The sequence below is a fragment of the Micromonospora sp. NPDC048169 genome (genome assembly GCF_040652815.1).
GTDB lineage: Bacteria > Actinomycetota > Actinomycetes > Mycobacteriales > Micromonosporaceae > Micromonospora.
On record NZ_JBEZMS010000007.1, the window covers coordinates 1 to 112,761 of the forward strand.

105 protein-coding genes, 2 tRNA genes and 2 pseudogenes (1 of these 109 only partly in view) are annotated in these 112,761 nt (G+C 73.3%); 62 read left to right on the forward strand and 47 right to left on the reverse strand.

The window, feature by feature from the left end:
- The 4 genes and pseudogenes from AB0D28_RS08460 to AB0D28_RS08475 form a co-directional block, all read left to right on the forward strand.
- Positions 1–150: pseudogene (locus AB0D28_RS08460) on the forward strand (dipeptide/oligopeptide/nickel ABC transporter ATP-binding protein); the annotation flags it as partial.
- Positions 147–1,154 (forward strand): ABC transporter permease, encoded by a 1,008-nt coding sequence (locus AB0D28_RS08465; protein ID WP_357383585.1) that lies wholly within the window; start codon positions 147–149, stop codon positions 1,152–1,154. The pseudogene AB0D28_RS08460 and the gene AB0D28_RS08465, both read left to right, overlap by 4 nt.
- A gap of 11 nt (positions 1,155–1,165) precedes the next feature.
- Positions 1,166–2,152 (forward strand): ABC transporter permease, encoded by a 987-nt coding sequence (locus AB0D28_RS08470; protein ID WP_357383587.1) that lies wholly within the window; start codon positions 1,166–1,168, stop codon positions 2,150–2,152.
- A 108-nt stretch (positions 2,153–2,260) separates the two neighbouring features.
- On the forward strand, positions 2,261–4,003 hold the full coding sequence (locus AB0D28_RS08475; RefSeq protein ID WP_357383589.1) for an ABC transporter substrate-binding protein: 1,743 nt from the start codon (positions 2,261–2,263) through the stop codon (positions 4,001–4,003).
- A gap of 87 nt (positions 4,004–4,090) precedes the next feature.
- On the opposite strand, the gene AB0D28_RS08480 is transcribed toward AB0D28_RS08475, so the two are convergent.
- The gene (locus AB0D28_RS08480) at positions 4,091–6,235 is read right to left on the reverse strand and encodes a prolyl oligopeptidase family serine peptidase (RefSeq protein WP_357383591.1); all 2,145 of its coding nucleotides are present in this window, start codon (positions 6,233–6,235) and stop codon (positions 4,091–4,093) included.
- An 86-nt stretch (positions 6,236–6,321) separates the two neighbouring features.
- Between AB0D28_RS08480 and mshB the strand changes: the two genes are divergently transcribed.
- The 3 genes from mshB (at position 6,322) to AB0D28_RS08495 (ending at position 8,286) form a co-directional block, all read left to right on the forward strand.
- Positions 6,322–7,245 (forward strand): N-acetyl-1-D-myo-inositol-2-amino-2-deoxy-alpha-D-glucopyranoside deacetylase, encoded by a 924-nt coding sequence (gene mshB, locus AB0D28_RS08485; RefSeq protein ID WP_357383593.1) that lies wholly within the window; start codon positions 6,322–6,324, stop codon positions 7,243–7,245.
- A gap of 17 nt (positions 7,246–7,262) precedes the next feature.
- Positions 7,263–7,736: a hypothetical protein gene (locus AB0D28_RS08490; RefSeq protein ID WP_357383595.1), complete on the forward strand. Its 474-nt coding sequence runs from the start codon at positions 7,263–7,265 to the stop codon at positions 7,734–7,736.
- Between the two features lie 85 nt (positions 7,737–7,821).
- Positions 7,822–8,286 carry a hypothetical protein gene (locus tag AB0D28_RS08495; protein ID WP_357383597.1) on the forward strand — a complete coding sequence of 155 codons (465 nt, stop codon included), beginning with the start codon at positions 7,822–7,824 and terminating at the stop codon, positions 8,284–8,286.
- A 12-nt stretch (positions 8,287–8,298) separates the two neighbouring features.
- On the opposite strand, the gene AB0D28_RS08500 is transcribed toward AB0D28_RS08495, so the two are convergent.
- Positions 8,299–9,318, reverse strand: a complete 1,020-nt coding sequence (locus AB0D28_RS08500; protein WP_357383599.1) for a GNAT family N-acetyltransferase — start codon at positions 9,316–9,318, stop codon at positions 8,299–8,301.
- 79 nt (positions 9,319–9,397) lie between these two features.
- Between AB0D28_RS08500 and fdxA the strand changes: the two genes are divergently transcribed.
- The 5 genes from fdxA to AB0D28_RS08525 are packed head-to-tail and all read left to right on the forward strand — an operon-like array spanning position 9,398 to position 13,142.
- Positions 9,398–9,724 (forward strand): ferredoxin, encoded by a 327-nt coding sequence (gene fdxA / locus AB0D28_RS08505; RefSeq protein WP_091422126.1) that lies wholly within the window; start codon positions 9,398–9,400, stop codon positions 9,722–9,724.
- Complete coding sequence (gene dapC / locus AB0D28_RS08510) at positions 9,721–10,830, forward strand: succinyldiaminopimelate transaminase (RefSeq protein WP_357383915.1); 1,110 nt, start codon at positions 9,721–9,723, stop codon at positions 10,828–10,830. Before fdxA ends, dapC begins: the two co-directional genes overlap by 4 nt.
- 1 nt (position 10,831) lies before the next feature.
- Positions 10,832–11,848, forward strand: a complete 1,017-nt coding sequence (locus AB0D28_RS08515) for a prephenate dehydrogenase/arogenate dehydrogenase family protein (RefSeq protein WP_357383601.1) — start codon at positions 10,832–10,834, stop codon at positions 11,846–11,848.
- Between the two features lie 5 nt (positions 11,849–11,853).
- Entirely contained in the window at positions 11,854–12,498 is a 645-nt protein-coding gene (locus AB0D28_RS08520; protein WP_357383603.1) for an SIMPL domain-containing protein, read from the forward strand.
- The gene (locus tag AB0D28_RS08525) at positions 12,498–13,142 is read left to right on the forward strand and encodes a nucleoside/nucleotide kinase family protein (RefSeq protein ID WP_357383605.1); all 645 of its coding nucleotides are present in this window, start codon (positions 12,498–12,500) and stop codon (positions 13,140–13,142) included. Before AB0D28_RS08520 ends, AB0D28_RS08525 begins: the two co-directional genes overlap by 1 nt.
- A 17-nt stretch (positions 13,143–13,159) precedes the next feature.
- Here AB0D28_RS08525 and AB0D28_RS08530 read toward each other — a convergent pair whose 3' ends face one another.
- Positions 13,160–13,726, reverse strand: a complete 567-nt coding sequence (locus AB0D28_RS08530; RefSeq protein ID WP_357383607.1) for a sugar O-acetyltransferase — start codon at positions 13,724–13,726, stop codon at positions 13,160–13,162.
- A gap of 141 nt (positions 13,727–13,867) precedes the next feature.
- Here AB0D28_RS08530 and AB0D28_RS08535 point away from each other — a divergent pair, with 141 nt between their 5' ends.
- Entirely contained in the window at positions 13,868–17,206 is a 3,339-nt protein-coding gene (locus tag AB0D28_RS08535; protein ID WP_357383609.1) for a S8 family serine peptidase, read from the forward strand.
- 51 nt (positions 17,207–17,257) lie between these two features.
- Here the strand turns inward: AB0D28_RS08535 and dapD are convergent, their stop codons facing one another.
- Positions 17,258–18,217: a 2,3,4,5-tetrahydropyridine-2,6-dicarboxylate N-succinyltransferase gene (gene dapD / locus AB0D28_RS08540; RefSeq protein ID WP_357383611.1), complete on the reverse strand. Its 960-nt coding sequence runs from the start codon at positions 18,215–18,217 to the stop codon at positions 17,258–17,260.
- Between the two features lie 103 nt (positions 18,218–18,320).
- Between dapD and dapE the strand changes: the two genes are divergently transcribed.
- Positions 18,321–19,394 carry a succinyl-diaminopimelate desuccinylase gene (dapE, locus tag AB0D28_RS08545; RefSeq protein WP_357383613.1) on the forward strand — a complete coding sequence of 358 codons (1,074 nt, stop codon included), beginning with the start codon at positions 18,321–18,323 and terminating at the stop codon, positions 19,392–19,394.
- Between the two features lie 49 nt (positions 19,395–19,443).
- Here dapE and AB0D28_RS08550 read toward each other — a convergent pair whose 3' ends face one another.
- Positions 19,444–19,605 carry a hypothetical protein gene (locus tag AB0D28_RS08550; protein ID WP_181726661.1) on the reverse strand — a complete coding sequence of 54 codons (162 nt, stop codon included), beginning with the start codon at positions 19,603–19,605 and terminating at the stop codon, positions 19,444–19,446.
- Positions 19,606–19,778: 173 nt separating this feature from the next.
- Between AB0D28_RS08550 and AB0D28_RS08555 the strand changes: the two genes are divergently transcribed.
- The 8 genes from AB0D28_RS08555 to AB0D28_RS08590 all read left to right on the forward strand — a co-directional run bounded on the left by AB0D28_RS08555 (position 19,779) and on the right by AB0D28_RS08590 (position 31,387).
- Positions 19,779–20,642, forward strand: coding sequence for a TIGR00730 family Rossman fold protein (locus AB0D28_RS08555; protein ID WP_357383917.1), 864 nt, complete (start codon positions 19,779–19,781; stop codon positions 20,640–20,642).
- A gap of 3 nt (positions 20,643–20,645) precedes the next feature.
- The gene (locus AB0D28_RS08560) at positions 20,646–21,191 is read left to right on the forward strand and encodes a TIGR00730 family Rossman fold protein (RefSeq protein ID WP_281579811.1); all 546 of its coding nucleotides are present in this window, start codon (positions 20,646–20,648) and stop codon (positions 21,189–21,191) included.
- Positions 21,192–21,498: 307 nt separating this feature from the next.
- Positions 21,499–25,167 (forward strand): PD-(D/E)XK nuclease family protein, encoded by a 3,669-nt coding sequence (locus tag AB0D28_RS08565; RefSeq protein WP_357383919.1) that lies wholly within the window; start codon positions 21,499–21,501, stop codon positions 25,165–25,167.
- A gap of 55 nt (positions 25,168–25,222) precedes the next feature.
- Positions 25,223–28,621 (forward strand): UvrD-helicase domain-containing protein, encoded by a 3,399-nt coding sequence (locus AB0D28_RS08570; RefSeq protein ID WP_357383616.1) that lies wholly within the window; start codon positions 25,223–25,225, stop codon positions 28,619–28,621.
- A 204-nt stretch (positions 28,622–28,825) separates the two neighbouring features.
- The gene (locus tag AB0D28_RS08575) at positions 28,826–29,029 is read left to right on the forward strand and encodes a cold-shock protein (RefSeq protein ID WP_013288421.1); all 204 of its coding nucleotides are present in this window, start codon (positions 28,826–28,828) and stop codon (positions 29,027–29,029) included.
- 177 nt (positions 29,030–29,206) lie between these two features.
- Positions 29,207–30,460 (forward strand): DEAD/DEAH box helicase, encoded by a 1,254-nt coding sequence (locus AB0D28_RS08580; protein WP_357383618.1) that lies wholly within the window; start codon positions 29,207–29,209, stop codon positions 30,458–30,460.
- 171 nt (positions 30,461–30,631) lie between these two features.
- The gene (locus AB0D28_RS08585; RefSeq protein ID WP_357383621.1) at positions 30,632–30,817 is read left to right on the forward strand and encodes a hypothetical protein; all 186 of its coding nucleotides are present in this window, start codon (positions 30,632–30,634) and stop codon (positions 30,815–30,817) included.
- 51 nt (positions 30,818–30,868) lie between these two features.
- Positions 30,869–31,387, forward strand: coding sequence for a GNAT family N-acetyltransferase (locus AB0D28_RS08590; RefSeq protein WP_357383623.1), 519 nt, complete (start codon positions 30,869–30,871; stop codon positions 31,385–31,387).
- Positions 31,388–31,398: 11 nt separating this feature from the next.
- Here AB0D28_RS08590 and AB0D28_RS08595 read toward each other — a convergent pair whose 3' ends face one another.
- From AB0D28_RS08595 to AB0D28_RS08610, 4 genes are read right to left on the reverse strand one after another with little or no spacing between them, the layout of a single operon-like run.
- Positions 31,399–31,842, reverse strand: coding sequence for an Rrf2 family transcriptional regulator (locus AB0D28_RS08595; RefSeq protein WP_357383625.1), 444 nt, complete (start codon positions 31,840–31,842; stop codon positions 31,399–31,401).
- Between the two features lie 4 nt (positions 31,843–31,846).
- Entirely contained in the window at positions 31,847–32,731 is an 885-nt protein-coding gene (locus AB0D28_RS08600) for an ABC transporter permease (protein WP_262013976.1), read from the reverse strand.
- Positions 32,721–33,500 (reverse strand): ABC transporter ATP-binding protein, encoded by a 780-nt coding sequence (locus tag AB0D28_RS08605; RefSeq protein ID WP_357383627.1) that lies wholly within the window; start codon positions 33,498–33,500, stop codon positions 32,721–32,723. Before AB0D28_RS08605 ends, AB0D28_RS08600 begins: the two co-directional genes overlap by 11 nt.
- Positions 33,497–34,558: an ABC transporter substrate-binding protein gene (locus AB0D28_RS08610; protein WP_357383629.1), complete on the reverse strand. Its 1,062-nt coding sequence runs from the start codon at positions 34,556–34,558 to the stop codon at positions 33,497–33,499. Before AB0D28_RS08610 ends, AB0D28_RS08605 begins: the two co-directional genes overlap by 4 nt.
- A gap of 229 nt (positions 34,559–34,787) precedes the next feature.
- On the opposite strand from AB0D28_RS08610, the gene AB0D28_RS08615 reads away from it, so the two are divergent.
- Genes AB0D28_RS08615 through nudC form a run of 3 tightly spaced genes read left to right on the forward strand, consistent with a single transcriptional unit; the run spans position 34,788 to position 38,373 of the window.
- Positions 34,788–36,098, forward strand: coding sequence for a pitrilysin family protein (locus tag AB0D28_RS08615; protein ID WP_357383631.1), 1,311 nt, complete (start codon positions 34,788–34,790; stop codon positions 36,096–36,098).
- A complete protein-coding gene (locus tag AB0D28_RS08620; RefSeq protein ID WP_357383633.1) occupies positions 36,095–37,429 on the forward strand; it encodes a pitrilysin family protein in 1,335 nt (444 codons plus the stop codon). The genes AB0D28_RS08615 and AB0D28_RS08620 overlap by 4 nt, the downstream gene beginning before the upstream one ends.
- Positions 37,426–38,373, forward strand: a complete 948-nt coding sequence (gene nudC, locus AB0D28_RS08625) for an NAD(+) diphosphatase (protein WP_357383635.1) — start codon at positions 37,426–37,428, stop codon at positions 38,371–38,373. Before AB0D28_RS08620 ends, nudC begins: the two co-directional genes overlap by 4 nt.
- A 143-nt stretch (positions 38,374–38,516) precedes the next feature.
- Here nudC and AB0D28_RS08630 read toward each other — a convergent pair whose 3' ends face one another.
- The 3 genes from AB0D28_RS08630 to AB0D28_RS08640 all read right to left on the reverse strand — a co-directional run bounded on the left by AB0D28_RS08630 (position 38,517) and on the right by AB0D28_RS08640 (position 40,274).
- Entirely contained in the window at positions 38,517–38,786 is a 270-nt protein-coding gene (locus AB0D28_RS08630; protein WP_357383637.1) for a hypothetical protein, read from the reverse strand.
- Positions 38,787–38,982: 196 nt separating this feature from the next.
- Positions 38,983–39,222 carry a DUF397 domain-containing protein gene (locus tag AB0D28_RS08635; RefSeq protein ID WP_357383639.1) on the reverse strand — a complete coding sequence of 80 codons (240 nt, stop codon included), beginning with the start codon at positions 39,220–39,222 and terminating at the stop codon, positions 38,983–38,985.
- A 71-nt stretch (positions 39,223–39,293) separates the two neighbouring features.
- Positions 39,294–40,274 carry a helix-turn-helix transcriptional regulator gene (locus tag AB0D28_RS08640; protein ID WP_357383641.1) on the reverse strand — a complete coding sequence of 327 codons (981 nt, stop codon included), beginning with the start codon at positions 40,272–40,274 and terminating at the stop codon, positions 39,294–39,296.
- Between the two features lie 71 nt (positions 40,275–40,345).
- Between AB0D28_RS08640 and AB0D28_RS08645 the strand changes: the two genes are divergently transcribed.
- Complete coding sequence (locus tag AB0D28_RS08645; protein ID WP_357383643.1) at positions 40,346–41,674, forward strand: MFS transporter; 1,329 nt, start codon at positions 40,346–40,348, stop codon at positions 41,672–41,674.
- Positions 41,675–41,732: 58 nt separating this feature from the next.
- On the opposite strand, the gene AB0D28_RS08650 is transcribed toward AB0D28_RS08645, so the two are convergent.
- Positions 41,733–41,975, reverse strand: coding sequence for a mycoredoxin (locus tag AB0D28_RS08650; protein WP_357383645.1), 243 nt, complete (start codon positions 41,973–41,975; stop codon positions 41,733–41,735).
- 91 nt (positions 41,976–42,066) lie between these two features.
- Here AB0D28_RS08650 and AB0D28_RS08655 point away from each other — a divergent pair, with 91 nt between their 5' ends.
- The 3 genes from AB0D28_RS08655 to AB0D28_RS08665 all read left to right on the forward strand — a co-directional run bounded on the left by AB0D28_RS08655 (position 42,067) and on the right by AB0D28_RS08665 (position 45,073).
- A complete protein-coding gene (locus AB0D28_RS08655; protein ID WP_357383647.1) occupies positions 42,067–44,190 on the forward strand; it encodes an ATP-dependent DNA helicase UvrD2 in 2,124 nt (707 codons plus the stop codon).
- 129 nt (positions 44,191–44,319) lie between these two features.
- On the forward strand, positions 44,320–44,574 hold the full coding sequence (locus AB0D28_RS08660; RefSeq protein WP_357383649.1) for a hypothetical protein: 255 nt from the start codon (positions 44,320–44,322) through the stop codon (positions 44,572–44,574).
- Between the two features lie 133 nt (positions 44,575–44,707).
- Positions 44,708–45,073, forward strand: coding sequence for a WhiB family transcriptional regulator (locus AB0D28_RS08665; RefSeq protein ID WP_357383651.1), 366 nt, complete (start codon positions 44,708–44,710; stop codon positions 45,071–45,073).
- A 337-nt stretch (positions 45,074–45,410) separates the two neighbouring features.
- Here AB0D28_RS08665 and AB0D28_RS08670 read toward each other — a convergent pair whose 3' ends face one another.
- From AB0D28_RS08670 to AB0D28_RS08680, 3 genes are all read right to left on the reverse strand, one after another.
- Positions 45,411–46,757 (reverse strand): AarF/ABC1/UbiB kinase family protein, encoded by a 1,347-nt coding sequence (locus tag AB0D28_RS08670; RefSeq protein WP_357383653.1) that lies wholly within the window; start codon positions 46,755–46,757, stop codon positions 45,411–45,413.
- 10 nt (positions 46,758–46,767) lie between these two features.
- The gene (locus AB0D28_RS08675) at positions 46,768–47,880 is read right to left on the reverse strand and encodes a hypothetical protein (RefSeq protein WP_357383655.1); all 1,113 of its coding nucleotides are present in this window, start codon (positions 47,878–47,880) and stop codon (positions 46,768–46,770) included.
- 178 nt (positions 47,881–48,058) lie between these two features.
- Positions 48,059–48,226 carry a DUF5679 domain-containing protein gene (locus AB0D28_RS08680; RefSeq protein ID WP_007464795.1) on the reverse strand — a complete coding sequence of 56 codons (168 nt, stop codon included), beginning with the start codon at positions 48,224–48,226 and terminating at the stop codon, positions 48,059–48,061.
- A gap of 473 nt (positions 48,227–48,699) precedes the next feature.
- Between AB0D28_RS08680 and AB0D28_RS08685 the strand changes: the two genes are divergently transcribed.
- Both AB0D28_RS08685 and AB0D28_RS08690 read left to right on the forward strand, forming a co-directional pair.
- Positions 48,700–49,221, forward strand: coding sequence for a M48 family metallopeptidase (locus AB0D28_RS08685; RefSeq protein WP_357383657.1), 522 nt, complete (start codon positions 48,700–48,702; stop codon positions 49,219–49,221).
- Positions 49,222–49,335: 114 nt separating this feature from the next.
- Positions 49,336–49,971 (forward strand): hypothetical protein, encoded by a 636-nt coding sequence (locus AB0D28_RS08690; RefSeq protein ID WP_357383659.1) that lies wholly within the window; start codon positions 49,336–49,338, stop codon positions 49,969–49,971.
- Between the two features lie 215 nt (positions 49,972–50,186).
- On the opposite strand, the gene AB0D28_RS08695 is transcribed toward AB0D28_RS08690, so the two are convergent.
- Positions 50,187–51,458, reverse strand: coding sequence for a zinc-dependent metalloprotease (locus tag AB0D28_RS08695; protein WP_357383661.1), 1,272 nt, complete (start codon positions 51,456–51,458; stop codon positions 50,187–50,189).
- A 115-nt stretch (positions 51,459–51,573) separates the two neighbouring features.
- On the opposite strand from AB0D28_RS08695, the gene AB0D28_RS08700 reads away from it, so the two are divergent.
- The 4 genes from AB0D28_RS08700 (at position 51,574) to AB0D28_RS08715 (ending at position 56,194) form a co-directional block, all read left to right on the forward strand.
- The gene (locus AB0D28_RS08700) at positions 51,574–52,587 is read left to right on the forward strand and encodes a PDZ domain-containing protein (protein WP_357383663.1); all 1,014 of its coding nucleotides are present in this window, start codon (positions 51,574–51,576) and stop codon (positions 52,585–52,587) included.
- 128 nt (positions 52,588–52,715) lie between these two features.
- A complete protein-coding gene (locus AB0D28_RS08705; protein WP_357383665.1) occupies positions 52,716–55,715 on the forward strand; it encodes a UPF0182 family protein in 3,000 nt (999 codons plus the stop codon).
- Positions 55,716–55,888: 173 nt separating this feature from the next.
- Positions 55,889–55,962 (forward strand) — tRNA-Met (locus AB0D28_RS08710).
- Between the two features lie 155 nt (positions 55,963–56,117).
- A tRNA-Met gene (locus AB0D28_RS08715) sits at positions 56,118–56,194 on the forward strand.
- Positions 56,195–56,232: 38 nt separating this feature from the next.
- Here AB0D28_RS08715 and AB0D28_RS08720 read toward each other — a convergent pair.
- Both AB0D28_RS08720 and AB0D28_RS08725 read right to left on the reverse strand, forming a co-directional pair.
- A complete protein-coding gene (locus AB0D28_RS08720) occupies positions 56,233–56,808 on the reverse strand; it encodes a TetR/AcrR family transcriptional regulator (RefSeq protein ID WP_357383667.1) in 576 nt (191 codons plus the stop codon).
- Entirely contained in the window at positions 56,795–58,327 is a 1,533-nt protein-coding gene (locus tag AB0D28_RS08725; RefSeq protein ID WP_357383669.1) for an MFS transporter, read from the reverse strand. Before AB0D28_RS08725 ends, AB0D28_RS08720 begins: the two co-directional genes overlap by 14 nt.
- 138 nt (positions 58,328–58,465) lie before the next feature.
- On the opposite strand from AB0D28_RS08725, the gene AB0D28_RS08730 reads away from it, so the two are divergent.
- Positions 58,466–58,714: a hypothetical protein gene (locus AB0D28_RS08730; RefSeq protein WP_013475255.1), complete on the forward strand. Its 249-nt coding sequence runs from the start codon at positions 58,466–58,468 to the stop codon at positions 58,712–58,714.
- Between the two features lie 42 nt (positions 58,715–58,756).
- On the opposite strand, the gene AB0D28_RS08735 is transcribed toward AB0D28_RS08730, so the two are convergent.
- Positions 58,757–60,079, reverse strand: a complete 1,323-nt coding sequence (locus tag AB0D28_RS08735; RefSeq protein ID WP_357383672.1) for an extracellular solute-binding protein — start codon at positions 60,077–60,079, stop codon at positions 58,757–58,759.
- Between the two features lie 122 nt (positions 60,080–60,201).
- Between AB0D28_RS08735 and AB0D28_RS08740 the strand changes: the two genes are divergently transcribed.
- Positions 60,202–61,035, forward strand: a complete 834-nt coding sequence (locus tag AB0D28_RS08740) for a phosphoribosylaminoimidazolesuccinocarboxamide synthase (RefSeq protein ID WP_357383674.1) — start codon at positions 60,202–60,204, stop codon at positions 61,033–61,035.
- A 3-nt stretch (positions 61,036–61,038) separates the two neighbouring features.
- Here the strand turns inward: AB0D28_RS08740 and glpK are convergent, their stop codons facing one another.
- A complete protein-coding gene (gene glpK / locus AB0D28_RS08745; protein WP_357383676.1) occupies positions 61,039–62,523 on the reverse strand; it encodes a glycerol kinase GlpK in 1,485 nt (494 codons plus the stop codon).
- Positions 62,524–62,587: 64 nt separating this feature from the next.
- Between glpK and AB0D28_RS08750 the strand changes: the two genes are divergently transcribed.
- The gene (locus AB0D28_RS08750; RefSeq protein ID WP_357383678.1) at positions 62,588–63,526 is read left to right on the forward strand and encodes a ribose-phosphate pyrophosphokinase; all 939 of its coding nucleotides are present in this window, start codon (positions 62,588–62,590) and stop codon (positions 63,524–63,526) included.
- A 10-nt stretch (positions 63,527–63,536) separates the two neighbouring features.
- Here the strand turns inward: AB0D28_RS08750 and AB0D28_RS08755 are convergent, their stop codons facing one another.
- Positions 63,537–64,004: an ATP-binding protein gene (locus tag AB0D28_RS08755; protein WP_357383680.1), complete on the reverse strand. Its 468-nt coding sequence runs from the start codon at positions 64,002–64,004 to the stop codon at positions 63,537–63,539.
- A 115-nt stretch (positions 64,005–64,119) separates the two neighbouring features.
- Between AB0D28_RS08755 and AB0D28_RS08760 the strand changes: the two genes are divergently transcribed.
- Entirely contained in the window at positions 64,120–65,241 is a 1,122-nt protein-coding gene (locus AB0D28_RS08760) for a DUF5931 domain-containing protein (RefSeq protein WP_357383682.1), read from the forward strand.
- Entirely contained in the window at positions 65,238–65,885 is a 648-nt protein-coding gene (locus tag AB0D28_RS08765) for a response regulator transcription factor (protein WP_357383684.1), read from the forward strand. The genes AB0D28_RS08760 and AB0D28_RS08765 overlap by 4 nt, the downstream gene beginning before the upstream one ends.
- Positions 65,886–65,889: 4 nt before the next feature.
- Here the strand turns inward: AB0D28_RS08765 and AB0D28_RS08770 are convergent, their stop codons facing one another.
- The 3 genes from AB0D28_RS08770 to AB0D28_RS08780 are packed head-to-tail and all read right to left on the reverse strand — an operon-like array spanning position 65,890 to position 68,270.
- Complete coding sequence (locus AB0D28_RS08770; RefSeq protein WP_135241906.1) at positions 65,890–66,462, reverse strand: DUF5709 domain-containing protein; 573 nt, start codon at positions 66,460–66,462, stop codon at positions 65,890–65,892.
- Between the two features lie 30 nt (positions 66,463–66,492).
- Positions 66,493–67,215, reverse strand: coding sequence for an ATP-binding protein (locus AB0D28_RS08775; RefSeq protein ID WP_357383687.1), 723 nt, complete (start codon positions 67,213–67,215; stop codon positions 66,493–66,495).
- 56 nt (positions 67,216–67,271) lie between these two features.
- The gene (locus AB0D28_RS08780) at positions 67,272–68,270 is read right to left on the reverse strand and encodes an SDR family oxidoreductase (RefSeq protein WP_357383689.1); all 999 of its coding nucleotides are present in this window, start codon (positions 68,268–68,270) and stop codon (positions 67,272–67,274) included.
- Between the two features lie 193 nt (positions 68,271–68,463).
- Here AB0D28_RS08780 and AB0D28_RS08785 point away from each other — a divergent pair, with 193 nt between their 5' ends.
- Complete coding sequence (locus tag AB0D28_RS08785; RefSeq protein ID WP_357383691.1) at positions 68,464–69,750, forward strand: glycosyltransferase; 1,287 nt, start codon at positions 68,464–68,466, stop codon at positions 69,748–69,750.
- Positions 69,751–69,770: 20 nt separating this feature from the next.
- On the opposite strand, the pseudogene AB0D28_RS08790 reads toward AB0D28_RS08785, so the two are convergent.
- The 4 genes and pseudogenes from AB0D28_RS08790 to aroA all read right to left on the reverse strand — a co-directional run.
- Positions 69,771–70,598 (reverse strand): annotated as a pseudogene (locus AB0D28_RS08790) (hypothetical protein); the annotation flags it as partial.
- A 60-nt stretch (positions 70,599–70,658) separates the two neighbouring features.
- Positions 70,659–71,477, reverse strand: coding sequence for a histidinol-phosphatase (hisN, locus tag AB0D28_RS08795; protein WP_357383693.1), 819 nt, complete (start codon positions 71,475–71,477; stop codon positions 70,659–70,661).
- A gap of 60 nt (positions 71,478–71,537) precedes the next feature.
- On the reverse strand, positions 71,538–72,473 hold the full coding sequence (gene rsgA / locus AB0D28_RS08800; protein ID WP_357383695.1) for a ribosome small subunit-dependent GTPase A: 936 nt from the start codon (positions 72,471–72,473) through the stop codon (positions 71,538–71,540).
- Positions 72,474–72,635: 162 nt separating this feature from the next.
- Positions 72,636–73,937, reverse strand: a complete 1,302-nt coding sequence (gene aroA / locus AB0D28_RS08805) for a 3-phosphoshikimate 1-carboxyvinyltransferase (RefSeq protein ID WP_357383697.1) — start codon at positions 73,935–73,937, stop codon at positions 72,636–72,638.
- 102 nt (positions 73,938–74,039) lie between these two features.
- Here aroA and AB0D28_RS08810 point away from each other — a divergent pair, with 102 nt between their 5' ends.
- The 7 genes from AB0D28_RS08810 to AB0D28_RS08840 all read left to right on the forward strand — a co-directional run bounded on the left by AB0D28_RS08810 (position 74,040) and on the right by AB0D28_RS08840 (position 78,503).
- Positions 74,040–74,747: an SOS response-associated peptidase gene (locus AB0D28_RS08810; RefSeq protein ID WP_357383699.1), complete on the forward strand. Its 708-nt coding sequence runs from the start codon at positions 74,040–74,042 to the stop codon at positions 74,745–74,747.
- Positions 74,748–74,959: 212 nt separating this feature from the next.
- Positions 74,960–75,352, forward strand: coding sequence for a WhiB family transcriptional regulator (locus AB0D28_RS08815; RefSeq protein ID WP_354871564.1), 393 nt, complete (start codon positions 74,960–74,962; stop codon positions 75,350–75,352).
- A gap of 100 nt (positions 75,353–75,452) precedes the next feature.
- Positions 75,453–76,064 (forward strand): alpha/beta family hydrolase, encoded by a 612-nt coding sequence (locus AB0D28_RS08820; RefSeq protein WP_357383702.1) that lies wholly within the window; start codon positions 75,453–75,455, stop codon positions 76,062–76,064.
- Positions 76,065–76,289: 225 nt separating this feature from the next.
- Positions 76,290–77,099: a sigma-70 family RNA polymerase sigma factor gene (locus AB0D28_RS08825; protein ID WP_357383704.1), complete on the forward strand. Its 810-nt coding sequence runs from the start codon at positions 76,290–76,292 to the stop codon at positions 77,097–77,099.
- A 2-nt stretch (positions 77,100–77,101) separates the two neighbouring features.
- A complete protein-coding gene (rsrA, locus tag AB0D28_RS08830) occupies positions 77,102–77,389 on the forward strand; it encodes a mycothiol system anti-sigma-R factor (RefSeq protein ID WP_026267729.1) in 288 nt (95 codons plus the stop codon).
- A gap of 389 nt (positions 77,390–77,778) precedes the next feature.
- A complete protein-coding gene (locus tag AB0D28_RS08835) occupies positions 77,779–77,994 on the forward strand; it encodes a biotin/lipoyl-binding carrier protein (RefSeq protein WP_357383706.1) in 216 nt (71 codons plus the stop codon).
- The gene (locus tag AB0D28_RS08840; protein WP_357383708.1) at positions 77,991–78,503 is read left to right on the forward strand and encodes a GNAT family N-acetyltransferase; all 513 of its coding nucleotides are present in this window, start codon (positions 77,991–77,993) and stop codon (positions 78,501–78,503) included. Before AB0D28_RS08835 ends, AB0D28_RS08840 begins: the two co-directional genes overlap by 4 nt.
- 7 nt (positions 78,504–78,510) lie before the next feature.
- Here the strand turns inward: AB0D28_RS08840 and AB0D28_RS08845 are convergent, their stop codons facing one another.
- Positions 78,511–79,095: a helix-turn-helix domain-containing protein gene (locus AB0D28_RS08845; protein WP_357383711.1), complete on the reverse strand. Its 585-nt coding sequence runs from the start codon at positions 79,093–79,095 to the stop codon at positions 78,511–78,513.
- Between the two features lie 119 nt (positions 79,096–79,214).
- Between AB0D28_RS08845 and AB0D28_RS08850 the strand changes: the two genes are divergently transcribed.
- Positions 79,215–80,807: an MDR family MFS transporter gene (locus AB0D28_RS08850; RefSeq protein WP_357383713.1), complete on the forward strand. Its 1,593-nt coding sequence runs from the start codon at positions 79,215–79,217 to the stop codon at positions 80,805–80,807.
- A gap of 69 nt (positions 80,808–80,876) precedes the next feature.
- On the opposite strand, the gene AB0D28_RS08855 is transcribed toward AB0D28_RS08850, so the two are convergent.
- The gene (locus tag AB0D28_RS08855) at positions 80,877–82,478 is read right to left on the reverse strand and encodes a tetratricopeptide repeat protein (protein WP_357383715.1); all 1,602 of its coding nucleotides are present in this window, start codon (positions 82,476–82,478) and stop codon (positions 80,877–80,879) included.
- 185 nt (positions 82,479–82,663) lie between these two features.
- Between AB0D28_RS08855 and AB0D28_RS08860 the strand changes: the two genes are divergently transcribed.
- On the forward strand, positions 82,664–83,692 hold the full coding sequence (locus AB0D28_RS08860; RefSeq protein ID WP_357383921.1) for an SIS domain-containing protein: 1,029 nt from the start codon (positions 82,664–82,666) through the stop codon (positions 83,690–83,692).
- 25 nt (positions 83,693–83,717) lie between these two features.
- A complete protein-coding gene (locus tag AB0D28_RS08865; protein ID WP_357383717.1) occupies positions 83,718–85,310 on the forward strand; it encodes a histidine kinase N-terminal domain-containing protein in 1,593 nt (530 codons plus the stop codon).
- On the opposite strand, the gene AB0D28_RS08870 is transcribed toward AB0D28_RS08865, so the two are convergent.
- Positions 85,285–86,895 carry a glycosyltransferase family 39 protein gene (locus AB0D28_RS08870; RefSeq protein ID WP_357383719.1) on the reverse strand — a complete coding sequence of 537 codons (1,611 nt, stop codon included), beginning with the start codon at positions 86,893–86,895 and terminating at the stop codon, positions 85,285–85,287. The genes AB0D28_RS08865 and AB0D28_RS08870 overlap by 26 nt on opposite strands.
- Positions 86,896–87,457: 562 nt before the next feature.
- Between AB0D28_RS08870 and AB0D28_RS08875 the strand changes: the two genes are divergently transcribed.
- Genes AB0D28_RS08875 through AB0D28_RS08890 form a run of 4 tightly spaced genes read left to right on the forward strand, consistent with a single transcriptional unit; the run spans position 87,458 to position 90,825 of the window.
- Positions 87,458–89,167 (forward strand): nitrite/sulfite reductase, encoded by a 1,710-nt coding sequence (locus tag AB0D28_RS08875; protein ID WP_357383721.1) that lies wholly within the window; start codon positions 87,458–87,460, stop codon positions 89,165–89,167.
- A gap of 22 nt (positions 89,168–89,189) precedes the next feature.
- Positions 89,190–89,348 (forward strand): hypothetical protein, encoded by a 159-nt coding sequence (locus AB0D28_RS08880; protein ID WP_013288361.1) that lies wholly within the window; start codon positions 89,190–89,192, stop codon positions 89,346–89,348.
- Positions 89,345–90,094 (forward strand): phosphoadenylyl-sulfate reductase, encoded by a 750-nt coding sequence (locus tag AB0D28_RS08885; RefSeq protein WP_357383723.1) that lies wholly within the window; start codon positions 89,345–89,347, stop codon positions 90,092–90,094. The genes AB0D28_RS08880 and AB0D28_RS08885 overlap by 4 nt, the downstream gene beginning before the upstream one ends.
- On the forward strand, positions 90,076–90,825 hold the full coding sequence (locus AB0D28_RS08890) for a CbiX/SirB N-terminal domain-containing protein (RefSeq protein ID WP_357383726.1): 750 nt from the start codon (positions 90,076–90,078) through the stop codon (positions 90,823–90,825). The genes AB0D28_RS08885 and AB0D28_RS08890 overlap by 19 nt, the downstream gene beginning before the upstream one ends.
- Before the next feature lie 65 nt (positions 90,826–90,890).
- On the opposite strand, the gene AB0D28_RS08895 is transcribed toward AB0D28_RS08890, so the two are convergent.
- Entirely contained in the window at positions 90,891–91,148 is a 258-nt protein-coding gene (locus AB0D28_RS08895; RefSeq protein ID WP_013288358.1) for a WhiB family transcriptional regulator, read from the reverse strand.
- A gap of 446 nt (positions 91,149–91,594) precedes the next feature.
- A complete protein-coding gene (locus AB0D28_RS08900; RefSeq protein WP_357383728.1) occupies positions 91,595–92,545 on the reverse strand; it encodes a diacylglycerol kinase family protein in 951 nt (316 codons plus the stop codon).
- 43 nt (positions 92,546–92,588) lie between these two features.
- Here AB0D28_RS08900 and AB0D28_RS08905 point away from each other — a divergent pair, with 43 nt between their 5' ends.
- Positions 92,589–92,990 (forward strand): hypothetical protein, encoded by a 402-nt coding sequence (locus AB0D28_RS08905; RefSeq protein WP_357383730.1) that lies wholly within the window; start codon positions 92,589–92,591, stop codon positions 92,988–92,990.
- A 78-nt stretch (positions 92,991–93,068) separates the two neighbouring features.
- On the opposite strand, the gene AB0D28_RS08910 is transcribed toward AB0D28_RS08905, so the two are convergent.
- The 3 genes from AB0D28_RS08910 to sodN are packed head-to-tail and all read right to left on the reverse strand — an operon-like array spanning position 93,069 to position 94,434.
- Positions 93,069–93,476, reverse strand: a complete 408-nt coding sequence (locus tag AB0D28_RS08910; protein ID WP_357383732.1) for an ATP-binding protein — start codon at positions 93,474–93,476, stop codon at positions 93,069–93,071.
- Between the two features lie 32 nt (positions 93,477–93,508).
- Positions 93,509–94,033, reverse strand: a complete 525-nt coding sequence (locus AB0D28_RS08915) for a GNAT family N-acetyltransferase (protein ID WP_357383734.1) — start codon at positions 94,031–94,033, stop codon at positions 93,509–93,511.
- Positions 94,030–94,434 carry a superoxide dismutase, Ni gene (gene sodN / locus AB0D28_RS08920; RefSeq protein ID WP_128138300.1) on the reverse strand — a complete coding sequence of 135 codons (405 nt, stop codon included), beginning with the start codon at positions 94,432–94,434 and terminating at the stop codon, positions 94,030–94,032. Before sodN ends, AB0D28_RS08915 begins: the two co-directional genes overlap by 4 nt.
- A 78-nt stretch (positions 94,435–94,512) precedes the next feature.
- Between sodN and AB0D28_RS08925 the strand changes: the two genes are divergently transcribed.
- The 3 genes from AB0D28_RS08925 to AB0D28_RS08935 all read left to right on the forward strand — a co-directional run bounded on the left by AB0D28_RS08925 (position 94,513) and on the right by AB0D28_RS08935 (position 97,224).
- Positions 94,513–94,851 (forward strand): S24/S26 family peptidase, encoded by a 339-nt coding sequence (locus AB0D28_RS08925; RefSeq protein ID WP_357383736.1) that lies wholly within the window; start codon positions 94,513–94,515, stop codon positions 94,849–94,851.
- Between the two features lie 158 nt (positions 94,852–95,009).
- Positions 95,010–96,185, forward strand: a complete 1,176-nt coding sequence (locus AB0D28_RS08930; RefSeq protein WP_357383738.1) for an NADP-dependent malic enzyme — start codon at positions 95,010–95,012, stop codon at positions 96,183–96,185.
- Positions 96,186–96,270: 85 nt separating this feature from the next.
- On the forward strand, positions 96,271–97,224 hold the full coding sequence (locus tag AB0D28_RS08935; protein WP_357383740.1) for a zinc-binding dehydrogenase: 954 nt from the start codon (positions 96,271–96,273) through the stop codon (positions 97,222–97,224).
- 62 nt (positions 97,225–97,286) lie between these two features.
- Here AB0D28_RS08935 and AB0D28_RS08940 read toward each other — a convergent pair whose 3' ends face one another.
- From AB0D28_RS08940 to AB0D28_RS08950, 3 genes are read right to left on the reverse strand one after another with little or no spacing between them, the layout of a single operon-like run.
- Complete coding sequence (locus AB0D28_RS08940) at positions 97,287–98,252, reverse strand: chlorophyllase (protein WP_357383742.1); 966 nt, start codon at positions 98,250–98,252, stop codon at positions 97,287–97,289.
- 41 nt (positions 98,253–98,293) lie between these two features.
- Positions 98,294–98,836 carry an aminoglycoside adenylyltransferase gene (locus tag AB0D28_RS08945; RefSeq protein WP_357383744.1) on the reverse strand — a complete coding sequence of 181 codons (543 nt, stop codon included), beginning with the start codon at positions 98,834–98,836 and terminating at the stop codon, positions 98,294–98,296.
- A gap of 1 nt (position 98,837) precedes the next feature.
- Complete coding sequence (locus tag AB0D28_RS08950) at positions 98,838–100,022, reverse strand: alpha/beta hydrolase (protein ID WP_357383746.1); 1,185 nt, start codon at positions 100,020–100,022, stop codon at positions 98,838–98,840.
- Between the two features lie 181 nt (positions 100,023–100,203).
- Between AB0D28_RS08950 and AB0D28_RS08955 the strand changes: the two genes are divergently transcribed.
- Positions 100,204–100,377 carry a hypothetical protein gene (locus AB0D28_RS08955; protein WP_216929420.1) on the forward strand — a complete coding sequence of 58 codons (174 nt, stop codon included), beginning with the start codon at positions 100,204–100,206 and terminating at the stop codon, positions 100,375–100,377.
- A 37-nt stretch (positions 100,378–100,414) separates the two neighbouring features.
- On the opposite strand, the gene AB0D28_RS08960 is transcribed toward AB0D28_RS08955, so the two are convergent.
- Both AB0D28_RS08960 and pta read right to left on the reverse strand, forming a co-directional pair.
- Positions 100,415–101,527, reverse strand: coding sequence for an acetate kinase (locus AB0D28_RS08960; protein ID WP_357383748.1), 1,113 nt, complete (start codon positions 101,525–101,527; stop codon positions 100,415–100,417).
- Positions 101,524–103,599 carry a phosphate acetyltransferase gene (gene pta / locus AB0D28_RS08965; protein WP_357383750.1) on the reverse strand — a complete coding sequence of 692 codons (2,076 nt, stop codon included), beginning with the start codon at positions 103,597–103,599 and terminating at the stop codon, positions 101,524–101,526. The genes AB0D28_RS08960 and pta overlap by 4 nt, the downstream gene beginning before the upstream one ends.
- Before the next feature lie 93 nt (positions 103,600–103,692).
- Here pta and AB0D28_RS08970 point away from each other — a divergent pair, with 93 nt between their 5' ends.
- The gene (locus AB0D28_RS08970) at positions 103,693–104,229 is read left to right on the forward strand and encodes a hypothetical protein (protein ID WP_357383752.1); all 537 of its coding nucleotides are present in this window, start codon (positions 103,693–103,695) and stop codon (positions 104,227–104,229) included.
- A complete protein-coding gene (locus AB0D28_RS08975) occupies positions 104,222–106,534 on the forward strand; it encodes a bifunctional polysaccharide deacetylase/glycosyltransferase family 2 protein (protein ID WP_357383754.1) in 2,313 nt (770 codons plus the stop codon). The genes AB0D28_RS08970 and AB0D28_RS08975 overlap by 8 nt, the downstream gene beginning before the upstream one ends.
- A gap of 6 nt (positions 106,535–106,540) precedes the next feature.
- On the opposite strand, the gene AB0D28_RS08980 is transcribed toward AB0D28_RS08975, so the two are convergent.
- From AB0D28_RS08980 to AB0D28_RS09000, 5 genes are all read right to left on the reverse strand, one after another.
- Positions 106,541–106,720 (reverse strand): DUF6104 family protein, encoded by a 180-nt coding sequence (locus tag AB0D28_RS08980; RefSeq protein WP_357383756.1) that lies wholly within the window; start codon positions 106,718–106,720, stop codon positions 106,541–106,543.
- Positions 106,721–106,783: 63 nt separating this feature from the next.
- A complete protein-coding gene (locus tag AB0D28_RS08985) occupies positions 106,784–110,527 on the reverse strand; it encodes a multifunctional oxoglutarate decarboxylase/oxoglutarate dehydrogenase thiamine pyrophosphate-binding subunit/dihydrolipoyllysine-residue succinyltransferase subunit (protein ID WP_357383758.1) in 3,744 nt (1,247 codons plus the stop codon).
- A 257-nt stretch (positions 110,528–110,784) separates the two neighbouring features.
- A complete protein-coding gene (locus AB0D28_RS08990; protein WP_357383760.1) occupies positions 110,785–111,612 on the reverse strand; it encodes an ABC transporter permease in 828 nt (275 codons plus the stop codon).
- Complete coding sequence (locus tag AB0D28_RS08995) at positions 111,609–112,547, reverse strand: ABC transporter ATP-binding protein (protein WP_357383923.1); 939 nt, start codon at positions 112,545–112,547, stop codon at positions 111,609–111,611. The genes AB0D28_RS08990 and AB0D28_RS08995 overlap by 4 nt, the downstream gene beginning before the upstream one ends.
- 140 nt (positions 112,548–112,687) lie before the next feature.
- Positions 112,688–112,761, reverse strand: the end of a protein-coding gene (locus AB0D28_RS09000; protein ID WP_357383762.1) for a hypothetical protein. 583 nt of this gene lie beyond the right edge of the window; the window shows 74 of its 657 coding nt (coding positions 584–657); its start codon lies beyond the right edge, outside the window — the gene reads right to left on this strand; it ends in the stop codon at positions 112,688–112,690.

Here is a 112,761-nt window from a genome sequence, read left to right on the forward strand (position 1 = left end):
ACCCGCTGCTGGAAAGCCACCAACCACTGCGCCACCGAAGAACCCGCACTCGTCACCCGCGACGACGGCACACAACTCACCGCCTGCCACTACCCGGAGAGCGGACCAGTCGGCGTGCCGGCCGGCGAACCCGTGGAGGTGTCGAAATGAGCCTGTCGCCGGTCGAGGGCGTCGCGCTCGCCGAGATCGAGTCGCCCGGCGAGGGCAACGAGAGCGGCAAGAAGGAGTTCGTCGGCCGGTCACCCGGCCAGCTCGCCCTCGCGCGGCTCAAGCGGGATCGCACCGCGCTGATCAGCGGCGGCCTGCTGGCGTTCTTCGTGCTCGTCGCGCTTGCCGTCCCGCTCATCGAGGCGCTGTACGGGGTGGGGCCGAAGGAGCAGTTCCAGAACCGCCTCGACGGCTACGGCATGCCGCTGGGCTACGCCGGTGGGGTGACCGGTGAGCACTGGTTCGGGCTGGAGCCCGGCCTCGGCCGGGACATCTTCATCCGCATGGTGCACGGACTGCGGACGTCGCTGTTCATCGCGTTCGCCGCGGCCGTGCTGACCGCGGTGATCGGGGTGACGCTGGGAACGCTCGCCGGCTACCTGGGCGGCTGGCTGGACACGGTGATCAACTGGATCACCGACCTGACCCTGGCCATGCCGTTCCTGATCATCGCGCTGGCCCTGATGCCGACCGTCGCGCTGCGCTTCTACGGCCAGCGCGAGGCCGTGCCGGCGTACTTCCAAATCGGTGTGCTCATCGCGATCTTCGCCCTGTTCGGCTGGACCGGTACGGCCCGGCTGGTCCGGGGCCAGATCATCGCGCTGCGCGAACGCGAGTTCGTGGAGGCGGCGCGGGCCAGCGGCGCCGGTCTCGGGCACATGCTGTTCCGGCAGCTGCTGCCGAACGCCTGGGCGCCGATCCTGGTCGCCTTCTCGCTGGCGGTGCCGCAGTACATCACCAGCGAGGCCGCGCTGTCGTTCATCGGCGTCGGCCTGACCGACGAGACGCCGAGCTTCGGCCGCATGATCTACCGCAGCCTCGACTACCTGCAGACCGACCCGGCGTACGTCTTCTTCCCGGGCATCACCATCTTCGCGCTCGTGTTCGCCTTCAACCTCTTCGGGGACGCGCTGCGCGACGCGCTCGACCCGAAGTCGTCCCGGTAGGAGGCCGGCCCATGACGCGATTCCTCATCCGCCGGATGCTGTCCGCCGCGCTCACGCTGTTCGCGGTCAGCGTGCTCAGCTTCCTGATGTTCTTCGCGCTGCCGCGCGACCCGGTCACCGGCATGTGCCCCAAGAACTGCAACCCGGAGCGGCTGGAACGGGTCCGCCAGGAGCTGGGGCTGCGGGACCCGCTGATCAGCCAGTACGCCGGCTACATGAAGGGCATCGTCACCGGCCGGGACCTCGGCAGCGCGCAGGGCGGCCGGTGCGACGCACCCTGCCTCGGCTGGTCGTACGTGTCGAACGAGGCGGTCTCGGACACCATCGCCCGGGTGCTGCCGGTGACGCTGAGCATCGTCATCCCGGCTGCGATCCTCTGGCTGCTGCTCGGCGTCGGCCTGGGCATGCTCTCGGCGCTGCGGCGGGGGAGCTGGCTGGACCGGGCCGCGATCGGCTTCTCGCTCACCGGCGCCTCGTTGCAGCTCTACTTCGTGGGCGCGGTGCTGCTCATCGTCTTCGTCTACAACCTGCGCCTGCTACCGGTGCCGAGTTACACCTCGTTGTTCGAGAACCCGCTGAAGTGGACGAGCGGGCTGGTGCTGGCCTGGGTGGCGCTGGCGTTCCTCTTCTCCGCGATCTACGCGCGACTGTCCCGGGCGCAGATGCTGGAGACACTCTCGGAGGACTTCGTCCGGACCGCGCGGGCGAAGGGCCTGGCCAAACGCAAGGTGTACGGCCGGCACGCGCTGCGCGCCGCGATCACTCCGGTGGTGACGATCGCCGGGCTGGACGTGGGCGGGGCGCTGGGCGGCACGGTGATCACCGAGACGACATTCGGTCTGAACGGGATGGGGCGTACCGCAGTCGACGCGGTCCGCTCGGGCGACCTGCCGACGATCATGGCGACCGTGTTGATCGCGGCGGTCTTCGTGGTGCTGGCGAACGTGGTGGTGGACCTGCTCTACGCCGTGATCGACCCACGGGTGCGGCTCGGCTGAACCGCGACGAAATTTATCGACAACTGTTATCCAACTTGTAGTTTTTCTTCTTTACGATCCTCGGGACGTCGGCGGATGCGCTCGGCGCACGGGTGGAGGAGGTAGGACATGCGACCACGCGCAGCGGCCGCCGCTGGCGGTGCCATCGCACTGGTTGTGGCACTCGGTGCCTGCTCGGAGAACACGGGCGAAGGCACCAAGGTGGACACCAACCGTCAGCAGACCGGAGTCATCGCGACCGACCCCAAGGACTCGCAGGGGCCGGCCGCCGAGATCGACGGCGCGGCCAAGGGCGGGACGTTCACCATCATCCGGGAGACCCCCATCTCCCACCTCGACCCGCAGCGGACGTACTCGTTCGCGGGTCTGATGGCCAACCCGCTCTTCGCCCGCTACCTGACCACCTGGAAGGACGACGGCAAGGGCGGCCTGGTCCTCGTGGGTGACCTGGCCGAGACCCCGGGCAAGAACGTCAACAACGACTGCAAGGTCTGGGAATTCACCATCAAGGACGGGGTGAAGTTCGAGGACGGCAGCCCGATCACCTCGAAGGAGATCGCGTACGGCATCGCCCGCTCCTTCGACCCGGACCTCACCGGCGGCCCCACCTACATCCAGGAGTGGCTGGCCGACACCGCGCAGTACGACACCAAGTGGGACTTCAAGAAGAACAAGACGTCGCTGCCGCCGGGCCTGACCACGCCGGACGACAAGACGCTGCGCTTCGAGTTCGCCAAGCCCCGCTGCGACCTGCCGTTCGCGGTCTCGCTGCCCACCAGCGCCCCGCTCAAGCCGGAGAAGGACACCGGGGTCAACCTGGACCAGAAGCCGTTCTCGTCCGGCCCGTACAAGATCGCGGAAAACCAGGTGGGCGTTCGGATCACCCTGGACCGCAACCCGAACTGGGATCCGAAGACCGACCCGGTGCGGCACCAGTACCCGGACAAGTTCGTCTGGACCTTCGGCCCGACCGCTGACGCCGCAAACAACCGGGTCATCGCGGACAACGGCGCCGACCAGAGCGCGCTCGCCTTCAACGGCGTGCCGGCCTCGCTCGTGGCCAAGGTGGCCGGTGACCCGGCGCTGAAGTCCCGCACGCTGCTGTCCCCGACCCCGAGCGCCAACCAGCTCGTGATCAACACCCAGCGGGTCAAGGACCTGAAGGTCCGCCAGGCGCTCAACTACGCGATCGACCGCGAGGGCATGATCAAGGCGCTCGGCGGCCAGACCGTCGCGCAGCCGCTCACCACCCTGATGCCGCCGTCGACCATCGGCTACAAGGCGTACGACGCGTACCCGGCGGGCGCCAACGGCAACGTGGAGAAGGCCAAGGAACTGCTCGGCGGCCAGACGCCCGCGCTGGTTCTCGGCGTGGCGGACAACACCACCGAGCAGCAGCAGGCGGTCCAGCTCAAGGGCAACCTGGAGCGCGCCGGCTTCAAGATCACCGTCCGGAACATCCCGGACGACGCGAAGCTGGACGAGGTGAAGAAGAAGAACAACCCCTGGGACCTCTACATCGGTAACTGGGCGGCGGACTGGCCCAGCGGCGCGTCGATCCTGCCGGTGCTCTACGACGGTCGCACCATCAAGGCCGAGGGCAACAGCAACTCGTCCTACTTCAACGACGAGGCGATCAACGCCGAGATGGACCGCATCCAGGCGCTGCCGCCGTCCGAGCAGGGCCCGGAGTGGGGCAAGCTCGACGAGCGGATCATGAAGGAGCACGCGCCGGTGGTGCCGCTCTACGTGGACGTGGCGTACAACGTGCACGGGTCCAAGGCGGGCGGGGTGTTCATCTCCTCCGTGTTCGGCTACCCGAACTTCGTCAACGCGTACGTCAAGCAGTAGCCGTAGGTGAAGGAAGGGCCCCTTGTTAACGCGCGGCGTTAACAAGGGGCCCTTCCTCTACCGCAGGCGTTAAGAAGGGGCCCTTCCTTACAAGTAGCGGCGGAGGAAGTCCAGCTCCAGCCGGAGCAGCCGCTCGGACACGCCACCCGCGGCCAGGTGGCTCGCGCCGGTCAGCGGCAGCACCGCGTGCGGGCGGCCCGTCGCCAGCAGCGCGGCCGACAGCCGCAGCGTGTGCGCGGCCAGCACGTTGTCGTCGGCCAGGCCGTGCACCAGCAGCATCGGCCGGGCCTGCCGCGGGTCGCCGAGCGGCTCGGCGGCCAGCTCGACGAGCGAGTGGTGGGCGTAGACGTCCATCCCGTCGTCCGGCATCCCCAGGTAGCGCTCGCTGTACGCGGTGTCGTACAACGCCCAGTCGGTGACCGGCGCGCCGACGATCGCGCACTTGAACAGCTCCGGGTGCCGCAGCACCGCCAGACCGGCCAGCCAGCCGCCGAACGACCAGCCGCGTACCGCCACCCGATCCAGATCCAGGTCCGGGTGCTTGTCGGCGAGCGCGGTGAGCGCGTCCACCTGGTCGGTGAGGATCACGTCGGCGACCCGGCGGTGGATCGCCTTCTCGAACGACGGCGCGATGCCCGGGGTGCCCCGGTTGTCGATGGTGACCACCGCGAAGCCCTGCTCGGCCCACCACTGCCGTTCCAGCCAGACGCTGCGGGCCGCCACCACCTCCTGGTGGCCGGGGCCGCCGTAGACGTCCAGCAGTACCGGCAACCGCGTGCCCTTGACGTGTTCGGCCGGGTAGAGCACCGCGCTGGGCAGCCGCCTGTCGGTCACCCGGACCAGCGTCGGGCGTGGCGCGTACGAGCAGGTGGCGGCGAACGAGCGCAGCTCGCCCACCTCGCGGTCGCCGTGCCACACCCGCCAGCGGACCCCGGGGTGCTCCAGCGACGCGATGCCCACGGCGAGCGTGGCCCCGCCGATCGAGGCCGTGTGCCACCCGGGGTCGCTGCCCATCCGGCGGGCGTCCATGCCACCGCCGATGGTGGTTCGCACCCGGTAGAGGTGGCGCTGGCTCGGTTCGCCCTCGCTCGCCTCCACGAGCAGGTCCGCCGCCGTGTTCGGACCGTTCGGCAGCCGCCCGACCACCCGGCGCACGTACAGCGACGGCGGGGTGAGCAGCGTGCCGTCGGCGAACAGGCAGCGGGCGTCGTACCCGTCGTGGGCCAGCTCGCCGCCGACCAGCACCCGGCCGTCGGGCAGGTGCGCGGGGGTGCCGGGGATCGGCTCCACCCAGCGCGGGTCGGCCAGCTCGGCGTGCACCTGCGTCTCGCCGGTGCGCGGATCCACCGCGAGCACCAGGCCGTGCTGCTGCGAGCGGCGCAGCACGGTGATCAGTGGCCCGCCCTCGGTCCAGTCCACCGAGCTCAGGTACGGATAGGTCTCCCGGTCCCAGTGCACGTCGACCCAGCCGCCGTCGAGGTCGAGCAGGTGCAGGCTGACCTCCGCGTTCGGCCCACCCGCCACCGGGTACGCGAGCGACGTGGGCGGGCTCGCCGGGTCGGCCGGGTCGTGCAGGTACCAGCGTTCCAGGCGGGACTCGTCGACCCGGGCGGCGAGCACGCTGCGCCCGTCCGGCGCCCACCAGTAGCCCCGGTAGCGGTGGAACTCCTCGGCGGCGATGTGCTCGGCCAGTCCCCAGGTGACGCCGCTGTCCTCACCGGCGAGCAGGTTGTCGGTGCCGTCCGGCTCCACCACCCGCAACTGGCCCCGGCGCACCCCCTCGGCGGCGTCGGTGACGTACGCGAGCCGCTCGCCGGCCGGGTCGGGTCGCGGGTCGATCACCGGCCCGACCGCTGCCACCTCGACCACGTCGCCGTGCACCAGGTCGGCCCGGAACAGCCGGCCGGCCAGCGTGAACGCGGCGACCCGGCCGGCCGAGTCCAGCGCGTACGAGCCGATGCCGCCGGAGCTGAGCCGCAGCCGCTCGCGCAGCGCCCGCTCGCCGGGGGCGAGGCGGGCCGGTTCGGCGTCGGCGCCGAGCAGCACCGCCGGGTCCGCGACCAGTCGTTCCTCGCCGCTGTCGACGTCGAGCAGCCAGAGCGCGTCGGCCGGGTCCTCGGGTCCCGCGGAACGCAGGAAGACCACCCGGGCGCCGTCGCCCGTGACGGCGACGGCACGCGGCGCCCCGTGGCTGAACCGACGGGTACGGGCGGCCAGCTCGGGAAAGTCCACGCCTGAAGCGTAGGCGGGTACCGGGGGGTGATGTGGCCGACCTGGGCGGACGCATCACCGTCGGGGGAGCAGGACCGCCGGTTAGAGTGACGGGCGTGACGACGCTGCCCGACCGACGCCTTCTGCTGGTCCACGCGCATCCCGACGACGAGTCGATCGGCACCGGCGCGACGATGGCGCACTACGCCGCCGCCGGCGCCCACGTCACGCTCGTCACCTGCACGCTGGGTGAGGAGGGCGAGATCCACGTCCCGGCCCTGGCCCGGCTCTGCGCGGCCGAGGCGGACCAGCTCGGCGGCTACCGGATCGGCGAGCTGGCCGCCGCCTGCGCCGCGCTCGGCGTCACCGACCACCGGTTCCTCGGCGGCGCGGGCCGCTACCGCGACTCGGGCATGATGGGCCTGGCCACCAACGAGCACCCGCGCGCGTTCTGGCAGGCCGACCTGGACACCGCCGCCGGATACCTCGTGGAGGTCATCCGCGAGGTCCGTCCCCAGGTGCTCGTCACGTACGACCCGGACGGCTTCTACGGGCATCCCGACCACATCCAGGCGCACCGGGTGGCGATGCGCGCGGTGGAGCTGGCCGCGGCCGAGGGGATCGCCCCGGCGAAGGTCTACTGGACGGCCATGCCGCGCAGCGTGCTCGACGCCGGCCTGGAGACGTTCACCGAGTCGTCGGACAACCCGTTCGCCGGCATCGAGAGCGCCGACGAGCTGCCGTTCGGCACGCCGGACGCGGAGATCGCCGCCCGGATCGACGGCACCGACCAGCACGCCGCCAAGGAGGCGGCGATGCGGGCCCACGCCACCCAGATCCCGGCGAACTCCTGGCTCTACTCGATCGCGGGCAACTTCGGGGGCGAGTTCATGGGTGTGGAGTACTTCACGCTCGCGGTCGGTGAGAAGGGGCCGGGCACCGGCCCGTACGGCTGGGAGGACGACCTCTTCGCCGGGATCGCCCTGGACGACTCGCGGCGGTCCCCGGTCGCGGCGGCCGGTCTCCGGTGACGCTGCCGGCCGTACCCGTGTCGACAGTTCCCGAGCAGCCGCCCACGGACGCGACGCCGAGCCCGGCGGAGCGGGTGCTCGACCGCGCGCTGCGCGTGGCCGGCGGCGTCGTGACGGTCTGGGCCGGCGTCCTGCTGGCGCTGCTCGAACTGATCGTCGCGACCTGGGCCTGGAATGTCGTGCAGGGGCTCTCCGGCGCCGCGCAGGCGCTGGTCGGGGTCGGCGCGGTAGCTGTCGGCGCCGTCGCCGTGGTGGCGTCGACGGTGCTGCTGGGCTCGTTCGCGCACCGGTCGACCGGCGGCCGGTGGGCGATCGTGCTGGCCGCGCTGCCGTGGTTCGTGGTGATCGTGGCGGGTGGTGTCCGTACCGTCGAGGGTGATCTCGGGCTGGTCGGCGACAACGTGCTCGGCCTGGCGCTGATCGTGACCGGCGCGGTCACGTTCGCGGTGGTGGGCTTCCGGCACCTCGTGACGCCGCCCCCTCCCCGCTGAGGTGCTGACGCCGCACAGGCGGCGGTGGTAGACATTCCTGCCATAGGCCCGCCGAGGGAGCGGGCGGTACGGCGGGAGGCGTGCGATGGCTCAGCGGTGGCGTGCGGTCGGTGTGCTGGCGGCCGCGTTGTTCGCGGTAAACGTGGTGGCCCGGCTGGTCACCAGATTGGCGTTCCCGGACGACGACACCGCCGCCGGCCGGGTCTCGCTGGCGATGTTCCTGGTCATCGGGCTGATCCTGGCCGGTGCCGCGTTCCGGTGGGGCGCCGAGCAGCCGGTCAGCCGGTGGGCCGGTGACCTGGTCGGCGCGGTGGCGGTCGCGCTGGCGCTCACCGTCTTCGTCGGTCCGCTGGTGGTCGGGGAGAATCCGTTCGGCGGCGGCGCGGGCCTCTTCTTCGCCCAGATCTGGCTCTATCTCGCGGCCACCGCCGCGGGCGTGCTCGTCGGTTACCTGATCCTCACCGCGCTGGGCCGGGACTACCGGTCCCGCCAGCTCAAGCGGTACGCCGAGATGAAGCGCACCCGGCCCCGCAGGATCGTCCGGCGCTGACCGGCCCGCCGCTCAGCCCGCCGGGGCGACCCGGGTCAGGTAGGTGTGGTGGGTGGTGAAGCCGAGCCGGCGGTAGAGCGCGACCGCCCCGATGTTGCTCTGCTCCACCTGGAGGAACGCACGGGTGGCCCCCTCGTCCGCGCCCCAGCCGGCCAGGGCGCGGACGACGGCCGCGGCGAATCCCCGCCGACGCGCCTCGGGCAGCACTTCGAGCAGGCTGACGCCGAGCCAGCGGCCGTCGCCGGTCACCGTCCCCCGGGCGATGGCGAGCACCCGCCCGTCGACGCGCAGCTCCGCGAAGCGGACCCGGTCGACGGCGGTGAGCACGTGCCGCGCGGCGTCCGGCAGGCCGCCCTTGCGGCTGGCGGAGATGGCCAGCCAGTCGTCGCCGGGCGCGTCGGCCAGGGTCACCGGCGGCGTTCCGGGGGGCGGGGCGTCCGCACCCGCCGGCACGGTGCTCCCGGGGTCCGGCGGTACGTCGGCGGGGGCCTCCGGCGGCGCGATCAGGGTGCGCAGCGGGACGGTCTGCACCAGCACCGGGGGGCGGGACGTCCAGCCCCGCGCGTCCAGCTCCGCGCCGACCGGGGCGGCCAGCGGCAGCGGGGTGTTCACCAGGGCGGATCCGCCGCGTTCGGCGTACCAGCGCTGCACCGCGTCCAGCGCGTCGGGCAGCGGGCGGTCCGGGTCGCCCACCGGCAGCGCGCTGTTCGCCCGGCCGGTCCAGCCGTCGGCCCAGCGCAGCCGCCAGTCGCCGAGCCGTCCGCGTACCGGGGCGGGCCACGCCTCGTCGGCGGCCAGCTCCAGCGCGACCACCGCGGCGGCGGTGGGCCGGCGGGCCGGCGGCACCCGCTTGGCCCGGTGCACCTCGGCCACCGGCACGCGCAGCGGCCCGGCGTCGGTGGACAGCGTGATGTGGGTCTCGCTCAGCTCGACGAGCTCGCCGAGGGCGTCGGAGAACAGCGTGCGGCCCTCGCGAATCCCCACAATCCGGCGGACCACGATCCGGTGTCCCACATCCTGCTGTCGGAGCACGATCGACCCCCTCCCCGGCGAGATACTAGGCTCTTATCGTTGCGGTTGATCGCGACGAGTCTTGCGGAGGAGAAGACCGGTGACCTACATCATCGCCGAGCCGTGCGTGGATGTGCTCGACAAGGCATGCATCGAGGAGTGCCCGGTCGACTGCATCTACGAGGGCAACCGGATGCTCTACATCCACCCCGACGAGTGCGTCGACTGTGGTGCCTGCGAGCCGGTCTGCCCGGTGGAAGCGATCTTCTACGAGGACGACGTCCCGGAGCAGTGGAAGGACTACACCGGGGCGAACTACGAGTTCTTCGAGGAGCTGGGCTCGCCCGGTGGCGCCTCGAAGATCGGCAAGGTGGAGAAGGACGCCACCTTCGTCGCCGCGCAGCCGCCGCGCGGCGAGGGCCACTGAACCGGCGTACGCCGGTCTCGGCTCGGCTGCCCGACTTCACCTGGGACACGCTGGACGCCGCGGCCGCCACGGCCGCGGCGCATCCGGACGGTCTCATCAACCTGTCGATGGGCACGCCGGTCGACCCGGTGCCGGAGCTGATCCGCCGGGCCCTGGCCGACGCGTCGAACGCGCCGGGCTACCCGCTGACCGCCGGTACGCCCGCACTGCGCAACGCGATCGCGGCCTGGGTCGCGCGGGCCTGCGGCGCGGGCGTGGACGGCCTGGGCGTGCTGCCCACGATCGGCTCCAAGGAGCTGGTGGCCTGGCTGCCCACGCTGCTCGGGCTCGGCCCCGGTGACGTGGTGGTGGTGCCGTCGGTGGCCTACCCGACCTACGAGGACGGGGCTCGGCTGGCCGGCGCGACGACGGTCCGCACCGACTCGCTGACGGCGCTGGGCCCGGATCCCCGGGTCCGCCTGGTCTGGGTCAACTCGCCCGGCAACCCGACCGGCCGGGTGCTGCCCGCCGCCCACCTGCGCAAGGTGGTCGAGTGGGCGCGCGAGCGCGGGGCGGTGGTCGCCAGCGACGAGTGCTACCTGCCGCTGGGCTGGGACGCCGAGCCCGTCTCGGTGCTCTCACCCGAGGTGTGCGGCGGCTCGTACGACGGCGTGCTGGCGGTGCACTCGCTGTCCAAGCGCTCGAACCTGGCCGGCTACCGGGCCGGGTTCGTCGCCGGTGACCCGGCGCTGGTGGCCGAGCTGCTCAAGATCCGCAAGCACGCGGGCCTGATCGTTCCGGCCCCGGTGCAGGCGGCCATGGTGGCCGCGCTCGGCGACCAGGAGCACGCCGACGCCCAGCGGGAGCGCTACCGCGTCCGGCGGGAGAAGCTGCGCGAGGCCTTCACGGCCGCCGGCTTCACCGTCGAGCACTCCGAGGCCGGGCTCTACCTCTGGCTGACCCGCGACGAGGACTGCTGGGAGACCGTGGACTGGCTGGCCCGCCGGGGCATCCTGGTGGCCGCGGGCGTCTTCTACGGCCCGGCCGGCGCCCGGCACGTCCGGGTGGCGCTCACCGAGTCCGACGAGCACGTCGACGCGGTGGCCGGACGGCTCGCCGGGTCGTGACGTGGCGGGCGGGCTGGCACGGGCGGCGGTGGTCGGCACCGGGCTGATCGGCGGTTCGGTGCTGCTGCGGCTGCGCGCGGCCGGGCTCGACGTCACCGGATGGGATCCGGATCCGGCCGCCCGCCGGCAGGTACGCGACCGGGGCGTGGCGGCACCCGACACGGTCGAGGAGACGGTCACCGGACGAGACGTGGTGTTCCTCTGCGGCCCGCTGCCCACGCTGCCGACGATGCTGGCCCGGGTCGCCGCCGTGACCGACGACGGGTGCGTGCTCACCGACGTGGGCAGCGTCAAGGCCGAGGTCAGCACCGCCGCCACAGTGCAAGGGCTCGGGCACCGGTGCGTGCCGGGTCATCCGATGGCCGGCGCGGACCGGGCCGGAGCGGGCGCGGCCAGCGCGGACCTGCTCGACGGCGCCGCCTGGGTGCTCTGCCCGGGGCCGACCGGCCTGGCCGCGTTCCGGCGGCTGGCGACGCTGCTGGTGGACGTCTTCCACGCCCGGGTGGTGCCGATGTCCGCCCCGGAGCACGACGGGGCCGCCGCGCTCGCCTCGCACGTACCGCACGTGCTGGCCGGTGCGCTGGCCGGCACCGTGCACCGGTCGGCGCTGCGGGACGCGGTGCTGACGCTGGCCGCCGGCAGCTTCTCCGACGGCACCCGGGTCGCCGGTGGACCACCGGAGCGGACCGCGAACATGCTGCTCGGCAACCGCGACCGCGTGCTCGCCGAACTGGACGCGCTCGGCGCGTTCCTGAACGAGCTGACCGAGGCGCTGCGCGGCGGCGACGCCGGTGCGCTGGCCGACCGGTTCGCCGAGGGGCGCGACGTCCGCGCCACGCTGCGGGCACGCTCGTTCACCCCGCACCGGCGGGAGTTCCCGGCCACCGCCGACCACGCGGGCGAGCTGGCGTACCTGCGGGAGCTGGGCGCGGCGGGCGGCCACCTGAGCGAGGTGCGGGAGACGGCCGGCGCGGTCACCTACACGGCGCACCTGCCGGCCGCCCCGCCGTTAGGCTGAGCGGCATGGCGGACGCACCGGTCGTGGCGGTACGCGGTGAGGCGTACCGGGAGGTGGCTCCCGAGCTGGCCCGGTTCACTGTGACGGCGGTGGTGCGGGACCGGGACCGGGAGACCACGCTGACCCGGCTGGCCGAACGGGCCGCCGCGGTGCGCGCGTTGCTCGACGCGGCCGGGCCCGTGGTGGGGCGCCGGGAGACCGGCCAGGTCCACGTCTGGCCGGTGACGAAGCGCGCCGGCGAGCGGGTGGTGGCCTACCAGGGCAGCGTGAGCACCACCGTGACGACCACCGACTTCACCGCGCTCGGTGACCTGATGCTCCGCCTGGCCGACCAGGAGCAGGTCGAGGTGGCCGGGCCGGTGTGGTCGCTGCGTCCGGACAGCCCTGCCTACCGGGAGGCGCGGCGGGCCGCCATCGCCGACGCGCTGGTCCGGGCCCGGGAGTACGCCGAGGCGCTCGGCGCCCAGGTGATCGCGTTGCGCGAGCTGTCCGACACCGGGATGAGCGCCGGGTCGCCGATGATGATGGTCGGGGCGGCATACTCGCGCTCCGGCGAGCCGGAGCGCGAACTGGAGCTGGACCCGGCGCCGCAGCCGGTGCAGGCGGCGGTCGAGGCGCGGTTCACCATCAGCGAGCCGGTGCTGGGCTGATGCCGGCGGCGGAGGTGCTCGGGCTCGACGAGCTGGTCGTCCGGGCGCGGGCCCTGGCCGAGGACGGCCCGCGTCAGCTGCTCGGCATCGCCGGGGCACCCGGGGCGGGCAAGTCCACCCTGGCGGAAGGGATCGTGGCCGCGCTCGGCCCGGTCGCCCGGCTGGTCCCGATGGACGGGTTCCACCTGGCCGGGCCCGCGCTGGCACGGCTGGGCCGGGCGGGGCGCAAGGGCGCGCCGGACACGTTCGACGTCAACGGCTTCGTCTCCGTGCTGCGCCGGTTGCGCCGGCTGGAACCGACGTCGGTGTGGGCGCCGGAGTTCCGCCGCGACCTGGAGGAGCCGGTCGCCGGGGCGATCGAGGTGCCGCCCGAGGTGCGCCTGGTGGTGACCGAGGGCAACTACCTGCTGCTGCGGGACGACCCGTGGGAGGAGGTGCGCACCCTCCTGCATCAGATCTGGTTCCTCGACCTGGACGCGCGGGAGCGGCTGCGCCGGCTCACCGCGCGCCACGAGGCGTACGGGAAGTCGCCGGAGCAGGCGCGCGCCTGGGCGCTGGGCAGCGACGAGGAGAACGCCCGGCTGGTCGCCGGCACGGCCGGGCACGCCGACCTGGTGGTACGCCTGGCCGACCCGCCGCGGTGACGCGGGGCGCGGCCGGCTCACGAGGATTCGTGAACGCTCCGCACCGGGCGGGCCGGGTTGCCAACCGCCACGACGCCGGGCGGCAGGTCGCGCGTCACCACCGCGCCGGCGCCGACCACCGTGTTCTCGCCGATCGCCACCCCGGCCAGCACGATCACCCCGCCGCCGAGCCAGACGTTGTCGCCGATGGTGATCGGCAGGGCCGACTCCCATTTGGCCCGGCGCGCCTCCGGTTCCACCGGGTGGGTGGCGGTGAGCAGTTGCACGTTCGGTCCGATCTGGACGTCCGCGCCGATGCTGATCCGGGCGACGTCGAGGAAGACCGCGTTGAAGTTCACGAAGGTACGCGGGCCGATGTGGGTCTGGTAGCCGTAGTCGCAGTACAGCGGCGGCCGGATCCACGCGTCGTCGCCGAGTGAGCCGAGCAGCTCGCGCAGGGCGGCGAGGCGGCCCGCCGGGTCGTCGGCGGAACTGCTGTTGAAACGCTCGCTGAGCTGTGCCGCGCGCTCCAGGTCGGCGATGATCGCGGGATCGTCGGCGATGTACCGCTCGCCGGCCAGCATCCGGTCCTTCATGGAGGTCATCGCCTGATCGTCCCGGCCCGCCCGGCGGCGCGGTAGCGGTTCGGGCGGATCAGTTACTTCCTGATGCATACGCGGTATGCAATCCTGATGCCCGTGTCGATGTGCCTCTTATCGATGAAACGCCCTGACGAAGGAGGAAGGTTGCCCCGAAACCGCAGAAAGCTGACGGCGTTCGGCCTCGGCCTGACGCTGGCGCTCGGCCTGCCGGTGCCCGCGCTGGCCGCCGCGCCGACCAGCCCGGCCGCCCGTACCGGCCCGTCCGCGCCGGCCGGTGCCCGACCGGTCACCGTCACCCTGATCACCGGAGACAAGGTGACTGTCGCCGCCGGTGGCCGTGCCGCGGTACGCCCCGGCCCCGGCCGTACCGGCGTCGAGTTCCTGTTCCGCCGCGACCGCGACCACCTGACCGTGCTGCCGCAGGACGCGCTCGGGCTGGTCCGCTCCGGCCGGCTGGACGGGCGGCTGTTCGACGTCACCGGGCTGATCGAGGCCGGCTACGACGACGCGCGCCGCGACACCGTACCGCTGCTCGTGTCGTACCGGCCGGGGGTGGCCCGGCGGACGGCGGCTCCGCTCGCCGGCGCCCGGGTGACCCGCGACCTGCCGGTGATCGGCGGCGCGGCGGTCACCGCCGACAAGCACGACACCGGCGCGCTCTGGAAGGCGGTGAGCGCGGACGGCTCCGGTGCCCGGCTCGACGCGGCGGGGGGTGTCGACCGGATCTGGCTCGACGGCCGGCGGCGGGTGGCGCTCGACCGCAGCGTGCCGCAGATCGGCGCACCGGCCGCCTGGGCGGCCGGCTGGACCGGCAAGGGCGTGCGGGTCGCGGTGCTCGACACCGGCGTCGACCTGACCCATCCCGACCTGGCCGGCAAGGTCGCCGAGTCACGCAACTTCACCGAGGAGGCGGACCCGGACGACATCGTCGGTCACGGCACGCACGTCGCCTCGACCATCGCCGGCAGCGGCGCCGCCTCCGGCGGGAAGTACCGGGGCGTCGCGCCGGACGCCACGCTGCTGTCCGGAAAGGTCTGCGAGGTCTACGGCTGCACCGAGTCGGCCATCCTGGCCGGCATGCAGTGGGCCGCGGCCGAGCAGCACGCCACAGTGGTCAACATGAGCCTCACCGGCGGCGACACCCCCGAGGTGGACCCGCTGGAGCAGGCGGTCGGGACGCTCACCGAGCAGCACGGGACGCTCTTCGTGATCTCCGCCGGCAACGACGGCGCCGACGGTTCGGTCGGCTCGCCGGCCACCGCCGACGCCGCGCTCGCGGTCGGCGCGGTGGACCGGGACGACGCGCTCGCCGACTTCTCCAGCCGCGGCCCCCGGGTCGGCGACGGGGCGATCAAGCCGGACATCACCGCGCCGGGCGTGGAGATCGTGGCCGCGCGGGCCGCGAACGGGCAGATCGGTGACCCGGTGGGGGACCGGTACGCCTCGCTGTCCGGCACGTCGATGGCCGCACCGCACGTGGCCGGCGCGGTCGCGTTGCTCGCCCAGCAGCACCCCGGCTGGACGCCGGCCCGCTACAAGGCGACGCTGATGGCCTCGGCGAAGCCGCACCCGGAACAGACCGCGTTCCAGCAGGGCGCGGGCCGGGTCGACCTCGCCCGCGCGATCACCCAGCAGGTGACGAGCGAACCGGCGTCCGTCTCGTTCGGCGTGGCGGCCTGGCCGCACGCCGACGACCAGCCGATCAGCCGGACGGTCACCTACCGCAACGGCGGAGACGCCCCGATCACGCTGGACCTGAGCACCGATTTCACCGGTCCGGGCGGGCGGTCCGCGCCGGCCGGCATGCTCACCCTCAGCGCCTCCCGGCTCACCGTCCCGGCGGGCGGCAGCGCCCAGGTGACGGTGGTGGTGGACACCCGGCTCGGCGGCGCCGACGGCTACTGGACCGGCGGCCTGGTCGCCCGCGCGGGCGACGCGGTGGCGGTGACCCCGCTCGCGGTGGACCGCGAGGTGGAGAGCTACGACCTGACCGTGACACACCGCGACCGCTCCGGCGCTCTGTCCGGCGGCTACTACACCAGCCTGCTCGGGCTCGACGACGGCAGCTACCGCGACGTGTACGACGTCGACGGCGAGCCTCGGATCCGGGTGCCGAAGGGCCGGTACGGCGTGCAGAGCCTGATCTTCGGCGACGGTGACCAGGGCTCGGAGGCCACCTTCCTCGCCCAGCCGGAACTGGTGGTGGCGGGCAACCAGCGGCTCACGCTGGACGCCCGGCGGGCGAAGCCGATCCGCACCACGGTGCCGCAGCGCGGCGCGGCGCCACTGCTGATCGACCTTACGGCGGCGTGGAACTTCGGCGACTACTACGCCACCTTCGGGCTCTGGGCCGACAGGTTCGAAGGGCTCTACTCGGCCCAGCTCGGCCGCACCGTCTCCGACAAGGTCTTCGTCGGCTCGCTCGCCAGTCAGTGGGTCGAGCCGACAGCGCCCGAGCGCAGCCCGTACTTCTACGGCCTGAACGACCTGTTCCCGGGCCGCTTCCCGACCGGCTTCGTCCGGCACTACCGGCCGGCCGAACTGGCTGTTGTCACCAACCGGTTCGCCGCCGGCTACACCGGGATGGAGAACGAACTGGTCGTGTACCCGGAGCCCGACTACAACATGGGCGGCTCGGCGATCGTGCTGCCGGTCCAGGTGCCGGGCAAGCGGATCGACCACCTCAGCACCGTCCGGACCCGCTGGAGCGCCGAGCTGGCCTTCGGGGAGCGGGACGAGGAGGGCTGGCTGGAGCCGAGGGCGGTGCTGGAACGAGTGCCGACCCGCTACCGGGCCGGGCACACCTACCGCGACGAGTGGAACAAGGCACCGTTCGGCCCGTCGTTCCCGCAGCCGCGCTGGCCGGAGGAGGGCATCACCCGTACCGGCGATCTGATGGTGGTCTCGCTGCCGGTGTACAGCGACGCGGCCGGGCACCCGGGCGTTTCGCTCAACGACACCGAGCAGACCCGGCTCTACCGCAACGGCAAGCTGTTCGCCGAGTCGCCCTACCCGGGGTACGGCGAGTTCACAGTGCCGCCGGGCGCGGCGAACTACCGGCTGGAGGCCGTCGCGAAGCGGGGCTTCACCGACCTGAGCACCGAGGTCTCGGCGAGCTGGACGTTCCGCTCCAAGCGGGTTCCGGGTGACGTGCCGGCCCGGCTGCCGGCCATGGCGGTCCGGTTCACCCCACCGCTGGCGGTGGACAGCTCCGCACCGGCGGGCCGGACGTTCACCGTGCCGGTGACGGTGCGGCGCCAGCCCGGCGCGCCGTCCGGCCGGGTCGTCGCGCTCACCGTCGACGTCTCGTACGACGGCGGGAAGACCTGGCGCAAGGCGGCGCTGAAGAAGCAGGGCGGGGCGTGGACGGCCACCGTCCGGCACCCGGCCGGCCCGGGGTACGCGTCGCTGCGGGCCACCGCCCGGGACGACGCCGGCAACACCGTGACCCAGCGGATCATCCAGGCGTACCGCCTGCGGTGAGCCGGCCGTCCGGGTCCGCGCGGTGCGCGCGGACCCGGACGGGGGTACGGCTCAGTCGTTGGCGTGCAGCGCGGCGTTGAGCGTGATGCCCTGGCCGGTGCGGGGCTTCGCCTCCAGCGCGCCGGTCACCGAGTTGCGCCAGAACAGCAGCCCGTCGACACCGGACAGCTCGCGGGCCTTCACCACCCGGCCGTCCGGCAGGGTGATCTTCGAGGCGGCGGTGATGTAGCAGCCGGCCTCCACCACGCAGTCGTCGCCGAGCGTGATGCCGACACCGGCGTTCGCGCCGACCAGGCTGCGCTCACCGATGCGCACCCGCTCCGTGCCGCCGCCGGAGAGCGTGCCCATGATCGAGGCGCCACCGCCGATGTCGGAGCCGTCGCCGACCACCACGCCCTGCACGATGCGGCCCTCGACCATCGAGGTGCCGAGCGTGCCGGCGTTGTAGTTGACGAAGCCCTCGTGCATCACTGTCGTGCCGGAGGACAGGTACGCGCCCAGCCGCACCCGGTCCGCGTCGGCGATCCGCACTCCCGACGGCACCACGTAGTCGGTCATCCGGGGGAACTTGTCCACCCCGTACACGGACAGGTGGCGGCCGGCGGCGCGCTCGATGACGCGCAGCTCGTCCACCCGCTCCGGCGGGCACGGCCCGGCCGACGTCCAGGCCACGTTCGCCAGCTTGCCGAAGATGCCGTCGAGGTTCAGCTCGTTTGGTCGCACCAGGCGGTGGGAGAGCAGGTGCAACCGCAGGTACGCGTCGGCGGCGTCCTTGATCGGGTCGTCCAGCGAGCCGATCAGCGTGGTCACCTCGACGGTGCGCAGGCCGGGCAGCGCCCGCTCGCCGACCGCGCCCGGGGGCAGGTCGAGCACGTCGGCCCGGTCCTCGCCGGGCACCAGCGGCAGCTCGCCCAGACCCAGCTTGCCGGTCGGGTACCAGGTGTCGAGCACCTGGTCCTGTGCGGTGACGGTGGCCAGGCCGATGCCCCAGGCGGATGGTGCGGACGTCACTGTGTCACCTCTCTGCTCCGGCGGCGGCGTCCGCCGCTGCTCGCGGCCGGGGGCGCGGCACGTGTCCCTCGCGCCCACCGAGGATGACGGTACCGTGCGAGACATGCAGAACCCGTTGACCCCCGAGGTCCTGGCCGATCCGGTGGCGCTGACCCGCGCCCTGGTCGACATCGAGTCGGTATCCCTCAACGAGAAGGCGATCGCCGACTGCGTCGAGGAGGTGCTGCGCGGTGTGCCGCACCTGACCACCTACCGGCACTCGAACACCGTCATGGCCCGTACCGACCTCGGGCGGGCGCAGCGCGTGGTGCTCGCGGGCCACCTGGACACCGTCCCGCTCAACGGCAACTTCCCCTCCACCATGCGCGGCGACCTGATGTACGGCTGCGGCACGTCCGACATGAAGTCCGGGGTGGCCTTCGCCCTGCACCTGGCGGTCACGCTGCCCGACCCGCGCTACGACGTCACGTACTTCTTCTACGAGGCCGAGGAGATCGAGTCGAAGTACAACGGCCTCACCCTGGTCGCGCAGAGCCACCCCGAGTGGCTGGAGGCCGACTTCGCGGTGCTGCTGGAGCCGACGTACGGGATCGTCGAGGCGGGCTGCCAGGGCACCATGCGGGCGGTGGTCACCACGCACGGCGAGCGGGCCCACGCGGCGCGCTCCTGGCACGGGGTGAACGCCATCCACGGCGCGAGCGAGGTGCTGCGGCGGCTGACCACGTACGAGGCCCGCCGGGTGACCATCGAGGGCTGCGACTACCGCGAGGGCCTCAACGCGGTACGGATCACCGGCGGGGTGGCCGGCAACGTCATCCCCGACCGCTGCGACATCGAGATCAACTACCGGTACGCCCCGGACCGCGACCCGGCCGGCGCCGAGGCGCACCTGCGCGAGGTCTTCGCCGGCTTCGAGCTGACGGTCACCGACGCGGCGGCCGGCGCGCCGCCCGGGCTGGACAGCGCTGCGGCGCAGGAGTTCCTGGCGGCGGTCGGCGCCGCGCCGATCGGCAAGCTGGGCTGGACGGACGTGGCGCGCTTCGCGGCCATGGGCATCCCGGCGCTGAACTTCGGCCCCGGCGACCCGAACCTCGCGCACCACAAGGACGAGCACGTCGAACTGACCAAGATCCGGGACGGCGCGGCGACGCTGCACCGCTGGCTGGCCCCGGCCTGACGCGCTGCGACCCCGGGGCCCGCTCCCACCGTGCGGGCCCCCGGGATCGTCAGACGGTCGTCGTCAGGGGTGCGTCCGCCTCGCCTGTCTCGCCGGTCAGGTCGGACCGGTGGGTCTCCATCATCCGGGCGCGGCGGCGCTCGGCCACCACGTCGCGGATCCGCCGCTGCATCTGACGGCGGATCCGGATCATCTCGCTGTTACTGATCAACGCTGGCTCCTCCCCCGAAGGCGCGTCGCCCGGGGTATACCGGGTATGTGAATAGTAAGACGTCCGTGCGACCGAATTAGTTGCCCGGATCCCAAAGATTTCTCCGGCTACCGGGCCTGCGCGCCGCGCCGGTGCCGCTCTACTACGGTGGCTCCATGGGCGAGAGCAGGGAAATGCCGGCCGAGCACGGCCAGCGGGGGGAGCAGCACCGGGCGGAACGGCACCGCGGCGCGGTCACGCTGCGCAACCGGGCGATTCCGACGAGTACGGCCGACCAGCGGCTCCTCGACTCCCGGGGCCGCAGCGACTGGAAGACCAAGGACGCCTGGCGCGCGCTGCGGATCCTCTCCGAGTTCGTCGAGGGCTTCGACACCCTCGCCGACCTGCCCCCGGCGGTGAGCGTCTTCGGTTCCGCCCGCAGCAAGCCGGACAGCCCGGAGTGCCGGATGGCCGAGGAACTGGGCGGCGCCCTGGCCCGGGCCGGCTACGCGGTGATCACCGGCGGTGGTCCCGGTGTGATGGAGGCCGCCAACCGGGGCGCCGGTGAGGCCGGCGGTCTCTCCGTCGGGCTCGGCATCGAGCTGCCGTTCGAACAGGGCCTCAACGACTGGGTCGACCTGGCCATCGACTTCCGCTACTTCTTCGCCCGCAAGACCATGTTCGTCAAGTACGCCCAGGCGTTCGTGGTGCTGCCCGGCGGCTTCGGCACGCTGGACGAGCTGTTCGAGGCGCTCACCCTGGTGCAGACCGGCAAGGTGACCCGCTTCCCGGTCGTGCTGATGGGCACCGACTACTGGCGGGGCCTGCTCGACTGGCTGCGCGCAACCATGGCCGCCGAGGGCAAGATCGGCCCGGCCGACCTCGACCTGATCCGGCTCACCGACGACGTCAACGAGGCGGTCCGGCACATCGTGGAGGCCGAGGCCGTGCTCTCCGCCGAACAGGAGGCCGTCCGCGAGGAGGCGGTCGCCCGGGCGGCCGCCGACCAGCGCGCCGCCGCCGAGGCCGCCCCCGAGGGCCCGGCGGGACGGAGCTGACCCGTGGCCAACGTCTGTGTCTTCTGCGCGTCCTCCCGTACCCTCGACGCCCGCTGGCTGGCACTCGCCACCGAGACCGGCGCGGAACTGGCCCGGCGCGGGCACACGCTGGTCAGCGGCGGCGGCTGCGTCGGCATGATGGGTGCCGTGGTGCAGGGCGCCCGGGCGGCCGGCGGCCGCACCGTCGGCGTCATCCCGCAGTCCCTGGTCGACCTGGAGGTCGCCGACCTGGACTCGGACGAACTGCTGGTCACCGACAGCCTGGCCAGCCGCAAGACGCTGATGGACGAGAAGTCCGACGCGTTCGTCGCGCTGCCCGGCGGCCTCGGCACGCTCGACGAGCTGTTCGAGGTCTGGACCACCGCCACCCTGGCCCTGCACGCCAAGCCGATGGTGATCGTCGACGTGGACGGCTTCTACCGGCCGCTGCTCGACTGGATCCGCGGGCTCGGCGAGCAGCAGTTCCTCAAGCCGGCCGCGCTGGACCTGCTGATGGTCGCCGACAGCGTCCCCGCCGCCCTCGACCTCGTCGACGCCCGCCTGACTTAACCCTCGCGTTCGCCGCCCCGCCCCGCGCCGCGCGCGGCCCCGCCGGGAGATCTTGGTAGCAGCAAATGGCCCCTATGGGGGCACTTTCCTACCAAGATCTACGGCAATCTCGGGAAGCGGACAGCTTTTCTCGGATTCTGGATGAGGGGCCGGCTCGCGTAGGCGCGGCGCCGCCTCGGCATCCGACGCCTCCGTGCCCGTCGAGCGGGAACCAGCAGGTGCCGTAGTCGCGTCACGCGGATGAGCTGCGGCGCGCGGGGTGGGCGTCGGTTTCCGGGTGTCGTACCGGCGTGGTGGGATGTCGGTGATGCAGGCGTACCGGTTGGTGCGCCGGCCCGGCGGCGCGGAGGCGGGGGTCACCCACGACGCCGGGGCGGGGCAGGGGGTGGGTCGGCCCGGCGGGCCGGCCGATGCGGAGCCGCGATCCGGGGGGTCGGCGGGCGATGCCGCGCACCCGGAGACCATCCCGTCGCCCGCAGCCGCCGACGCCACGACTCCCGCGACACACGAGGAGACCCAGGAGGCCGGAGCCGGGCAGGGCCTGAGCGGTGTGCGCCGGGCCGACCCGGTGCAGGCCGAGGTGGTCGCGCACACGGCCGGGCCGATGCTCGTCGTGGGCGGTCCCGGCACCGGCAAGACGACGACGCTCGTCGAGGCGGTGGCCGCCCGGGTGGCCGAGGGCGTCGACCCGGAGCGGATCCTCGTGCTCACCTTCGGCCGGCGCGGAGCCACCGAGCTGCGCCGCCGGATCGAGGCGCGGATCGCCGGGGGCGGACACCGCGTGATCCGTGAGCCGCTGGTGCGCACGTTCCCGGCGTACGCGTTCGGGCTGCTGCGCCGGGCGGCGGCCGAACGCGGTGAGCCCTCGCCCCGGCTGCTCACCGGCCCCGAGCAGGATCTGATCATCCGGGAACTGCTCGACGTGGTGGGTGAGGAACCCGGCGACGACCCGGTCGGCTGGCCGGAGGACATGCGTCCCGCGCTGCGTACCCGGGCGTTCGCCCAGCAGCTCCGCGACCTGCTGATGCGTGCCGCGGAGCGCGGCGTCGGCCCGGTCGAGCTGGCCCGGCTGGGCGAGAGGCTGGGCCGCGCCGACTGGCCGGCCGCCGCGCGCTTCCTGCGGGAGTACGTCGCCGTGCTCGCCCTGCGTGACGTGAGCAACAGGGGTTCGGTGGCGTACGACCCGGCGGAGCTGGTGCGCGCCGCCACCGGCATGCTGCTCGACGATCCCGAGCTGCTCGCCGCCGAGCGCCGCCGCCTGTCCCACGTGTACGTCGACGAGCTGGCCGACACCGACCCGGCCCAGCTCGACCTGCTCGCCGTGGTGGCCGGAGGCGGGCGGGCACTGGTCGCGTTCGCCGACCCGGACTCGTCCACGTACGCGTTCCGCGGCGCCGACCCGGCGGGCGTCACCACGTTCCCGCACCGCTTCCGCACCGCCTCCGGCGCGCCGGCCGCCCAGGTCACGCTCACCACCTCGTACCGGGCCGGGCCGGAACTGCTCGCCGCCACCGCCCGGCTGGCCCGGCGGCTGCGCGGCCCGGCGGCGCACCGGCGGCTGCGTCCGCTGCCCGGCGCTCCGGCCGGGACGGTGGAGGTGCGGACGTTCCGGTCCGCCACCAGCGAGTCGGCGTGGCTGGCCCACGCGTTGCGCGAGGCGCACCTGCTCGACGGCGTGCCCTGGTCCCGGATGGCGGTGCTGGTCCGCTCCACCGGCCGGCAGCTGCCCTCGTTGCGGCGTGCCCTGCACACGGCCGGCGTGCCGACCGTCGTGCACGGCGAGGACCTGCCGCTGCACCTCCAGCCGGCGGTGGCTCCGCTGCTGCTCCTGCTGCGCTGCGCGCTCGAACCCGACCGGCTGGACGAGGAGGCGGCTGTCGCGTTGCTGCACTCGCCGCTGGGCGGGGCCGACCCGCTGGCCGAGCGGCGGCTGCGCCAGGGGTTGCGGGCGCTGGCGCTGGCCGGCGGTGACCGCCGCCCCTCCGGCGAGCTGCTGGTGGAGGCGCTGCGGGACCCGGCCGAGATGGCCGCCATCGAACGTCGCTGGGCCGCGCCCGCGCAGGCGGTGGCGCACCTGCTCGCGACCGCCCGGGAGACGGCCGGGAGGCCCGGCGCCACTGTCGAGGACGTGCTCTGGGCGGTGTGGCGGGAGAGCGGGCTGGCCGAACGCTGGGCCGGGGTCATCACCAGGGGGCGGGCGGCCTCCGGCGAGCAGGAGACCGCCCAACGCTGGCGGGCCGAGGCCGCCGACCGGGACCTGGACGCGGTGCTCGTGCTCTTCGACGCGGCGGCCCGATTCACCGACCGGTTGCCCGGGGCGCGTACCGAGGTGTTCCTCGACCACGTCCTCGGGCAGGAGCTGCCCGCCGACACGCTCGCCGCCGCCGCCGACCGGGGCGACGCGGTACGCCTGCTGACCGCGCACGCCGCCAAGGGCCTGGAGTGGGATTTGGTCGCGGTCGCCGGGGTGCAGGAGGGCGTCTGGCCGGACCTGCGCCTGCGCGGCAGCCTGCTCGGCTCGGAGCGGCTCGTCGACGTGCTCGCCGGCCGTGCCGACGGCGCCGGGCTGCGGGCCAGCCTGGTCGGGCAGACCTCAGCGCTGCTGGACGAGGAGCGGCGGCTGTTCCATGTCGCTGTCAGCCGGGCGCGGCGGCGGCTAGTGGTGACCGCCGTCGCGTCCGCCGCGGTCGGCGGCGACGACCACGAGGAGCAGCCGAGCCGTTTCCTGTACGAACTGGCCGCCGCCGATCCGCCCGCCACCGGCGGAACCGGCCCGGCCCCGACCGGCCCGGCCCCGACCGGCCCGAACCCGGACGGCCCGGCCCCGACCGGCCCGAGTCCGCAGCAGGCCGCGCCGGATGGTCCGGCCCGGAACCGGCCAGCTCCGACCGGCCAGGCCGCGCGCGGACGAGCCGCCGACGGGCCGGTGCCGCACGGGGACGAGCACCCGCAGGACGGGCCGCCCGCCGCGCTCCCGGTCACCCTGCCGCCGCGCGGGCTCACCCTGTCCGCGCTGGTGGCGGAGCTGCGTACCGCGGTCACCGACCCGGCGACGCCGATCAGCCGGCGGCACGCGGCGGCGGGTGAGCTGGCGCGGCTGGCCGCCGCCGGGGTGCCCGGCGCGCACCCGGACGACTGGTGGGGGTTGCGCGGCCTGTCCGACGACCGGCCGCTCGTCGACGAGGGCGAGCCGGTGCGGGTCACCCCGTCGGCGATGGAGAGCGCGCTGCGGTGCAGCCTGCGGTGGCTGCTGGAACGGCACGGCGGCAGCGGGCCGGCGAGCGCCGCGCAGGGCGTCGGCAACCTGGTGCACGCCGCCGCCATGCTCGCGGAGGACGCGAGCGTCGACCGGGAGGCGTTGCTGGAGTACGTGGCCGCGCGGTTCGACGCGATCGAGCTGGCCGCCCGGTGGATGGCCGGGCCGGAGCGGCAGCGCGCCGAGGCGATGGTGGACAAGCTGCTGCGCTGGCTGGCCGGCAACCCGCGACGGCTGCTCGCGATCGAGCACGAGTTCGCGGTCCGCCTCGACGACCCGTCCCGTCCGATCGAGCTGACCGGCCGGGTCGACCGGCTGGAGGTCGACGCGGAGGGGCGGCTCGTGGTGATCGACCTGAAGACCGGCAAGTCGACGGCGGTCACCGAGCGGGAGGTGGCCGAGCATCCGCAGCTCGGTGCGTACCAGGCGGCGGTGGAGGCGGGCGGGTTCGCCGAGTTCGGCGAGGAGCCGGGCGGGGCCGCGCTGGTGCAGCTCGGCACCGGCGCGCGGGACGCCAAGGAGCAGACCCAGGCGGCGGCCGGGGAGGGCCCGGAGGCCGGTTGGGCCACCGCGCTGGTGCGCCGTACCGCGGACACGATGGCCGCCTCGACGTTCGCCGCCGTGGTCAACTCCAAGTGCCGGGTCTGCCCGGTCCGCACCAGCTGCCCGGTCTCCGGCCAGGGCCGCCAGGTGGTCGAGCCACCACCGGAGGGCTCGTGAGCGCGAGGAGTGAGCCGGTCTTGCGAGCCCCGCAGTCGCGAACAGGGACCGCACCGTGAGCGTTCAGCCGGCGCTGTTCGGCGCCTCCGCCACGCCCGCGCCGCGTACCGCCGACGCCGGGCCCCGCTACACGCCGGTCGAGCTGGCCCGGCTGCTGCGGCTGCCCGCGCCCACCCGGGAGCAGGCCGCGATCATCGCCGCGCCGGTGGAGCCACTGCTTGTGGTCGCGGGCGCCGGCTCGGGCAAGACCGAGACGATGGCCGCGCGGGTGGTGTGGCTGGTCGCCAACTCCTACGTACGTCCCGAGCACATCCTCGGCCTCACCTTCACCCGCAAGGCGGCGGGCGAGCTGGCGCACCGGGTCCGGACCCGCCTCGACCAGCTCATCCGGCGGCTCGGCCGGCAGGGGCGGGACCCGCACGACGACCCACTGGCGGGCGAGCCGACGGTGTCGACGTACCACTCGTACGCCGGGCGGATCGTCACCGAGCACGGGCTGCGCGCCGGGTACGAGCCGACCACCCGGCTGCTCACCGAGGCGTCCCGCTGGCAGCTGGTCGACCTGCTGGTGCGCAACTACGACGGCGACATGTCCGAGGTGGACCGGATGCCGTCGACCATCACCGACGCCGTGCTGGCGCTCGCCGGTGAGCTGGACGAGCACCTGGTCGACCCGGACGAGCTGGCCGCCTGGACCGGCCGGTTCTTCGCCGACGTGCAGTCCCGGCCCGGCCGGGTCTACGCCGACGTGCGCAAGGCGCTCCAGCTCCAGCGGACCCGTCTGAAGCTGCTGCCGCTGGTGCGCTCTTACGCCCGGCGCAAGGACGACTTCGAGGCGATGGACTTCGCCGATCAGCTCGCCCGCGCGGCCCGGGTGGCCCGCGACCATCCCGGCGTCGGTGTGATCGAGCGGGACCGGTTCCGGGTGGTGCTGCTCGACGAGTACCAGGACACCAGCCACGCCCAGGTGGTGCTGCTCAACGCGCTGTTCGGTGGTGGCCACCCGGTCACCGCCGTAGGCGACCCGTGCCAGTCCATCTACGGCTGGCGCGGTGCCAGCGCGGGCACGCTCGACCGGTTCCCGGCCGAGTTCGCCCGCACCGACGGCAGCCCCGCCGACGTGCTCAGCCTCACCACGAGCTGGCGCAACCGGCCGGAGATCCTCGGCGTGGCGAACACGCTCTCGGTGCCGCTGCGGGCGGCCGGCGCGCGGGTGCCGGAACTGCACGCCGCGCTCAGCGTCCGCGATCCGATCCCGCACCGCACCCCCGGCGGGCAGGCCGGCGGCACCGTGCACTGCGCGCTGCTGGAGACGTACGCCGACGAGGCCGACTGGATCGCGGACAGCGTGCTGGCGGCCTGGCGGGGGGCGGCCGGGATGTCGGGTGCGCTGCCCGAGCACATCCCCGCCGACCGGCGGCCGACCACTGCGGTGCTGGTGCGGCTGCGCAGCCAGATCCCGGCGATCGAGGCGGCGTTGCGCGCCCGCGGGCTGCCTGTCGACGTGGTCGGCCTGGGTGGGCTGCTGGACACCCCCGAGGTACGGGACGTGGTGTGCACGCTGCGCGTGCTCGCCGACCCGACCGACGGGGCGGCGCTGCTGCGGCTGCTGACCGGCGCGCGCTGGCGGATCGGCCCGCGTGACCTGGTCGCCCTGCACCGCCGGGCCCGTGCGATCGCCCGCAGCCGCCGGGAGCTGACCGGCGACGAGGGCCCGGAGATCACCGTGGACGCGCTGGACGAGGCCACGCTCGTCGAGGCGCTGGCCGACCTGGGGCCGGCGCAGGCGTACTCGGCCGAGGGCTACGCGCGGCTGCGCTCGTACGGGATGGAGCTGGCGCTGCTGCGCTACCGGCTGGACCAGTCGCTGCCGGAGCTGATCGCGGACATCGAGCGGACCATCGGGCTCGACGTCGAGGTGGCGGTCCGGGCCGGCCGGGACGGCGCGGGCGACGCCGGGCTCGCCCGCGCCCACCTGGACGCGCTGGGCGACGTGGCGGCCCGGTTCAGCGGCGAGACCCCCGGCGCCACGCTCGCCGGTTTCCTCGCCTACCTGGCCGCCGCCGAGGACGAGGAGCGCGGGCTGGCGCCGGGCGAGGTCGAGGTGGTGGCCGGCGCGGTGCAGGTGCTCACCGCGCACGCCGCGAAGGGCCTGGAGTGGGACGTGGTGGCGGTGGCCGGGATGACCCGGGGCGGCTGGCCGGGGCCGGTCCGTAACTCCGATCACTGGCTGGGCGGGCTGGGCGTGCTGCCGTTCCCGCTGCGCGGCGACGCGGACGGGCTGCCCGAGCTGGCCCTGCCCGAGGCGGAGGACCAGCGCGGCGTGGCCCGGGCGCTCACCGAGTTCACCGACGCCTGGCGGGCGCACGACGAGCGGGAGGAGCGCCGCCTGGCGTACGTGGCGGTGACCCGCCCCCGCCGGCTGCTGCTCTGCTCCGGCTACTGGTGGGGGGAGGGGACCAAGCGGTTCCGCGGCCCGTCGGTGTTCCTGCGTGAGGTGCACGACGCCTGCCTGGCCGAACCGAACGGGCACGTGGTGGACGCGTGGACGCCCGAGCCGGCCGGGGACGCGGTGAACCCGACCACCGAGACCGTGCTGCGGGCCGAGTGGCCGGCCGACCCGCTCGGCGCCCGCCGGCCCGCGCTGACCGAGGCGGCGGCGCTGATCCGCCGTTACCTGGCCGACCCGGAGGCGGCCCGCCGCGAGGCGGCAGTGCTCGCGCCGGCCGGGGTGGACGCCGAGGTGGTCCGCTGGCGGCGGGAGGCCGATCTGCTGCTCGCCGAGCGGGCGGAGCTGGCCCGGCAGGCCGAGGCGGTCGAGGTCGAACTACCCGGCCAGCTCTCGGTGACCCAGCTCGTGGCGTTGCGCCGCGACCCGGAGGCGCTGGCCAGGACGCTGCGCCGCCCGATGCCGACCGAGCCCAACCCGTACGCCCGGCGCGGCACCGCGTTCCACGCCTGGCTGGAGCAGCGCTTCGGCGCGGACCGGCTGCTCGACGTGGACGAGCTGCCCGGCGCGGCGGACGAGGACGCGGCGCCGGACGAGGCGCTTGTCGAGTTGCAGGAGCGCTTCCTGGCCAGCGAGTGGGCCGACCGGGTGCCGGTGGAGGTGGAGGTGCCGTTCGCCACTGTCATCGCCGGAGTGGTGGTGCGGGGCCGGATGGACGCCGTGTTCGCCCGCCCGGGCGGGCGCTATGACGTGGTCGACTGGAAGACCGGGCGGCAGCCGTCCGGCCGGGAGGCCGACGCGGCGGCGGTGCAGCTGGCTGTCTACCGGCTGGCCTGGGCGGAGCTGGCCGGGGTGCCGGTGGACCGGGTGGGCGCGGCGTTCCACTACGTGCGGGACTCCGCCACCGTCCGCCCGGCCGACCTGCTCGACGCGGAGGGACTGGCCGGTCTGGTGGCCGCCGTGCCGGAAATCCCGGGGGATCTCCCGCAGCGCACGAATCCGTGATACGTTGTCTGGGTTGCAGTTTTGGTTTCCAGAGACTCTGTGTGCGCCTGGCGGATTGTGGCCCCAGGCGCTCTTTGTTGTGTCCGGAGTTCTCCGGGCGGGGCGACCAGCAGCGACAGGCACGCCGCGTATTCCACGCGCGGGGTGCTCCTCTCCGGCCCGCAACACGTGCGGGCCGACCGTTCCGTCAAGGAGACGAAACACATGGCAATTGGCACCGTCAAGTGGTTCAACGCTGACAAGGGCTTTGGCTTCATCACCCCGGACGACGGCGGCGCCGACGTCTTCGCCCACTTCTCGGCGATCCAGACCTCCGGCTACCGGAGCCTGGACGAGAACCAGCGGGTCGAGTTCGAGGTGACCCAGGGCCAGAAGGGCCCGCAGGCGGAGAACATCCGCCCGCTCTGATCTTCGGATCAACCGGCACCACCACCGCGCCCGGTCGGGCGCGGTGCACGGGCCGGCCCGCCTCTGCCGGGCCGGCCCGTCCCTTCGGTTCGTGCTTGTGACCACCGGTGACGCCGGTGACGCGCCGCAACCCGGCGCCCTTCCTCGACACGTGCCGCCTCGAGGAAGGCTTTCCGCATGACCACGACCCTGCCCACGTTCGCCGCCACCGGTCTGGCTCCGGCGCTCATCTCCGAGCTGGCCGCGCAGGGCATCTCCGCGCCGTTCCCGATCCAGACGGCCACGATCCCGGACTCGCTGGCCGGCCGGGACGTGCTCGGCCGGGGGCGTACCGGCTCCGGCAAGACGCTCGCGTTCGGGCTGCCGCTGCTGCACCGTACGGCCGGCCGCCGGGCCCGAGCGGGCCGCCCGCTCGCGCTGGTGCTCGTACCCACCCGTGAACTGGCCGCGCAGGTCACCGACGCGCTCGCCCCGTACGCCGCCGTGCTCGGCCTGCGCTGCGCCACTGTGGTCGGCGGGCTCTCGCTGGGCCGGCAGGCCGCCGCGCTGCGCGCCGGCGCCGAGGTGCTGGTCGCCACGCCGGGCCGGCTGCACGACCTGATCGACAGGGGCGACGCCCGGCTGGACCAGGTGGCCATCACCGTGCTGGACGAGGCGGACCAGATGGCCGACATGGGCTTCCTGCCGCAGGTGACGAAGTTGCTGGAGCAGGTCGCGCCGGGCGGCCAGCGGATGCTCTTCTCCGCAACCCTGGACGGGGGCGTGGACCGGCTGGTCCGCCGGTTCCTGACCGACCCGGTGACGCACTCCGTCGACCCGGGCACCGCCACCGTCACCGCGATGACGCACCACGTGCTGCACCTGGAGGCGGAGGACAAGCCGGCCGCGCTGGCGCACATCGCCGCCCGCGAGGGCCGCACGATCGTGTTCATCGCCACCAAGCACCGCGCCGACCGGGTGGCCCGCCAGTTGCTCGCCAAGGGCGTACGCGCGGCGGCGCTGCACGGCGGCAAGTCGCAGCCGCAGCGCACCCGCATCCTGGAGCAGTTCCGCACCGGCCAGGTCACCGCGCTGGTGGCGACCGACGTGGCGGCCCGTGGCATCCACGTCGACGGGCTGGACCTGGTCGTCAACGCCGACCCGCCCACCGAGGCCAAGGACTACCTGCACCGGGGCGGCCGGACCGCGCGGGCCGGCGAGTCGGGCACCGTGGTGACGCTCGTCCTGCCGGACCAGCGCCGCGACGTGGCCCGGCTGATGAGCACCGCGGGCATCAACCCCAAGACCACGCGGGTACGCGCCGGCGACGGCGAGCTGAGCCGGCTCACCGGCGCCCGGGAGCCGTCCGGCGTGCCGGTGACCATCACCGCGCCCGCCGCCGCGCACCCCGCCCCGGGAACCCGTCCTCGCCGGCGCCCGCGCCGCCGCTGACCGCGGCCCGCGCGTGACCGGCTCGTCTCCGGTCGGGCGGAGCGTTCGCTCCTGAGTCGGGAATCAGTCGATGTTCGGTCGGCTGCCCGACTGTGCGACCGGACCCCGGGCGGTGATGCTGCTGCGCGGGGGACCGGTCGGGGGGTCGGCCGGACGCGGAGGGAGCGGTTCATGGCGGGGGAAGCCGGATCGGGCGGAGCGCGGGAAGTGGTGCTGGTGCTCGCGGTGGCGGGGGCCGGCCTGGCGCTCGCCGCGGTGGCCGCGTTCGGGCCGTGGCAGCCGTCCGACGGCGGCTCGCCGGATCGCGGCGCCGCCCGCAGCTTCACCCCCGGGATGAGCGCCCCGCACACTCAGTAGACGCCCCGAAAAGGGGCGATGCCGGAACGGCCGGCCGCCTACGATGCGGCGGTGGACCCGTCGGTGACCGTTCGCGAGGCCCGGGCCGAGGACGCCGCCCGGATGGCACGCGTGCATGTCCGGTGCTGGCAGGAGACGTACCGCGGGCTCATGCCGGACACGGTGCTCGACGACCCGGACCTGCCGGCCTTTCGGGAGCGGTTCTGGACCGCCGCGTTGACCGACGAGCGCTATCGGGAGAACCGGGCGGCGGTGGCCGAGCGGGGAGGCGAACTGGTCGGGATCGCGATGTCGGGCCCGCCGCTCGATGCCGAGGCGGCGTGGGCGCGCCAGCTGTACGTCCTCTACGTGCACGCGGCCGATCACGGCACCGGCGCCGGGCCGGCGTTGTTGCGGGCCGTCCTCGACCCGGCGGAGCCGGCGGCGCTGTGGGTCGCCGATCCCAACCCTCGTGCCCAGGCGTTCTACCGCCGGCACGGCTTCGAAGCCGACGGTACGACGCAGGTCCAGGACGGCGTATGCGAGATCCGCATGGTCCGCGACGGGCAGGTACGGCCGCCGACGTCGTGACCGGACGCGCGTCAGGGTGCCGTGGCCCGGTCGCTCAGCAGGTCGGCGAGCGTGGTCCGGTCCACGACCAGCGCGATCGCCCCGTCCACCGCCAGCCACACGTCCCGCAGGCCGGTGGCCACGCCGTGGTAGCCGGCCCGGTCGGCGGGGATGCCCCGGACGCTCGTGATCGCACCGCCGACCGCGCGCAGCACGTCACCGACGCTGATCTCGGCCGGCGGGCGGGTCAGGGCGTACCCGCCCTCGGTGCCGCGGTGGCTGTGCAGCAGGCCGGCCCGCCGCAGGTCGAGCAGGATCCCCTGAAGGAAGCTGAGCGGGATGTCCTGGCTCTCGGCCAGGCTCGCCGCCTTGACCAGCTCGCCGCCGCCGGCCGCCGGGTCGCCGGTGGAACCGGCGGCGTCGGCGACGGCGAGCATGGCCCGGAGCGCGTAGTCGGCGCGCGCGGAGATGTACACGGCGTCAGTTGCCGGCCTGGTCCAGCACGCCCCAGCGGCGGCGGATCGCCTTGTCGGCGGCACCGAACGCGGTGTCCACGAGCAGGCCCACCACCAGGATGACGATCATGATGGCCATCAGGCGCGGTGCCTCGCTCAGTTCGCGTGCGTAGGTGAGCTGGGCGCCGATCGAGGTGCGGGTGGCGATGACGACCAGCAGCTCACCTGCCATCAGGCTGCGCCACGCGAACGCCCAGCCCTGCTTGAGCCCGGCCACGATGGCTGGTAGCGCGGCCGGCGCGATCACGTACCGGTAGAGGTTGAGCCCCCGGGCGCCGAGGTTGCGGCCGGCGCGGACCAGCAGCGGCGGCACGTAGTCCACGCCGTGGATGACGCCGTTGGCGACCGACGGCGCGGCGCCGAGCACCACCACGAAGAAGATCGCCTGCTCGCTGAGCTGGAACAGCAGGATGGCCAGCGGGAACCAGGCGATCGACGGCATGGTCTGCAACGCGGTGATCATCGAGCCGAGCGCGGCCCGGAGCACCTTGACCCGGGCCACGCCCAGGCCGAGCAGCAGGCCGACCGCGACAGCGGCGGCGAACCCGACCGCCGCGCGCCGGGCGGTGGTCGCCAGGCCCTCCCACAGCGCGGAGCTGAGCAGGTAGTCCCCGAGGTCGCCGAAGACCACCGCCGGGCCGGGCAGTGCCCACGGCTCCTTCCACCCGGACCAGACCACCGCCTGCCAGATGGCGACGGCCAGCGCGAGCGCGGCGAACTTGGGCCAGGTGGCCGACCACAGGCGGCGTACCCGGGACGGTCCCTTCTCCCGGCCGGCGATCTCCAGCGCGTCGAGGCCGGAGATCTCCGCGTCGGTACGCGCCGACCCGGCGAGGGTGTCACTGGCCATGCCGGCCCACCTCCTTGCGCAGCCGGTCGGTGACCTCGGCGGCGATGGCCGAGACCTCCGGCGAGTCGATCCGCCGGGGGCGCGGCACGGCGACCTCGGTGGAGTAGATGATCCGGCCGGGCCGGCTGGAGAGCAGCACGATGCGGTCGGCGAGCCGGGCCGCCTCGCGGACGTTGTGCGTGACGAACAGGACGGTGAGCTCGCGCTCGGTCCAGATCCGCTCCAGCTCGTCGTGCAGGATGTCGCGGGTCATCGCGTCCAGCGCGCCGAACGGCTCGTCCATCAGCAGCACCGGGGTCTCCAGCGCGAGCGTGCGGGCCAGCGCGACCCGCTGCCGCATGCCGCCGGAGAGCTGGTGCGGCCGCTTGCGGCCGAACTCGGACAGGTGGACCGTGCGCAGCAGCTCGGCCACCCGTTCCTTGCGCTGGTCGCGGGGGAGCCCGCGCAGCTTCAACGGCACCTCGACGTTGCCCTCGACGGTCAGCCAGGGGAACAGCGCCGGCTCCTGGAACATCAGGCCCGGGTTGACGCCCTCGCCCAGTTCGATCGCGCCGCCGCTGGCCCGGTCCAGCCCGGCGACGAGGTTGAGCAACGTGCTCTTGCCGCAGCCGGACGCGCCGACCATGCAGACGAACTCGCCCGGCGCGATGTCCAGCGACAGCCCGTCCAGCGCCAGGACCGCCTGCTCGCCCTGGCCGTACACCTTCGTCACGCCGCGCAGCGCGACCGAGCCGGTCGCGCTGCGCGGGGTCGTGTCCGTCGACGTCACGGCTGGCTGACCTCGGCCTTGCCCTGCGCCTTGAGTACCTCGTTGAGGTACTTCAGGTCGTAGAGGCCGTTGAGGTCGACCGGCTGGGTCAGCCCGACCGCGACGGCGTGGTCCAGGCCGGCCTTCAGCGAGGCCGGGATCGGGTCGTTCGTGAATTCCAGCGTCGGCCAGGCCTGCTTGATCAGCTTGAGGTCCAGCGGCTTGCCGGTGATCTTGCCGATGTGGTCGGAGATGGCCTGCTGCGCCTCGTCCGGCTTGGTGTTGACGAACTCGTTCGCCGCGACCTGGCCCTCGACCAGCTTCTTCACCACGTCCGGGTGCGCCTTGAGGAACTTGGTGCTGACCAGCAGGTTGGTGATGACGAACTTCTTGTCCGGCCAGAGGTCACGCTCGTCGACGAGCACCTTGCCGCCGGCGTTGACCAGCCGGGAGACGAACGGCTCGGGCACCCACGCGCCGTCGATGGCGCCGCTGCCGAAGGTCTCGATCGTCTGCGCGTTCTCCTGCGGGACGATCTTGACGTCGCCGCCGCCCTCCTTGGTGGTCTCCAGGCCCTTCTCCTTGAGCCAGTAGCGCAGCGCCACGTCCTGGGTGTTGCCGAGCTGCGGGGTGGCGATCTTCTTGCCGCGCAGCTGCTCCACCGATGTGATGCCGGGCTTGACCACGAGCGCGACGCCACCCGACGCGGCACCGGAGATGACGCGGACCGCCTCGCCCTTGGACTTGGAGAAGGCGTTCACCGTCGGGTTCGGGCCGATGTACGTGGCGTCGAGCGCGCCGGAGAAGACGGCCTCGATGGCGGCCGGGCCCGCGTTGAACGTCTTGGTGTCCAGCTCGACGTCGCTGCCGAGCTTCTCCTTGAAGATCCCCTTCTCCACGCCGACCACTGCCGGTGCGTGCGTGATGTTGGGGAAGTAACCCAGGCGCAGCGTCACCGGGCCGGATCCGGCGCCGGCGTCGCTGTCCTCGCCGCAGGCGGCGGTGGTGCCGAGCGTGGCCGCGCCGAGGGCGGCCAGGGCCGCCACGGTGGCCAGGCGGCGCAGGGGAAGCCGTCTCATCGAATGTCCAATCCGCAGTATTCCTATTTAGTTGGTAGGAAGACTGGGGCAGCTCTCGGGCGGCGTCAAGCCCCGTTTCCCGGCCGGGCCCCGCGACCTGGGATTTCCCGATAATTCCCACCTGTTCGGTGGAGAAGGCGTGGCCGGTCGGCCAGCCGCCGGCACCGCCGTACGGTGGGCCACGGCACACCGGCGGTGGAGCCGGTACCGAGGCGCTAGTGTCGATCTCGTGCCGACGCGGAGAGCGAAGATCCCAGCGACGAAGTACCCGGTCGAACGGTTCACCCTCGACAACGGCCTGCGCGTGGTGCTCACGCCGGACCGCAGCGCCCCGGTCATCGGGGTGGCGGTGGTCTACGACGTCGGCATCCGCTCCGAGCCCGAGGGACGCACCGGGTTCGCCCACCTCTTCGAGCACCTGATGTTCCAGGGCTCGGAGAACCTGGAGAAGCTGGCCCACTTCCGGCACGTCCAGGGCGCGGGCGGGACGTTCAACGGCTCCACCCACCTGGACTACACCGACTACTTCGAGACGCTGCCGGCGAACGCCCTGGAACGGGCGCTGTTCCTGGAGGCCGACCGGATGCGCGGCCCCCGGCTGACCGAGGAGAACCTGCGCAACCAGGTCGACGTGGTCAAGGAGGAGATCCGGGTCAACGTGCTGAACCGGCCGTACGGCGGGTTCCCCTGGCTGACGCTGCCCCCGGTGATGTTCGACACCTTCCCCAACGCGCACGACGGCTACGGCTCCTTCGTTGACCTGGAGTCGGCGACAGTGGCCGACGCCGCCGACTTCTTCCGCCGCTACTACGCCAGCGGCAACGCCGTACTCGCGGTCAGCGGCGACATCGACGTGGCCGAGGCGACCAAGCTGATCGAGCGGCACTTCGGGGACGTGCCGGCCCGGCCCGCCCCGCGGCGGCCCGACTTCGCCGAGCCCGACCTGACCACCGAGCGGCGCAGCACGTACACCGACGCGCTGGCCCCGCTCCCGGCGGTGGCCGGCGCGTGGCGGGTGCCCGACCCGGTCAGCGACTTCGCCGGTTATCTGCCGTACGTGGTGCTGGCCGAGGTGCTCACCGACGGCGACGCCTCCCGGCTGGTCGAGCGGCTGGTGCAGCGCGACCGGTCGGTGACCAGCCTCGGCGGGTACCTCGGCTTCATGGGCGACCCGTTCGACGTCCGCGACCCCACCGCGCTGTTGCTCCAGGCGCACCTGCCGCCCGGCGGCGACGTGGACAAGGTGCTGCGCACCATGGACGAGGAACTGGACCGGCTGGCGACCGACGGGCTGACCGAGGGCGAGCTGGCGCGTACCCAGGCCCGGATGGCCACCCACCTGCTGCGCGACACCGACGCGGTGCTCGGCCGGGCGTTGCGGATGGCGGTGCTGGAACAGCAACGCGGCGAACCCGGCCTGCTCAACGACCTGCCCCGGCTGGTCGGCGAGGTGACCGAGGAGCAGGTCCGCGCCGCAGCCGCCACCCTGCGGCCCGAGCGCCGCGCGTCCGTCGAGGTCGTCGCCGGAGGTTCCCGATGAGTACGCCGACCACCACCGTCCGGCCGCTGCCGGCGCTGGGCCCCAACCGCCGTCTCAAGGTGCCCAAGCAGGCCGAGCGCACGCTCCGCAACGGCCTCACCGTGATCGCGGTACGCCGCTCCTCCGTACCGCTGGCCGAGCTGCGACTGTGGATGCCGTTCGGGCGTACCCACCTGGCCCGTGGCGCGATGCTGGCGCAGACCATGCTCTCCGGCACCGAGGCGCACAGCGCCACCGAGCTGGCCGCCGAGTTGCAGAAGGTCGGCGGCGGGCTGACCGCCGGCCTCGACCCGGACCGGCTGATGCTCTCCGGCGCGGGCCTGGTCACCGGGCTGGACCGGATGCTGGAGCTGCTGGCCGAGGTGCTCACCGGCGCCACCTACCCGGCCGACTGGGTGGAGACCGAACGGGACCGGCTGGTCGACCGCATCCAGGTCGCCCAGAGCCAGCCGTCCCACCTGGCCCGCACCGCGCTGCTCAAGCGGGTGTACGGGCGGCACCCGTACGCGGTGCAGACGCCCGACCCGGACCAGGTCCGGGCGGTCCGCCCGGCCGCGTTGCGCCGGCTGCACGCCGAGCGGGTGCATCCGGCCGGCGGGGTGCTTGTGCTCGTCGGCGACGTGGCGCCGGAGCGGGCGCTGGACGCGGCCGAGAAGGCGCTCGCCGGGTGGCGCGGTGACGGCCACGTCGCCGAGCTGCCGCCCGCGCCGCCGCTGGAACCCGGGCCACTGCTGCTCGTCGACCGGCCCGGCTCGGTGCAGTCCTCGGTACGCCTCGCGCTCCCGGCGGTGCCCCGTACCCACCCGGACCACGCCGCGTTGCAGCTCGCCAACCTGATCTTCGGCGGCTATTTCTCCTCTCGCTGGGTGGAGAACATCCGCGAGGACAAGGGCTACACGTACGGGCCGCACTCGCTGGTGGAGCACTCGGTGGCCGGTTCGCTGCTCGTCGCCGGCGCCGAGGTGGCCACCGAGGTGACAGCGGCGGCGCTGGTGGAGACGACCTACGAGCTGGGCCGCCTGGCCACGGTGCCGCCGAAGCCCGACGAGCTGGAGCAGGCCCGCCAGTACGCGCTCGGCACGCTCCAGCTCGGCATGTCCACCCAGGCCGGTCTCGCGTCGCTGACCAGCGCGTACGCCGGCAACGGGCTGCGGCTGGACTTCCTCGCCGAGTACGCCGCCCGGCTGGCCGCCGCGACTGTGGACGACGTGGCCGAGGTGGCGTCCCGCTACCTGGCGCCGGCGCGCGCGGTCACCGTCGTGCTCGGCGACGCGGCGCGGGTGGCCGGCTCGCTCGCCGCGCTGACACCGGTGCGTACGGAATCGGCATGAGCGGCGAATCCGCGCCGCCGCTGGCCCGGTCGACGCTCGACCGGGCCGCGCACCGGCGTGCCGACCCGGCCTGGCTCACCGAGGCGTGGGAGCGGGCCCGGGTGCTGGTGCTCGACTCCGCAGCCGAGGGGCGGGCGCTGGTCCGGGGCGCGGCGGTTCCGCCGGAGCTGGTCCTGGTGGCTCCCGGTGAGCTGCCCGAGGTGCCCCGGTCGGTGCCGATGTTCCTCGGTGTCGAGCCGGACGGCGTGCCGGTCTTCGCCGTGGACGGGCCGCTGCCGGCGCTGCCGGACACCCGTCCGGCTCACCTGCGCGAGGTCGGCCATCTGATGACCGACCGGGACGCGGGCCTGTTCACCACCGCGCTGGCGCTGCTCAACTGGCACCTGCGGCACGGCTACTCGTCGACCACCGGCAAACCGACCCGCGCCGACGAGGCCGGCTGGTCGCGGATCGACCCGGGCGGCGACCGGGTCTGGCCGCGTACCGACCCGGCCATGATCGTGCTGGTGCACGACGGGGTGGACGGCCCGGACGGCCGCTGCCTGCTCGGCAACAACGCGGCCTGGCCGCGCACCCCGGGCATGCGCCGCTACTCCTGCCTGGCCGGATACGTCGAGCCCGGCGAGTCGGCCGAGGCCGCCGTGCTGCGCGAGGTGCGCGAGGAGGTCGGCGTCCCGGTCGACGAGATCGCGTACGTGGGCAGCCAGTCCTGGCCGTTCCCCGGCTCGCTGATGCTCGGCTTCCTGGCCCGCGCCGACGCGGACGCGCCGATCCGGGTCGACCTGGCCGAGATCGCGCACGCGCGCTGGTTCACCCGCCGGGAGATCGGCGCGGCGCTCGCGGACGAGCCGGTGCCGGTGGGCGGGGGAGACCGGCTGGTGCTGCCGCCGCCGTCGTCGATCGCGTTGTTCCTGGTGCACCGCTGGCTCGACGGGCACTGCTGACCACCCGGCCGGCCGGACGCGGCCCCGACCCGGGTCGCCGTTGCCGCGACGGCCACGGGTCGGGAACACGTGCCGTCGCGGCCGGATGTGGCGGGATGACGGCGGGGGAGGCCGGTCCGGCCGCGACGGACGTCAGCGTCCGGTCATCCACCGTCCCAGCGGTACGGGTGCCCGGCTGCGGGCTCCTCGATCGGCAGCACCTTGACCCGGTGCCGGCCGGTGCGTACCGCCCCGACGGCGGACAGCGCTCGGGCGAGCAGGAGGGCGGCGTCCCGATCCTCGGCGTGGACGACCTGGCGGCGGGGTTCCGGCGTGCTCTTCTCGTCCCGCAGCCGGCGACCGCCGGCCCAGGCGGCGGCGATGTCGGCGTCGGCGGCGGTACGGATCTCGGTGCGGACGATCAGGAACCGCATGGTGTCCCCCGGACAATCGGCGGTTACACGCTGGAACTTCCACGTCACTCCCGCGTCATGTTACGCCGATGTGTCCGCCCGGCAAGGGGAACGCGCCACCTCGACCGATCGGGGGATCCCAGGTCAGTGCCGTTGTCGAGGGCGGACAGGTGAGGGGGCCGCCGGTTCGCGCCGACGGCCCCCGTGGTTCGCCGGATCAGTCCAGATCGAACTGACCGCTCTTGGTGCCGGCGAGGAAGCCGAGCCAGCCGGTCCGGTCGAACAGCAGGACCGGCCCGTTCGGGTCCTTGCTGTCCCGCAGCGCCACAGTCGCCGGCCCGGGGTCGAGCGGCGCGACCTCCACGCAGTTGGAGGTCTGGCTACGGGTGCTCTTGCGCCAGGCGGCACCGGCGAGCCGTGCCGAGAGGGCGGTCGTGCTGGTGTGGATCTCGTTCATGGTGCTTGCTCCTGATGAGGTGCTCCGATGGGGACGAGCGACACCCGCGCGCGGGCGGCGTCCCGGTCGGATCACCGCTCCGTGGTGAGGCGTCCCGAGTCCCGGCGACGTTGGGTCGGCGCCGTTGCCGGCCCGTACGCCACCGTGGACTCGACTGCCGTGCCGGTCAGCCGTCCCGTCGCCTCGATCAACCAGGAGAGGGTGTCCGATGCGGAGAGCGCCGACGAGCATAGCCACTCGAACACCACTTTATAGCGATTTAGAGTGTTTATCTCGGTCGACATGACGTCGGTGAACCCACCTTCGATGGCGAGCGTCTCCGGATCGAGGGGATCGGCGAACCGGTAGACCGAGAACGCGGTCGGCGGAAGGTACCAGTCACCGACCCGGGTGTCCCGTAGCAGCAGGCGCAGCGTCACGTTCGGCAGCAGCGCCATCTCGCACAGGTGGACGAGCTGCTCGTGCAGCACCTCCGGCGGCCCGGCCCGGCGGCCGAGCGCGGCCTCCTCCAGCACCGCCGTGTAGCGGGGCACGTCCGGGGAGCGGGTCAGCAGCGACTGGCGGGCCTGCCGGGCGCGTACCTCGGTCTCGGGATCCTCGCTCTCCGGGTCGCCGGCCTCGGCGGCCACCTGCGCGGCGGAGATGATCCGGTGCCGGGCGTACCCGGGCGTCTGCAACAGCCCCGGCACCAGCACCGGGTTGTACTCGGAGATCTCCGCGCAACCGCCCTCCAGCTCGGCGAAGGCGCGCTGCTGCTGGGTCATCACCGGGAAGTTGCGCAGCCAGCCGCGCATGTCGCCGGCCTCGTGGGTGATCCCGGTCAGCTCGGCGCGCTGCTCCTCGTCGGCGCCGTAGAGCGTCAGCAACGCGTCCACGTCGTCCGGGTCGGGACGACTGCGGCCGTTCTCCAGACGGGACAGCTTGGATGCGGAGGCCCAGCCGATCCGCTCGATGACCTGGTCACCGGTCAGACCGGCCTGTTCGCGGAGCCGGCGCAGCTCGGTGCCGAGCCGGCGACGGCGCAGAATCGGGCCTGGTACGGCAGGAGGCACGGCGTCCTCTTTCCCGTCGACCGTCGCTTGACGCGACGGTAACTGTATGAAATTCGCCCCCCACGGTCAGTATGGACGGCGCGACCGGCGTCGGAGGTTCCGGCGAGGGCGTGTCACGTGACAAAAAGAGGACCGTGGAGGACCCGATGCGCACCGTCCTGCGCCGCCCCGACTTCCGTCTCCTCTTCGCCGCGCTCGTCGCGAGCATGGCGGCGGAGTCGGTCCTGCTGCTCGCCCTGGCCGTCTGGGTAAAGGACCTGACCGGTTCGGACAGCATGGCCGGGGCGACCATCTTCGCGGTCATCGCGCCGATGGCGCTCGCCCCGCTGGTCGGCTGGGTGGTCGACCGCTGTCGCAGGCGACCGTTCTTCATCGCCGCCAACCTGGTCGCGGCGGTGCTGCTCGGGCCGTTGCTGGCCGTCCGGGACCGGTCCGACGTCTGGGTGATCTACGTGGTCGCCGCGCTCTACGGGCTGTCGTACATCACCCTCACCGCCGTGCTCAACGGACTCATCCGGCATCTGGTTCCGGCCGAGCTGCTGGCCGACGCGAACGGACTGCTCCAGACCGTCCGGCAGGGCCTGCGCCTGATCGGGCCGCTGGCCGGGGCGGGCGTGTACGCCGCCGTGGGCGGGTGGCTGCTGGTCCTGCTCGCCATGACCGGCTTCGTCACCGCGGCGGCGGTGGTCGCGCGGCTGCGCGTGGAGGAGGGCACACCGTCGCGGCCGGCCCGCCGGGGGCCGTCCGAGCTGGGCGCGGGGCTGCGCCACCTGACCGGCGAGCCGGCGCTGCGCCGGGCGCTGCTCGGGTACGGGCTCGGCTCGCTGGTGATGGGCTTCACCGAGTCGCTGATCTTCGCGTACGTCGATCTGGGCCTGGGCCGCGACGCCGCGTTCGTCGGCGTGCTCGTCATGGTGCAGGGCGTCGGCGGGCTGGCCGGCGGCCTGTTCTCGGCCGCCGTGGTCCGCCGGTTCGGCGAAGTCGGGGCGCTGGCCGCCGGGGTGACGTTCTTCGGACCGGCCGCGCTGGCGCTCGCGTACCCCCGGTTGTGGCTCGGGGTGGTGGCGCTGCTGATGGCCGGCCTCTCGCTGCCACTGACCATGGTGGGGTTGCACACGCTGATCCAGCGGCGGACGCCGCCGCGGCTGCTCGGCCGGGTCACCGCCGCGTCCGAGGCCCTGGTCAGCGGGCCGCAGGCGCTCTCCATCGGCACCGGCGCGCTGCTCGTCGGCGTGTTCGACTACCGGCTGCTGTTCGCGGTGGTGGGGATCGTCACCACGGCGGCAGGCCTCTACCTGTGGCGGGGGCGCGGGCTGACCACGCCGGTCGCGGCGCCGGTCCGGATCCCGGCGCCCCGGCGGCCGGCCGGCGACGGGGTGCTCAGCCGCGGCGGGTCCTGAAACGGCGACGAGCGGCCGTACCCGAACCGGGTACGGCCGCTCGCGGCGTCGTGGGAGATCAGCCGGGCAGCGCGGCCAGGTGCTGCTTGACCTGGGTGATCGAGGGGTTGGTCAGGGCGCTGCCGTCGGTGAAGCGCAGCGTCGGGACGGTCTGGTTGCCGCCGTTGACGCTCATCACGAAGTCCGCGGCGGCGGGGTCCTGCTCGATGTCGACCACCTCGTACGCGATGCCCTCCCGGTCGAGCTGCGACTTCAGCCGGTGGCAGTAGCCGCACCACGGGGTGGAATACATCGTCAGCATGGTCTGCTCCTCCAAGGGGTGACTCGCGCCCGGTCCGATCAGGCCAGGCTAACCGCTGCAACGTCGGACGATGCTGGGATGATTCCCTGCTGTGGGCGTTCACTCAGGTGCGGAACGGGTGCTGGCCGGACTGGATCCGGAGCAGCGGTCCGCGGTGACCGCCCCGGCCGGGCCGGTCTGCATCCTGGCCGGCGCCGGCACCGGCAAGACCCGGGCGGTGACGTCGCGGATCGCGTACCGGGCGCTGACCGGCGACATCGCCGGCCGGCACGTGCTGGCGGTCACGTTCACCGCCCGCGCCGCCGCCGAGATGCGGAGCCGTCTCACTGTGCTCGGGGTGCGGGGTGTGCAGGCGCGCACCTTCCATGCGGCCGCGCTGCGGCAGGTCCGCTACTTCGCGCCCCGGCTGCTGGCCGGGCGGGCGATGCCGGAGCTGCTGGACAGCAAGGTGCGGGTGGTCACGCTCGCCGCCGCCAAGGTCGGCCTGCGCGCCGACCGGGCCGCCGCGCGGGACCTGGCCGCCGAGATCGAGTGGGCCAAGTCGTCGCTTGTCGAGCCGGGGGAGTATGTCGTCGCCGCCGCCAAGGCGCTGCGCGAGACGCCGTACGAGCCGGCCCGGGTCGCCGACGTGTTCGACGCGTACGAACGGCTCAAGCGCGGCAACGGCGTGATCGACTTCGAGGACATGCTGCGCGCCGCGGTCTGGGGCATCGAGGAGCACCCGGACGTCGCCGAGCAGGTGCGCAGCCAGTACCGGCACTTCGTGGTCGACGAGTACCAGGACGTCAACCCGCTCCAGCAGCGGCTGCTGGAGGCGTGGCTGGGCGGCCGGGACGACCTGACGGTGGTCGGCGACGCCAGCCAGACGATCTACTCGTTCACCGGCGCCACCTCGTCGTACCTGGTCGACTTCCCGCGACTGCACCGGGGCGCGACTGTGGTCCGGCTGGTCCGCGACTACCGCTCCACCCCGCAGGTCGTCGGGCTCGCCAACGCGGTGATCTCGCAGGCCCGGGGCGCCGAGGCGCGGCTGCGGCTGGAGCTGCACGGCCAGCGCCGGCCCGGCCCGGAGCCGGACCTGCGGATCTTCACCGACGAGCCGGCCGAGGCCAACGCGGTCGCGGCCCGCTGCCGGGCACTCGTGGCGGGTGGCACCCCGGCGCGGGAGATCGCGGTGCTGTTCCGCACCAACGCCCAGTCCGAGGCGTACGAGAAGGCGCTCTCCGAGGCCGGGGTGCCGTACGTGCTCCAGGGTGCGGAGCGGTTCTTCGAACGGCCCGAGGTGCGCCAGGCGATGATCGCGCTGCGCGCCGCCACCCGATCGGCCGACCCGGGAACACCGCTGCCGACCGCCGTGGTCGAGGCGCTCACCGCCGTCGGCTGGGCGCCAGACGCGCCCCCGCCCGGCGGTGCCGCGCGCGAACGGTGGGAGGCGCTCGCCGCGCTGGTCCAGCTCGCCGAGGAGTACGCGGCGCAGGCCGAGGAGGAGCCCGGCCTGACCGGGTTCACCGAGGAACTCGCCCGGCGGGCCGCCCAGCAGCACGTGCCCACCGTCGAGGGGGTGACACTCGCGTCGCTGCACTCGGCGAAGGGGCTGGAGTGGGACGCGGTGTTCCTGGTCGGGCTGGCCGAGGGCACGCTGCCCACCACGTACGCGAAGACGATGGAGCAGGTCGAGGAGGAACGGCGGCTGCTCTACGTCGGGATCACCCGGGCCCGGGAGTGGCTCTGGCTGTCGTACGCCACGTCGCGCTCGCCGGGTGGCCGGGCCCGGCGGCCGTCGCGGTTCCTGCCCCAGCTCGACCGCTCCGGCGGCGGTGAGCGGGCCGGCGGCGCGGGCCCGGCACGGCGGGCCGAGCGGCGCCGGCCGCAGGTGGTCTCCTGCCGGATCTGCGGCGCCACGCTGCTCGCCGGCGCGGACCGCAAACTGGGCCGTTGCCCGACCTGCCCCTCGGACATCGACGAGGAGCTGTACGAGCGGCTGCGCGAGTGGCGGCAGCGGGTGGCGGGCGCGCAGAAGGTGCCGGCGTACGTGGTCTTCACCGACGCCACGCTCACCGCGCTGGCCGAGCGGAAGCCCGGCCGCACCGAGGAACTGGTGGCGATCGCCGGGATCGGGCCCCGAAAAGTCGGGCTTTACGGGGATACGGTGCTCGCCCTGGTGGCGGGCGCCACGGTGGACGACGTCTGCCCACAGAAAACTTCTGAAAACTAGCCGTAAATCGTTTGCCCTCCCCCGAGGGCGAGGAATAGCCTCATGACACACCTCGCGAGCGGCGCCGTTCTGGCTGCTCAAAGGGGATGAGTCCACGGTCGGCACGAGGAGAGTAGGGAGGTGGCACCAATGAAGATCTTCACTTATGAGCGTCTTGCGGCGATGCCGTCTGCCGTCGCTCCGCTGTCGGCTGTCCGGGTGGCCCCGGCTGCTCGACCGTCGGCTCCGCAGGTGCACCAGGTTCAGGTTCAGGCCGAGCTGATCCTGACCGTTGCGCCGATCGCCGGAGTCGAGGGGACCAGTGGCTTCGCGGGCAAGGGCATCGATGGCGCCAAGAAGCGCACGGATGTCCGCGGCGTTCCACCTCGAGGTAGACCGGTCTGATCCATCAGACCACCGGCTCACCTCGAGGCCGCGGAACCCGCATACCGGGATCCGCGGCCTCAGTTTTTTTGTCCCGCCGAAGTACGTCGGAATGCGATCCACGAGATCGAAGTGAGAGAGAGGTGACCGGAGGATGAGTCTGGCGTTGGCCCCCCTCGACGTGAGCGTCGACGTGGAGGCGAACCTGCCCTGCCGGAAGTTCGACCCCGACCTGTGGTTCTCCGACTCGCCCGCCGAGCTCGAGCTGGCCAAGTCGCTCTGCGGGGACTGCCCGCTGCGCGTCGAGTGCCTGGCCGGGGCGGTGGAGCGAGCCGAGCCCTGGGGCGTCTGGGGCGGCGAGATCTTCGAGCGTGGCGCGGTCGTCCCGCGCAAGCGGCCCCGTGGCCGTCCGCGCAAGGAGGACCTCGCCCGTGACGCGCAGCTCCGGGTCGAGGCGGAGGAGCGACTGGCGGCCAGCGGGCTGTCCGAGTCGCGGAACTCCGTCCGGCTGGCAGCCTGACAAACCTACGTTCCGAAACCGACCGATGCCGGTGTCCCTCCACCGGCCGACCTGAGAGAGAAATTCTGATGCTGAACATGCCGAACGGATTCGAGATGCAACTACTCCACGAAGCGTTGTCCAGGGCCCGAATGCGCCGGCCTCAGGCCGGTCGCACCACCACGAGCACTGAGGCAACCCGTTCCGCCCGTACCGTCGCCATGCGGAGTCGCAGTCAGTCGGCCCGCGACCTGGGCGTTCTGTAGAACGATCGTGAGAAGGGGCGGTGACCGACAGGTCACCGCCCCTTCGCTGTGCTCACTCGGCGGCCGCGCTCTCGCTCGCCGGCCCGCTCTGGTCAGGCCACCGGCGCGAAGCCTGGTAGCCAGCGTTCCAGGATCGACCGGTAGGACGCCTTCGCCTCCAGCTGGCAGAGCACCCCGATCGAACCCAGCGTGACCCGGTGGATCATCAGGTACGACGGGGGCAGGTTGAGCTGGCGGCTCAGCTGGTAGGCGGGGGAGCGGGGACTGGCCAGCCGGGTCGCCTCGGCGCGCAGCCAGGCCCGGGTGAAGCGGAACTCGTCGGCGGCGATCGGCTCCAGCATCGGGCGGAGGAAGTCGAGCACCGCCGGGGCGTCGATCGACTCGGTACGGCTGACGAAGCCCTCGGCGCGCAGCCCTTCCACCACCGCGTCGGCGTCCTCGCGCAGCGCCAGCGCCGCGATCCGGCCGATCGGCTCCGGCGTGCCCTGCGGCATCCGGGCCACCGCCCCGAAGTCGATCACGCCGAGCCGCCCGTCCGGGAGCAGCCGGAAGTTGCCCGGGTGCGGGTCGGCGTGCAGCAGCCCGGCCCGCTCCGGCGCGGACAGGTGCAGCTCGGCCATCAGCCGGCCGGCCTCGTTCCGCTGCTCCTCGGTGCCCTCGCGGATGATCTGGGACAGCGGGATGCCCTCCACCCACTCGGTGATCAGCACCCGGGGTGCGGCGTCGAGCACCTCCGGGATGAAGATGTCCGGATCGTCGGCGTACGCGGCGGCGAACGCCCGCTGCGACTCCGCCTCCAGCTCGTAGTCCAGCTCCTCGGTGATGCGTTCGCGCAGCTCGGCCAGGAGCGGCTTCACGTCCAGCCCCGGCTGGATGGCCCGGAACATGCCGCCGAGCCGGGAGAGCTGCTTGAGGTCGGCGAGCAGGGCGTCACCGGCGCCCGGGTACTGGATCTTCACGGCCACGTCCCGGTGCAGGGGGCCGCCGTCCGGCCCGTACCCCGGGTCGCGCCAGACCGCGCGGTGCACCTGCCCGATGCTCGCCGCGGCGGCCGGAGTGTCGTCGAAGGAGACGAACCGGTCGCGCCAGTCCGGGCCGAGTTGCTCGGCCAGCACCCTGTGCACCGTCGCCGCCGGCAGCGGCGGCGCGGCCTCCTGGAGTTTGGTGAGCGCCTGCCGGTAGGGCGCGGCGACCTCCTCGGGCAACGCCGCCTCGAACACCGAAAGGGCCTGGCCGAACTTCATCGCCCCGCCCTTGAGCTGCCCGAGCACGCTGAACAACTGCTCGGCGGTGCGCTGCTGGATCTCGGCGGAGATGACGTCGGACGCGAGGCCGGTCACCCGCTTGCCCATGCCGAGGACGGTTCGACCGGCGAACCCGAGCGGCAGGGCGGCGAGTTTGGCGGTGCGGGACACGGCCCGGCGCGGGATGTCGGTCACCCGGCCATTGTTACCGACTCGGGGCCTCCGCTGCTGCCGTGCGGCGGGTAGCGACCGGCGTCGACCGGATCGGGCGACGCCGGCAGCAGCCGCAGGAGGGGTGCGGCGGCCACCGTCGGTGACGGACGCGACCCGGACCGCGGATCTCCACCGCGCCGCCGAGCGTCTCCGGCTGGGCGCCGTCGAGCTGGGCCAGCACCTCCGCCGTCGCGAAGGCCGCCCCGGCCAGCCCGGTGGCGACGGCGCAGGCCCGCTCGCCCCGGTCGGCGGCGAGCTGGGCGGCGAGCGCGGGCCAGTCCGGATCCCGGTCGCCGCGATGCAGGTCGAGGCAGCGCAGGCAGGGCCCGACGGGCGGGCGGACCAGCGGACCGATCACCGGTACGCCGCCGCGCAGGTCGAGCAGCAGGTGGGGCTGGCGTCGGCGGGCGTACCCGGTGGCGAGCAGTTCCGCCGGACGGTCCACGCCGAGCTGCACCACCAGGTCCGGCCGGGTGCCCCGCAACGGGGCGGTGACCGTGCCGGGCGCGCACCGCTCCAGCGTCGCGCGTACCGCCGGGGCCAGCGGCCGGCCCAGCTCCGCGGTGGTCAGGCCGGTCCCGGCCAGGTCACCGGCGCCCACCGGGCCGGCCAGATCGGGTACGACGTGCCCGACGCCGGCGTGGGCCAGCGCGACGGCGACCGCCGCGCCGAGTCGTCCCGTGCCGGTGACCAGCACCCGCGCGCCCCGGCGGCGGCGCAGCAGCCGGGCCGGGGTGCCGGGCAGGTCGGGTGACGCGAGCGCCAGCGCGGCGGCCTCGGCGGCCAGCCGGGCCCGGGCCGAGCCGGTGAGGTCACGGGGGAGCAGCGCCTGCGCCGGCACCACCAGTCCGGCCTCCCGGAGCGTGTAGAGCAGGGCGCGGGCCTCGTCGGGCGGGATCCGGACGGCGCCCGCCTCGGCCAGCACGGCGCGTTCGCTGCGGGTGCCGTCGAGCAGGTCGAGCAGGCGGGCGGTCCCGGGCGAGGACATCTCCAGCAGCACCGCCCGGCCGGGCTGCTCGCCGAGCTGGAGCGTGTGCCGGTCGCGCCAGAGCCGGGTCAGGCCGGGTAGCAGAATGGGACGGACGAGCGGTGTCGGGTCGGTCACGCAACTGATGGTGACCGTCTCCACGCGCTCCGTCGCTCGTTGTCCACAGGTGCGGCGTGCCGTGGCCAGTGCTGTCCACAGGATCTCGCCGGTTTTCCACAACCAGCCGGTAACCGTGTCGGCTACGCGACGGGGGAGGGCGGCCACCGGCCGCCCTCCCCCGTGTGTGTCCTACGGGTCAGACCTTGGCCTTGCCCAGGATGCGGTTCACTGTTGTGCCGCACACCGGGCACTTGCCCTTGGCCATGTTCATGCCGGTCTTCGAGACCTCCACGTGCCCCTCGAAGTCCCGCTTCTCCTTGCACTTCACGCAGTAACCGTTGTAGGTCTGGGCCTGGTCGGCCACGGTAGCCTCCTCGTCTAGTCCGCCGGAGGTGTCCGGCGGGTCTCCCTGCGGCGGCCCACGCGTGGCACCGGCGCCGGGGGTTCTCCGCGGCCAGTCACCTGACCGTGGTTGGCGGACCCTACCCAGGTCTGGGCGGTTCCATGTCAGCTGTACGCCGACTCTGTGAGCAAGTCGACGTCGAGAGTGTGCATGCCGAGTAACGTCGGATAAGTCAGTTTCGCGCGGACACGCCGGATGAATGCACCCAGATCCGCTTCGCGCCGCCCCGCCGGCCGTCACCCGTCGTAGATCACTTAACGTGAACAGGGCCGGTCAGGTGATGGTCAGCTACCGTCGCAAAGAATTTTTTCCGGACTCCGGACAATCAACCATCATTTTCCGGGCGCGTGTCGTCGTGTTGACTCTTGCGGAGCCCTGGTCAGTACGCATTACCTTTCCCTCGTGACAGTCAACCGAGGCTGCGCGGACCGGTAATGGCCGTGACGCGGAAGCCCGTCGTCGAGGTGCGGCGCAGCCAGCGCCGGCGGCGCACGGTGTCCGCGTACCGGGACGGGGAGCGCGTCGTCGTGCTGATCCCCGACCAGTTCTCCCGGGCCGAGGAGAGCGAGTGGGTCGACCGGATGCTCGCCCGGCTCGCCGCCCGCGAGGGCCGCCTGGCCCGCTCGGACGCCGAACTGCTCGCCCGCGCCGCCCGCCTGATCGACAGCTACCTGACCGAGTACGGTTCGGCCGCCGCCCCGGCGAGCGTCCGCTGGGTCACCAACCAGAACGGCCGCTGGGGCTCCTGCACGCCCGCCGACCGCACCATCCGGATCTCGCACCGCGTCCAGGACATGCCCGACTGGGTGATCGACTACGTGCTGCTGCACGAGCTGGCTCATCTCATCGTGCCCAGCCACAACGCCGAGTTCTGGGCGCTCGTCGCCCGTTACCCGAGGTCGGAGCGGGCCCGCGGCTACCTGGAGGGCGTTGCCGCCACCGCCGCCGTCCCCTGACCATCCCGCCTTTGCGGTCGATCATGAAGTTGGCCCGGCGTTTCGTCCGCTTCGTCACCGCCAACCTCATGATCGTGCACGGAAGCGGGTCGGGGCGGGGGTTAAGGTCGGCGGATGTCGCGACGTGTGGTGGTGGCGCTGCTCGGCCCGGTGACCTGGTCACCGCCCGGAATCGATCCGACGCGATGGCGTGCCGCGCTCGCCGAGGACGTGGTGGACCTGCTGGCCACCCTGAACGAGGTGGAGACAGCGGTGGCGGTCACGGCCCGGGACCGATGGCTGGCCGACGCCGTGGTCTGGCCCGGCACCCAGGTGTACGAGGTGACCGAGCCGACGCCGAACGCGGTGTTCGCGGCGATCATCGGCGACCAGGCGGTCCACGAGGACGGCGCAGCCGGCTACGACCAGGTGGCGGTGGTGGCGGCGGACACGCCGGACCTGCCCGGGCTGACGCTCGGCAAGCTGCTGCGGCCGCTCACCACCCGGCCGGTGGCGGTGGCCCCGGCCGAGGGAAGCGGAACCGGGCTGCTGGGGGTGGCGGCGCGACTGCCCGTACCGGCGTGGCTGCCGGCGCTGGATCTGGACACGACCGCCCCGACCGAGGTGCGGCGGGCGGCACCGAGCCCGGGGGACGTGGCGGTCACCGCCGGCTGGCACCGGCTGCGCGGCCCCGCCGACCTGGCCGCCCTCGATCCGGCGGTCGAGGGCTGGGAGGCCACCCGGGCCCTGCTGTCCGGCCGCCCCGTCTGACCGCCGCCCGCCCCGCCCGCCGCCCGCTCCGCCCGCTCCCCGCCCCGTCGATCTTGGAGTTGTGGCACCTGACAGAAGCCGCCTTCGGGACATCCTGGGCGCCACAGCTCCAAGATCGACGGTGAGATGGGCGGGGTGGGGTGGCGGGCGGGGCGGGGGGTGGGACGTGGACGGGGCCCGCACGGTGATCCGTGCGGGCCCCGTCGCGTACTGCGTCAGCGCTTGTCGTCGTCCTCGCCGGGGGCCTTCTCCTCCGGGGCGCCGGGGGCGGAGAAGTCGAAGTTCGCCAGCTCGTCGTCGAGATCGGTGCTGGTCGTGGCGAACGCCTCCGGGGCGGCGAAGTCGTCGTCGGAGGGCAGCAGGTCCGGGTGGCCCCAGACCGCGTCCCGCCCGGCGATGCCGCGGTGCTCGGTCAGCGCCGCCCACAGCACCGACGCCTCGCGCAGCCGGCGGGGCCGCAGTTCGAGGCCGACCAGCGCGGCGAACGTCTGCTCGGCCGGGCCACCCGCGGCGCGGCGGCGGCGGAACGCCTCGCCGAGGCGTACCACGTTGGGCAGGCGGTCACCGGCGGCGCTGTCGACGACGTGGCAGACCCAGCCCTCGACCAGCGCGAGCACTGTCTCCAGCCGGGCCAGCGACGCCTTCTGCGCGGGCGTGTCCTCCGGCGTGAAGATGCCCTCCAGCGCGATCGCCTGCATCGACTCCGGGTCGGTCGGGTCGACCCGGCCCATCGCCTCCTCGATCGCCTCCCGGTTGACCCGGATGCCGGCGGCGTAGTTCTCCACCGCCGTCAGCACGTGCCCGCGCAGCCACGGCACGTGCTGGAACAGGCGCTGGTGAGCGGCCTCGCGCAGGGCCACGTAGAGGCGTACCTCGTCCTCGGGCAGCTCCAGGCCCTCGCCGTACACCTTGATGTTGGCGGGAACGAGCGCGGCGGTGCCGGCGGGGCCCAGCGGCAGGCCGATGTCACCGGCGGAGAGCACCTCGGCGGCGAGCGAGCCGAGCGCCTGGCCGAGCTGGCCGCCGAAGAGGGCGCCGCCGAGCGTGGCGACCATCGACTGCATCGGGCCGAGCTGGGCGCGGGCCTCCGGTGGCACCAGGTCGCCCATCGCGCCGACCATCCGGCTGGCCACCGGGTCGCAGAGCTTGCGCCACACGTCGAGCGTCTTGAAGATCCACTCGTTGCGGTTCCAGGCGACCGAGGTGCGGACGCCGGAGGGCCACGAGGTCGCCGGCTCCAGCCAGAGGTCGGCGATGCGCAGCGCCTCCTCGACCGCGTTGCGTTCGAACGGCGACACCGCCGGGTCGCCGGCGGCGGCGAGCTGACTGGCGGCCACCTGACGGGCGAGGTCCCAGTTGACCGGCCCGCTGCCCGGCGCCGAGAGCAGGTGCTGCAACTGCGACATGAACTGCTGCATCGCCGCGGGGTCGTTGGGGTCTGGTGGTTGACCACCCGGGAGCGCGAAGCCGAACGGAATATCAGGCACGACGTCTACGGTACGCGGGGCCCGCCGCAGGTCGGGCCACTCGGCGTTGCGCTGAGGGCGAAGTCCGCCGGTCACCGCGCCGGATGGCGGGGGTCGGATCGGTACGCTCTGGCGCATGAGACGTCGCGGCGTGACCGTCCTCCTCGGTGCCCTGCTCACCGCCCTGCTCAGCATCGGTGTGCTGAGCGTGCCGCTGCCGTACGTGGTGCTCGGCCCCGGTCCGACGGTGAACACGCTGGGCCGCGAGGACGGCAAGGAGGTCATCCAGGTGACCGGCCGCGCGACGTCCACCTCCGCCGGTCAGCTCCGGCTCACCACTGTCGGTGTGCAGCCGACGGTGCGGCTCCGGTCGGCGCTGGCCGGATGGTTCTCCTCGGACGAGGCGGTGGTGCCGCGGGAACTGGTCTACCCGCCGGGGGAGTCGCAGGAGGAGGTCGAGAAGCGCAACGCGGAGGACTTCCAGAACTCGCAGACCAGCGCCGAGACGGCGGCGCTGCGCCAACTGGGCTACCCGGTCAAGGTGCTGGTCAAGGCGGTCACGCCGGGCGGCCCGTCGGTCGACGTGCTGCGGCCCGACGACGTGCTCACCTCGGTCGACGGGGTGCAGGTGACGAGCGCGGCCAAGCTCACCGAGCTGATCCGGTCCAAGCCGGCGGGCACCGCGCTGAAGATCGGCTACACCCGGGGCGACACCCCGGGCACCGCCACTGTGACCAGCCGCGAACAGGACGGCCGGCCGCGCATCGGCGTGGAGATCGACCAGCAGCAGCCGCACCCGTTCAACCTCAAGATCGACCTGGGTGACATCGGCGGTCCCAGTGCCGGGCTGATGTTCTCGCTCGGCATCATCGACAAGCTGGAGCCGGCCGACCTCACCGGCGGGAAGATCATCGCCGGTACCGGCACCATCGACGACGAGGGCCGGGTCGGCCCGATCGGCGGCATCGCGCAGAAGCTGGTCGGCGCCAAGGACGCGGGCGCGAAGGCGTTCCTGGTGCCCGCCGACAACTGCGCCGAGGCGGTCCGCAACCCTCAGCCGGACCTGCCGCTGCTGAAGGTCGCCACGCTCGACGAGGCGTTGAAGGCGCTCGAAACGTTGCGGTCCGGGGGCCAGCCGACGCGCTGTTGAGGCGGGCCGGCCGGCGGCCACCGGGCGGATCGTGACGTGACCTTGACCCGACGTGCTCAGGAACACCCCGTACTCTTGGTGCCTGGTCGGAGCCGATCACATCGAGCGTGCGGAGCCAAACAGTGGTCATGCGTAGCAGTCCCTTACCGAGGATGAGCCGGCGCGGACGCGTCACCATCGGTGTCCTGATCGGGGTGTTCGTCTTGTTCACCCTCCTCGGGTGGGGCGTCAACGCCTGGACCGACTGGCTCTGGTTCGACGAGGTCCGCTACACCCAGGTCTTCACCGGCGTGCTCGCCACCCGGCTGCTGCTGTTCCTGGTGGTCGGCGTCGGCATGGCGCTGATCGTCGGCGGCAACCTCTGGCTGGCGTACCGGCTGCGGCCCCGGATGCGTCCGCACTCGGCCGAGCAGGCGACGCTGGAGCGCTACCGGATGCTGCTGAGCCCGCGGCTCGGCACCTGGATCGCGCTCGCCGCCGCCGTCGTCGGGCTGTTCGCCGGCCTCTCCGCGCAGAGCCGGTGGGCCCAGTGGCTGCTGTTCCGCAACGGCGGCGACTTCGGGGTGAAGGACCCGGAGTTCGGCGTCGACGTCGGCTTCTACGTCTTCCAGCTCCCGTTCTGGCGCTACCTGCTCGGCGTCGGCTTCACCGTCGTGGTGCTGTCGCTGCTCGGCGCGCTCGCCGTGCACTACATCTTCGGCGGGGTGCGGCTCCAGGGCGTCGGCGACCGGATGACGAACTCCGCCCGCGCCCACCTCAGCTCGCTGGTCGCCGTGTTCGTGCTGCTCAAGGCCGTCGCCTACGTGCTGGACCGGCGGGCCATGCCGCTGGAGTACAACGAGGGCGCCAAGCTCTACGGCGCCGGCTACGCCGACGTGAACGCGCTGCTGCCGGCGAAGGAGATCCTCGCCTGGATCTCGATCGTGGTGGCCCTGGCGATCATCGTGTTCTCCAACGCGGTCATGCGGAACCTGGTCTGGCCGGGCATCTCGCTCGCCCTGCTCGGCGTGTCCGCGGTGGCGATCGGCGGCATCTACCCGTGGGCGGTGCAGACGTTCGAGGTCAAGCCGAGCGCCCGGGACAAGGAGGCGCCGTACATCGAACGCAGCATCAAGGCCACCCGGTCCGCGTTCGGCCTCGACGGCACGAAGACCACGCCGTACGCGGCCAGCAACCTCGTACCACCCGCCAGCCTGGCCACCGACACCTCGGTGGTGTCGAACATCAGGCTGCTCGACCCGCAGCTCGTCTCCGAGACGTACACGCAGCTCCAGCAGGTCCGTGGCTTCTACGACTTCGGCTCGAAGCTGGACATCGACAGGTACTCGGTGAATGACAAGACCTCCGACTACGTGGTCGGCGTCCGTGAGATCAACTACGGCGAGCTGACCGACCAGCAGAACAACTGGATCAACCGCCACACCGTCTACACCCACGGGTACGGCCTGGTGGCCGCCCCGGCGAACCAGGTGGTCTGCGGCGGCCAGCCGTACTTCGTCTCCGGCTTCCTCGGCGAGAAGGCGCAGGAGGCGTGCTCCGCGCCGACCGAGGAGATCCCGGCCCAGCAGCCGCGGATCTACTACGGCGAGCGGATGGAGGCGAACGACTACGCGATCGTCGGGCAGAACGGCGACCGCAACGTCGAGTTCGACCGCCCCACCTCCACCGGCGGTGAGCAGTACTACACCTACACCGGCGAGGGCGGCGTCAAGATCGGTTCGTTCCCGCGCCGGCTGCTCTACGCGATCAAGGAGCAGGAGTCGAACTTCCTGCTCTCCGAGGCGGTGAACGAGAACTCGAAGCTGCTGTACGTGCGCAACCCGCGCGACCGGGTGGAGAAGGTCGCGCCGTTCCTCACGCTCGACGGCGACCCGTACCCGGCGGTCGTGAACGGGCGCGTCCTGTGGATCATCGACGGCTACACCACCGCGGCGACCTACCCGTACGCCGAGCGGGTCAACCTCCAGGCCGAGACGGCCGACGAGCTGACCGGCCGGGGCACGTTCCAGCTCGCCCGGGAGAACGTCAACTACATCCGCAACTCGGTGAAGGCGACTGTCGACGCGTACGACGGCACGGTCAAGCTCTACTCGTACGACGACGCGGACCCGGTGCTCAAGGCGTGGAACAAGGCGTTCGGCGGTGACGTGGTGCTGCCCAAGGGCGACATCCCGGCCGAGCTGGCCGAGCACTTCCGCTACCCGGCCGACCTGTTCAAGGTGCAGCGCAACCTGCTCACCAAGTTCCACGTCACCGACCCCGGCGACTTCTACTCCGGCCAGGACTTCTGGCAGGTGCCGAACGTGCCGGACGCGCCGGACAGCGGGCAGAAGCAGCCGCCGTACTACCTGTTCACCCAGTTCCCCGGGCAGGAGGGGCCGCGCTTCCAGTTGACCTCGGCGGTCACCCCGAACGGGCGGCAGAACCTGGCCGCGCTGGTCTCCGGGTCGTACGTCGACGGGCAGCCGAGACTTGAGGTGCTGGAGCTACCGGACCAGACCCGGATCTCCGGGCCGACACAGGTGCACCAGCAGATGACGAACAACGGCGACATCCGGCAGCAGCTCAACCTGCTGTCGTCCAACCAGGCACAGGTGCAGTACGGCAACCTGCTCTCGCTGCCGTTCGCCGACGGCATGCTCTACGTCGAGCCGGTGTACGTGAAGAGCAGCAGCCAGGATGCGTACCCACTGCTGCAGAAGGTGCTGCTCTCCTACGGTGACGGCGGCTCGTACGTGGTGCTCGCCAACAACCTCAGCGACGGCATCAAGCAGCTCGTCGAGCAGGGCAAGCGGGCGCCGAACAACAACCCGCCGCCCAGCACCGACGACAGGCCCACGCCCGACAGCCCCACGCCGTCGCCGACCGCGGGTGACACCAACACGCCGCCGGTGAGCGGGGAACTGGCCCAGGCGGCCGCCCGGGTGCAGACCGCGATCGGTGAGGTCAAGGCCGCGCAGGCGTCCGGCGACTTCGAGCGGTACGGGCGGGCGCTGAAGGCGCTGGACGAGGCGATGAGCGCGTTCCAGCAGGCCCAGGCCGCGTCGAACGGCTCGGGCAACCCGGCGCCGTCGGGCAGTGTCTCGCCACCGGCGCCGACGTCACCCGCGCCGTCACCGGGCGGCTGACGCCCCGGCCGACAGCACGAGCCGACACCACGAGCCCGTGGTCCGGGACCGCAACGGTCACCCGGGCCACGGGCTCGTCTCGTCTCGTCCGTCGAGCGGGACGCCCGGCCGCGTCGCCACCGGGTACCCGTTTTGCGCCTCACCGGGTCGGTGCGCTACGGTTGTCGAGCCGACGCGGGGTGGAGCAGCTCGGTAGCTCGCTGGGCTCATAACCCAGAGGTCGCAGGTTCAAATCCTGTCCCCGCTACTCGTGACGAAGGCCCCGGAGTTCTCTCCGGGGCCTTCGTCGTTCCGCCCGGCAAGCGCCACCAGCCGGCCGCGTCGCCTTTCCGCCGGCCGCGCGCCGGATCGGGGGACCCGGCTGATCTCGAGGATCGGAGTGCGATAAGCTGTACGAGCCGACGCGGGGTGGAGCAGCTCGGTAGCTCGCTGGGCTCATAACCCAGAGGTCGCAGGTTCAAATCCTGTCCCCGCTACCAAAGTTCAGGCCCGGAATCCACGGATTCCGGGCCTGAACTCATTCCGGGGCCGTCTCGGTGAGGACGAGCAGTTCCGCACGGGCCAGCCGGAGCTGTTCGTCAGTGACATAGGCGGTGCCGATGGCGATGGCGAGCCCCTCCGCGGCGTACCGGACGGCCCAGACCCGGCCCGGTGGCAGGCCGTCGGCCTCGAAGGCACGGTTCCAGCGTGCCGGGTCCTCGGGGTCCACCGCCAGCACGTGCTCCATGCTGTCGACCCCGAGTTGGGCGAGCAGGCCGGTGGCGCTGCCCAGTTCCGCCAGGTACGCGCTGTCTCCGGTGAGGGCGCGCACGTAACCACGGGTGAAGGCGCCCGGCCGCTCGTCGCCGCTGTCGACGTGGGCGTTCACCTCTTCCCAGACGCGTGTGACCACCTGCTCGACCAGGGCGGCGAGCAGGTCCTCCCGGGAGGGGAAGTGGTGCATCAGGCCGCTCTTCGTGACGCCCGCCTCCCGGGCGACGGCGGCCAGGCTGACGTTGGCGCCGTGGCGGGTGATCATCCGTTCGGCGGCGTCCAGCACCGCTCGCCGGGTGCGCGCACGATCGCGGATGGGACGACGTTCAGTGGTCGACACGTGCACCTCCAGGAGACACGGGCTCGGAGGGAATGATCTTCCAGGCCACTACCGAGGCGACCACAAGGATCACGGCGGCGACGAAGGTGGCGGACTGCATCGCCTGGGCGAACGCGTCCTGCGCCGCGGCCACGACGCCGGGTGCCGGTGCCCCGTACACGGCCGCCGCCAGGGAGTCCTCCGCCAGTGCCCGATCGGCGGCGGTGGCCTCGGCGGGGAGGGCCAGCGACGAACGGTAGAGCAGCCCGTGCAACGAGCCGAGGACCGCGATGCCGAGCGCGCCCCCCAGCTCGTACGCCGTCTCGGCCACCGCCGAAGCGGCGCCCGCGCGCCGCTCCGGGACGGCGCCGACGACGGCGTCGGTGGAGAGGGTCATGGCGACACCGATGCCGAGCCCGATGACGGCGAGGCCGATGCCCAGCCCCCAGTAGGTCCGGAGGTCGACGCTGAGCCCCATGACGGTGAGCCCGGCGGCGGCGACCAGCAGTCCCAGCCCGATCGCGCGGCCCGCACCGAGCCGCGACAGCAGGACGCCGATCAGCGCCACGACGAGCACCGCGGCGAGTGTGCCGGGCAACTCGGCGACGCCTGCCTTGAGCGGGCCGAAGCCGCGAACCAGTTGCAGGTACTGGGAGAAGAAGAACAGCAGCCCCAGGAACCCGAAGATGGCCAGCACGTTGGCGGCGAGCGCACCCGAGAACGCCGGCACCCGGAACAGTGAGACGTCGAGCAGGGGCACCGCCAGGCGGTTCTGCCGCCGTACGAACCACCATCCGGCCAGCAGCCCGACGGCGGTGGCCGTCACGGTGAGCGCGTCGACCCCGTCGCTGAAGAGGCGCTTGAGGGCGAAGACCAGCGGGACGATCGTGGCGATGGACAGCGCCGAGGAGCCGACGTCGATCCGGGCCGGCGCCTCACCCTTCGACTCCGGCAGCAGCAGCCATCCCGCCACCAGCGCCAGCACCATCACCGGCACGTTGATCAGGAAGACCGATCCCCACCAGAAGCGCTCCAGCAGCACGCCGCCCACCAGCGGGCCGAGCGCGGCGCCGGCGGTGGCCCCGGCCGACCAGAGCGCGATGGCCCGGGCCCGCTGGGCGCGATCGGCGAACATCGACCGGACGATGGAGAGCGTCGACGGCATCAGCGTGGCGCCGGCCAGGCCGAGGAGGGCGCGGGCCGCGATCAGCACCTCCGGGGTGGTGGCGAAGGCCGCCAGCACGGACGCCGAGCCGAACCCCACGGTGCCGATCATCAGCAGCCGCTTGCGACCGATCCGGTCGGCGAGGTTGCCCATCGTGATCAGGAGCCCGGCGAGCACGAAGGCGTAGATGTCCCCGATCCACAGGATCTGGGTGGCGGTGGGCCCGATGTCCTCCGTCAGCGACGGGACCGCGAGGTAGAGGACGGTCCCGTCGACGGCCAGGAGGAGGACCACGAGAACGAGCACCACGAGGGCCGCCCACTCCCGCTTTCCGGCAAGGGCCCGTGCGGAGGTCGAGGGCAGGGAGGAAGTCACCAGGGAACCCTAACAGTCCAAATGGACGGTTAATCGTGAGTCGGGCCACGCGGACTGTGCCGGCGACCCCGCGCCGTGTCCGGCGACATCCGCCCTGTCCGCCGTGCCCCGGTTGCGGGTCTCGGCGAGGATGGGGGCATGTCTGCATGGAACAAGTGGTGGGGCCGCCTGGGCGCGGTCCTCGGTACGGTCGTGCTCTCGGTCTTCGTGCCGGTCGCGGCCTGGGCGTCGAGCGGTACCGGCGAGATCGTGGTGGAGGCGGCCCGCCGCCGCTCCCGTGGTGGGTTCGGCATCATCGGCCTGCTCTGCTGCCTCGTGGTGGTCGGCGGCATCGTGCTGCTGGTGGTGCTGCTCACCCGCGGCCGCCGCAACCGGCCCCCGCGCTGACGCCCCTGCCCACCCCGCCCACGCCGGGCGGGGTGGGGCGGGTCACCCGGCGAGAGCGGTGTTGGCCTGGGCCATGAAGCGGGAGGTGGCGGTGCGGGCGCCGGCCCGCTTGGCGCGGATGCTCTCGGCCGCCTCGATCAGCAGCGTGCGCACCGCCGCGTGCCCCTTGGGCGGCGGCGCGGGCGACGGGCCGGCCAGATCCGCCAGCTCGGCGCCGAGCGCGGCCATGCGCCTCTCGGCCCGGCCGGTCACCTCCTCGGCGACGAACGAGCGCACCTGCTTGCTGGCGTTCAGGCCGCGTTCCAGGCCGAGGAGACGGCCGGCCGCCACGTTCGTGGTCAGGAAGTCGAGCACGTCCACCACCGCCCCCGGGTGGCGGGTGCCCCGGAAACCGGCCCAGTACATCGACGCGCGCGGCCACTGCGCGGCGGGCGTGCCCGGGAAGGCGACCGCGCCCAGCTCGTCGTCGGTCAGGCCCTGCAGCTCCGGCAACTGGTGCGACCAGGCGAAGGAGGCGGCGGTGTGCCCGGTGACCACGAGCTGGCGGGCCAGCTCGCCGCTGTCGGCCTGCTCGACCAGGGCGGCGCTCGGTGTGGCCCGGTCGAAGCGCGCCACCTCCCAGAACTCGAACCAGGCGAGCAGTTCGGCGGAGCTGAACCCGAGCTGCCGCCCCTGGTACAGCTCGCTGCCCTGGCCGCGCAGCCACAACCAGAACGCCCGGTAGTCGCCGGAGGCGTCCATGGTGCCGGCCACCCGGTTGCCGGAGGCGCGCGTGACCCGGGCGGCCCAGGACGCGTACTCCTTCCAGGACATCCCGGTACGCGGCTCGGGCTGGCTTAGCCGGCGCAGCAGCCGGCGGTTGAACACCAGCGCCGCGCTCGTCTGCGCGGCCGGCACACCGACCGTCCGCTCGTCCACCTGGCCGTAGCGGGCCAGTTGCTCCGGCACCTCGCGCAGGTCGAGCCGCTTGTCGGCGACGTACCGGGTGAGATCGAGCAGGATGTCCCGGCCGGCGTACTCGGCGAGCAGGGTGTCGTCGATCTGGAACAGGTCCGGCGGGTTCCCGCCGGTGGCCTGGGTGGCGATCCGGTCGTAGTAGCCGCCCAGCCCCTGCCAGGTGACCCGGAAGCTGACTCGCGGGTTCTGCTGCGAGTACAGCCGCAGCGCCTGCTCGGTGGCCGCGGCCCGGCGGGCGCCGCCCCACCAGAACACAGACAGCTCGATCGGGCCGTCGTCGGCGGCCACCTCGTCCGGGCCGCACCCGGCGAGCACCGGCAGCCCGGCGGCCAGCGGCAGCCCGGTGAGCGCGCCGAGGAACCGTCGCCGGTCGAGCCCGGGACGGGGTACGGACTGCGGAGCGCGCACGGGGTCTCTCCCGAAGGTGGGGTGAACGGATCATTTCACCGGCCCCCGCCCGGGTGTCAACGCCGGGCGGGACGGCGGTGGGCGCGCCGGGCGGTCCACGCCGGTCATGGTGTACTAGCGCCGTGGAACTTCTGCACTCGGGCAAGGTCCGGGACGTCTACGCCGACGGCGACGACCTGATCCTGGTCGCCACCGACCGCGTCTCCATCTACGACGTGGTGCTGCCGACCCCGATCCCGGACAAGGGCCGCCTGCTCACCGCGCTGTCGCTGTGGTGGTTCGAGCAGCTGTCCGACCTGGTGCCGAACCACGTGATCTCCGCGACGGACGTGCCGGCGGAGTTCGCCGGCCGGGCGATCCGCTGCCGGCGGCTGGAGATGGTGCCGGTCGAGTGCGTGGCCCGGGGCTACCTGACCGGCGGCGGCTTCGCCGAGTACCAGCGCACCGGCTCGGTCTCCGGGGTGCCGCTGCCCCGCGGCCTGGTCGAGGCGTCGATCCTGCCCGAGCCGATCTTCACGCCGTCGACGAAGGCGCCGAAGGGCGAGCACGACGAGCCGATCACCTACGAGCAGGTGGTGGACAAGGTCGGGCCGGAGGTCGCGGAGCGGCTGCGGCAGATCACCATCGACGTCTACCGGCGTGGCGCGGAGATCGCCGCCGAGCGGGGCATCCTGATCGCGGACACGAAGCTGGAGCTGGGCTGGGCGCCGGACGGCACGCTGGTCCTCGGCGACGAGGTGCTCACCTCCGACTCGTCACGGTTCTGGCCGGCCGAGTCGTACCAGCCGGGCCGCGCCCAGTTCTCCTACGACAAGCAGTACGTGCGGGACTGGGCCACGGCGAGCGGCTGGGACAGGCAGCCGCCCGCGCCGGAGGTGCCGGCCGAGGTGATCGAGGCGACCCGGGCCCGCTACGTCGAGGTGTACGAGAAGCTCACCGGCAACCGCTGGGACTGACGCTCAGTCGGCCCAGTCGAGCGTGCGCTGGACCGCCTTGCGCCACTGGCGCAGCTCGCGCTCCCGGTGCGCCGGGTCCATCGTCGACTCCCACTGCGCGTCCGAGCGCCACTTCTCGCGCAGCGTGGCCAGGTCGGGCCAGAACCCCACGGCCAGACCGGCGGCGTACGCGGCACCGAGGCAGGTCGTCTCGGTGATCCGGGACCGGACCACCGGCACGTCCAGCACGTCGGCGAGGAACTGCATGAGCAGTTCGTTGCCGGTCATCCCGCCGTCGACCCGCAGCCGCCGCAACGCCACGTCGGAGTCGGCGTTCATCGCGTCCACCACCTCGCGGGTCTGGAAGGCTGACGCCTCCAGCACCGCGCGGGCCAGGTGCCCCTTGGTGATGTAGCCGGTCAGCCCGGCGACCACGCCCCGGGCGTCGCTGCGCCAGTGCGGCGCGAACAGGCCGGAGAAGGCCGGCACCACGTAGCAGCCGCCGTTGTCGTCGACGGTGCGGGCCAGCTCCTCGACCTCCGGTGCGGTGGAGATCAGGCCGAGGTTGTCGCGCAGCCACTGCACCAGCGAGCCGGTGACCGCGATCGCGCCCTCCAGCGCGTACGCGGCGGGCTGACCCTCGATCCGGTACGCCACAGTGGTGAGCAGGCCGTGCCGGGACGGCACCGGGCTGGCGCCGGTGTTGAGCAGCAGGAAGCTGCCGGTGCCGTAGGTGCACTTGGCCTCGCCGGGCTGGAAGCAGGTCTGCCCGAACAGCGCCGCCTGCTGGTCGCCGAGCGCGCTCGCCACCGGCACTCCGGCCAGCACCCCCTGGGCGGTGCCGTACACCTCGGCGGAGCTGCGGATCTCGGGCAGCACGGCGGCCGGGATCCGCAGCGCGTCGAGCAGTTCCGGGGCCCAGTCGAGCGTCTCCAGGTCCATCAGCATCGTGCGGCTGGCGTTCGTCACGTCGGTGACGTGCCGGCCGGTCAGCTTCCAGATCAGCCAGCTGTCCATGGTGCCGAACAGCACCTCGCCGCGTTCGGCGCGCTCGCGCAGCCCGTCGACGTGGTCGAGCAGCCAGCGCAGCTTCGGGCCGGCGAAGTAGGTGGCCGGGATCAGGCCGGTGCGGGTCCGCAGCCGCTCCTCGTCGTACGTCTCGGTCAGCTCGCGCAGCAGCGGGCCGGTGCGGGTGTCCTGCCAGACGATCGCGTTGGCCACCGGGCGGCCGGTCGCCCGGTCCCACACCACTGTGGTCTCCCGCTGGTTGGTGATGCCGACCGCGGCCAGCGCCCCGGTGCCGATGTCGGCGCTCGCCAGCGCCTCGCGCACCACGTGCTCGACGTTCGTCCAGATCTCCTCGGCGTCGTGCTCGACCCAGCCGGGCCGGGGGAAGATCTGCCGGTGCTCGCGCTGGGCCACGGCGACGATCTCACCGGCCCGGTCGAAGACGATGCAGCGCGAGGACGTGGTGCCCTGGTCGATGGCGGCGACGAACTCTGCGGTCACGGCAGCACCGTACCCGCCGTGACCGCCCACCGTCTCCCTCCGGCGACCCGTACGATCATCAGACGTGCGTGACATTGCCGTGTTCAGCGGGACCGCCCACCCGGACCTCGCCGCCGAGATCTGCGCCCACCTCCACGTTCCACTGCACCCGGTACGGGTGTCCCGGTTCGCGAACGACTGCCTGGAGGTGCAGTTGCAGGCGAACTGCCGGGAGCGCGACGTCTTCCTCATCCAGCCGCTGGTGCCACCGGTGCAGGAGCACCTGGTCGAGCTGCTGCTCATGATCGACGCGGCCCGGGGCGCGTCGGCCGCGCGGATCACAGTGGTGCTGCCGCACTACGCGTACGCCCGGTCGGACAAGAAGGACGCGCCGCGCATCTCCATCGGCGGCCGGCTCGTCGCCGACCTGCTCACCTCCGCGGGCGCGGACCGGGTGCTGGCCATGACGCTGCACTCGCCGCAGGTGCACGGCTTCTTCAGCGTCCCGGTGGACCACCTGCACGCGCTGCGCGAGCTGGCCGCCCACTTCAAGGGGTACGACCTGAGCAACGCGGTGGTGGTCTCGCCGGACCTCGGCAACGCCAAGGAGGCCGCCGCGTTCGCCCGGATGCTCGGCACGCCCGTCGCGGCCGGGGCCAAGCAGCGTTACAGCGACGACCGGGTGCAGATCAGCACGATCATCGGCGACGTGACGGACCGGGACGTGATCGTGCTGGACGACGAGATCGCCAAGGGCAGCACCGTGATCGAGCTGATCTCGCACCTGCACGAGCGGCGGGTCCGTTCGATCCGGCTGGCCTGCACGCACGGCCTGTTCTCCAGCGGGGCGCTGGAGCGGCTGAGCGCACAGGAGGGCGTACTGGAGATCGTCTGCACGAACACGGTGCCGATCCCGGTCGAGAAGCGGGTGCCGAAGCTTGAGGTGCTGTCGGTGGCGCCGGCACTGGCCGAGGCGATGCGGCGGATCCACAACGGGGAGTCGGTGAGCGCCCTGTTCGCCTGACGGGCCGGGGTCAGCCCTCCAACGGGCCGGTGACGGGCTGCCGGGTGGTGAGCGCGGCGGTGATCCGGACGACGGTGCCGGCGTCGCCGCTGTCCACCTCCATCGAGTCGCTCAGCTCCCGGGCCAGCCAGAGACCCCAGCCGCCGGCGGTGTCCGGCGCGGGCCGGTCCCGGTCGCGCAGTCGCCGTTCGCTGATCCCGGGCCCGTGGTCGGCGACCTCGCAGACCAGGTCGTCGCCGCGCTGCCAGAGCCGCAGCCAGCCCTGCCCGCCGCCGTGCCGGACCGCGTTGGTGATCAGTTCGTTGACCGCCAGCACGAAGTCGTCCAGCCGTTGGCCGGACAGGCCCGCGCCGTGCGCGTGTGCGGTGACCGAGTGCCGCAGCCCGGTCACCTGCGCCTGGTCGAAGGCCGTGGCGAGAAGCAGGGAAGGTTCGATGGGCACAACCGTACGCGGTGCGGGGAGTTCTGCGTCTGTCATGACCCCGTCCCGACGATGGTTCTCGACGACTTTCGCGGCATTTCCACCGTACGTCAGGGTTTCTCGGGCCGCACCGGCCGGGGTGCCCTGGACGGGCTGTGACAGGGTGGCGCACATGCCGTCGTCCTCCGGCCTCGAGGGCCCGTTCTGGCGATCGATAGCGGTGTTCCGCTTCGCCGCGCTCGCGTACGTCGGACTTGTCGTGCTGCGCGACGCGGGCCGCTACGCGCACCCGGTCGCCGCGGGCGGTGTCCTGCTGGCGATGCTGGCCTGGAGCGGCGTGACGGCGGCCGGCTACGGGCGTCCGGCCGGGCGGCGCTGGCCGCTGCTGCTGACCGACCTCGGCGTGGTGCTGGCGCTCATCCTGGTCACCCCGTGGGTGATCGGGAGCGCGGCGCTGGTCGCCGGGGTGCCGATGCTGACCGCCGCCTGGCTGGCCGGGCCGGTGCTCGCCTGGGCGGTCGCCTGCGGGCGGCGTGGCGGCGCGGTGGCCGCGATCGTGCTCGGTGGCGCCGACCTCGCCACCCGGGACCGGATCAGCCCGTCCGCGCTGACCGGTGCGATCCTGATGCTGCTGGCCGGTGTGGTGGTCGGGCACGTGGCGCGGCTGGCGGTGGAGGCGGAGGAGCGGTTGCAGCGGGCGGTGGAGCTGGAGGCGGCCACCCGGGAACGGGAACGGCTGGCCCGCGACATCCACGACTCGGTGCTCCAGGTGCTGGCGCTGGTCCGTCGACGCGGCGCGGAGCTGGACGGCGAGGCGGCCGAGCTGGCGCGGCTGGCCGGCGAACAGGAGGAGGCGCTGCGGGCGCTGATCGGCCGGGCGGGGGCGGCGCCGGACCCGGCCGGGGCCGAGCAGGACCTGCGTGACCTGATCGACAGGTACGCCTCGGCCACGGTCGGGGTGGCCGCGCCCGCCACACCCGTGCCGCTGCCGGCGCGTACCGCCGGTGAGCTGGCCGCGGCGGTCGGCGCGGCGCTCGACAACGTGGCCCGGTACGCCGGCGGGCGGGCCTGGGTGCTGATCGAGGACGAGGAGGAGACGGTGACCGTCTCGGTACGCGACGAGGGACCGGGCATCCCGCAGGGGCGGCTGGCGGAGGCCGCCGCGCAGGGGCGACTCGGGGTGGCGCAGTCCATCCGGGGCCGGGTGGCGGACCTGGGCGGGGAGGTGCGGATCGCCTCCGCGCCCGGCGCCGGCACCGAGATCGAGCTGGTCGTGCCGAGGAGCCGAGGATGAGCGTCCGGGTGATGGTGGTCGACGACCACCCGATGTGGCGTGAGGGCGTGGCCCGCGACCTCACCGAGGCGGGCCATCAGGTGGTGGCGACAAGCGGTGAGGGTCGGCAGGCGGTACGGGTGGCCGCGGCGGCCCGCCCCGACCTGGTCGTGCTCGACCTCCAGTTGCCGGACATCTCCGGCGTCGAGGTGATCCGGGGCCTGCGCGCCGCGCTGCCCGACGTGCGGGTGCTCATGCTCTCGGCCAGCGGGGAGCCGCAGGGCGTGCTCGACGCGGTGAAGGCCGGCGCCACCGGCTACCTGGTCAAGTCGGCCGCCCCGGCGGAGTTCCTGGACGCGGTGCGCCGCACGGCTGCCGGTGAGCCGGTGTTCACGCCCGGCCTGGCCGGGCTGGTGCTGGGGGAGTACCGGCGGCTGGCCGCCGCGCCGCCCGACCCGGACGACGACGCACCCCGGCTCACCGAACGGGAGACCGAGGTGCTGCGCCTGGTGGCCAAGGGGCTGTCCTACAAGCAGATCGCCGACCGGCTGGGCCTGTCCCACCGGACCGTGCAGAACCATGTGCAGAACACGCTGGGCAAGCTCCAGTTGCACAACCGGGTCGAGCTGACCCGGTACGCCATCGAGCGGGGCCTGGACGGCTGAGCGGTCAGCGCGCCTCCGGCGGCCGGGTCTCGTGCACCGCCAGCTCCTCCGCGCTGGCCCCGCCGCCGGCCGCCCCGGCGTCGTAGGCGACGTTGTCGGTCTCCTGGTCGGTGTGCGCGCCCTCGTCCGGCTCGACCAGCCGGCCCACCTGGTGGTCGGCGACGGTGCCAAGCTGCCCGTGGTCGTACACGGAGACCGGGGAGTTCGGGTCCGAGACCGGGCCCGGGTCGATCACGTCGGCGTCGAGCTGGGCCTGCGCGGCGGCCTCCTCGCTGTCCGCCTCGGCGGCGATGTCCGGGTCGACCGGGCCGGCGAGCGGATCGTCGGCGGGGCGCTCGTACCGCTCGCGCTGGAGCTTGTAGTCCAGCGACTCGCCGTCGAGCTGCTCCTCCGCCGTGGTGCCGAACTGGTCCACGGCGACCGGCGTGCGGTCACCGGGGAGCTGGGCCGGCTCGGGGCCGTCCGCCTCGCGCCCGGTCAGCACGTCGTCGTTCGCGGTGGAGTCGTCGTCGGCGGTGTCGGGCAGGCCCGCCGCCTCGGGATCGGACACGGGGGTGGGGTACTCGTCGTCGCGCATGCTCGGCATCTACCCACTGCGCTCCTCGCACTAACCGCGACCGGCCGGGTGGATCGGGAGTAACGGGGCGAAAAGGTGCCTCAGTTTGCGGAACATCGCCTCGTCCTCGGCGTACAGCACGCACCACACCACCTTGCCGTCGGGCAGCGCGGTGCTGCCCCAGCGCCGGGCCACCGTGTCGATCAGCAGCAGCCCCCGCCCGCCCACCGAGTCCGCCGGCGCCGGCCCCCGGTACGCGGGCCGCCCGGTCGAGTGGTCCCGGACGGCCAGGTGCAGCGCGCCGCCGCGCGGGGCCAGCCGCAGCGTCATCGGCGTGACGGCGTGCGCCACCACGTTGTTGACCATCTCGGTGACCGCGATGCAGGCCGGCTCCGCCAGCTCCGGCAGCCCCCACCTGGCGCACCCGGCGGTCACCAGCACCCGCGCCTCGCGGGCGGCCTCGACCACCGGGGGCAGGTCGGCGTCGAGCGGCTCGGGCGGCGCGTCCGGCGGCGGCGCGGCCGGATCGAGCAGCAGCTCGGCGGCGGGCCAGTCGGCGACCGCCCGGCAGACCTCGTCCAGCGCGTCGCGTGCGCCCGGATCGGGAATCCGCACTCCGGACAGGTCCACCAGCAGCACCCCGGGTCGCCGCCACAGCCGGGCGAGCAACGCGTCCCGCACGCTCTCCACCTCGGACCGGTCGAGGATTCCGGTCAGCCGGACCGTCGGGGAGGAGTCGTCGGTCTCCACCAGGCAACGCGCATCCGTCGGCATGATCGCCCCATTGTGCACGTCGGCCCGCGCCCGCGCACCGGTCCGGTCGACGGGACTCACGGCCGACCGGACCGCGACCGGCGGCTGAGCGCCGCCACCGTGCCGACGGCGGTGCCGGCGGCCAGCCCGACGGCCGCTGTCAACCGCAGCACCTGACCGCGTCGGCCGGACCACCCGTCGGTCCGCTCCGCGTCCGAGTCCGGCGTGAACACGGCGCCGGTGGAGCCGGCGCGGAGGCCGGGGCCGAACTGGGTGCGCGCGGTGTACCAGCCCAGCACCCGCTCGGCCACCGCCGGGGCGAGCCGCCACTGGAGCCCGATCAGCCGGGCCGCGCCGCCCGCGTACGCCTCCCGCCGGGGCCGGCGCAGCAGCTTGACGATCGTCTCGGCGACCATGTCCGGCGGGTACACCGGCGGCGGCGCGGTCAGCTCCCGGCCGGAGTGGTTGGCCGCGTGCCGGAAGAACGGCGTGTCGATGGTGGCGGGCAGCACCGTGCAGACCGAGATGTTCCCCCGGCCGGTCACCCGCAACTCCTGCCGTACGGTGTCGGCCAGCCCGCGGATCGCGTGCTTCGTCGCGTTGTACGCCGACTGGTACGGCATCGCCACCTCGGCCAGCACCGAGGCGTTGTTGACGAGCACCCCGCCGCCGGCCGCCTCCAGCCAGGGCAGCGCGGCCCGCGTCCCGTACACGGCGCCGAGCAGGTTCACGTCCACCACCCGGCGGAACTCGGCCACCGGGATCTCGTCGAACAGCCCCACGGTTCCCACGGCGGCGTTGTTGATCCAGGCGTCGATCCGGCCGAACTCGGCCACGGCCCGCTCGGCCAGCCGCTGGACCGCCTCCGGGTCGGTCACGTCGGTGGGCACCACCAGGGCCCGCCCGCCCAGTTCCCGGCAGAGCAGGGCGACCCGGCGCAGCGCGGATTCGGTCCGGGCGGCCAGCACCACGTCGGCGCCCCGGCGGGCCAGCGCGTACGCGGTGGACGCGCCGATCCCGCTGGAGGCGCCGGTGACGACGACAGTGGCGTCGGAGAGACTGCGGGTGAGCGGCATTCCTCGTCGGTACCCCCGGCCCGGGCCGTCATGCCGACCGATTTCGCCCGTGATCGGGTTCGGTCGGCTGTCCCGTCGGCGGGACGCGGTGGCCGGGTGACCCCCCGATCTGTCAGGTTTGGGCGCACCGGACCTGGGTTAATGGGACGCTCTGACCGGAGACCCCGCTCGCGAGAACGCATGGAGGTGCACCATGCGCGTCGGCCTTGTATGCGCGCACGCCGGCTCGTCCACCGACGGTCCCGCCGTCGGGACGCAGGAGCACATTGCGCGCGTGGCGGCGGAACTCGCCGCCCGGGGCCATGACGTCCGCGTCTACGAGCGCCGTGCCGCGTCCGTCCAGCCCGCCCTGACCGAACTCGACGGCTACCGGGTGGAACGTGTCCCGGTCGGCCCGCCCGACACGCTCTCCACCGCCGAACTGGTCCCCTTCGTCGCCGAGTACGGCCGCTGGCTGGCCGGGCAGTGGGCCGGTGACTGGACCCCCGACGTGGTGCACGGGCACTACTGGATCGGCGGGCTGGCCGCCGCCCACGCGGTACGCGCCACCGACATCCCGGTGGTGCAGACGTTCCACTCGCTCGGCGTGGAGCAGTTGCGCCACCTCGGCCGTGACTACACCGGGCCGGGGGAGCGCATCCCACTGGAGCGGGCGCTGACCCGGGCCGTGGACGTGGCGGTGGCCCAGTGCAACGACGAGGTCGACGAGCTGACCCGGATGGGCCTGCAACGCACGTCGGTGGCGATGGTGCCGACCGGCGTGGACACCGGCCGCTTCCACCCGGACGGCGAGGCGGCGCCCCGCGACCGGCGGCCCCGGATCCTCTCCGTCGCCGGGCTCGCGCCCGGGCACGGCCAGGACGACCTGATCCGGGCGATGCGGCTGGTCGGTGACGCCGAACTGGTGATCGCCGGTGGCCCGCCGCCCGAGCGGCTGGACGGGCACGCCGAAGCGCGCCGCCTGCGCGAGCTGGCCGAACGCGCGGGCGTGGCGGAGCAGGTGAAGCTGGTCGGCGCGGTGCCGCACGACCAGATGGCCACCTGGTACCGCTCCGCCGACGTGGTGGCCTGCACGCCGCACTACGCGTCGGCCGGGCGGGTGTCGCTGGAGGCGATGGCCTGCGGCGTGCCGGTGGTCGGCTACGCCATGGGCGGCATCGCCGACGCGGTGGTGGACGAGGTGACCGGCAAACTGGTGCCGCCGGGTGACGTCCGCACGCTCGGGGTGACGCTGCGCCGGCTGCTGTCGGACAACGCCGGGCGGTTCGCGTACGGGCACGCCGCCGTGGACCGGGTCCGGTGCAGCTACACCTGGGAACGGACCGCCGCCGCGCTGGAGCGCCTCTACGAGCGGGTGATCGGGCGTCGCCGTCCGGCCACCCCGATCGAGCCGACGCCGGTCGAGGTGACCGCGCCGGTCGAGGTGGCCGCGCCGGTCGAGGTGGCTGTCTCGGAACGGGGACCGGTCGAGGCGGCCTGAACCGGCACCATCCCGGCGCCCACGATCGCCTTCTGGCGGGCGCTGGCGTGGTGGTGCTGCGGTTCGGCGTACCGGGTCAGGCCGACCACCGCCGCGAGCGTCACCAGGAAGCCGAGCCCGGCCAGCCACTCCCGGCCGGGCCAGATCTTGTCGTTGAGCAGCAGCAGCCCGACGACCGCCGCGGGCACCGCGCCGGCCGCGTCCATCGCGGCGACCGCCGCCGTGGTCGACCCGCGTTGCATGGCCAGCCCGAGCAGGAGCTGACCGATCACCGAGTGGACGACGAGCAGGTAGAGCAGCGGGTCGCGGAAGAACGCCTCCGCCGATCCGGCCGAGGCGAGCGGGCGGGCCGCCACCGCCGCGGCGGAGAACGCCATCCCGGCGAGCGAGCCGAGCACCACGGACCCGAGCGCGCCGTGCAGCCGGGCGGCGAAGAAGCCCGAGCCGGCGATCGCCACCACGGCCACCGCCAGGCCGACCAGCCCGGCGGTGCCGAGCTGCCGTGACGGCGCCGGCTGGGCCGACAGCACGAGCGCGGTGATGCCGGCGAACAACAGCACCAGCAGGACCACCTCGGCGGCCGGCAGCCGCCACTTGAGCACCAGCACGCCGAGTACGGCGGTCACCCCGAGCCCGGCCGCCACGCTGGCCTGGACCAGGAACAACGGCAGGTCCCGGCGGGCCAGGAAGGCCAGCACGAAGCCGACCACCTGGCAGGCCAGGCCGATCAGGTACGTCCGGTGCCCGGCGAGGCGCAGCAGCAGTCCCGGGTCGAACGTGTGGTGCACAGTGGTCCGCGCGGCGGCGACCGACTGAAGGAGGTTGGCGAAGCCGTACGCGATGATCATCGCCGCCAGGAAGCACCAACCAGAGGAAACCACCTGGCGAGGATAGAGGCTCCCCCCGGGTCAGCGCTCGGCTGGACGGCCGAGCCGGGCCAGGATGTCGTCGTGCAACGCGCCGTTGCTGGCCACGGCGCTGATGTCGGCCGAGTCGGTGCCGGCCGGCGCGGGCCGCCCGGCCAGGTCGGTGATCGTTCCGCCGGCCTCGGTGACGATCGGCACCAGCGCGGCGATGTCCCAGAGCGACAGTTCCGGCTCCACCATCACGTCCAGTGCTCCCTCGGCCAGCAGCATGTAACCGTAGAAGTCGCCGTACGCGCGGCTGCGCCAGGTGTCGCGCATGAGTTGGAGCACCGCGTCCAGCCGGCCGGCCTGTTCCCAACCGGTCAGCGACGAGTAGCAGAAGCTCGCGTCGCCGAGCGCGGTGACGCCGGAGACCCGGATCGGCGTGCCGTCGGCCGGGCCGGTGCCCGCGAACGCGCCCGCGCCGAGCGCGCCCCACCAGCGGCGGCCCAGCGCCGGGGCGGAGACCAGGCCGAGCACCGGCCGGTCGTGTTCCAGCAGCGCGATGAGCGTGGCCCAGACCGGTACGCCCCGGACGAAGTTCTTCGTGCCGTCGATCGGGTCGACCACCCAGCGCCGCCCGTCCGGTCCGGCCGGCGGCTGCTCGCCGTACTCCTCGCCGAGCAGGCCGTCGGCGGGACGGTGGGCGGCCAGCAGCGCGCGGATCTCCCGCTCGACGGCGGTGTCCGCGTCGGAGACCGGGGTCAGGTCCGGCTTGGACTCCACGCGCAGGTCGAGTGCGCGGAAGCGGGCCGAGGAGACGGCATCCGCCGCGTCGGCGAGCAGGTGGGCGAGGGCGAGATCGTCGGCGTACCCGGTCATGTCCGACACGCTAGTGGCGGCGGCCCGGCCCGCGACGGCGGGTCGCCGCCGGTCCGCCGATCAGGACCCGGCGAGCGGGTCGCCGGGGTTGCGCTCCGGTTCGCGCGGGTCGCCCTCGCCGCTGCGCGAGGCCAGCAACCGGCGGTACGAGGCGAGCCGGCGCGCGTCCGCCTTGCCGGCGGCCACCCAGGCGTCGAGCGCGCAGTCCGCCTCGTCGGCGGTGTGCGGGCAGTTGGCCGGGCAGTCCACTGTCGCCTCGACCAGGTCGGGGAAGCCGTGCAGCAGGCTCTCGGCGGACACGTGGGCCAGCCCGAAGCTGCGTACCCCAGGGGTGTCGACGATCCAGCCGGTGTCGCCGTCGGCGCCGCGCTCGGCGGGCAGGCGCAGCGCCACCGCGCTGGTCGACGTGTGGCGACCCCGGCCGATCGCGCTGACCGTGCCGACCGCCCGTTCGGCGTCCGGGACGAGGCGGTTGACGAGCGTCGACTTGCCCACCCCGGAGTGCCCGACCATGACCGAGACCCGGCCGGTGAGCAGCGCCCGCAGCGCGGCCAGGTCGGAGTCCGGGCGGATCAGCACGTACGGCAGCTCCAGCTCGGTGTAGTAGCCGAGCACCGCCTCCGGGCCGCCCAGGTCGGCCTTGGTGAGGCAGAGCAGCGGCTCGATGTCGGCGTCGTACGCGGCCACCAGACAGCGGTCGATGAACCCGGTGCGCGGCGGCGGGTCGGCGAGCGCGCTGACGATCACCAGCTGGTCGGCGTTCGCCACCACCACCCGTTCCAGCCGCCCCTCGGCGGTGGTCTCGTCGTCGTCGGCGGTGCGCCGCAGCACCGAGGTCCGTTCGGCGATGCGCACGATGCGGGCCAGCGCGCCGGGTGCCCCGGAGCTGTCCCCGACCAGCCCGACCCGGTCGCCCACCACCACCGACTTGCGGCCCAGCTCGCGGGCGCGCATGGCGGTCACGAGCGGCGCGTCCGGCCCGGCCCCGGACAGCACGCACGTGTAGCGGCCCCGGTCGACGGCGATGACGAAGCCCTCGACGGCGTCGGCGTGCCGGGGCCGGGTGCGCGTACGCGGGCGCGACGACCGGCCCGGTCGGACCCGTACGTCGTCCTCGTCGTACTCGCGCCGCTTCGTCGCCAGGACGTCCCCCCGCTGTCAGTTCTTGCCGGTCACCATCCCCGACCATAGTGCCGGGAACTCCGGCATGGTCTTCGAGGTGCACGCCACGTCGTCGACCTCGATGCCGGGGACGGCGAGCCCGGCCACCGCCGCCGCGTGCGCCATCCGGTGGTCGGCGTACGTCTGGAACGTCCCGCCGCGCAGCGGCCGGGGCCGGATCTCCAGCCCGTCGTGGGTCTCGGTGATGTCCGCGCCGAGCGCGGTGAACTCCTTCGCCAGCGCGGTCACCCGGTCGGACTCGTGGCCGCGGATGTGGCCGATGCCGGTGAGCCGGGACGGGCCGTCGGCCAGCAGCGTGAGCGCGGTCAGCACCGGGGTCAGCTCGCCGACGTCGGAGAGGTCGGCGTCGAGCCCGCGTACCGTGCCGGTGCCCCGCACGGTCAGGCCGTCGGTGCCGAGCGTCACCTCGCCGCCCATCCGGTGCAGCAGCTCCCGCAGCCGCTCGACCGGCTGGAGGCTGCTGCGCGGCCAGCCCTGCAGCGTCACCTCGCCGCCGGTGACCAGCGCGGCGGCGAAGAACGGCGCGGCGCCGGACAGGTCCGGCTCGATCTCCCAGCCACGCCCGGACAGGGTGCCCGGCTCGACCGTCCAGACGTCCGGCGTGGTGTCGTCCACCGCGGCGCCGGCGGCGCGCAGCATCTGCACCGTCATCCGCACGTGCGGCGCGGACGGGACCGGGGGACCCTCGTGCCGGACCACCACGCCCCTGTCGAACCGGGGCGCGGCCAGTAGCAGCCCGGAGACGAGCTGGCTGGACGCGGAGGCGTCGATGACCACCTCGCCGCCGGCCACCCGGCCGGCGCCGAGCACGGCGAGCGGCAGGCTGCCCGTCGGCGGTGCGTCGATGCGGACGCCGAGCGCTCGCAGCGCGCCGATCAGCGGCCCGAGCGGGCGGGTCCGGGCGTGCGGGTCGCCGTCGAACGTGACCCGGCCGGCGGCCAGCCCGGCCACCGGGGGCAGGAAGCGCATCACCGTGCCGGCCAGGCCGACCTCGACGTGTGCCGGTCCGGCCAGCGGGTGGGGGCGGACCAGCCAGCGGTCGTCGTCCGAGATCGACACGTGGGCGCCGAGCGCGCGCAGCCCGCCGGCCATCAGCTCGGTGTCCCGGGCGCGCAGTGGCAGGGCGAGTGTCGACGGCCCGCCGGCGAGCGCGGCGAGCACCAGGGCCCGGGCGGTCATGGACTTGGAGCCGGGCAGGCGCAGCGTCGCGGCGACCGGGTCGCTCGCGGTCGGCGCGGTCCACTGCTGCGGCGGACGCGTCGCGGTCGGATTGCTCACCGTTACATTCTGCCAAGCTCCCGGCCCGGTGGCACCGTTCGTCGCCCCCGCTCCCGTTGGGCGGGACAGCCGGGACGTCCGAATGCGGCTAGCGTGGGCGCCATGTGCGGGAGGTACGCCACGACCCGGAGCGCCGCCGATCTGAGCGCGATCTTCGAGTCTGCCGACGAGACCGGCGGGGTGACGCCGGACTTCAACGTGGCGCCGACCGATCCGGTGCCGCTGGTCCGGCTCGCCCCGGACGGGCACCGCCTGCTCTCCCTCGGCCGCTGGGGCCTGCTCCCGCAGTGGTCGCGCAGCGCCGCCGGGGCCGCCCGCATGATCAACGCACGGGCCGAGACGGTCGCCACCAGCCGGGCGTACGCGCCGTCCTTCGCCCGCCGCCGCTGCCTGGTCCCCGCCGACGGGTGGTACGAGTGGGTGCGCCTCGCCGACGGCGGACGCCAGCCCTACTTCATGACCCCGCGGGACGGCTCGGTCCTGGCCCTCGCCGGCATCTGGTCGGTGTGGGAGCCGGCCGGGGCGGCCCGGCTCACGTTCAGCGTGCTCACCACCGCCGCGGTCGGCGAGCTGGCCGAGGTGCACGACCGGATGCCGCTGCTGCTGCCGCCGGAGCGCTGGGCGGCCTGGCTGGGCCCGGCCGAGGAGCCGGCTGAGCTGCTCGCGCCGCCGCATGCCGGCCTGCTCGCCGGCCTGGAGATCAGGCCCGTGTCCCGGGCCGTGGGCGACGTCCGCAACGACGGCCCGGAACTGACCGTGCCGGTGGTTCCGGCGGATGCCGGTACGGCCGCCGGAGCGACCCTGTTCTGATCACGCTCTGCCACATTCACGCGGCCCTTTCTGTCGGGGTTGGGTGGGAAAGTCGCCCAGACGTTCAGTCACTTTCATTGAAGACCCTTGTCCTTACGCATGCGAATGCGATAGAACACAGCGCCGGTGATGGGCGTCTGTTCGCACGGGGCGAATGACATCCATCGATCTTTTAGAGATCTTCGCCGGTTCCCACGGGGGAGGTGGGTGTATTGACACGGGCACGCATGCCCCGTCCGCACGAGGTAGCCGCCGCGCGGCGCGATCCGCGACTGCTGCGGGCGCTTGACGAACGACGCCAGGACGACGCCTGGCGCACCAGGGGCACCTGTCAGAACGTCGATCCGGAGACGTTCTTCCCGGCGCCGAACGAGCCGGCCGACGCCGCCGTGGCGCTCTGCCGCACCTGCGACGTCCAGGGCTCCTGCCTGGCCTGGGCGCTGGAGGTGGGCGACTGCCACGGCGTCTGGGGCGGCACCACGCCGCGTGAGCGGCGGGCCATGCTGGTGGCCTGGCGCAGCGAGGTGCAGCCGGATCCGGACGCGCTCGACGACGCCGGCCCGCCGGTGCGCGACCGTCTGCTCACGCTGGTTCCGCTGAGCTGATCCCGACGTCGCCCGTGGCCCGCCGCAGTGGGCCACGGGCGACGTCGGCGTTTCCGCGCCCGGCCGCCGGTGGGCCGCCCGGCCCGCGCAGAATGAGCCGGTGCGGCACGACGATGAGATCGACACCCCGAGAGGCCCCGCCCGGCTGCGGTTCGACCCGCCTGCCGGCGGCGCGACGGTGCTGGTGCTCGGGCACGGCGCCGGCGGTGACGTGGACGCGCCGGACCTCACCGCGGTACGCGACGCGGCGCTCGCCGCCGGGGCGGGGGTGGCCCTGGTGACCCAGCCGTACCGGGTGGCCGGACGCCGCGCGCCCGCCCCCGCCGGGCACCTCGACGAGGCGTGGACGGCGGTCCTGGCCGAGCTGCGCCGTCGCGCCCCACTGGTACGCCACTGGGTGGTCGGGGGCCGGTCCAGTGGTGCCCGGGTGGCCTGCCGTACCGCCGCCGCCGTCGGGGCGGCCGGAGTCGTGGCGCTGGCGTTCCCGCTGCACCCGCCGGGGCGACCGGAGCGTTCCCGGGCCGGGGAACTGCGCACCGGGCTGCCCACGCTCGTCGTGAACGGCGACCGGGACCCGTTCGGCGTACCCGGGCCGGGCCCCGGCATCGAGGTGGTGGTCCGGCCGGGGGAGCGCCACGACCTGCGCGGAGATCCGTCCGGCACGGCCGCCGTGGTGCGGGACTGGCTGCGCGTACACGGGTGGTCGTCCTGACCGGCGGCGCGTGCCGTGACCGTCCGACGCGGCGGGTCGTTGCACCGGTTGGTGCCGGCCGCCCGGTTCGGGCGCGCCGGGGCCACCCTCCCAGGCCCTTCCTGGTCCCAGCCTCGGTCGCGGCCGAGGCCGGGACCAGGATCGGGTGGGGTGGAGGAATGCCGCACCCCGCACCTCGCGTTACCTCCCTTGGACGACGACAGAGCCAGGCGAGGGGGGTGACCGGTGCCGATCGAGACACGGAGCCGGGAACGGGACGAACGGGACGAGCGCCAGCTCCGGCGGCTGCTCGACGCGCCGGAGTGGCCCGCGGCGGCGTCGGTCGTGAGCACCGGCACACACTCCGGAAGTGAATCTGCCGGTAAGTGGGTACGCGTATCCTCGGCGGGAAAGCATCCGACGCGAGGGGATGTGCGGTTGACCACCGAGAAGACGGACGAGCGCAGGGCCCGCTTCGAGCGGGACGCGATGCCCTTCGTCGATCAGCTCTACGCTGCCGGGCTGCGGATGACCCGCAACCCGGCGGACGCGGAGGACCTGGTTCAGGAGACGTACCTGAAGGCGTACGCCGCCTTCCACCAGTTCGAGCAGGGCACGAACCTGAAGGCCTGGCTCTACCGGATCCTGACCAACACCTACATCAACACCTACCGCAAGCGGCAGCGCCAGCCCATCCAGGCGCCGACCGAGGAGATCACCGACTGGCAGCTCGCCGAGGCCGAGTCGCACACGTCCAGCGGCCTGCGTTCGGCCGAGACGGAGGCGCTCGACCGGCTGCCGGACAGCGACGTCAAGGAGGCCCTCCAGCAGCTGCCGGAGGAGTTCCGCATGGCCGTCTACCTGACCGACGTCGAGGGCTTCTCGTACAAGGAGGTCGCCGACATCATGGGTACGCCGATCGGCACCGTGATGTCCCGTCTGCACCGTGGCCGACGTAATCTGCGGAAGCTGCTGGAGCAGTACGCGGCGGAGCGGGGTTTCAGCGCCGCCTCGTCGAAGAAGGGTTCGACCGCCGCCGCCGGCCGGGAGGTGTGACCGTGAGCTGTGGACAACCGCACGAGACGGACTGCCGCGAGGTCCTCGCCGAGGTCTACCTCTACCTCGACCTGGAGTGCGCCGAGGAGCGCCGGGTGCTGATCCGGCACCACCTGGACGAGTGCGGGCCGTGCCTGCGCGAGTACGGCATCGAGCAGGAGGTCAAGGCGCTCGTGGCCCGGTGCTGCGGCAACGAGGCGGCGCCGGAGAAGCTGCGGGAGCGGCTGCGCCTGCGGCTGACCGAGCTGGTGGTCTTCGAGACCACCGAGTCCCGCGAACTGGCCGACTGACAAGCCACGAACGGCCCGGGTCCGTGATCGGACCCGGGCCGTTCCGCGTTTCCGGCTTCTGCCGCGCTGATCCGATGATCAGGAGTTGGGGCGCTTGCCGTGGTTGGCGCTGCTCTTCTTCCGGGCCTTCTTCTTCCGGGCCTTCTTCGCCATGCTCTGCCTCCTTGTGCTGGTCACGGTTCCGTCCGCGGCTGGGCGCGGCGGAGGTCGCGGTGTGGCCCCCGGGCTCGCCGGTGGCCGACCCGCACGATGCTAGTGCGGTGGTCGCCCGCCGGGACGCGGTGGGGCGGATCGCGCGCCCGGTGGTGCGCGGCCCGGCGTGACCGGCGTCATGATTGGATACCGTTCGCAGGATTGTCGGGGAGCTGTCGGAGAGGGAGGGCCACAAAATGGCCGAGGAGATCCGCGCCGAGATGGTGGCCAACGTCTGGAAGGTCGTCGTGTCGGCCGGCGACACGGTGTCCGAGGGCGACACCCTCGTCATCCTGGAGTCGATGAAGATGGAGATCCCGGTCGTCGCCGAGTCCGACGGCGTGGTGCGGAGGCTCGCGGTCAACGAGGGTGACGTGGTGCAGGACGGCGACCTGATCGCGGAGATCGGTTGACCGGCCTGCGGGTGCGCCGCGCCGACCCGGCGGACCTGCCGGCAGTGGCCCGGCTGACGGTGGCCGCGTACGAGGCGGACGGCCAGCTCAAGGACGAGAGCGGGTACGCGCCGGTGCTCGCCGACGTGGCCACCCGCGCCGAGAGCGGCGAGGTTCTGGTGGCCGTCGACGACGCCACCGGCCACGTGCTCGGCGCGGTGACGTTCGTGCTGCCCGGCAGCCCGTACGCCGATCTCGCCGAACCGGGCGAGGCCGAGTTCCGGATGCTCGCGGTGGATCCGGTCGCACAGGGCCGGGGCGCGGGCGCGGCGCTCGTGTCCGCGTGCGTGGCGCGCGCGACGGAGCTGGGCTGCACGGCGTTGGTGATCTGCGTACGCGCCGGGATGGCGGCGAGCGCGCACCGCCTCTACGAGCGGCTGGGTTTCGTCAGGTACCCGGAGAAGGACTGGATGCCGATGCCCGGCATCGAGCTGCGCGGCCTGCGGCTGGACCTGACCGCGGCCCGCTGAGCGCGGCTCAGGCGTCGCCTTCCGCGCCGGTCTCGCCGATCTTGGCGAGCAGCTCGTCGGCGACCTGGAGCGCGATCCGCTTGCGCTCGTCGTCGGTGATGCCGGGCGCGCGTACCGCGAACCAACTGCTGTGCACCGCGAACAGCGTGAGCGCGGCGCGGAGCTGGGCGGCGGGGGAGTCGTCGCCCCGGCACAGCTCGTGCGCCAGGCGCATTATCCGGTCCCGCATCTGCTGGCCCGCGACAAGGCTCTTGAGCACCGTCTGGTTCTGCTCGAAGAAGCGCATCACCTGGGGCAGGTCGCCGGCGAACATGCTGTCGGCGTACCTGCCGATCAGGGCGCGCCGGGTGGCCAGCGTGGGTGGTTGGTCGGCGGCCCAGGCGATCAGCTCGTCCATCCGGCGCAGCCGGTCGTCGACCAGGCTGGTGACGATCTCGTCCTTGCTCTTGAAGTGGTAGTAGAGCGCCGCCTTCGTCACGCCGAGCCGCTCGGCGATCTCCCGCAGGGACGTCTTCTCGTAGCCCTGCTCGGTGAAGAGTTCCAAGGCGACGGCCTGGATCCGCTGCCGTGTGCCCCCTGTGGTCTCCCTCACCAGCCGACATCCTTCCAATCCGCTTGACGTGCGCCCGCCATCAGCTTACCGTCCGGCTAGTAAGTCAACTAGCCGGGCGGCAAGTAAGTCGATCATCCGATCTTCGGGGGAGCCTACCGATGAGTCAACCAGCCCAGGTGACCACGAGACCCAACGTCCGTATCGTCCTGTTCGGCCTGATGATCGCGATGATGCTCGCGATGCTCGACAACATGATCGTCAGCACCGCGCTGCCGCGGATCGTCTTCGAGTTCGGCGGCGCTGACCACTTCACCTGGGTGGTCACCGCGTACGTGCTGGGCACCACGGTCTCCACACCGATCTGGGGCAAGCTCGGCGACCTCTACGGCCGCAAGACGGTCTTCCTCACCGCGGTCGTCGTGTTCCTGGTCGGCTCCGCCCTCTGCGGCATGTCCGGCTCCGGCGTCTTCGGCGGCACGGAGACCGGCATGACCGAGCTGATCGCGTTCCGTGCCGTGCAGGGCCTCGGCGCGGGCGGCCTGATGGTCGGCGTCATGGCCATCATCGGTGACCTGGTCCCGCCCCGCGAGCGCGGCCGCTACCAGGGCATGATCGCCGGCATCATGGCCATCGCCATGGTCGCCGGCCCGCTCGTCGGCGGCTTCATCACCGACAACCTCTCCTGGCGCTGGGCGTTCTACGTCAACCTGCCGCTGGGCGGCGTGGCGCTGCTGGTCCTCGCCACCACCATGCACCTGCCGAAGTACCGCACCGAACACAAGATCGACTGGCTGGGCGCGGCGCTGCTGTCCGTCGGCATCACCGCCATCGTGCTGGTGACCACGTGGGGCGGCAACGAGTACGACTGGGTCTCGCCGCAGATCCTCGGCCTCGCCGTGCTGGCGCTGCTCGCGCTCGGCGCGTTCGCGCTGGTCGAGCGACGTGTGCCGGAGCCGATCCTGCCGCTGAGCCTGTTCGCCAACCGCAACTTCGCGCTGATCTCGGTGATCGGTTTCCTGCTCGGCTTCGCCATGTTCGGCGCGATGAACTTCCTGCCGCTCTACCAGCAGACCGTCCAGGGGGCCTCGGCCACGAACAGCGGGCTGCTGCTGCTCCCGCTGATGTTCGGCATGCTCGTGGTGTCGCTCGTGGTCGGCCGGACCATCACCAAGACCGGCCGTTACCGCCTCTTCCCGATCGTCGGCGGCGTGGTGATGGCCGCCGGGATGGGCCTGCTCAGCCTGCTGGACGTGGACACGAGCAAGGCGCAGTCCTCGCTCTACATGATCGTGCTCGGTGTCGGCATGGGCTTCCTCATGCAGACCTCGATGCTCATCGCGCAGAACAGCGTGGAACAGAAGGACCTCGGCGCGGCCAGCGGTGCGGCCACCTTCTTCCGGTCCATCGGCGGCTCGTTCGGCGTCTCCCTCTTCGGTGCGATCTTCGCCAACCGCCTGGCCGACTCGGCGGCCGGTCCCGCGTTCTCGGGCTCGGGCGGCGGCGAGGGCGGCGCGATGAATCTGGAGGCGCTCAAGAAGCTCACCGGCCCGGTGCGCGAGGCGGTGCTCGGCGGCCTGTCCGACGCCATCTCGCACGTCTTCTTCTGGGCGGTCCTGTTCACAGTGGCCGTACCGGTGCTCGCCTGGTTCATCAAGGAGGTGCCGCTGCGCGCGACGAACGACGTGCCGCCGGCCGGCGCCACACCTGAGGACGAGGCCGAGGCCGCGCTCGGCCGGGCCCCCGTCGCCTGACGCACGGTCGCGGCCCCGCCGCCCCTCCAGGGGTACGCGGGGCCGCGCCGCGTCTGCCGCTCCGCGTGGTCAGCCGCGGCGGAACAGGGCGGCGAGGCGTCGCCAGAGACGCCGCAGCGGTCCGCCCTCGGCGTCGGCGATCAGCCCGTCGGCAGTGGCGCGTGCCGCCGGGTCGAGTGCCGGGGTGGCTCGCGCCAGGTACGCCAGCGATACCGCCACCGGGCTACGCCGGGCGGACCCGGCCGCCACCTCGGCGATCCGCCCGGCCACCAGCGCGGCCACGTCGGTGCGCGTGTCCGGGTGCATCCAGGCGGCGGTGACCAGGGCGAACAGTGCCGCCTCGGCGGCCGGGCCGAGATCGCCGGCGGCCAGTTCCCGCAGCACCCGGCGGCGGGTGGACCGTTCCCACTGCTCGTCGGTGCGGTGGTGCAGCAGGCCGAGGCAGGCCCAGACCTGCGCGCAGCGCGTCCACAGTGCTGGGTCCTGCCCGCCGAGCACCCGGCCCAGCGCGGTCGCCGGCGCCTCCGGCGGGTGTGCCAGCAGGGCGAGCAGGTCGGCGAGGTGCAGCGTGGCCAGCCCGACGGCGGCGTCGTACGCGGCCGGTGGGTGCGGCCAGGCCGGGTGCGCGAGCTGCTGGAGCCGCCGTACCGCCTCGGCCGAGGGGGCGGGACCGTCAGGGGCCGGGGCGTCGTCGCCGGCCGGGGTCACCTGCCCGAGCCAGGGGCGGCCCCGGCAGCACTCGGCCAGGTCACCGTGCTCGTGCGTGTCGTCCGGGTGGTCGCGGACGAAGTCGGCGAGCGCCACCAGGTGGTCCACGTCCCCGTCGCGCAGGTAGCGCAGCCGGTGCGCGGTGTGCACCGCGCAGTCGAAGGACGGATCCTTCGCCAGCGCCCGGTCGACCCAGCCCAGTGCCGCGTCGAGCCGGCCGTGGTCGGCCAGCGTGCCGGCGATGTCCGCGTAGACAGCGAGGTCGTCCGGGTCGAGCGCGACAGCGCGTTCCAGTGCGGCGAGCGCCTCGCCGGTCCGGCCGGCGCTGCGGTACGCGTACCCGAGCCACACCTCGCCGAGTTTGGTGGGCTGTGCGCGTACCCCCCGGGTGGCCCAGGTGACGGCGAGGGTGACCTCGCCGAGGCGCCGGGCCAGCGCGGACGCCGCGCCGAGCAGCAGCGGATGGGCCGGATGGACGGTGATCGCGTGGCGGGCCAGCGTGAGGTACGGCTCCAGCGGCTCGCGCAGCCGGCGCGGCGCGGGGTCGGGCGCCGCCGCGCAGACCTGCATGAGGATCCGGGCGGTGCGCTCGGGATCGAGGCGTTCCGGCAGGTCGGCGGCGGTAACCCAGGGCACGGCGGCCCACGGGGCGGCGGGCGCGTAGCCGGTGGCGGCGGCGAGCAGGTCGAGCCCTTCGGCGGGGCGGCCGGCGGCGGCGAGCAGGTGCGCGCGGGCCACCACGGCGCCGACGAACGCCTGCTGACCGAGCGGGAAGAGGTCGAGGTCGCCGCCGCTGGCCGCGTTCAGCCGGGCGAGCGTCTCGTGCGCCTCGGGCAGCGTGGGGGAGCGGACCAGCGCGGCGGCCACGTGGTCGGCGGCGTGCCGCAGGTCGCCCTCGTCCAGCGCCAGCCGGGCCAGCGCGAGTTCCTCCTCCGCCGAGAGCGCGGCGTCGTCGTCGGGCACGTCGTCCTCTCGCGGGTCGGGTCGGTCAGCCGGGCAAGCCTAGGGGATCTTCCGCCGATTTAGTGATCCACTGCGCACTAGTGCTCGTTGCGTTGATTGAGCCTGTCAAAACGTGCAAGACTGAGCATCGAACGCGCGGAAAACGCGCAGAAGGAGGTTCTGGAGTGACGCGAGCAGGGGCCGGTATGGCCGCCGACATCGACGAGCAGCCGGCCGGTTACGAGCGTCTGCTCTCCACCGAACACGCGGCAGCCATCGCCGAGGTGGCGGCCGTCGTCGCCGAACGCCGCCCCCGGCACGTGGTCTTCACCGCCCGGGGCACCTCCGACCACGCCGCGCTCTACGCGGCCTACCTGACCGAGATCCGCCTCGGACTGCCCGCCGGACTGGCCTCACCGAGCGCGATCACCGTCTTCGGTGCCCGGCCCGACCTCTCCGACGCGCTCGTCGTCGGCGTCAGCCAGAGCGGCGGCTCGCCCGACCTCGCCGAGGTGCTGCGGGTCGCCCGCGCCTCCGGCGCGCTCACCCTCGCGGTCACAAACAACCCCGGCTCGCCGCTGGTGGAGACCGCCGAGCTGAGCGTGGACATCGCCGCCGGCCACGAGCGCGCCGTCGCCGCCACCAAGACGTACACCGCCGAGCTGCTCGCGCTGCTCATGCTGATCGAGGGCGTACGCGCCGGCGACGGCGTGCTGCCCGCCGAGGAACGCGCCGCCCTGAGCCGCCTGCCCGGGCTGGCCGCGCAGACGCTCGCCGACGACACCCCGGCCCGGCTCGCCCCGCGCTACCGGTTCGCCGCCCAGCTCGTCACCACCGGCCGGGGCTACGCGTACCCGACCGCCCGGGAGGCGGCGCTGAAGCTGATGGAGACCTCGTACCTCCCGGCGCTCGCCTTCTCCGGCGCCGACCTGCTGCACGGCCCGCTCGCCATGACCGACCCGGACGTCCCGGTGCTCGCCGTGGTCGGCTCCGGCCCCGGCGGCACGTCGATGCGCGAGGTGCTGCCCCGGCTCGGCGAGCGCCGCGCCGACGTGGTGGTGGTCGGCTCCGCCGACGTCGGCGAGACCCGGATGGCCGTGCCCGAGGTCGACGAGCGGTACGCGCCGCTGCTCGACATCCTGCCGCTGCAACGGCTCGCGCTGTCCCTGGCGCTGGCCCGGGGCGAGGACCCGGACGCGCCGCGCGGCTTGAAGAAGGTCACGGCGACGATGTGACGTCCGGCGTGGCACGCTGTGTGGCGTGTCCACCCTCCGTGATCTCGCCGAGGAGCACACCGCGCTCCGTCCGGCCGACATCGACCACCTGCACCGGATCGCCGGCGACTGGCAGCTGCTGTCCGACCTGTCCTTCGCCGACCTGCTGCTCTGGGTGCCGGTGGACGGTGACGGCACGTTCCTCTGCGTGGCCCAGGTCCGTCCCACCACCGCGCCGACCGCCTACCTGGACGACCAGGTCGGGCGCATCGTCGGCGGGGCCGAGGTGGCCCACCTGGAGGTGGCCCACCGGCAGGGACGGATTTGGCGCGAGGGCGACCCGGTCTGGTACGGCGACGTCCCGGCCCGCCACGAGGCGATCCCGGTCCGGCTGCGCACCGGCGACGGTGAAGCCGGCGAGGTGATCGCCGTGGTGGGCCGGGACACCAACCTGTCCACCGCCCGCACGCCCAGCCAGCTCGAACTGAACTACCTCACCACTGCCGACGACCTCGCCCAGATGATCGCCGACGGCACGTTCCCGCCGCCCCGGCACCCGGGCGAGACCACCTCGGCGCCCCGGGTCGGCGACGGCCTGGTGCGGCTCGACGCCAACGGCAAGGTCACCTACGCGAGCCCGAACGCGCAGTCCGCGTACCGCCGCCTCGGCTACGCCTCCCACCTCGTCGGGGAGGACCTGGCCAAGCTGCACCGCCGGCTCGCGGGCGACCCCCTGGAAGGCACCGACGCGGGCAACGCCGTACTCGCCGCGCTGCGCGGCGAGGCGCCACCCCGCCGCGAGATCGACGCCCGCGGCGCCACCATGCTCACCCGCGCGCTGCCGCTGATGCCCGCCGGAGTGCCGATCGGCGCGCTGGTGCTGGTCCGCGACATCACCGAGGTACGCCGCCGCGACCGCGCCCTGATCACCAAGGACGCCACCATCCGGGAGATCCACCACCGGGTGAAGAACAACCTCCAGACCGTCGCCGCGCTGCTGCGCCTCCAGGCCCGGCGGGTCGCCATGCCCGAGGCGCGGGTGGCGCTCGAAGAATCGGTACGCCGGGTCGCCTCGATCGCGCTGGTGCACGAGACGCTCTCCATGTCCAGCGACGAGGCGGTCGAGTTCGACGGCATCGTGGACCGGGTCGCGAGCGCCGCCACCGAGGTCGCCGCCACCGAGGTGAGCGTCGGCATGCGCCGTCGCGGCACCTTCGGCGTCCTGCCCGCCGAGATCGCCACCTCGCTGGTGATGGTGCTCAACGAGTTGCTGCTCAACGCCGTCGAGCACGGCTTCCCGCCGGCCGACGAGGAGGCCGGTGCCCCGTCGCCCGCGGACGCGGCCCGGCCCGAGGCCGTGGTCTCCGCGCCCCGGCCCGAGGTGGTGGTCTCCACGCACCGGGCCCGCAAGCAACTGCACGTCACTGTCACCGACAACGGCCGGGGACTGCCCGAGCAGTTCGACGCCGAACGCGGCGGCAACCTGGGCCTCCAGATCGTCCGGGCGCTCGTCACCGGCGAGCTGCGCGGCACCATCACGTTGCGCAACGGCGCCGACGGCGGCACCGAGGCGGCAATCGTCGTACCGCTGGCCCGCGGCACCACCGACCGTCTCACCGGACGAGCAGGGCCACCGTGATTCCCGGGCGCTGCCACACCTGCCGCACGGTGTAGCCCGCGCGCAGCGCGTCGCCCTTCGCACCCGGCACCGCCGCCAGCGGGTCCGCGCGCCGGCCGGTGACCACCAGCCAGACCCGGTCCGTCCCGGCCAGGCAGCGCGCCGGGTCGTCGCACTCCACGGCCCAGAGACTCGCGTCCCGGCGCTGGTCGCGGACCACGAGCACGTCGCGCGGCAACCTCGGCCCCAGGTGGTACGCCATGCCCAGATCCGGGAACAGCCAGCCGTCGCGGGACGCGTAGACGATCGCGTCGCCCGGCCGCTGCTCGGCGCGGATGACCCCGGCGGCGCCCGCGTAGTCGACAGGTGCGCTGCGCGGCCACTCGTGGGTGCGGCGCAGGGCCGCCTGATCCGGCAGCCCGAGCAGCCCGGCCAGGACCACCACTGCCAGTCCGGCCGCGATCCGCCCTCCGGGCGGCGTCCGTCCCCGCTCTGCTGCCGTGGGTGTCGCCGTGCGTTCCGTTTCGGCGGGCGTCGCCGTCCCCGGCGTCGCCGTCGGTGCGGGAGCGGCCCGAGCGGCGGCCAGCGCGGCGCCGGCCAGCACGCAGGCGAACGGCACCGTGAACACCAGATACCGGGTCACCCACAGCGGCACCACCGTCCCGACGGCGAAGACCAGCAGCACCGGCAACAGCACGGCGGCGGCCGGCAGCAGCGCCCGGCGGCCCATCCGGGCCGAGCCGAGCGCCGCGAGCGCGAGCACGAACCCGCCGACGACGCCGCTCTGCGCCAGCGCGCCGGGCAACGCCGCCAGGTCGGGCAGGCGAGCCGGATCGACCCAGTCGAGTTGCCGTCCACGCTGTCCTCCGGCGACGAGAGCCAGCGGGGTGACCAGCAGGACGGCCGGCAGCAGCGCCACCATCCACCAGGCGAGCACCATCGGCTTCCGCCGTGTGCCGTCAGAATCCGTGCGAGCATCGGCCGGGCGTGGCGGGTCGAGGCCCGCGGCGGACGAGCCGCGCGCGGCGACCAGCAGCACCACCAGGGCGTGCGCGGCGAGCAGCGTGAGCGCCAGCAGGTGGAACAGGCCGAGCGCGGCGACCGCTGCCGCGTACTCGGCCCAGCGCCACCGTCCCGGCCGGCGCAGCGCCTCGACCAGCAGCAGTGTGGACAGCACGGCGAGCAGCGTCGCGAGGGCGTACGGGCGGGCCTCCTGCCCGTACCGCGAGGTGACCGGCAGCACCGCGAACAGCAGTCCGGCCAGCAGCCCGGCGCGGCGGCCGACGAGCACCGCGCCGAGGCGGGCGGTGAGCGCGGCGGCCACTGTCATGGCCAGCGCCGACGGCAGCCGCAGTGCCGTCGGCGACGTGCCTGCCAGCGCGGTCCAGCCGTGCGTGAGCAGGTAGTACGGCCCGGTGGCGGCGTCGATGGTGCGGGTCATCCGGAACAGGTCCGGTACCGGCCGGGTCGCCGCGCTCCAGGTGGCCAGCTCGTCCCGCCACGGCTGGGCGTGCCCGATGCCGGCCAGCGTCACCACGAGCGTGAGCAGCCCGGGCACCACCCACACCACCACCGGCCCCGGCCGGCCGGGCGCGAACCTCCTCACCCCCGCAGCCTCACACGCCCAAGCCCCCCACCCACCCCTCTCCACCGATTCCACCCACCTCCACCCCGTCGATCATGAGGTTGACCGCGCTCACTGTCCCTTTTGTCCCCGCCAACCTCATGATCAACGCGTCGGCGGCGGGCCGGGGAGGGGAGGTGGGGGTGTTGACCAAGGAGATTGCGGGGCTCGGATGGCGGGTCGGGGACGTTAACTCCTTGATCACCGGGGCGGGGCGGGGCGGGAGAGAGGGCGGGGTGGGGGTGGGTGGTGGGGGTGGCCCGTGATGTGGGATCACAGTGCGGAGCTGTGGTCGTGCGGGGCGTGGTGTGGCAGCATGAGGCACATGACCGCCGCTGTCGTCCGCCGCTTCGTGGCTCGCCGCCACGTCGATTACGGCCGCGTGCGCAGCGCGATCTGTCCGGCCCACTGACGACGCCCGACCTTTCCGTCTCGGGCGCGTACTCGCGCCGGCCGTCATCGACATCGCCGTCCACGGCCCTCTCCAGGGCCGGCCGCCGCGTCCGCGCTCCAGGCACCGCAGCAGACCATGGAGGACGCCGCGATGGCGGTCAGCAGCACCCCGACCCGTCCCGACAGCCCGGCGCCCGCCGCCCGTGCGCCCCGCCGGCCACGCGGCGAGGGGCAGTGGGCGCTCGGGCACCGTGAGCCGCTCAACCCCAACGAGCGGATCAAGAAGGACGACGACCCGCTGAACGTGCGGGACCGGATCGAGAACATCTACGCCCACCGCGGTTTCGCCTCGATCGACCCGCAGGACCTGCGCGGCCGGTTCCGCTGGTGGGGCCTCTACACCCAGCGCAAGGCCGGCATCGACGGCGGGCGGACCGCCGTGCTGGAGCCGCACGAGCTGGAGGACGAGTTCTTCATGCTGCGGGTCCGGGTGGACGGCGGCCAGCTCAACCTGGCCCAGCTCCGGGTGATCGCGGACATCTCCCGCGAGTTCGCCCGGGACACCGCCGACATCACCGACCGGCAGAACATCCAGTACCACTGGATCCGGGTCGAGGACATGCCGGAGATCTGGCGCCGGCTGGAGGCGGTCGGCCTGCAGACCACCGAGGCGTGCGGCGACTGCCCCCGGATCGTGCTCGGCAGCCCGGTCGCCGGTGTGGCCCGGGACGAGGTGCTCGACCCGACCCCGGCGATCGACGAGATCGTCCGCCGGTACGTCGGCGACAAGGCGTTCTCCAACCTGCCCCGCAAGTTCAAGACCTCGATCTCCTGGCTGGTCGACACGCCGTACGAGGCGAACGACATCGCGTTCCTCGGCGTGGAGCACCCGGAGCACGGGCCCGGCTTCGACGTGTGGGTCGGCGGCGGGCTGTCGACAAACCCGATGCTCGCCAAGCGGCTCGGCGTCTGGGTGCCGCGCAACGAGGTGCCGGACGTGTGGGCCGGCGTGGTCGGCATCTTCCGCGACTACGGCTACCGCCGTCTGCGCAACCGGGCCCGGCTGAAGTTCCTGGTCGCCGACTGGGGCGTGGAGCGGTTCCGGGAGGTGCTGGAGAAGGAATACCTGGGCCGCACCCTGCTGGACGGTCCGGCCGCCGACCTGCCGGCCAAGCCGGTCGACCACATCGGCGTGCACGCCCAGCGCGACGGCGCGAACTACGTGGGCGCCGCCCCGGTGGTGGGCCGCGTGTCCGGCACCCAGCTGGCGCAACTCGCCGACGTGGTCGAGGCGCACGGCAGCGGCCGGGTGCGGCTCACGCCGTACCAGAAGCTGCTCGTGCTGGACGTGGCGCCGGAGCGGACCGACTCGCTGGTCACGGCGTTGCGTGGGATCGGCCTGGAGGCCCGGCCGTCGGCGTGGCGGCGCGGCACGATGGCCTGCACCGGCATCGAGTTCTGCAAGCTCGCCATCGTCGAGACCAAGCGGCGCGGCGAGGAACTGGTCGCGCGCCTGGAGGAGCGGCTGCGCGACTTCGACGCGGACATCTCCATCCACCTCAACGGCTGCCCGAACGCCTGCGCCCGCACCCAGGTCGCCGACATCGGGCTCAAGGGCCAGCTCGTGGTCGGCCCGGACGGCCGGCAGGTCGAGGGCTTCCAGGTGCACCTCGGCGGCGGCCTCGGCATGGCGCAGGGGCAGACGGCCGGCTTCGGCCGCAAGCTGCGCGGCCTGAAGACCACCGCCGAGGAGCTTCCGGAGTACGTGGAACGGCTCGCCCGCCGCTACCTGGCCGGCCGGACCGAGGGGGAGACGTTCGCCAACTGGGTGATCAGAGCCGACGAGGAGGAGCTCCGATGAGCGAGCGAAGCGAGGTGGCGCGATGAGCGACGCCCGATCTGCGCCTCTCTACTGCCCGTACTGCGGGGAGGAGGACCTGCGGCCGCACGAGGCCGGGCACGGCGCCTGGGAGTGCCACGCCTGTGCGCGGGTCTTCGCGGTCAAGTTCACCGGCCTGCTGAGCCGGGCGGTGACCCGGTGACCGGCCTCGTCTCCGCCGCCGGCCTCGGCCTGATCGGCCCGGGTGGGCCGGCTCGCCGCGACCCGGAGGAGCTGCGCGCGCTGGCCGAGGAGGCCGGCCGGGAACTGGCGGACGCGCCCGCGCTGGAGATCGCGCGCTGGGCGGTGGAGACGTTCGGTGAGCGGTTCTGCGTGACCAGCTCGATGGCCGACGGCGTGCTGGCGCACCTGGTCTCCCGGGTCGCGCCCGGCGTCGACGTGGTGTTCCTGGACACCGGGCTGCACTTCCCGGAGACGCTGCGGGTCCGCGACGAGGTGGCCCGGCGGATGCCGGTTCGGGTGCGCTCGATCCGGCCCCGGATGACCGTGGGCCAGCAGGACGGCCAGTACGGCCCGCGCCTGTTCAACAGGTCCCCGGACGACTGCTGCCAGCTGCGCAAGGTGGAGCCGCTGGAGCGGGCGCTGTCCGGGTACGACGCCTGGGCCGCCGGGCTGCGCCGGGACGAGTCGCCGACCCGGGCGAACACGCCCGTGGTGGGCTTCGACGCGCGGCGCGGCAAGGTCAAGGTGAACCCGATAGCGGCCTGGACGCAGCGGGAGGTGGACGCCTACGTGGCCCGGTACGACATTCCGGTGAACGAGCTGTTCGCCCGCGGCTACGGCTCGATCGGCTGCTGGCCGTGCACGCGGCGGACCAGGGCGGGGGAGGACGCGCGCGCCGGGCGCTGGGCGATGTTCGAGAAGACCGAGTGCGGCCTGCACACCTGAGCGCCGGGCCACCGGTGGTGCTGGTGGCCCACGGCAGCCGTGACCCGCGCGCGGCCGAGGCGACCCGGGCGCTGGCGCTCGCCGTGGCGGCCACCTGGCCGGGGCGTCCGGTGCTGCCGAGCTGGCTCGACCACACCGATCCCGGGCCGGCCGAGGTGCTGCGCGGGCTGTCCGCCGCCGGTCACTCCCGGGCGGTCCTGGTGCCGCTGCTGCTGACCGCCGCGTACCACCGGAAGGTGGACATCCCGGCGGCGGTCGCGGCGGCCGGCGCGGACATCGAGGTACGGGTGACCGACGTGCTGGGGCCGACCGGCGGCGGGGTGGACGGCGGGTTGCTGGACGGGCTGCGCCGCCGCCTGGCGGAGGCGACCGGCGACGGTCCGAGTGGGCTGGACGCGGTGGTGCTGGCGGCGGCCGGTACCCGGGATCCGGCGGCGCGAGCCTCGGTGGGCCGGGTCGCCGCGGCGTTCGGCGCCGGGCTGGGTGTGCCCTGCCGCGTCTCGTACGCCTCGGCGGCGCCCCCGGAGGTCGGCGGCGCGGTGGCGCGCCTGCGCGCGGCGGGCGCCCGCCGGGTCGCGGTGGCCGCCTACTTCCTGGCCCCGGGCCGGTTCCACGACGGGGTACGCGCGGCGGCCCGGTCGGCCGGCGCGGTGGCGGTGGCCGACCCGCTGACCGACCTGCCGGAGCTGGCCGACCTGGTCCGGCGGCGGGTGGAGGCGGTGACCCGCTGAACCCGGTCCGGGACAGCAGAACGCCCCGGCCGGGAATCCCGGCCGGGGCGTTCAGCGTGTACGGGTCAGGCGGAGTGAGCGCGCAGCACACGGAGGCCGCCGCGGCGCTTCACCGCGCGACGCTCCTCCTCGCTCATCCCGCCCCAGACACCGGCGTCCTGACCGGACTCCAGCGCCCACTGCAGGCACTGGTCGGTCACGGGGCAGCGCCGGCAGACGGCCTTCGCCTGTTCCACCTGAAGGAGGGCCGGGCCGGACGTCCCGATCGGGAAGAACAGCTCCGGGTCCTCGTCGCGGCAGACCGAATCGTGGCGCCAGTCCATGGCGGCAACACTCCTCATTCTTAGTGGGTGGCCAGATAACGCTTCGTTGCTATTCCTATATGCGTCCGCAATGCCGAATGGTGACGGTCAGCATCCATCAATTCGGCGCTGCGTGAGCAGGCTGTGGGCTCGTGAACCTGCTGGAACAGCTCAACCGAACGAGCATATCCAGGCAATGTCCCGGCAACACGAGTTCGCTTGTGAATACTTTCACGAACTACAGCGATGTCAAGGGTGACGCTCGGAAAAACTCCGAACAGTGAGCGGGCTCACCACCCATTTGTCCGGGTTTGCCAGTGCCCTGGTTACCCGGCGTGCCACAGTCGATAATCAATGTAGTACGGTCCGCGTGACGTTGCTGACATTTCCGGCACCCTTCCTCGGCGTGGCGGCCACCGTACCCGCGCGGCGGGGGGTCCGCGTCAACCGACTCAGATACCCGAGACCTAGCAGATTACTCTCAGTGCGGCCGGAACGGACGTGAACCGGACTTTCTCCCGCTCGCCGAGGTAGTCCCCGTCCAGTTGGAACGGCAGCGGACGGTCCGAGACGAGCGTGAACTCGGCCACGTCGTGCAGCCGCAGCACCTGCTTGCCGTGCGGATCCGGTCGCTTCGAGAAGAACTGCGCCGCCGTACGGGCCGTGCTGGCCACCCGCAGCCGCCGCAACGCGAGCACGTCGAGCCCGAGGTCGAAGGACGCCTCCGGGTTCGGATTGATCTCCCGGTCGCCCAGGTACGTCCACGGCGCGGTGTTCTGGATGATCGTGGTGGCCAGCTCCGTCGCGGGCGGCTCACCCGGACGCTCCAGTCTGATCGACGGGTGGCGGCGGTCCGAGCCGACGAAGTACTGACTCGCGGTGGAGCGGAAGTAGAGCGCCGGCGTGGAGACGCGCCCCTTCTTGCGGGCCTGTTCCACCCGGCGGATGACCGCCGCGTCCAGCCCGAAGCCGGCGCAGAACGTGAAGTAGCGGTCGTCGGCCCGCCCCAGCCCGATCGTGCGGGACCGGCCGAGCCGCAGCCCTTCCAGGATCATGCTGGTGCCGTCGGGCCACTCCCGGGGCAGCCCGAGCGCGCGGGCGAAGACGTTCGTCGAACCGCCCGGCACGGTGGCCAGCGCGGGCAGCCGCTCGGCCGAGGTCTGCCCGGTACGGAACGTCGGCGGCTCCGCCGCCATCAGACCGTTCACCACCTCGTTGACGGTGCCGTCACCGCCGAGCGTGACGACCAGGTCGACGCCCTCCTGGGCGGCCTCCCGGGCCAGATCCATGGCGTGGCCCCGTCGGCGGGTGTAACGCACCGACAGGTCGACTTCACTGCGCAACGCCCGGACCAGCACGTCCCGGCTGCGCTCGCTGGTGGTGGTGGCCTTCGGATTGACCACCAGGACGGCCCGCATGGGCGGCACAATACCGCGCCTACCCACCGGTATCGTGGCGGCCGTGACGATCGACTCCGACCCGCTCCCCGGCACGCTGCGCGCGGCGGTGCTCCTGCTACGTGCCCAGGCGGTGGCGCTGGGGCTGATCGCGGTGTGGCTCATCTGGTCCGACCTCACCGCCGACACCACGGATCTGACCTCGGCGCTGCTGGTGACCGTCTTCGCCGCCGGCGGCGCGGTGGCGCTCTGGGCGCTCGGCGGCGCGCTGTCCCGCCGCCGGGCCGGGGCCCGCGCACCGGCCATCGTGCTCCAGCTCATGCTGCTGCCGGTCGGCTGGTTCATGATCGAGGGCGGCATGGGCTGGCTCGGGGTGCCGCTGATCGCGCTCGGGATCGGCATGGTCGGGCTGCTGGTGAGCGGTCCGACCAACCGCGCGCTGGGCTTCGGCGAGCCGGCCCGCTGAACGCGACCCACCCCGGTCCGGCCTCCGCCGGCCGGTGTGGGCCGGACCGAGCCGGCCGGTGGCCGCCGGCCGAGCCGGTCAGTAGCCGCCGGCGCGGCGGGTCAGCAGCGAGATGGTGGCCCGGCCGGCTGATGCGTGGGCGTTCGCCCCGGTGGTCAGTGCCGTCAGCACCTTCCAGGCGAAGGACGACTCGGACGGGAGCGTGGCGCCCCGGACCGTCGGCACCGTCACCTCGACGGTGAGCGCGTCCTCGGTGACCGCGAACCGGCACTCCAGCTCGGCGTCGCGGGTGGCGATCGCGAGCAGCATGGCGCACGCCTCGTCGACGGCGATGCGCAGATCCTCGATCTCGTCGAGGGCGAACTGGAGCCGGGCCGCGAGGCCGGCCGTGGCGGTGCGGAGCACGCCGAGGTAACCACCGTCGGCGGGCACGGTGAGATGGACGACGTCGTCGTCGGTCGCCGGGTGCCCGGTCAGTTGAGTCACGGCTCCTCCCCCCGGTGCGGGACTCTACCCGGTCAGCGGACGGGCCGCGTGGGCACGGCCGTCGCGTGCGTGGCGAGCTCGCGCAACGCCGGCCCGGCCAGGCGGTACGGGGTCCACTCGTCCATCGGCGTGGCGCCGATCGCGGCGTAGAAACGGGCCGCCGGGTTCCAGTGGATCATCCACCACTCCAGCCGCTGGTAGCCGCGCTCGACGCAGATCGCGGCGAGCGTGGCGAGCAGCATCCGGCCCGCGCCGGTGCCCCGGGCGTCCGGGCGGACGTAGAGGTCCTCCAGGTAGATGCCGTGCACGCCGGCCCAGGTGGAGAAGTTGAGGAACCAGAGCGCGAAACCGACCGGCCGGCCCGACGCGTCGACGGCGACGTGGCCGTACAGCGCCGGGGCGGGGCCGAACAGGGCCGCGTCGAGCTGCGCCGTGGTGAGGTGGCACTGCTCCGGGGCGCGCTCGTACTCGGCGAGTTCGTGCACCATGGCGACGACGGCCGGTACGTCCTCGGGACGTACCGGCCGGATCGTCGGAGTGCCGTCGGGCGACGTCACGCCTGCTTGGTCTCCCAGAAGATCTTCGAGATCTCGTCGATCTTCGCCAGCAGCTCGTCGGCCTTGGCCGGGTCGGTGGCGCCCTTGGCGCCGGCCGCGCCGGCCAGCTTGGTGGCCTCGTTGAACAGCTGGTGCAGGTGGGGGTACTTCTCGAAGTGCGGTGCCTTGAAGTAGTCGGTCCAGAGCACCCACAGGTGGTGCTTGACCAGCTCCGCCCGCTGCTCCTTGATCAGGATGGCGCGGGTGCGGAACTCCGGGTCGGTGTTGGCCTGGTACTTCTCGCAGATCATTTTGACCGACTCGGCCTCGATCCGGGCCTGGGCCGGGTCGTATACGCCGCAGGGCAGGTCGCAGTGAGCGCTGGCCGTCACCCGGGGCGTGAGGATGCGGGGAAGGCGCATCAGGGTCCTCCATGGGTTGTTTGCGATGATCCAAGACGACATTACTCCTGGAGACGCCCTCAGGGGCCGGGAGGTGACGTGACGAGCACCGACGGGCATCCGGCGCTGCGCGGCCCGCTGGTTCCGGTGCTGGTGACCGGCCCCTCCATGGCCCCCACGCTGCGTCACGGCGACGCGGTGCTGGTCCGCACCGGCGGCCGGCCGGTACGCCCCGGCGACGTGGTGGTGGCGGTGTTCCGCAGCCGTCCCGACCTGCTCGTCGTCAAGCGGGCGGTGGAACCGCGCGACGGCGGGTGGTGGTTGCGCGGCGACAACGAGTTCGTCACCGACGACTCCCGGGCGTACGGGGTGGCCGACGTCCGGGGCCGGGTGGTGGCCCGCTGGTGGCCACGTCCGGGACGGGTCAGAGGACGGTAACGACCGAAGCGGATATGACCCCGCTCACATACTGGGCGCGGGTGCGTGACTATGCTCGAAAAGTGCCCGGGTGACCCCCGCACCGCCGCGCCGCCGGTCGCTGACCAGCGCTGACCACTGCCGGCCGGTCCGTCTGCTCGACAGATCCTGGAGTCACCATGTCTTCGTCCACCCCGGACCCCGCCGATCCCGTCTTCCGCCTGCACGTCGGCGGCAAGATGGCGGTCGCCTCCACCGTGCCGCTGACCAGCCGCGAGGACCTCTCCCTCGCGTACACCCCGGGTGTCGCCCGGGTGTGTGAGGCGATCGCCGCCGACCCCGCGCTCGTCGACACCTACACCTGGGTGTCGCACACCGTCGCCGTGGTCACCGACGGCTCCGCCGTACTCGGTCTGGGCAACATCGGCCCGCGCGCCGCGCTGCCCGTGATGGAGGGCAAGGCGGTGCTGTTCAAGCAGTTCGGCGGCGTGGACGCGGTGCCGGTCTGCCTGGACACCCAGGACGTGGACGAGATCGTGGCCACCGTCAGGGCGCTCGCGCCGTCGTTCGGCGGCATCAACCTGGAGGACATCAGCGCCCCGCGCTGCTTCGAGGTGGAGCGCCGGCTCGACGAGGCGCTGGACATCCCGGTCTTCCACGACGACCAGCACGGCACCGCGATCGTGGTGCTCGCCGCGCTGCGCAACGCCGCGACGCTGCTCAACCGCAAGCTCGGCGACCTGCGGGTGGCGGTCAGCGGCGCGGGCGCGGCCGGGGTGGCGGTCACCAAGATGCTGATCGCCGGCGGCGTCGACCCGGAGCGGGTGGTGGTGTGCGACTCGCGCGGCATCATCGGCCGGCACCGCGAGCTGACCGGCACCAAGGCCGAGCTGGCCGAACTCACCAACGCCGAGGGCCGGCAGGGCGACATCACCGAGGCGCTGCGCGACGCGGACGTGCTCGTGGGCGTCTCCGGCGGCCAGATCCCGGAGGCGGCGGTGGCCGGCATGGCCCCCGGCGGCATCGTGTTCGCGCTGGCGAATCCCACCCCCGAGGTGCACCCCGAGGTGGCCGCCCGGCACGTGGCGGTGGTCGCCACCGGGCGCAGCGACTACCCGAACCAGATCAACAACGTGCTCGCGTTCCCCGGCGTGTTCCGGGGCGCGCTGGACGCCGGGGCGACCCGGATCACCGACTCGATGAAGGTGGCCGCCGCCGACGCCATCGCCGGCGTGGTGGCCGAGTCGCTGACCGCCGACGCGATCGTGCCCTCGCCGCTGGACCCGCGAGTCGCCCCGGCGGTCGCCGAGGCGGTCGCCGAGGCCGCCCGCCGCGACGGCGTCGCCCGCCGCTGAGATGTAAGGAAGGGGCCCTTCCTAACGCCACCGGTAGAGGAAGGGCCCCTTCTTAACTGCTGCTCAGCTTGTTACCGTGCCGATCATGCGTGCTGCCTTCGCCTCGGCCTTCGACACCGACAACCCGCTCGCCGCGCTCGCCGTCGGCGACCGTCCCGAGCCGACCCACCCGCAGGACGACTGGGTCACCGTGCGGGTCCGGGCCAGCTCGCTCAACCACCACGACCTCTGGTCGCTGCGCGGCGTGGGCCTGACCGCCGACCAGCTCCCAATGATCCTCGGCTGCGACGCGGTCGGCACCGACCCGGACGGCAACGAGGTGGTCATCTACCCGGTGGTGCCCACCCCCGGCGACCCGCGCGGGGTCTCCATCCTCTCCGAGCACTACCAGGGCACGTTCGCCGAGCTCGTCGCCGTACCCCGGATGAACCTGCTGCCGCTGCCCGACGGCCTGTCGGCGACCGACGCGGCGTGCCTGCCCACGGCCTGGCTCACCGCCTGGCGGATGCTGACCACGAAGGGCCGGGTCGCCGACGGCGAGTCGGTGCTGGTCCAGGGCGCCGGCGGTGGCGTGGCCACCGCGGCTGTCGCGCTCGGCGTCGCGCTCGGCAAGCGGGTGTACGCGACCAGCCGCGACGCCGCCAAGCGGGAGCGGATCACCGAGCTGGGCGCGACCGCGCTGGAGCCCGGCGCGCGGCTGCCGGAACGGGTCGACGTGGTGATCGAGACGGTCGGCGCGGCCACCTTCGACCACTCGCTGAAGTCGGCGGCCCCGATGGCCCGGATCGTCGTCTCCGGCGCCACCGCCGGGCACGAGCCGAAGGTCAACCTCCGCCGGGTCTTCGCCATGCAGCTGGAGATCCTCGGCACCTCGATGGGCACGCCGGGCGAGCTGACCGAGCTGCTCGCGTTCTGCGCCGAGCACGAGGTGCGCCCGGTGGTCGACCGGGTGGTGCCGTTCAGCGAGATCTCCGAGGCGTTCGCCCGGCTGCACTCCGGTGAGGTCTTCGGCAAGGTGGTAGTCGACCACACCGCCTGAGCCGTGTGGCGCGTTGACAAGGGGCCCTTTCTCTACCGGAGACGTTAAGAAGGGGCCCTTCCTTACAGGCGGTCGTCGAGGGTGGCCAGGCCGCCCCGGGAGGCGTCGGCGGGCAGGCGCTTCTTCGCCGCCGGGTCGCCGTACAGCGTCCAGCGGAGGAACTCGACAGAGGTGTCGGCTACCACGCCGAGCGCCTTGCCGTCGCCGAGCAGTGCCCGGCCGTGGTCGCCCCGGGGCAGGCTGAGCATCGCCTTCGGCCACGGCACCGCGTCGTACACGGCCTTGCCGGCGGCGTACGACACCACCTCGTCGGCCTCGCCGTGCACGAACAACTGCGGCGCGGCGGCGCCGGCGAAGGCGGTACCCACGCCGAGGGCGGTGCCGGCGAAGACGATGCCCGCGTCCAGCCGCTCGTCCCGGCTCGCGGTGAACAACCCGACAGTGGTCACGCCGCCGGCGCTGTGCCCGGTCGCGGCCACCCGCTCCGGGTCCAGCCGGCCGCGCAGCGGGTCGCCCGCCTTCTCGCCGAGCGCGAGCACCCGGGTCAGCACGTACGACACGTCGGCCGGCTGGTTGAGCACGTCCAGCGGGTTGCCGTCGGTGCCCCGGGAGGTGTGCGGGAAACGTGGCGCGGCGACCACGAAACCGGCCGCCACCCAGCGGGTCAGCAGCGCCTGGTAGTCCTCCGGCCGGGCACCCAGCCCGTGGCTGAACAGCACCACCGGGAACCGCCCCTCCGCCGCCGGGGCGGAACGCTCGACCGCGCCGCCGGCAGCGCCCGCCGCCGGGTACCAGAGCGTCACCGGCAGCGGCCGGTCGCCGTCGCGGTTCAGCTTCACCTGGCGTACGCCGACCGCGAAGCTCTCCGCGGGCGCCTTGCCGGCCGGCACCCGCGGGGCGGCTGTGCTCGTCGTCGGTGGGGCGTCGGGAGCGGGCCGCTCGGCGGGAGCGGTGGGCTGCTCCGAGCAGCCGGTGAGAGCGGCGGAGAGCAGGGCGGCGGTGACGAGGGCGGCGGGACGACGGCGCATGAACTCGATTGTGCCTCGCGATCGGCGGCCACCAGGCCCGGTCAGCGCGCCGGGTGACCACCCGCTGACCCCCGGAGACGAGCCAGGTCGGCGGCGTCCTTGGCCCGGCGGGGGCGCTCCGGCATCCAGACCGGGAACATCTCCTTGAACTCGATCTGGGCGCCGACGCTGATCACCGGTGCGGTGAACGCGCCGATCCGCCCGGGCGGGCCGCTCAGCATCCCGTCGGGCAGGAGGGTGCCGGCCCATGGTCCGGCGCCGACGACGACCCGGCCGTCCGCGTCCCGGTCCAGGTACGCGAAGCTCAGCTCGACGTCGCCGCGCAGCAGGTCGAGCTGCGTCTCGGTGGGCATCCGGGGGTCGGGCCGCCAGCCGAGCGCGCCGAGCCGGTCGGCCAGCGGTGCGGCGACGCGCCGCCAGCAGTACCAGTCGACGTCGACGTGCGGCCGGGTCACCTCGCCGAGGTGGAAGTCCATCGCCCAGCCGCCGCGCAGCCACACCTCGATCCCGGCGGCGTCGGCGACATCGACGACCTCCCGGATCGCCCCCAGTTGCCGTCCCTCCAGCCCGTCCACCCCGCGCACGCTACCCACCCCGCCCACACCTCGCCGCCCCTCGCCGCCCGCCCAGACCCCGTCGATCATGAAGTTGGCGGCGACAAACCGGACAGCGAACGCCGTCAACTTCATGATCGACGGGCCAAGGGGCGGTGGGCGGGAGGGAGCGGGTCGTGAAGGTGGTGGTGTCCGGTGCTGTCGCGTCGGCGGGGAGGCGGTGCAGGGCCTCGCGGTCGGCGTAGAGCGTCCAGCGCAGGAAGTCGGTGGTGGTGGCGAGCACCTGGGCGAACCCGGTTCGGCCCGGCGTCAGGTACTCGCCGTGGCCCTGACCGGTCAGGCTCAGGAAGGCGGCCGGGCCGAGGCAGCGGGCGTACGCGGCCCGGCCGATCGACTCCGGCACGATCCGGTCGGCGCTCCCGTGCACGAACAGCATCGGCGCGAGCGGCCGGGAGAGGCCGGCGACCATCCGGCCACCGGCGATCACGATTCCGGCCCGCAACGGGGACGGCTGCCCGGAGGCGAACATGCCGAGCGTCGTGTGACCGCCGGCCGAGTGCCCGGCGGCGGCGAACCGGTCCACCGCCATGTGCGCCCCGAGCGGATCGCCGGGGCGGTCACCCAGCCGGACCAGGTGACGGACCAGCCGCCAGGCGTCGGCGGGCTGGTTGCGGACGTCGTCGCGGGTGTAGGCGCGGGCGCGCTGGTTCGTACGCGGATAGGTGGGCGCGACCACCACGAACCCGGCGGCGGCCCAGCGGCTGGTCAGCGCCGCGTGCAGGGCGGGCAGGCTGCGCAGGCCGTGGCTGTAGAGGACCACCGGGAACCGTCCGGCCGCGAACGGCGCGCCCGGCCGGACCTGCGGTCCGCGCTCCGGAACGGGGCTCGCCGGTGTGGCCCGGCCGGATCCGGAGGGGACCGCGACGACCGACTGGCGAGCCGGGAGGGCCACCGCGCGAGGCCCGCCCGGGCCGGTTCCCGTCGGGAGTACGGCTGAGCGCGACGGTGCGGCAGGCGGCGCGGCCGGGTACCAGACGGTGACCGGCAGCGGGCGCCTGCCGTCCGGGTCGAGCGTGAACTGCCGCATCCCGACCGCGTACGGGCGCTCCGGCGCGGGCCCGAGGGCGGCCGGCGCCGGGCCGGACGTGGTCACGGCCGGGCCGCAACCGGCCAGCAGCGCCGTCATCAGCGCGGCGACCAGCCGCTGCCCCCTCACACCTGCACGGTAGGCAGCCGAGCGGGCGGCACGCGCCAGCCGTCCGGACCGGTCGGCGCCGCCACCCGGGCGGCTCCCGCCTCCACCGGGTGGCCGGGTCTGCCCGGTCCCGCCACCCGGATCCGCAGGTGGCGGCCCGGCGGGACGGTCCGCCCGGTTCGGCTTCGCTAGGGTCAGCCGCATGGCTGAGAACTACACCGACCCGAGTGGCAACACCGCGCAGTTCCGCGCATTCGTCGATTCTCCCGAGCCGGCCGCGCCGGCGTCGGCGCCGTCCCGCCTGCCGCTGATCGCCGGCGTCGCAGTCGCCGCCGTGGTGGTCGTCGCCCTGGTCGCCTGGATCGCCCTGGGCTGATCCGGGCCGGGCCGCGCGGAGGACCGGGCGCCCGCGGTCAGACGCCGAGCACCTCGCGGGTCTCGCGGGCGATCTCCCGCTCCTCGTCGGTGCCGACCACCAGCACCGCCACCTCCGCGCCGTCGGGGGAGACGACCCGGTCGCCCTGACCGTCGTTGCGTGCCGGGTCGACGGTGACGCCCAGCCGCTCCAGCCCGGCCAGCGACGCGGCCCGGACGGGTGCGGCGTGCTCGCCGACCCCGGCGGTGAACGCGATCGCGTCGACCCGGCCGAGCAGCGCGTAGTACGCGCCCACGTAGCCGGTGATCCGGCGGCAGTAGACGTCGAAGGCCAGCGTCGCATCCGGGTCACCGGCGTCGCGGCGGGCCAGCACCTCGCGCATGTCGTTGACGCCGGTCAGCCCGAGCAGGCCGCTGCGGTGGTTGAGCAGGTCGTCGATGTCGTCGACGACCATGCCGCCCTCGCGGCGCAGGTGGAAGATGACAGTCGGGTCGAGGTCGCCGCTGCGGGTGCCCATCACCAGCCCCTCCAGCGGGGACATGCCCATCGAGGTGGCCACGCTGCGCCCGCCCTGTACGGCACACGCGCTCGCTCCGTTGCCCAGGTGCAGCGTGATGGTGTTGATCTCGTCGTACGGGCGGTCGAGCAGGTCGGCGACGCGACGCGAGACGTACGCGTGCGAGGTGCCGTGGAAGCCGTAGCGGCGTACGCCGTAACGCTCGGCGGTGTCCTTGTCGATCGCGTACGTGGCGGCGGCCTCGGGCAGCGTGTGGTGGAACGCGGTGTCGAAGACCGCGACCTGCGGGGTGTCCGGCAGCGCCTCCAGCGCGACCCGGATGCCGGCGAGGTTGGCCGGGTTGTGCAGCGGCGCCAGCGGCACCAGATCCTCGATCGCGTCGACGACGGCGTCGTCGACGCGTACCGGCGCGCTGAACTTCCGCCCGCCGTGCACCACCCGGTGACCGACGCCGGCCAGCCCGGTCAGGTCGAGCCGGCCGATGATCTCCCGGACCGCGCTCTCGTGGTCGGCCGGCCCGCCGCCCGGTTCGCCGATCCGCTCGACCGTGCCCTTGTCCAGGACGTCGTCGCCGTCGTACAGCCGGTACTTGACCGACGAGGACCCGCTGTTGAGGACCAGGATGCGGCTCATTCCGACGCCTCCGCGGCGGCCTGGATGGCGGTGATCGCCACCGTGTTGACGATGTCCGGAACGGTAGCGCCCCGGGACAGGTCGTTGACGGGCCGGCGCAGGCCCTGCATGACCGGCCCGACGGCCACCGCTCCGGCGGACCGCTGCACCGCCTTGTACGTGTTGTTGCCGGTGTTCAGGTCCGGGAAGATGAACACGGTGGCCCGCCCGGCGACCGGGCTGTCCGGCAGCTTGGTGGCCGCCACCTGCGGGTCGATCGCCGCGTCGTACTGGATCGGGCCCTCGACGAGCAGGTCGGGCCGGCGTTCCCGGACGAGCTTGGTGGCCGCCGCGACCTTCTCCACGTCGGCGCCGGAGCCGGAGCTGCCGGTGGAGTACGACAGCATCGCCACCCGCGGCTCGATGCCGAACCGGGCCGCCGTGTCGGCAGACGAGATGGCGATGTCGGCGAGCTGGTCGGCGTCCGGGTCGGGGTTGACCGCGCAGTCGCCGTACACCAGCACCCGGTCGGCGAGCAGCATGAAGAAGACGCTGGAGGCGACGGAGACGCCGGGCACGGTCCGGATGATCTCGAACGCGGGCCGGATGGTGGCGGCAGTGGTGTGGGTGGCGCCGGAGACCATGCCGTCGGCGTGGCCGGTCTCCACCATCATCGTGCCGAAGTAGTTGGGCTGCGCCACGATGTCGTGCGCCAGCTCCACTGTGACGCCCCGGTGGGCGCGCAACTCCGCGTACGCCTGCGCGAACTCGTCCCGCCACGGGCTGCTCGCCGGGTCGACGACCTGGGCGTCACCGAGGTCGACGCCCAGTTCCCGGGTCCGCCGGGCGATCTCGTCCGGGCGGCCGAGAAGGGTGATCTCGGCGACGCCCCGGCGCAGCAGCACCTCGGTCGCGCGCAGGATCCGCTCGTCGGCGCCCTCGGGCAGCACGAGCCGGCGGCGCCGGGCGCGGGCCCTGTCGATCAGGTCGTTCTCGAACATCAGCGGGGTGACCCGCGCGGAACGGCTGACCCGCAGCCGGCGGGCCAGGTCGTCGGTGTCCACGCAGCGTTCGAACGCGCCGAGCGCGGCCTCGACCTTGCGCGGGTTGGCGGTGCTGGGGCGGCCCTCGATCCGGCTGGACGCGGACACCGTGTCGTAGCTATCGCTCGGCACCGACAGCACTGGGAGCCCGGTGTTCATCCGCTCGACGAGGCGCATGGCGCGCGGGTCGGGCTGCTCGCCGAGCGTGAGCACCAGCCCGGCCAGCGACACCTGCCCGGCCACGTGCGCGGCCCCGGCGGCCACCAGCAGGTCGGCACGGTCGCCCGGGGTGATCACCAGCGCCCCGTCGGTGAGGTGGTCCAGCAGCGTCGGCACGTGCGCCGCGCCGACCACGTAGTCGAGCACGTCGCGGTCCAGCGCGGTCGCGTCGCCGGTGAGCACGGTGCCGCGCAGCGCCGCCGCCACCTCGGCCACCGTCGGGGCCGACACGGTCGGCACCTCCGGGATCGCGTACGCGGGCACCGGCAGCTCGGGCAGCGTCATCGGCTCCGGCACGCGGTTGGCCAGCGCCGCGATCACCGTCGCGCCGAGGTCGACCAGATCGTGGTACGCGCCACGCAGCGCCGCCGCGATCGTCTCGGGCGTCTGCCCGAACCCGTCCACCACGGGCACCACGACGCTGCCGAACTCGGTCGCCAGCCGGGCGTTGAAGGCCAGCTCGCGCGGGCCGGCGCCGTCGCCGTAGGCGAAGTCGCTGCCGACCACCACTATCGCCGGGCAGCGCCGCTCGACCTCCCGGTAGCGGGTGACGATCCGGGAGATCAGCTCCTCCCGGCGGCCGTCCGCGACGAGCGCGCTCGCCTCGGCGTACGTGGCGCCGTGCAGCTCGTCGACCGGCAGGTCCATCCGGTAGCGCTCGGTGAGCAGGGCGAGGATGGGGTCGGGCCCCTCACCTGAGACGAGCGGCCGGAACGCGCCTATCCGTTCCACCTGTCGGGACAACAGCTCGGCCAGGCCGAGCGCCACCGTCGATTTTCCCCCGCCCGAACCAACGCCGGTCAGGTACACGCTGCGCGCCACGGCCCCCAACCTACAAGATCGAGGTGAGTGCTGCCCGTTCTGCCTGGTCACACCGGCTAGCCAGGGAAGAAGGTGGAAATTTCTCGCATCTACACTGAGGCCGTGGAAGGCCCGACCGCGCTGATTCCCGTCGTACCGGAATCGCCCCCCGTCTTCGTCGACCCCAGCGGGCGGCGACGCCGGTGGCTGCGTCGTCTCGCCTACTGTGCCGGCGCGGCGGGTGCGGTCTACACGATCATGGTCGGGGTCAGTTTCGCCGGCGGGCCGATCACCCCGGCCACCGTGATCCCGTTCGTCGAGGAGACCACCGAGCAGCGGCTGCCGTCGTCGAAGCCGACCACGTCGCCGGCACCGACGGTGACGCGCCCCACGCCGGACACGCCTGCGGACATCCGTACCGCCCCGGCGCGGACCCCGGTCACCTCCGTCACGCCCGGCGGCACGGTCCCGCCGAGCCCCCGGTCCGCACGGCCGACCCGGAGCGCCCCGAGCGCGCCCACGGTCACCCGCCCGGCGCCGGGCACCACCGCGCCGCCCACCGCCCCCACCGCCGAGGTGCCGCCGCCAGTGGTCGATCCGCCGCCCGCCGTCGACCCGCCCGCCGAACCCGTCGCGCCGGCCGCGCCAGCCGATGACTGACCAGGCGCCCGCCCGACAGTCGACAGCTGACCAGCCCACCGTTCCGCTCGACCCCCGCCGCGTGCACGCCGTCCGCCGGCACCGGGCCGGAGCGCGGCCGGACGACGAGCCCACTGTCGTCCTGGACGCCCGGCGGATCGCCGGCCCGCGCCGCTCCCGCGGCCGGCGTCTGCTGCCCCGGCCGAGCTGGACCCTTGTCGTCATGGTCATGGTGGTCCTGGCCGGCCTGCTGTTCGTCGAGGCGTACACGAACGCCGCGTTCGTGCCCGACAACCGGGTGAAGCCCGGCAGCCAGCGGGAGGTCCCCAGCTCGGTGATCGGGGGCGGCCCGATCGTCAACGTCAGCCCCGAGGGGCGGACCCAGTCACACCGCCTGCCGGCGCGTACCGTCGCGCTCACCTTCGACGACGGGCCCGACCCGCGCTGGACGCCCGAGGTGCTGCGCGTCCTGGACAAGTACCAGGTGAAGGGCACCTTCTTCGTCCTCGGCTCGCAGGTCGTCCGCAACCCGGACGTGACCCGACGGCTGGTGGCCGAGGGCCACGAACTGGGCGTGCACACGTTCACCCACCCCGACCTCGCCACGCTGCCGGACTGGCGGCGGGAACTGGAGTACGCGCAGACCCAGCTCGCCATCGCCAGCACCACAGGTGTCCGCTCGTCGCTGCTGCGCTTCCCGTACTCGTCCCGCGCGGACGCCTACACCGACCGGGACTGGCCGATGCTGCGGCAGGCCGGCCGGCTGGGCTACCTCACGGTGGTGAACGACGTCGACAGCCGGGACTGGGAACTTCCCCCGGTCGAGGAGATGGTCGCCAACGCCACGCCGGCCGGCACCGCCGGCACCGTCGCGCTCTGGCACGACTCGGGCGGCGACCGGTCCGGCACCGTGGCCGCGCTGGACCGGTACATCCCGATGATGCTGGAACGCGGCTACCGCTTCACCACGGTCAGCGAGGGGCTCAACCAGACGTTCGCGGCAGCGGGCGTACCCGGGCCGGTCGGCGGGCAGGCGGCGGCCCCGCTCGGCGAGCGGTGGCGGGGACACGTCCTGGTCGGCGCGGTTCGCGTGGCCGACGGCATGTTCGGGGTGCTCGGCGCCTTCTTCCTGCTGGTCGGCGTGCTCACCGTCGGCCGGGCGCTGCTGCTGTTCGTCCTCGCCCCACGGCACGCGCGCCGCCGCCGTCGCCGCGACTGGTCGTGGGGTCCACCGGTCACCGAACCGGTCTCGGTGATCGTGCCCGCCTACAACGAGCGGGAGGGCATCGTCGCGGCGGTCCGCTCGCTGGCCATGGGTGACCACCCCGGCGGCATCGAGGTGGTGGTGGTCGACGACGGCTCGACCGACGGCACCGCCGACCTCGTGGCGGCGTTGCGCCTGCCGAACGTCCGGGTCGTGCGCAAGCCCAACGGCGGCAAGCCGAGCGCGTTGAACACGGGCGTCGCGCTGGCCCGGCACGACCTGATCGTCATGGTCGACGGCGACACGATCTTCGAGCCGGACTCGGTCCGCCGGCTGGTCCAGCCGTTCGCCGACCCCCGGGTCGGCGTGGTCGCCGGCAACGTCAAGGTCGGCAACCGCCGCGGCCTGATCGCCAAGTGGCAGCACATCGAGTACGTCATCGGCTTCAACCTCGACCGCCGCCTCTACGAGACGCTGCGCTGCATGCCCACCGTCCCCGGCGCGATCGGCGCGTTCCGGCGCCAGGCGCTGGAGCAGGTGGGCGGCATGACCGACGACACGCTGGCCGAGGACACCGACGTCACCATCGCCGTCGGCCGGGCCGGCTGGCACATCGTGTACGAGGAGAGCGCCCGCGCCTGGACCGAGGCGCCGACCACGATCGGCCAGCTGTGGAAGCAGCGCTACCGGTGGAGCTACGGCACCATGCAGGCGATGTGGAAGCACCGGCGCTCGGTGATCGAGAGCGGCCCGTCGGGCCGGTTCGGCCGCCGGTGCCTGTCGTTCCTGACCCTGTTCGGCGTGCTGCTGCCGCTGGCCGCCCCGGTGATCGACCTGCTCGCGATCTACGGGCTGATCTTCCTGGACCGCGGCGACACGATGGTGGCCTGGCTGGCCATGCTCGCGCTCCAGTTCCTCACCGCGGTGCTGGCCTTCCGGCTGGACCGGGAGAAGCTCGGCGTGCTCTGGGTGCTGCCCCTGCAGCAGTTCGTCTACCGCCAGGTGATGTACCTGGTGCTGCTCCAGGCGGTCGGCACCGCGCTCACCGGCGGCCGGCTGGGCTGGCAGAAGCTGCGGCGTACCGGAGGACTCCGGGTCGCCGGGCGGGGCGCGGCCGGCTGAGACCGGTCAGTCGTCGTCGGGGTCGTCGAGGCGGGCCAGCCAGGTGGCGAACCGCTCGACCGGGGTCTCGAACTCCGGGTTCAGGTCGACGAAGTCACGCAGCCGCTCGCCCAGCCACTCCAGGCTGACCTGCTCGTCGCCCCGGCGCTCGACCAGCTCCTCGATGCCACGGTCGGTGAAGTACACGGTGTTCCTCTCGTCGTACGGCAGCGGCCCGCCCCGGGTCGGGACGGGCCGCTGCCGGTGGGGTCACGGGCGGGGGAGAGCCGCCTCGATCAGTGCGTTCTGCTCGACCTCGTGCATCTTCGCCGAGCCGACCGCCGGAGCGGCGGCGGCCGGCCGGGAGATGCGGCGCAGCCGCACCTCGGGCAGGTGCTCCAGCAGGTTGAGCGCGACGAACGACCAGGCGCCCTGGTTGGCCGGCTCCTCCTGGACCCAGGCGAAGTCCTCGGCGTTCGGGTACTGCGCCAGCGCGGCCCGGACCTCCTCGACGGGCAGCGGGTAGAGCTGCTCCATCCGGATGATCGCGGTGTCGGTGACGCCCCGCTCCTGCCGGGCCTGGAACAGGTCGTAGTAGACCTTGCCCGAGCAGAGCAGCACCCGCTTCACCTGCTCCGGCGCCGGAGCCGCGGGGTCGGCCAGCACCGGGGAGAACGTGCCGGTGGTGAAGTCCTCCACCGGCGACACGCAGAGCTTGTGCCGCAGCAGCGACTTCGGCGTGAACACCACGAGCGGCTTGCGCTTGGGCGACATGGCCTGGCGCCGCAGCAGGTGGAAGTAGCTCGCCGGGGTGCTCGGGATGGCCACCCGCATGTTGTCCTCGGCGCAGAGCTGGAGGAACCGCTCCGGACGGCCGGAGGTGTGGTCCGGGCCCTGGCCCTCGTGGCCGTGCGGCAGCAGCAGCGTCACCGCGGAGCGCTGGCCCCACTTCACCTCGCCGGAGGAGATGAACTCGTCGATCACCGACTGGGCGCCGTTGACGAAGTCACCGAACTGGGCCTCCCAGGCCACCAGCGCGTTGATGTTCTCCACCGAGTAGCCGTACTCGAAGCCCATGGCCGCGTACTCGGAGAGCAGCGAGTCGTGGACGAAGAAGCGCGACCGCTCGCCGTCGGCGGTGAGCGACATCAGCGGCAGGTAGTCCTCGCCGGTCTTGGCGTCGACCACAGCGGCGTGCCGCTGGACGAACGTGCCGCGGCGCGAGTCCTGCCCGGCGAGCCGGACGGTCACCCCGTCGTTCAGCAGCGTGCCGAACGCGATGATCTCGGCGAAGCCCCAGTCGATGCCGCCCTCGACGGACATCTTGCGCCGCCGCTCCAGCAGCTGCTGGATCCGCTTGTGCGGGGTGAAGCCCTCCGGCAGGTTGACGTGCGCCTCGCCGATCGCCTTGATCACGTCGGCGTCGGTGGCGGTCTCGACCTGCGGCTCCGGCTCGTCCTGCCGCGCCGGGCGGCTGAGCTGGCGCGGCGTGGTGGCGGCGTCGCGGGTGGCCTTGAAGACCCGCTCCAGCTGCGACTGGTAGTCGTGCAGCAGCTCCTCCGCGTCCTCCACGGTGATGTCGCCGCGCCCGATCAGCTCCTCGGTGTAGAGCTTCCGGACCGACCGCTTCGAGTCGATGATCTGGTACATCTGCGGGTTGGTCATCGACGGGTCGTCGCCCTCGTTGTGCCCGCGCCGCCGGTAGCAGACCATGTCGATCACGACGTCCTTGTTGAACGCCTGCCGGTACTCGAACGCGAGCCGGGCCACCCGGACCACTGCCTCCGGGTCGTCGCCGTTGACGTGGAAGATCGGCGCCTGGATCATCCGGGCCACGTCGGTGCTGTAGAGGCTGGACCGGCTGTACTCCGGGGCGGTGGTGAAGCCGACCTGGTTGTTCACGACCACGTGCACGGTGCCGCCGGTGCGGTAGCCGCGCAGCTGGGAGAGGTTGAGCGTCTCGGCGACGACGCCCTGGCCGGCGAAGGCGGCGTCACCGTGCACCGCCAGCGGCAGCACGGTGTAGCCCTCCAGCTTGAGGTCGATGCGGTCCTGCTTGGCCCGGACGATGCCCTCCAGCACCGGGTCCACGGCCTCCAGGTGCGACGGGTTCGCCACCACCGACACCTTGACGGCGTACTCGCCGTCCGGCGTGCTGAACTTGCCGTTCTGGCCGAGGTGGTACTTCACGTCGCCCGAGCCCTGCGTGGACCGCGGGTCGAGGTGCCCCTCGAACTCGGAGAAGATCTTCTCGTACGGCTTGCCGACGATGTTCGCCAGCACGTTGAGCCGGCCGCGGTGGGCCATGCCGATGACGACCTCGTCCAGCCCGGCCTCGGCGGAGCACTCCAGCACCTCGCCGAGCAGCGGGATCAGCGACTCGCCGCCCTCCAGCGAGAAGCGCCGCTGGCCGACGTACTTGGTCTGGAGGAACGTCTCGAACGCCTCGGCGGCGTTGAGCCGGTTCAGCACGTGCTTCTGCTCGTCGGTGCTTGGCTTCTCGTACTTGCGCTCGACCCGCTCCTGGATCCAGCGCCGCTCCTCCGGGTCCTGGATGTGCATGTACTCGATGCCGACCCGGCGGCAGTACGAGTCGCGCAGCACGCCGAGGATCGAGCGCAGCTTCATCCGCTGCTGGCCGGCGAAGCCGTTCACCGGGAAGACCCGGTCGAGGTCCCAGAGCGTGAGCCCGTGCTGGAGCACGTCCAGGTCCGGGTGCTTGCGGATGGTGAACTCCAGCGGGTCGGTGTCGGCCATCAGGTGGCCGCGCACCCGGTACGCGTGGATCAGCTCGTGCACCCGAGCGGTCTTGTTGATCTGGCCTTCGCTGTCGACTGCGACGTCGCGCATCCAGCGCACCGGCTCGTACGGGATGCGCAGCGAGGTGAAGATGTCGTCGTAGAAGCCGCGCTCACCGAGCAGCAGCTCGTGCATGACCTTCAGGAACTCGCCGGACTGCGCGCCCTGGATGATCCGGTGGTCGTACGTGCTGGTCAGCGTGATGACCTTGCTGACCGCGTTCTCGGCCAGCGTGGCCTCGCTCATGCCCTGGTAGGGAGCCGGGTATTCCATCGCGCCGACGCCGATGATGGCGCTCTGCCCCTGCATCAGGCGCGGGATCGAGTGCACCGTGCCGATGCCGCCCGGGTTGGTCAGCGAGATCGTGGTGCCGGCGTAGTCGTCCATGGTCAGCTCGTTGCGGCGGGCACGCCGGACCACGTCCTCGTACGCCTGCCAGAACTGCCGGAAGTCCATCTGCTCGCAGCCCTTGATGGACGGCACCACCAGGTTGCGCGAGCCGTCCGGCTTGACCAGGTCGATCGCGATGCCCAGGTTGACGTGCTCCGGGCGGACCATCGCCGGCTTGCCGTCCACCTCGGCGAAGGAGTTGTTCATCTCCGGGTGCTCGACGACCGCGCGGACCAGCGCGTACCCGATCAGGTGGGTGAAGCTGACCTTGCCGCCGCGACCGCGGGCCAGGTGGTTGTTGATCACGATGCGGTTGTCGACGAGCAGCTTGGCCGGGACGGCGCGCACGCTGGTGGCGGTCGGGACCGACAGCGACGCGTCCATGTTCTGCACGATCTTGGCGGCGACGCCGCGCAGCGGCGTGGTGCCCGCGGCGCTCGCGGTGGGCGCCTTGGCGGCCGGCTTGGCCGGGACCGACTTCTTGGCCGGCTCGGGCGTCTTGGCGGGCGTCTTGGCGGCCGGCTTCGCGGCGGGCTTGGCCGGGGCGGGGGCGGCCTTCGGCTCGGACCTGGCCGGCTGCGCGGTGACGGTGGCCGCGGCCTCCTGCTGCTCGCCCGGCTCCGGCTTCGCGGCCGGCTTGGCCTGTCCCTCGGCGCGCGGGGTGGCGGCGCCCGGGGCCGGCCGGTAGTCGGCGAAGAAGTCGTGCCAGGCCGAATCGACGCTCGAGGGGTCGGCGAGATAGCGCTGGTACATCTCCTCGACGATCCACTCGTTCGGGCCGAAACCCGCCAATGGGTTCTCCTGCGAAGTCTGCTGGGTCGACACGGCCGCTAATCGCCTCTTTCACGCGGTTGTGAATGTCACGGTGGCCCCCGGTGACCCCCGGTTGCCGACGCTGGGTAAACCGATGCCAAGGCTACGCCGTGCGCTACGCGCAGGCATTCTCGCCTCCGGCTGGTGGTCCGTTTCACAGAAGATGCCAGAAGTTCGGCAAACGCTGCGTGACCCGCCGACTGCTGCTACACGACGGACCCCGGCCGATGACGTCGGTCACCGGCCGGGGTCCGCCCCGGACCGTCAGGTCAGGAGATGTCGCGCTTGCGGATCGTGGCCACGCCGATCGCGCCGGCCACCACCGCGTACCCGATCAGCACCAGCGCGCCCGCCCACTGCGGCGGGTTGCCCGGGATGTCGGTGTCGCCGCCCACCATGAGCCCGGAGGCCAGCGACGGGACCAGCAGCTGGAGCTTGTTGATCCAGTCGCCGTACCGCGAGGCGAGCAGGCTCAGCACGATCGCCGCACCGATCGCGCCACCCAGGTAGAACAGGATGCCGGTCACGGTGGCGCCGATCTGGCTGCGGATCAGCACGCCGAGCCCGACGCCGAGCACCGACCAGAGCAGGTAGGCCAGCCCGTTGAGCGCGATCGCCCGCCAGATCGCCCCGCTGCCGAGCTGCGAGCCGACGTCCACCGAGTTGAGGATCAGCGGCGAGATGATCAGGTTCAGCACAGTGGTGACGAGCCAGAACAGCAGCGCCAGCACACCGGCCGCGACCAGCTTGGCCAGCATCACCGCGGTGCGGTGCGGCGCGGTGAGGAACGTGGTGGTCACCGTCTGGTGGAAGAACTCGCTGGTCACCACCACGATGCCGAGCAGCAGCACGATGAGCAGGCCGAAGAACTGGCCGTTGGTGTAGAGGTTGGCCGCCAGGTTGTCGGCGGCCGAGATGGCCTGCAACTGGTCGGACTGCTCGGCCGGTACCTCGCCGAAGTCCCCGCCGGCCAGCGCCTCGGTCTGCAACCAGTTGAAGAACAGCGTGAGCGCCCACAGCGCCAGGCTGATCAGCCCGAAGATCCACCAGGTGCTGGTGGTACGGATCTTGAGCAGTTCGGATCGGACCAGCGTCATCGGATCTCCGCCTTTCCGGCCGTCAGCTCCAGGAAGACCCCTTCGAGGTCAGGGCGCTCGGTGGTCAGCTCGTGCAGCTCGACCTTGGCGGCCAGCGCGACGCGGCCCACGGTCGGCGCGTCCACGCCGCTGACGAGCAGCGCGCCCTGCGGGTCGGTGTCGACGGTGGCCGACTGCTCGCGCAGCGCCGCGGCCAGATCGTCGGCCTGCGGGGTACGCACCCGCACCCGCACGCCGTGCGTCATCGAGGTCATCACCTGGTCGACCGGGCCCTGCCGGACCAGCTTGCCGGCCGCGATGATCACCACGTCGTCGGCGAGGAGCTGCATCTCGGAGAGCAGGTGGCTGGAGACCAGCACCGTGCGCCCCTCGGCGGCGAGCCCCTTGAGGAAGCCGCGCATCCAGCGGATGCCCTCCGGGTCCAGGCCGTTCGCCGGCTCGTCCAGGATCAGCACCTGCGGGTTGCCGAGCATCGCGGCGGCGATGCCGAGCCGCTGCTTCATGCCCAGCGAGTAGCCCTTGAACTTGCGCTTCGCCGCCGGAGTGAGCCCGACCAGGGCCAGCGCCTCGTCGGCGCGTTCCTTGGGCAGCCCGGCCGCCGCGCAGATCACCCGCAGGTGGTTGATGCCGGTGCGGCCCTTGTGCGCGCTGGACGCCTCCAGCACCGCGCCGACCGTACGCAGCGGGTCGGGCAGGTCGGCGTACCGGCTGCCGCCGATGGTGGCCGTGCCGGCGCTCGGCGTCACCAGGTTGAGCAGCATGCGCAGCGTGGTCGTCTTACCGGCGCCGTTGGGGCCGAGGAAGCCGGTGACCCGGCCCGGCTCGACCGTGAACGACAGGTTGTCCACCGCGCGGACGTTCTTGTACTGCTTGGTCAGGCCGGACACGGTGATCTGGCCGGTCCCGGCACTGGGGCGTGGCTGCCCGTCGGACATCATTCTCCTCTCCTGCCCCGGCGGGCTCGTCGCACGCCGGTGGGGCGCCGTTGCGGGGGCGCCCGGCAACAGCCTTCCAACCCGGCGCAAGGGGGTCAATCAGGCGGGACGCGTACGCGCCGTCCCCCTCAGGGATGAGATCACCCGGCCGGCAGCGCCACCCAGGTGGCCCGGGCGCGGCCGAGCAGCACGCCGTCCGAACCGTACAGGCTGG

Excerpts from the sequence above, each read along its gene's own strand:
- AB0D28_RS08465 (WP_357383585.1), top strand. The coding sequence starts at position 147 with ATGAGCCTGTCGCCGGTCGAGGGCGTCGCGCTCGCCGAGATCGAGTCG.
- AB0D28_RS08470 (WP_357383587.1), top strand. The coding sequence starts at position 1,166 with ATGACGCGATTCCTCATCCGCCGGATGCTGTCCGCCGCGCTCACGCTG.
- AB0D28_RS08475 (WP_357383589.1), top strand. The coding sequence starts at position 2,261 with ATGCGACCACGCGCAGCGGCCGCCGCTGGCGGTGCCATCGCACTGGTT.
- AB0D28_RS08495 (WP_357383597.1), top strand. The coding sequence starts at position 7,822 with ATGGCTCAGCGGTGGCGTGCGGTCGGTGTGCTGGCGGCCGCGTTGTTC.
- AB0D28_RS08520 (WP_357383603.1), top strand. The coding sequence starts at position 11,854 with ATGGCGGACGCACCGGTCGTGGCGGTACGCGGTGAGGCGTACCGGGAG.
- AB0D28_RS08525 (WP_357383605.1), top strand. The coding sequence starts at position 12,498 with ATGCCGGCGGCGGAGGTGCTCGGGCTCGACGAGCTGGTCGTCCGGGCG.
- AB0D28_RS08530 (WP_357383607.1), bottom strand. The coding sequence starts at position 13,726 with ATGACCTCCATGAAGGACCGGATGCTGGCCGGCGAGCGGTACATCGCC.
- dapE (WP_357383613.1), top strand. The coding sequence starts at position 18,321 with ATGCAGAACCCGTTGACCCCCGAGGTCCTGGCCGATCCGGTGGCGCTG.
- AB0D28_RS08555 (WP_357383917.1), top strand. The coding sequence starts at position 19,779 with ATGCCGGCCGAGCACGGCCAGCGGGGGGAGCAGCACCGGGCGGAACGG.
- AB0D28_RS08565 (WP_357383919.1), top strand. The coding sequence starts at position 21,499 with ATGCAGGCGTACCGGTTGGTGCGCCGGCCCGGCGGCGCGGAGGCGGGG.
- AB0D28_RS08575 (WP_013288421.1), top strand. The coding sequence starts at position 28,826 with ATGGCAATTGGCACCGTCAAGTGGTTCAACGCTGACAAGGGCTTTGGC.
- AB0D28_RS08580 (WP_357383618.1), top strand. The coding sequence starts at position 29,207 with ATGACCACGACCCTGCCCACGTTCGCCGCCACCGGTCTGGCTCCGGCG.
- AB0D28_RS08585 (WP_357383621.1), top strand. The coding sequence starts at position 30,632 with ATGGCGGGGGAAGCCGGATCGGGCGGAGCGCGGGAAGTGGTGCTGGTG.
- AB0D28_RS08600 (WP_262013976.1), bottom strand. The coding sequence starts at position 32,731 with ATGGCCAGTGACACCCTCGCCGGGTCGGCGCGTACCGACGCGGAGATC.
- AB0D28_RS08610 (WP_357383629.1), bottom strand. The coding sequence starts at position 34,558 with ATGAGACGGCTTCCCCTGCGCCGCCTGGCCACCGTGGCGGCCCTGGCC.
- AB0D28_RS08620 (WP_357383633.1), top strand. The coding sequence starts at position 36,095 with ATGAGTACGCCGACCACCACCGTCCGGCCGCTGCCGGCGCTGGGCCCC.
- nudC (WP_357383635.1), top strand. The coding sequence starts at position 37,426 with ATGAGCGGCGAATCCGCGCCGCCGCTGGCCCGGTCGACGCTCGACCGG.
- AB0D28_RS08630 (WP_357383637.1), bottom strand. The coding sequence starts at position 38,786 with ATGCGGTTCCTGATCGTCCGCACCGAGATCCGTACCGCCGCCGACGCC.
- AB0D28_RS08635 (WP_357383639.1), bottom strand. The coding sequence starts at position 39,222 with ATGAACGAGATCCACACCAGCACGACCGCCCTCTCGGCACGGCTCGCC.
- AB0D28_RS08645 (WP_357383643.1), top strand. The coding sequence starts at position 40,346 with ATGGACGGCGCGACCGGCGTCGGAGGTTCCGGCGAGGGCGTGTCACGT.
- AB0D28_RS08650 (WP_357383645.1), bottom strand. The coding sequence starts at position 41,975 with ATGCTGACGATGTATTCCACCCCGTGGTGCGGCTACTGCCACCGGCTG.
- AB0D28_RS08660 (WP_357383649.1), top strand. The coding sequence starts at position 44,320 with ATGAAGATCTTCACTTATGAGCGTCTTGCGGCGATGCCGTCTGCCGTC.
- AB0D28_RS08665 (WP_357383651.1), top strand. The coding sequence starts at position 44,708 with ATGAGTCTGGCGTTGGCCCCCCTCGACGTGAGCGTCGACGTGGAGGCG.
- AB0D28_RS08685 (WP_357383657.1), top strand. The coding sequence starts at position 48,700 with ATGGCCGTGACGCGGAAGCCCGTCGTCGAGGTGCGGCGCAGCCAGCGC.
- AB0D28_RS08690 (WP_357383659.1), top strand. The coding sequence starts at position 49,336 with ATGTCGCGACGTGTGGTGGTGGCGCTGCTCGGCCCGGTGACCTGGTCA.
- AB0D28_RS08700 (WP_357383663.1), top strand. The coding sequence starts at position 51,574 with ATGAGACGTCGCGGCGTGACCGTCCTCCTCGGTGCCCTGCTCACCGCC.
- AB0D28_RS08705 (WP_357383665.1), top strand. The coding sequence starts at position 52,716 with ATGCGTAGCAGTCCCTTACCGAGGATGAGCCGGCGCGGACGCGTCACC.
- AB0D28_RS08730 (WP_013475255.1), top strand. The coding sequence starts at position 58,466 with ATGTCTGCATGGAACAAGTGGTGGGGCCGCCTGGGCGCGGTCCTCGGT.
- AB0D28_RS08755 (WP_357383680.1), bottom strand. The coding sequence starts at position 64,004 with ATGACAGACGCAGAACTCCCCGCACCGCGTACGGTTGTGCCCATCGAA.
- AB0D28_RS08760 (WP_357383682.1), top strand. The coding sequence starts at position 64,120 with ATGCCGTCGTCCTCCGGCCTCGAGGGCCCGTTCTGGCGATCGATAGCG.
- AB0D28_RS08765 (WP_357383684.1), top strand. The coding sequence starts at position 65,238 with ATGAGCGTCCGGGTGATGGTGGTCGACGACCACCCGATGTGGCGTGAG.
- AB0D28_RS08770 (WP_135241906.1), bottom strand. The coding sequence starts at position 66,462 with ATGCGCGACGACGAGTACCCCACCCCCGTGTCCGATCCCGAGGCGGCG.
- AB0D28_RS08775 (WP_357383687.1), bottom strand. The coding sequence starts at position 67,215 with ATGCCGACGGATGCGCGTTGCCTGGTGGAGACCGACGACTCCTCCCCG.
- AB0D28_RS08780 (WP_357383689.1), bottom strand. The coding sequence starts at position 68,270 with ATGCCGCTCACCCGCAGTCTCTCCGACGCCACTGTCGTCGTCACCGGC.
- AB0D28_RS08785 (WP_357383691.1), top strand. The coding sequence starts at position 68,464 with ATGCGCGTCGGCCTTGTATGCGCGCACGCCGGCTCGTCCACCGACGGT.
- hisN (WP_357383693.1), bottom strand. The coding sequence starts at position 71,477 with ATGACCGGGTACGCCGACGATCTCGCCCTCGCCCACCTGCTCGCCGAC.
- AB0D28_RS08810 (WP_357383699.1), top strand. The coding sequence starts at position 74,040 with ATGTGCGGGAGGTACGCCACGACCCGGAGCGCCGCCGATCTGAGCGCG.
- AB0D28_RS08835 (WP_357383706.1), top strand. The coding sequence starts at position 77,779 with ATGGCCGAGGAGATCCGCGCCGAGATGGTGGCCAACGTCTGGAAGGTC.
- AB0D28_RS08850 (WP_357383713.1), top strand. The coding sequence starts at position 79,215 with ATGAGTCAACCAGCCCAGGTGACCACGAGACCCAACGTCCGTATCGTC.
- AB0D28_RS08860 (WP_357383921.1), top strand. The coding sequence starts at position 82,664 with ATGGCCGCCGACATCGACGAGCAGCCGGCCGGTTACGAGCGTCTGCTC.
- AB0D28_RS08875 (WP_357383721.1), top strand. The coding sequence starts at position 87,458 with ATGGCGGTCAGCAGCACCCCGACCCGTCCCGACAGCCCGGCGCCCGCC.
- AB0D28_RS08880 (WP_013288361.1), top strand. The coding sequence starts at position 89,190 with ATGAGCGACGCCCGATCTGCGCCTCTCTACTGCCCGTACTGCGGGGAG.
- AB0D28_RS08895 (WP_013288358.1), bottom strand. The coding sequence starts at position 91,148 with ATGGACTGGCGCCACGATTCGGTCTGCCGCGACGAGGACCCGGAGCTG.
- AB0D28_RS08900 (WP_357383728.1), bottom strand. The coding sequence starts at position 92,545 with ATGCGGGCCGTCCTGGTGGTCAATCCGAAGGCCACCACCACCAGCGAG.
- sodN (WP_128138300.1), bottom strand. The coding sequence starts at position 94,434 with ATGCGCCTTCCCCGCATCCTCACGCCCCGGGTGACGGCCAGCGCTCAC.
- AB0D28_RS08930 (WP_357383738.1), top strand. The coding sequence starts at position 95,010 with ATGTCTTCGTCCACCCCGGACCCCGCCGATCCCGTCTTCCGCCTGCAC.
- AB0D28_RS08935 (WP_357383740.1), top strand. The coding sequence starts at position 96,271 with ATGCGTGCTGCCTTCGCCTCGGCCTTCGACACCGACAACCCGCTCGCC.
- AB0D28_RS08940 (WP_357383742.1), bottom strand. The coding sequence starts at position 98,252 with ATGCGCCGTCGTCCCGCCGCCCTCGTCACCGCCGCCCTGCTCTCCGCC.
- AB0D28_RS08955 (WP_216929420.1), top strand. The coding sequence starts at position 100,204 with ATGGCTGAGAACTACACCGACCCGAGTGGCAACACCGCGCAGTTCCGC.
- AB0D28_RS08960 (WP_357383748.1), bottom strand. The coding sequence starts at position 101,527 with ATGAGCCGCATCCTGGTCCTCAACAGCGGGTCCTCGTCGGTCAAGTAC.
- AB0D28_RS08975 (WP_357383754.1), top strand. The coding sequence starts at position 104,222 with ATGACTGACCAGGCGCCCGCCCGACAGTCGACAGCTGACCAGCCCACC.
- AB0D28_RS08990 (WP_357383760.1), bottom strand. The coding sequence starts at position 111,612 with ATGACGCTGGTCCGATCCGAACTGCTCAAGATCCGTACCACCAGCACC.
- AB0D28_RS08995 (WP_357383923.1), bottom strand. The coding sequence starts at position 112,547 with ATGTCCGACGGGCAGCCACGCCCCAGTGCCGGGACCGGCCAGATCACC.